100 protein-coding genes, 9 tRNA genes and 1 pseudogene (2 of these 110 only partly in view) are annotated in these 115,343 nt (G+C 44.0%); 55 read left to right on the forward strand and 55 right to left on the reverse strand.

Translation table 11 applies throughout. From position 1 onward, the window contains the following. The 6 genes from K5609_RS13650 to gyrA form a co-directional block, all read right to left on the reverse strand. Window positions 1–153: the beginning of a putative bifunctional diguanylate cyclase/phosphodiesterase gene (locus tag K5609_RS13650; RefSeq protein ID WP_281423347.1), read on the reverse strand. Its footprint begins 2,061 nt before the window's first position; only the first 153 of its 2,214 coding nucleotides appear in the window; its start codon is at window positions 151–153; the stop codon falls past the left edge of the window. Window positions 154–376: 223 nt separating this feature from the next. Further along, entirely contained in the window at window positions 377–1,603 is a 1,227-nt protein-coding gene (locus tag K5609_RS13655; RefSeq protein WP_221074142.1) for an EAL and HDOD domain-containing protein, read from the reverse strand. A 158-nt stretch (window positions 1,604–1,761) separates the two neighbouring features. After that, the gene (gene aroA / locus K5609_RS13660) at window positions 1,762–3,042 is read right to left on the reverse strand and encodes a 3-phosphoshikimate 1-carboxyvinyltransferase (protein WP_221074143.1); all 1,281 of its coding nucleotides are present in this window, start codon (window positions 3,040–3,042) and stop codon (window positions 1,762–1,764) included. A 16-nt stretch (window positions 3,043–3,058) separates the two neighbouring features. Then, window positions 3,059–4,168, reverse strand: a complete 1,110-nt coding sequence (hisC, locus tag K5609_RS13665) for a histidinol-phosphate transaminase (protein ID WP_221074144.1) — start codon at window positions 4,166–4,168, stop codon at window positions 3,059–3,061. A 10-nt stretch (window positions 4,169–4,178) separates the two neighbouring features. Next, entirely contained in the window at window positions 4,179–5,267 is a 1,089-nt protein-coding gene (gene serC, locus K5609_RS13670; RefSeq protein WP_221074145.1) for a 3-phosphoserine/phosphohydroxythreonine transaminase, read from the reverse strand. 108 nt (window positions 5,268–5,375) lie between these two features. Further along, window positions 5,376–8,081: a DNA topoisomerase (ATP-hydrolyzing) subunit A gene (gyrA, locus tag K5609_RS13675; RefSeq protein ID WP_221074146.1), complete on the reverse strand. Its 2,706-nt coding sequence runs from the start codon at window positions 8,079–8,081 to the stop codon at window positions 5,376–5,378. 205 nt (window positions 8,082–8,286) lie between these two features. Here gyrA and ubiG point away from each other — a divergent pair, with 205 nt between their 5' ends. The 7 genes from ubiG to K5609_RS13710 all read left to right on the forward strand — a co-directional run bounded on the left by ubiG (window position 8,287) and on the right by K5609_RS13710 (window position 15,278). Further along, the gene (gene ubiG / locus K5609_RS13680; RefSeq protein ID WP_016401724.1) at window positions 8,287–9,009 is read left to right on the forward strand and encodes a bifunctional 2-polyprenyl-6-hydroxyphenol methylase/3-demethylubiquinol 3-O-methyltransferase UbiG; all 723 of its coding nucleotides are present in this window, start codon (window positions 8,287–8,289) and stop codon (window positions 9,007–9,009) included. After that, window positions 9,009–9,683, forward strand: a complete 675-nt coding sequence (locus K5609_RS13685) for an HAD family hydrolase (RefSeq protein WP_221074147.1) — start codon at window positions 9,009–9,011, stop codon at window positions 9,681–9,683. The genes ubiG and K5609_RS13685 overlap by 1 nt, the downstream gene beginning before the upstream one ends. 290 nt (window positions 9,684–9,973) lie before the next feature. Next, entirely contained in the window at window positions 9,974–12,259 is a 2,286-nt protein-coding gene (gene nrdA / locus K5609_RS13690; RefSeq protein ID WP_221074148.1) for a class 1a ribonucleoside-diphosphate reductase subunit alpha, read from the forward strand. Window positions 12,260–12,309: 50 nt separating this feature from the next. Then, window positions 12,310–13,440, forward strand: coding sequence for a class Ia ribonucleoside-diphosphate reductase subunit beta (gene nrdB / locus K5609_RS13695; RefSeq protein ID WP_221074149.1), 1,131 nt, complete (start codon window positions 12,310–12,312; stop codon window positions 13,438–13,440). Then, window positions 13,440–13,727, forward strand: a complete 288-nt coding sequence (gene yfaE, locus K5609_RS13700; RefSeq protein ID WP_152781350.1) for a class I ribonucleotide reductase maintenance protein YfaE — start codon at window positions 13,440–13,442, stop codon at window positions 13,725–13,727. The genes nrdB and yfaE overlap by 1 nt, the downstream gene beginning before the upstream one ends. A 238-nt stretch (window positions 13,728–13,965) precedes the next feature. Then, entirely contained in the window at window positions 13,966–14,838 is an 873-nt protein-coding gene (locus tag K5609_RS13705) for a hypothetical protein (RefSeq protein ID WP_221074150.1), read from the forward strand. Between the two features lie 89 nt (window positions 14,839–14,927). Then, window positions 14,928–15,278, forward strand: coding sequence for a DUF3802 family protein (locus tag K5609_RS13710; protein WP_016401730.1), 351 nt, complete (start codon window positions 14,928–14,930; stop codon window positions 15,276–15,278). A 7-nt stretch (window positions 15,279–15,285) separates the two neighbouring features. Here K5609_RS13710 and K5609_RS13715 read toward each other — a convergent pair whose 3' ends face one another. Then, complete coding sequence (locus tag K5609_RS13715) at window positions 15,286–16,209, reverse strand: LysR substrate-binding domain-containing protein (RefSeq protein ID WP_221074151.1); 924 nt, start codon at window positions 16,207–16,209, stop codon at window positions 15,286–15,288. A 169-nt stretch (window positions 16,210–16,378) separates the two neighbouring features. Between K5609_RS13715 and K5609_RS13720 the strand changes: the two genes are divergently transcribed. The 5 genes from K5609_RS13720 (at window position 16,379) to K5609_RS13740 (ending at window position 21,634) form a co-directional block, all read left to right on the forward strand. After that, window positions 16,379–17,599 (forward strand): pyridoxal phosphate-dependent aminotransferase, encoded by a 1,221-nt coding sequence (locus tag K5609_RS13720; RefSeq protein WP_221074152.1) that lies wholly within the window; start codon window positions 16,379–16,381, stop codon window positions 17,597–17,599. Window positions 17,600–17,745: 146 nt separating this feature from the next. Then, a complete protein-coding gene (locus K5609_RS13725) occupies window positions 17,746–19,047 on the forward strand; it encodes an anti-phage deoxyguanosine triphosphatase (protein ID WP_221074153.1) in 1,302 nt (433 codons plus the stop codon). A gap of 243 nt (window positions 19,048–19,290) precedes the next feature. Further along, window positions 19,291–19,740, forward strand: a complete 450-nt coding sequence (locus tag K5609_RS13730; RefSeq protein ID WP_221074154.1) for a CBS domain-containing protein — start codon at window positions 19,291–19,293, stop codon at window positions 19,738–19,740. Window positions 19,741–20,167: 427 nt separating this feature from the next. Continuing rightward, a complete protein-coding gene (locus K5609_RS13735; protein WP_221074155.1) occupies window positions 20,168–21,004 on the forward strand; it encodes a dienelactone hydrolase family protein in 837 nt (278 codons plus the stop codon). A 42-nt stretch (window positions 21,005–21,046) separates the two neighbouring features. Beyond that, entirely contained in the window at window positions 21,047–21,634 is a 588-nt protein-coding gene (locus tag K5609_RS13740; RefSeq protein WP_221074156.1) for an acyl carrier protein phosphodiesterase, read from the forward strand. A 278-nt stretch (window positions 21,635–21,912) separates the two neighbouring features. Here K5609_RS13740 and aceA read toward each other — a convergent pair whose 3' ends face one another. The 5 genes from aceA to K5609_RS13765 all read right to left on the reverse strand — a co-directional run bounded on the left by aceA (window position 21,913) and on the right by K5609_RS13765 (window position 29,630). Further along, entirely contained in the window at window positions 21,913–23,223 is a 1,311-nt protein-coding gene (gene aceA, locus K5609_RS13745) for an isocitrate lyase (RefSeq protein WP_163131507.1), read from the reverse strand. Between the two features lie 944 nt (window positions 23,224–24,167). Then, complete coding sequence (gene phoU / locus K5609_RS13750) at window positions 24,168–24,872, reverse strand: phosphate signaling complex protein PhoU (protein WP_221074157.1); 705 nt, start codon at window positions 24,870–24,872, stop codon at window positions 24,168–24,170. 24 nt (window positions 24,873–24,896) lie between these two features. Then, window positions 24,897–25,715 carry a phosphate ABC transporter ATP-binding protein PstB gene (pstB, locus tag K5609_RS13755; RefSeq protein ID WP_016401740.1) on the reverse strand — a complete coding sequence of 273 codons (819 nt, stop codon included), beginning with the start codon at window positions 25,713–25,715 and terminating at the stop codon, window positions 24,897–24,899. 26 nt (window positions 25,716–25,741) lie between these two features. Beyond that, window positions 25,742–27,397, reverse strand: coding sequence for a phosphate ABC transporter permease PstA (pstA, locus tag K5609_RS13760; protein WP_221074158.1), 1,656 nt, complete (start codon window positions 27,395–27,397; stop codon window positions 25,742–25,744). Between the two features lie 22 nt (window positions 27,398–27,419). Next, complete coding sequence (locus tag K5609_RS13765; protein ID WP_221074159.1) at window positions 27,420–29,630, reverse strand: ABC transporter permease subunit; 2,211 nt, start codon at window positions 29,628–29,630, stop codon at window positions 27,420–27,422. A gap of 323 nt (window positions 29,631–29,953) precedes the next feature. On the opposite strand from K5609_RS13765, the gene K5609_RS13770 reads away from it, so the two are divergent. Together K5609_RS13770 and ppk1 are read left to right on the forward strand one after the other, a co-directional pair. Further along, window positions 29,954–30,457, forward strand: coding sequence for a glycine cleavage system transcriptional repressor (locus K5609_RS13770; RefSeq protein ID WP_221074160.1), 504 nt, complete (start codon window positions 29,954–29,956; stop codon window positions 30,455–30,457). Window positions 30,458–30,493: 36 nt separating this feature from the next. Then, window positions 30,494–32,581, forward strand: coding sequence for a polyphosphate kinase 1 (ppk1, locus tag K5609_RS13775; RefSeq protein WP_221074161.1), 2,088 nt, complete (start codon window positions 30,494–30,496; stop codon window positions 32,579–32,581). Window positions 32,582–32,667: 86 nt separating this feature from the next. Here ppk1 and K5609_RS13780 read toward each other — a convergent pair whose 3' ends face one another. After that, window positions 32,668–33,306, reverse strand: coding sequence for an HD domain-containing protein (locus tag K5609_RS13780; RefSeq protein ID WP_221074162.1), 639 nt, complete (start codon window positions 33,304–33,306; stop codon window positions 32,668–32,670). 243 nt (window positions 33,307–33,549) lie between these two features. On the opposite strand from K5609_RS13780, the gene K5609_RS13785 reads away from it, so the two are divergent. The 5 genes from K5609_RS13785 (at window position 33,550) to K5609_RS13805 (ending at window position 37,333) form a co-directional block, all read left to right on the forward strand. After that, a complete protein-coding gene (locus K5609_RS13785; protein ID WP_221074163.1) occupies window positions 33,550–34,263 on the forward strand; it encodes a DUF2975 domain-containing protein in 714 nt (237 codons plus the stop codon). A gap of 12 nt (window positions 34,264–34,275) precedes the next feature. Next, a complete protein-coding gene (locus K5609_RS13790; protein ID WP_016401747.1) occupies window positions 34,276–34,494 on the forward strand; it encodes a helix-turn-helix domain-containing protein in 219 nt (72 codons plus the stop codon). 49 nt (window positions 34,495–34,543) lie between these two features. Further along, window positions 34,544–35,044: a hypothetical protein gene (locus tag K5609_RS13795; protein WP_221074164.1), complete on the forward strand. Its 501-nt coding sequence runs from the start codon at window positions 34,544–34,546 to the stop codon at window positions 35,042–35,044. Between the two features lie 398 nt (window positions 35,045–35,442). After that, window positions 35,443–36,252 (forward strand): glycoside hydrolase family 11 protein, encoded by an 810-nt coding sequence (locus K5609_RS13800; RefSeq protein WP_221074165.1) that lies wholly within the window; start codon window positions 35,443–35,445, stop codon window positions 36,250–36,252. Between the two features lie 73 nt (window positions 36,253–36,325). Then, window positions 36,326–37,333, forward strand: a complete 1,008-nt coding sequence (locus K5609_RS13805) for a hypothetical protein (protein ID WP_221074166.1) — start codon at window positions 36,326–36,328, stop codon at window positions 37,331–37,333. A gap of 6 nt (window positions 37,334–37,339) precedes the next feature. Here K5609_RS13805 and K5609_RS13810 read toward each other — a convergent pair whose 3' ends face one another. The 3 genes from K5609_RS13810 to K5609_RS13820 form a co-directional block, all read right to left on the reverse strand. Next, entirely contained in the window at window positions 37,340–39,454 is a 2,115-nt protein-coding gene (locus K5609_RS13810; protein WP_221074167.1) for an alpha-galactosidase, read from the reverse strand. Continuing rightward, the gene (locus K5609_RS13815) at window positions 39,451–42,582 is read right to left on the reverse strand and encodes a beta-galactosidase (protein ID WP_221074168.1); all 3,132 of its coding nucleotides are present in this window, start codon (window positions 42,580–42,582) and stop codon (window positions 39,451–39,453) included. Before K5609_RS13815 ends, K5609_RS13810 begins: the two co-directional genes overlap by 4 nt. Window positions 42,583–42,822: 240 nt before the next feature. Then, the gene (locus K5609_RS13820) at window positions 42,823–43,770 is read right to left on the reverse strand and encodes a hypothetical protein (protein WP_221074169.1); all 948 of its coding nucleotides are present in this window, start codon (window positions 43,768–43,770) and stop codon (window positions 42,823–42,825) included. 298 nt (window positions 43,771–44,068) lie between these two features. On the opposite strand from K5609_RS13820, the gene K5609_RS13825 reads away from it, so the two are divergent. Further along, a complete protein-coding gene (locus tag K5609_RS13825; RefSeq protein ID WP_221074170.1) occupies window positions 44,069–44,554 on the forward strand; it encodes a GNAT family N-acetyltransferase in 486 nt (161 codons plus the stop codon). A 51-nt stretch (window positions 44,555–44,605) separates the two neighbouring features. Here the strand turns inward: K5609_RS13825 and K5609_RS13830 are convergent, their stop codons facing one another. From K5609_RS13830 to phoB, 7 genes are all read right to left on the reverse strand, one after another. Next, on the reverse strand, window positions 44,606–45,481 hold the full coding sequence (locus tag K5609_RS13830) for a Dyp-type peroxidase (RefSeq protein WP_221074171.1): 876 nt from the start codon (window positions 45,479–45,481) through the stop codon (window positions 44,606–44,608). Between the two features lie 976 nt (window positions 45,482–46,457). Next, window positions 46,458–46,904 carry a tetratricopeptide repeat protein gene (locus K5609_RS13835; protein WP_221074172.1) on the reverse strand — a complete coding sequence of 149 codons (447 nt, stop codon included), beginning with the start codon at window positions 46,902–46,904 and terminating at the stop codon, window positions 46,458–46,460. Window positions 46,905–47,226: 322 nt separating this feature from the next. Continuing rightward, window positions 47,227–48,201 carry a PstS family phosphate ABC transporter substrate-binding protein gene (locus K5609_RS13840; protein ID WP_221074173.1) on the reverse strand — a complete coding sequence of 325 codons (975 nt, stop codon included), beginning with the start codon at window positions 48,199–48,201 and terminating at the stop codon, window positions 47,227–47,229. Between the two features lie 247 nt (window positions 48,202–48,448). Next, on the reverse strand, window positions 48,449–49,912 hold the full coding sequence (locus K5609_RS13845; RefSeq protein WP_221074174.1) for a polysaccharide lyase family 7 protein: 1,464 nt from the start codon (window positions 49,910–49,912) through the stop codon (window positions 48,449–48,451). A 173-nt stretch (window positions 49,913–50,085) separates the two neighbouring features. Beyond that, window positions 50,086–51,552 carry an MltF family protein gene (locus tag K5609_RS13850; RefSeq protein WP_221074175.1) on the reverse strand — a complete coding sequence of 489 codons (1,467 nt, stop codon included), beginning with the start codon at window positions 51,550–51,552 and terminating at the stop codon, window positions 50,086–50,088. 112 nt (window positions 51,553–51,664) lie between these two features. Then, window positions 51,665–52,963 (reverse strand): phosphate regulon sensor histidine kinase PhoR, encoded by a 1,299-nt coding sequence (phoR, locus tag K5609_RS13855; RefSeq protein ID WP_221074176.1) that lies wholly within the window; start codon window positions 52,961–52,963, stop codon window positions 51,665–51,667. 6 nt (window positions 52,964–52,969) lie between these two features. Beyond that, window positions 52,970–53,662, reverse strand: a complete 693-nt coding sequence (gene phoB / locus K5609_RS13860; protein WP_040307168.1) for a phosphate regulon transcriptional regulator PhoB — start codon at window positions 53,660–53,662, stop codon at window positions 52,970–52,972. A 317-nt stretch (window positions 53,663–53,979) separates the two neighbouring features. On the opposite strand from phoB, the gene K5609_RS13865 reads away from it, so the two are divergent. The 4 genes from K5609_RS13865 (at window position 53,980) to K5609_RS13875 (ending at window position 57,086) form a co-directional block, all read left to right on the forward strand. Further along, complete coding sequence (locus tag K5609_RS13865) at window positions 53,980–54,861, forward strand: HAD-IIB family hydrolase (protein ID WP_016401763.1); 882 nt, start codon at window positions 53,980–53,982, stop codon at window positions 54,859–54,861. Between the two features lie 2 nt (window positions 54,862–54,863). After that, window positions 54,864–56,075, forward strand: coding sequence for a glycosyltransferase family protein (locus tag K5609_RS13870; protein ID WP_016401764.1), 1,212 nt, complete (start codon window positions 54,864–54,866; stop codon window positions 56,073–56,075). Between the two features lie 135 nt (window positions 56,076–56,210). Further along, entirely contained in the window at window positions 56,211–56,336 is a 126-nt protein-coding gene (locus K5609_RS21855) for a hypothetical protein (protein ID WP_016401765.1), read from the forward strand. A 39-nt stretch (window positions 56,337–56,375) separates the two neighbouring features. Beyond that, a complete protein-coding gene (locus K5609_RS13875; protein WP_221074177.1) occupies window positions 56,376–57,086 on the forward strand; it encodes a flagellar brake protein in 711 nt (236 codons plus the stop codon). 27 nt (window positions 57,087–57,113) lie between these two features. Here K5609_RS13875 and K5609_RS13880 read toward each other — a convergent pair whose 3' ends face one another. After that, entirely contained in the window at window positions 57,114–57,515 is a 402-nt protein-coding gene (locus K5609_RS13880; RefSeq protein WP_221074178.1) for an XRE family transcriptional regulator, read from the reverse strand. 118 nt (window positions 57,516–57,633) lie between these two features. On the opposite strand from K5609_RS13880, the gene K5609_RS13885 reads away from it, so the two are divergent. After that, complete coding sequence (locus K5609_RS13885) at window positions 57,634–58,416, forward strand: hypothetical protein (protein WP_221074179.1); 783 nt, start codon at window positions 57,634–57,636, stop codon at window positions 58,414–58,416. On the opposite strand, the gene K5609_RS13890 is transcribed toward K5609_RS13885, so the two are convergent. Next, a complete protein-coding gene (locus K5609_RS13890) occupies window positions 58,413–58,589 on the reverse strand; it encodes a hypothetical protein (RefSeq protein ID WP_221074180.1) in 177 nt (58 codons plus the stop codon). The two genes, K5609_RS13885 and K5609_RS13890, sit on opposite strands and share 4 nt — an antisense overlap. 50 nt (window positions 58,590–58,639) lie before the next feature. Here K5609_RS13890 and K5609_RS13895 point away from each other — a divergent pair, with 50 nt between their 5' ends. Further along, the gene (locus K5609_RS13895) at window positions 58,640–60,763 is read left to right on the forward strand and encodes a methyl-accepting chemotaxis protein (protein ID WP_221074181.1); all 2,124 of its coding nucleotides are present in this window, start codon (window positions 58,640–58,642) and stop codon (window positions 60,761–60,763) included. Window positions 60,764–60,869: 106 nt separating this feature from the next. Here K5609_RS13895 and K5609_RS13900 read toward each other — a convergent pair whose 3' ends face one another. After that, window positions 60,870–62,582: a sugar phosphorylase gene (locus K5609_RS13900; RefSeq protein ID WP_246611855.1), complete on the reverse strand. Its 1,713-nt coding sequence runs from the start codon at window positions 62,580–62,582 to the stop codon at window positions 60,870–60,872. Between the two features lie 420 nt (window positions 62,583–63,002). On the opposite strand from K5609_RS13900, the gene galU reads away from it, so the two are divergent. Beyond that, window positions 63,003–63,827 carry a UTP--glucose-1-phosphate uridylyltransferase GalU gene (galU, locus tag K5609_RS13905; protein ID WP_221077264.1) on the forward strand — a complete coding sequence of 275 codons (825 nt, stop codon included), beginning with the start codon at window positions 63,003–63,005 and terminating at the stop codon, window positions 63,825–63,827. A 17-nt stretch (window positions 63,828–63,844) separates the two neighbouring features. On the opposite strand, the gene K5609_RS13910 is transcribed toward galU, so the two are convergent. Next, window positions 63,845–64,336, reverse strand: a complete 492-nt coding sequence (locus tag K5609_RS13910; RefSeq protein WP_221074183.1) for a GNAT family N-acetyltransferase — start codon at window positions 64,334–64,336, stop codon at window positions 63,845–63,847. A 411-nt stretch (window positions 64,337–64,747) separates the two neighbouring features. Continuing rightward, window positions 64,748–65,329 (reverse strand): nuclear transport factor 2 family protein, encoded by a 582-nt coding sequence (locus K5609_RS13915; protein ID WP_246611856.1) that lies wholly within the window; start codon window positions 65,327–65,329, stop codon window positions 64,748–64,750. 94 nt (window positions 65,330–65,423) lie between these two features. On the opposite strand from K5609_RS13915, the gene K5609_RS13920 reads away from it, so the two are divergent. After that, window positions 65,424–65,822 (forward strand): winged helix-turn-helix transcriptional regulator, encoded by a 399-nt coding sequence (locus K5609_RS13920; RefSeq protein ID WP_246611857.1) that lies wholly within the window; start codon window positions 65,424–65,426, stop codon window positions 65,820–65,822. A gap of 92 nt (window positions 65,823–65,914) precedes the next feature. Here the strand turns inward: K5609_RS13920 and K5609_RS13925 are convergent, their stop codons facing one another. Together K5609_RS13925 and K5609_RS13930 are read right to left on the reverse strand one after the other, a co-directional pair. Then, window positions 65,915–66,895, reverse strand: coding sequence for a hypothetical protein (locus K5609_RS13925; protein WP_221074184.1), 981 nt, complete (start codon window positions 66,893–66,895; stop codon window positions 65,915–65,917). 266 nt (window positions 66,896–67,161) lie between these two features. After that, window positions 67,162–67,488, reverse strand: coding sequence for a hypothetical protein (locus tag K5609_RS13930; RefSeq protein ID WP_152781418.1), 327 nt, complete (start codon window positions 67,486–67,488; stop codon window positions 67,162–67,164). Window positions 67,489–67,771: 283 nt separating this feature from the next. On the opposite strand from K5609_RS13930, the gene rdgC reads away from it, so the two are divergent. From rdgC to K5609_RS13945, 3 genes are all read left to right on the forward strand, one after another. Then, complete coding sequence (gene rdgC / locus K5609_RS13935; protein WP_016401780.1) at window positions 67,772–68,680, forward strand: recombination-associated protein RdgC; 909 nt, start codon at window positions 67,772–67,774, stop codon at window positions 68,678–68,680. Window positions 68,681–68,857: 177 nt separating this feature from the next. Beyond that, window positions 68,858–70,225: a prephenate-dependent tRNA uridine(34) hydroxylase TrhP gene (gene trhP / locus K5609_RS13940; protein ID WP_016401781.1), complete on the forward strand. Its 1,368-nt coding sequence runs from the start codon at window positions 68,858–68,860 to the stop codon at window positions 70,223–70,225. Between the two features lie 2 nt (window positions 70,226–70,227). Next, window positions 70,228–70,500 carry a YfhL family 4Fe-4S dicluster ferredoxin gene (locus tag K5609_RS13945; RefSeq protein WP_016401782.1) on the forward strand — a complete coding sequence of 91 codons (273 nt, stop codon included), beginning with the start codon at window positions 70,228–70,230 and terminating at the stop codon, window positions 70,498–70,500. A gap of 756 nt (window positions 70,501–71,256) precedes the next feature. Here K5609_RS13945 and K5609_RS13950 read toward each other — a convergent pair. The 5 genes and pseudogenes from K5609_RS13950 to K5609_RS13970 form a co-directional block, all read right to left on the reverse strand. Further along, window positions 71,257–71,733 (reverse strand): annotated as a pseudogene (locus K5609_RS13950) (group II intron maturase-specific domain-containing protein); the annotation flags it as partial. A 243-nt stretch (window positions 71,734–71,976) separates the two neighbouring features. Further along, window positions 71,977–74,148: a catalase/peroxidase HPI gene (gene katG / locus K5609_RS13955; RefSeq protein ID WP_221074185.1), complete on the reverse strand. Its 2,172-nt coding sequence runs from the start codon at window positions 74,146–74,148 to the stop codon at window positions 71,977–71,979. 544 nt (window positions 74,149–74,692) lie between these two features. Then, complete coding sequence (locus tag K5609_RS13960) at window positions 74,693–76,309, reverse strand: methyl-accepting chemotaxis protein (protein WP_221074186.1); 1,617 nt, start codon at window positions 76,307–76,309, stop codon at window positions 74,693–74,695. A gap of 269 nt (window positions 76,310–76,578) precedes the next feature. Continuing rightward, complete coding sequence (locus K5609_RS13965) at window positions 76,579–77,256, reverse strand: LrgB family protein (protein ID WP_221074187.1); 678 nt, start codon at window positions 77,254–77,256, stop codon at window positions 76,579–76,581. Beyond that, window positions 77,256–77,672, reverse strand: a complete 417-nt coding sequence (locus K5609_RS13970) for a CidA/LrgA family protein (RefSeq protein ID WP_221074188.1) — start codon at window positions 77,670–77,672, stop codon at window positions 77,256–77,258. The genes K5609_RS13965 and K5609_RS13970 overlap by 1 nt, the downstream gene beginning before the upstream one ends. A 92-nt stretch (window positions 77,673–77,764) precedes the next feature. Between K5609_RS13970 and K5609_RS13975 the strand changes: the two genes are divergently transcribed. Then, entirely contained in the window at window positions 77,765–78,775 is a 1,011-nt protein-coding gene (locus K5609_RS13975; protein ID WP_221074189.1) for a 2-hydroxyacid dehydrogenase, read from the forward strand. A gap of 331 nt (window positions 78,776–79,106) precedes the next feature. Here the strand turns inward: K5609_RS13975 and K5609_RS13980 are convergent, their stop codons facing one another. From K5609_RS13980 to ushA, 3 genes are all read right to left on the reverse strand, one after another. Continuing rightward, window positions 79,107–79,490, reverse strand: coding sequence for a nuclear transport factor 2 family protein (locus tag K5609_RS13980; RefSeq protein WP_016401793.1), 384 nt, complete (start codon window positions 79,488–79,490; stop codon window positions 79,107–79,109). Window positions 79,491–79,547: 57 nt separating this feature from the next. Next, window positions 79,548–79,913 (reverse strand): cupin domain-containing protein, encoded by a 366-nt coding sequence (locus K5609_RS13985; RefSeq protein ID WP_221074190.1) that lies wholly within the window; start codon window positions 79,911–79,913, stop codon window positions 79,548–79,550. A 517-nt stretch (window positions 79,914–80,430) separates the two neighbouring features. After that, window positions 80,431–82,089 (reverse strand): bifunctional UDP-sugar hydrolase/5'-nucleotidase UshA, encoded by a 1,659-nt coding sequence (gene ushA / locus K5609_RS13990; RefSeq protein WP_221074191.1) that lies wholly within the window; start codon window positions 82,087–82,089, stop codon window positions 80,431–80,433. Between the two features lie 227 nt (window positions 82,090–82,316). Here ushA and hutW point away from each other — a divergent pair, with 227 nt between their 5' ends. Further along, complete coding sequence (gene hutW / locus K5609_RS13995) at window positions 82,317–83,681, forward strand: heme anaerobic degradation radical SAM methyltransferase ChuW/HutW (protein WP_221074192.1); 1,365 nt, start codon at window positions 82,317–82,319, stop codon at window positions 83,679–83,681. Window positions 83,682–83,873: 192 nt separating this feature from the next. Here the strand turns inward: hutW and K5609_RS21860 are convergent, their stop codons facing one another. The 7 genes from K5609_RS21860 to K5609_RS14025 form a co-directional block, all read right to left on the reverse strand. Continuing rightward, the gene (locus K5609_RS21860) at window positions 83,874–84,002 is read right to left on the reverse strand and encodes a hypothetical protein (RefSeq protein WP_281423323.1); all 129 of its coding nucleotides are present in this window, start codon (window positions 84,000–84,002) and stop codon (window positions 83,874–83,876) included. Window positions 84,003–84,653: 651 nt separating this feature from the next. Next, window positions 84,654–84,744, reverse strand: a tRNA-Ser gene (locus tag K5609_RS14000). A gap of 53 nt (window positions 84,745–84,797) precedes the next feature. Beyond that, window positions 84,798–84,888 (reverse strand) — tRNA-Ser (locus tag K5609_RS14005). 183 nt (window positions 84,889–85,071) lie between these two features. Beyond that, window positions 85,072–86,064, reverse strand: coding sequence for a Gfo/Idh/MocA family protein (locus K5609_RS14010; protein ID WP_221074193.1), 993 nt, complete (start codon window positions 86,062–86,064; stop codon window positions 85,072–85,074). A gap of 158 nt (window positions 86,065–86,222) precedes the next feature. Then, complete coding sequence (locus K5609_RS14015; RefSeq protein ID WP_221074194.1) at window positions 86,223–88,304, reverse strand: TRAP transporter permease; 2,082 nt, start codon at window positions 88,302–88,304, stop codon at window positions 86,223–86,225. A 58-nt stretch (window positions 88,305–88,362) separates the two neighbouring features. Next, a complete protein-coding gene (locus tag K5609_RS14020) occupies window positions 88,363–89,367 on the reverse strand; it encodes a TAXI family TRAP transporter solute-binding subunit (RefSeq protein WP_221074195.1) in 1,005 nt (334 codons plus the stop codon). Window positions 89,368–89,528: 161 nt separating this feature from the next. Further along, on the reverse strand, window positions 89,529–90,248 hold the full coding sequence (locus tag K5609_RS14025; protein ID WP_221074196.1) for a substrate-binding periplasmic protein: 720 nt from the start codon (window positions 90,246–90,248) through the stop codon (window positions 89,529–89,531). 132 nt (window positions 90,249–90,380) lie between these two features. Here K5609_RS14025 and K5609_RS14030 point away from each other — a divergent pair, with 132 nt between their 5' ends. Both K5609_RS14030 and K5609_RS14035 read left to right on the forward strand, forming a co-directional pair. Further along, window positions 90,381–91,085 (forward strand): L,D-transpeptidase family protein, encoded by a 705-nt coding sequence (locus tag K5609_RS14030; RefSeq protein WP_246611858.1) that lies wholly within the window; start codon window positions 90,381–90,383, stop codon window positions 91,083–91,085. Between the two features lie 49 nt (window positions 91,086–91,134). Continuing rightward, window positions 91,135–91,527, forward strand: a complete 393-nt coding sequence (locus tag K5609_RS14035) for a hypothetical protein (RefSeq protein WP_221074197.1) — start codon at window positions 91,135–91,137, stop codon at window positions 91,525–91,527. Here K5609_RS14035 and K5609_RS14040 read toward each other — a convergent pair. From K5609_RS14040 to ubiT, 3 genes are all read right to left on the reverse strand, one after another. Continuing rightward, window positions 91,524–93,443, reverse strand: coding sequence for a sensor histidine kinase (locus K5609_RS14040; RefSeq protein ID WP_221074198.1), 1,920 nt, complete (start codon window positions 93,441–93,443; stop codon window positions 91,524–91,526). The two genes, K5609_RS14035 and K5609_RS14040, sit on opposite strands and share 4 nt — an antisense overlap. Then, window positions 93,440–94,609: a sugar ABC transporter substrate-binding protein gene (locus K5609_RS14045; protein ID WP_221074199.1), complete on the reverse strand. Its 1,170-nt coding sequence runs from the start codon at window positions 94,607–94,609 to the stop codon at window positions 93,440–93,442. Before K5609_RS14045 ends, K5609_RS14040 begins: the two co-directional genes overlap by 4 nt. 123 nt (window positions 94,610–94,732) lie before the next feature. Beyond that, on the reverse strand, window positions 94,733–95,233 hold the full coding sequence (gene ubiT, locus K5609_RS14050; protein ID WP_246611859.1) for a ubiquinone anaerobic biosynthesis accessory factor UbiT: 501 nt from the start codon (window positions 95,231–95,233) through the stop codon (window positions 94,733–94,735). A 128-nt stretch (window positions 95,234–95,361) separates the two neighbouring features. Between ubiT and ubiU the strand changes: the two genes are divergently transcribed. Then, window positions 95,362–96,360 carry a ubiquinone anaerobic biosynthesis protein UbiU gene (gene ubiU, locus K5609_RS14055; RefSeq protein WP_221074200.1) on the forward strand — a complete coding sequence of 333 codons (999 nt, stop codon included), beginning with the start codon at window positions 95,362–95,364 and terminating at the stop codon, window positions 96,358–96,360. A gap of 13 nt (window positions 96,361–96,373) precedes the next feature. Then, window positions 96,374–97,246 (forward strand): U32 family peptidase, encoded by an 873-nt coding sequence (locus K5609_RS14060; protein WP_221074201.1) that lies wholly within the window; start codon window positions 96,374–96,376, stop codon window positions 97,244–97,246. Window positions 97,247–97,264: 18 nt separating this feature from the next. Here the strand turns inward: K5609_RS14060 and nlpI are convergent, their stop codons facing one another. The 6 genes from nlpI to hemA form a co-directional block, all read right to left on the reverse strand. Continuing rightward, on the reverse strand, window positions 97,265–98,134 hold the full coding sequence (gene nlpI, locus K5609_RS14065; protein WP_221074202.1) for a lipoprotein NlpI: 870 nt from the start codon (window positions 98,132–98,134) through the stop codon (window positions 97,265–97,267). Between the two features lie 123 nt (window positions 98,135–98,257). Next, window positions 98,258–99,115, reverse strand: coding sequence for a 3-deoxy-8-phosphooctulonate synthase (gene kdsA / locus K5609_RS14070; RefSeq protein WP_221074203.1), 858 nt, complete (start codon window positions 99,113–99,115; stop codon window positions 98,258–98,260). 10 nt (window positions 99,116–99,125) lie between these two features. Beyond that, a complete protein-coding gene (locus tag K5609_RS14075) occupies window positions 99,126–99,890 on the reverse strand; it encodes a SirB1 family protein (RefSeq protein ID WP_221074204.1) in 765 nt (254 codons plus the stop codon). 53 nt (window positions 99,891–99,943) lie between these two features. Then, entirely contained in the window at window positions 99,944–100,783 is an 840-nt protein-coding gene (gene prmC / locus K5609_RS14080; RefSeq protein WP_221074205.1) for a peptide chain release factor N(5)-glutamine methyltransferase, read from the reverse strand. A gap of 1 nt (window position 100,784) precedes the next feature. Next, window positions 100,785–101,876, reverse strand: coding sequence for a peptide chain release factor 1 (gene prfA / locus K5609_RS14085; RefSeq protein WP_221074206.1), 1,092 nt, complete (start codon window positions 101,874–101,876; stop codon window positions 100,785–100,787). Window positions 101,877–101,943: 67 nt separating this feature from the next. Then, window positions 101,944–103,194 carry a glutamyl-tRNA reductase gene (gene hemA, locus K5609_RS14090; protein WP_221074207.1) on the reverse strand — a complete coding sequence of 417 codons (1,251 nt, stop codon included), beginning with the start codon at window positions 103,192–103,194 and terminating at the stop codon, window positions 101,944–101,946. Window positions 103,195–103,398: 204 nt separating this feature from the next. Here hemA and lolB point away from each other — a divergent pair, with 204 nt between their 5' ends. The 13 genes from lolB to K5609_RS14155 all read left to right on the forward strand — a co-directional run bounded on the left by lolB (window position 103,399) and on the right by K5609_RS14155 (window position 109,753). Beyond that, complete coding sequence (gene lolB / locus K5609_RS14095; RefSeq protein ID WP_221074208.1) at window positions 103,399–103,980, forward strand: lipoprotein insertase outer membrane protein LolB; 582 nt, start codon at window positions 103,399–103,401, stop codon at window positions 103,978–103,980. After that, the gene (ispE, locus tag K5609_RS14100; RefSeq protein WP_221074209.1) at window positions 103,973–104,851 is read left to right on the forward strand and encodes a 4-(cytidine 5'-diphospho)-2-C-methyl-D-erythritol kinase; all 879 of its coding nucleotides are present in this window, start codon (window positions 103,973–103,975) and stop codon (window positions 104,849–104,851) included. Before lolB ends, ispE begins: the two co-directional genes overlap by 8 nt. Before the next feature lie 68 nt (window positions 104,852–104,919). Beyond that, on the forward strand, window positions 104,920–105,861 hold the full coding sequence (locus tag K5609_RS14105; protein WP_221074210.1) for a ribose-phosphate pyrophosphokinase: 942 nt from the start codon (window positions 104,920–104,922) through the stop codon (window positions 105,859–105,861). A 205-nt stretch (window positions 105,862–106,066) separates the two neighbouring features. Continuing rightward, entirely contained in the window at window positions 106,067–106,702 is a 636-nt protein-coding gene (locus tag K5609_RS14110; RefSeq protein WP_221074211.1) for a 50S ribosomal protein L25/general stress protein Ctc, read from the forward strand. Continuing rightward, a complete protein-coding gene (pth, locus tag K5609_RS14115; RefSeq protein WP_221074212.1) occupies window positions 106,702–107,292 on the forward strand; it encodes an aminoacyl-tRNA hydrolase in 591 nt (196 codons plus the stop codon). The genes K5609_RS14110 and pth overlap by 1 nt, the downstream gene beginning before the upstream one ends. Before the next feature lie 25 nt (window positions 107,293–107,317). Then, the gene (gene ychF / locus K5609_RS14120) at window positions 107,318–108,409 is read left to right on the forward strand and encodes a redox-regulated ATPase YchF (protein WP_221074213.1); all 1,092 of its coding nucleotides are present in this window, start codon (window positions 107,318–107,320) and stop codon (window positions 108,407–108,409) included. A gap of 397 nt (window positions 108,410–108,806) precedes the next feature. Next, window positions 108,807–108,883 (forward strand) — tRNA-Met (locus K5609_RS14125). Between the two features lie 35 nt (window positions 108,884–108,918). Then, a tRNA-Leu gene (locus K5609_RS14130) sits at window positions 108,919–109,003 on the forward strand. A 37-nt stretch (window positions 109,004–109,040) separates the two neighbouring features. After that, window positions 109,041–109,115, forward strand: a tRNA-Gln gene (locus K5609_RS14135). 124 nt (window positions 109,116–109,239) lie between these two features. Next, window positions 109,240–109,314: transfer RNA gene (locus K5609_RS14140), tRNA-Gln, on the forward strand. Between the two features lie 143 nt (window positions 109,315–109,457). Next, window positions 109,458–109,534, forward strand: a tRNA-Met gene (locus K5609_RS14145). Between the two features lie 21 nt (window positions 109,535–109,555). Next, window positions 109,556–109,640: transfer RNA gene (locus tag K5609_RS14150), tRNA-Leu, on the forward strand. Window positions 109,641–109,678: 38 nt separating this feature from the next. Next, window positions 109,679–109,753: transfer RNA gene (locus tag K5609_RS14155), tRNA-Gln, on the forward strand. 111 nt (window positions 109,754–109,864) lie between these two features. On the opposite strand, the gene K5609_RS14160 is transcribed toward K5609_RS14155, so the two are convergent. Further along, window positions 109,865–111,022 carry an FAD-dependent monooxygenase gene (locus K5609_RS14160; RefSeq protein ID WP_221074214.1) on the reverse strand — a complete coding sequence of 386 codons (1,158 nt, stop codon included), beginning with the start codon at window positions 111,020–111,022 and terminating at the stop codon, window positions 109,865–109,867. 218 nt (window positions 111,023–111,240) lie between these two features. Here K5609_RS14160 and miaB point away from each other — a divergent pair, with 218 nt between their 5' ends. The 5 genes in view from miaB to lnt are tightly spaced (at most 58 nt apart) and all read left to right on the forward strand, a layout consistent with a single transcriptional unit that may run on beyond the window. Further along, window positions 111,241–112,668, forward strand: a complete 1,428-nt coding sequence (miaB, locus tag K5609_RS14165; protein ID WP_221077269.1) for a tRNA (N6-isopentenyl adenosine(37)-C2)-methylthiotransferase MiaB — start codon at window positions 111,241–111,243, stop codon at window positions 112,666–112,668. 58 nt (window positions 112,669–112,726) lie between these two features. Next, window positions 112,727–113,788 (forward strand): PhoH family protein, encoded by a 1,062-nt coding sequence (locus tag K5609_RS14170; protein WP_221074215.1) that lies wholly within the window; start codon window positions 112,727–112,729, stop codon window positions 113,786–113,788. Window positions 113,789–113,790: 2 nt separating this feature from the next. Further along, window positions 113,791–114,237, forward strand: coding sequence for an rRNA maturation RNase YbeY (ybeY, locus tag K5609_RS14175; RefSeq protein ID WP_221074216.1), 447 nt, complete (start codon window positions 113,791–113,793; stop codon window positions 114,235–114,237). A gap of 38 nt (window positions 114,238–114,275) precedes the next feature. Next, window positions 114,276–115,160 carry a CNNM family magnesium/cobalt transport protein CorC gene (gene corC / locus K5609_RS14180; RefSeq protein WP_163131331.1) on the forward strand — a complete coding sequence of 295 codons (885 nt, stop codon included), beginning with the start codon at window positions 114,276–114,278 and terminating at the stop codon, window positions 115,158–115,160. After that, a protein-coding gene (gene lnt, locus K5609_RS14185) for an apolipoprotein N-acyltransferase (protein ID WP_221074217.1) crosses the window boundary here: on the forward strand, window positions 115,161–115,343 show its beginning. Its footprint extends 1,371 nt past the window's final position; the window shows 183 of its 1,554 coding nt (coding positions 1–183); it begins with the start codon at window positions 115,161–115,163; the stop codon falls past the right edge of the window.

Below are 115,343 nucleotides of genomic sequence, written 5' to 3' on the forward strand. Positions count from 1 at the left end.
GCCTTGAGGTATGCCAGCTTGATCAAGCGTCTCCAGAGGCAAACGGTCTGCCACAACAGCAACCCTGATTTCTGGATTATCTTCGAGCCATTGATATTCACTCGCATTGACTATATAGGCGTTTACGCCTAACGACCAACAACAACCTACCACTAGCAACGTTAAGAATCTAACGAGGCACAACCGCAAACTATTTAGCTCCTAAAAAAACGCTTTGGCTTGGCATTCTTGGCACCAAACTCATAGTGCCCACAGCATACCAAAAACCTAGGAAAAATAGTTGACCTGAGTGCTACTTAGTTCACTAAAACTTAGTTTATTAAGCTCTTGAGTCACAATTTTCAAGAAAGTAAGCAAAATCATATGTTGAGCTGGATCAATTTTGCCCAATCAACGACTGATATTGCTCACTCCAAAGCAGTGCTTGTAGATTTAACTGCTCTACTTGGGTGTAATCTATGCGCAATTGTTCAGCTAAACGCTCGGTTTTATACCAATGCCCTTCCTCATAGGATTTTATGGTTAGTAACATGGCTCTCAGCATCGACGGTTGCTCTGAACACAAGGCGTCGCGAATGTCTTGATCGAGCGGCAAGCTATACAGAACTTCAGATAGAGGTTTATCTAAAATGGCATCAAGCAATGAGAACAAACCACATAAAAACGCGGTTTCTTGCATGCTCGGCGATTTGCGCATAGCCACTAGTTCACAGAACCTAGCCCGGTGCACCGACATGCGCACCAGCTCCCGCGGCTTGTGGCTTACAGTCATGGCACTGGCTAATAAGGCAACTAGTTTTCTCAATTGGTTATTGCCTATATAAACCACAGCTTGCTTAATTGAAGCGATGTCTTCGACAATCGGCAAACTTCCGGAGTTAACAAAACGCAGTAGCTTGTAGGTTAGTCCGGTATCACGTTCAAAATAGCGCACTACTTCATTAATGTTTACGTCTTCACGAGTGGCAGCATAAAACAAACGAGATATCATTAAATAGCTAGCATCAATGTCTTTAGCCACTTGCATTTCAGGCTGACAAAAGTAGTAACCTTGAAAGAAGTTAAAACCCATTTCTCTGGCTTGTTGGTACTCCGCTTGCGTTTCTACCTTTTCGGCCAGTAATTTAATGTTTTTACGCGATTTTATGGCCCTAAATAGCGGTTCTAGTTGTTCAAACGGCGTACGCTGTATATCAACCTTTATAAGCCGAACAAACTTTAAATAGGGCTCCCATTCCGGCTGATAAACGAAGTCGTCAAAAGCTAGCCGATAGCCACGGTGAAACAAGGACTGACAGCGCTTATATAGCTTCTCACTGGGTTTTACATCTTCTAAAATTTCTATCACTACCTGCTTATTGGGTAGCAACTTTATCATTTCAGAATGAAGGCTTTCTTCTGGGAAATTGATTAAGGCTGGTTTGCCTTGAGTGATCGCATTCAAGCCGTCATTTAGCTGAGTACGGATAATCAGCTTGGAGGTTGCTTCATGTGGGTCAATGTCGGGAAAGACATTGTCAGGTCCATCCCGAAAAAGTAGCTCATAGGCTACTACCTGCTGCCGGCGATCGAGGATCGCCTGCCGCGCAGTATATACATTCATAGTCCAGTTACCGTTTCTGCCGTACTTTATGATGTGGCTTTTTGCCTTTATATTAATAAACTCAAACTATCTGTTTGAGCCAAAGTACGGACGTAAAAAAAGAGTCACAAAAGTGACTCTTTTAAGACTAACTAAGTTATCTACATATTTCGATAGTTTTATTCGCTAAGTTGCTGCAAGCGCTCAAAATAATCAGGAAATGTTTTAGAAGTACACTTTGGATCGTTAATTGTCACTGGTGTATCGCTTAAGGCAACCAAAGAAAAACACATTGCCATCCGATGATCGTCGTAGGTATCAATCGCCGCGTGATTTAAGTTTTCAGGCGGAGTCACTTCAATAAAGTCGTGCCCTTCAGTTACTGTAGCGCCCACTTTTTTAAGCTCGGTGGCCATTGCAGCTAGTCGGTCGGTTTCTTTAACTCGCCAGTTATATACATTGCGAATGGCGGTAGTACCTTTGGCAAACAATGCAGTGGTAGCGATAGTCATTGCAGCGTCAGGGATGTGGTTCATGTCCATATCTACCGCGCTTAGCTCCCCGCTGCGAGCGATAATGTAATCATCACCCCACTCTATGTCGGCGCCCATGGCAGCCAATACGTCGGCAAATAATACATCGCCCTGCATAGACTTTTTGCCTACACCGGTAACTTTTACTTCACCGCCTTTAATCGCGCCAGCGGCAAGGAAGTAAGAAGCCGAAGAGGCATCACCTTCAACTAAAAACTCGCCAGCTCCTTGATAGGTTTGCTGACCTTTAACGATAAAACGTTGGTAGTTATCATTTTCAACTTCTACACCGAAGGCAGCCATCATCTTAAGGGTGATATCAATATAAGGCTTTGATACTAGCTCACCAACAATACTTATTTCAGTGTCTTGTTGGGCATACGGTGCAGCCATTAAAAAGGCAGTTAAGAACTGACTAGATACAGAACCGTCGATGTCGACCTTACCGCCTGCTAAGCCTGTACCTTTAATACTTAAAGGAGGATAGTTTTCGTTCTTTAGGTAAGTAACATCGGCTCCCACTTGGCGCAGGGCATCTACCAAAGCGCCAATTGGGCGCTCTTCCATGCGCGGTTCACCGGTTAAGGTAAACTCACCTTGGCTCAAACATAGGGCGGCACACAAAGGACGCATTGCCGTTCCAGCATTGCCTAAGAATAATTCTTCGGCTTGAGCAACCTTAAAAGCTCTGCCTAAACCAGTCACAGTGCAACGGCTGCGATCTTCAGAAAGCTGATAATCTACACCAAGCTTTTTAAGTGCATTTAGCATGTGGCGAATGTCGTCGCTGTCGAGCAGGTTACTTAATACGGTTTCGCCTTCAGCCAGCGCTGCTAATAACAATGCACGATTTGATACGCTTTTTGAGCCAGGTAAATTTATTTCACCGTTGATACGAGAAATAGGCTGTAAAGTTAATTGTTCCATGAATCGAAATCTCTACTTAATTTGAGCCAATTAGCTGGCTTAAAGCTTTAATAAAAGTTTGGTTTTCTTGTTCGGTACCGATGCTTACACGCAGATAACCAGGCATCTGATATGGGCCCACCGGCCTAACTATCACACCTTTATGGAGTAACTGCTGATAAAGCTCTTGAGCATCGCCACTTGGCGCTAAAAAGCTAATAAAATTCCCTTTTGAAGGAATATAACTAATAGCATTTTGCTTAAAGAACTGGCTTAACAACTGCAAACCTTGCTGATTTAACGCAATACTTTGCTGTAAATATTGCTGATCTTTTAGCGCAGCCACTGCCGCCACTAAGCTAAGGCTGTTCACGTTAAACGGCTGACGTAAGCGGTTTAGTAAATCGGCAATCTCTGGGCTAGAAATAGCGTAACCAACTCGCAAGCCAGCTAAACCATAAGCCTTAGAAAAGGTGCGAGTAATCACTAGGTTACTAAACTGCGCTAACCAGCTTGTTGAAGGAGCCTGCTCGTCTTCAGACAAATACTCGTAATAAGCCTCGTCTAAAACCACCACTACATTTTCTGGCACCTTTTGCATAAAGCCATAGAGTGCTTCGCTGCTTAAAAAGGTACCGGTAGGATTGTTTGGATTAGCAATAAATACCAAGCGGGTCTTATCAGTTATCGCTTCAGCCATGGCATCTAAATCGTGCCCCCAGTCTTTGGCTGGAACAACTACTGCTTTTGCGCCTATTGCTTGCGTCACAATTGGGTAAACAACAAAAGCATGTTGTGAGAACACCACTTCATGTTCACTACTCACAAATATGCGGGCAATCAAATCCAGCACATCATTAGAGCCATTACCTAAAGTGAATTGCTCAGCAGCCAAGTTATATTTGTCTGCTAACGCTTGTTTTAAGTAAAAACCGTTTGAATCAGGGTAACGAGTTAACTCACTGGTAGCTTTTGCTATCGCCGCCAAGGCCATTGGGCTCATGCCCAGTGGGTTTTCGTTAGAGGCAAGCTTAACGATATTACTTATACCTAACTCTCGCTCTAATTCGTCAGTTGGCTTGCCAGCTTGATAAGGATGTAAACCTTGAATGCCTTGATTAGCCAAAGCATGGAAATCACAAGTCATGAATGACTCCTTAACTATTGCGCTGAGCGAAGTCTGCCATAAAATCAACCAAGGCTTGTACGCCTTCGATAGGCATCGCGTTGTAGATGCTTGCGCGCATACCGCCAACAATTCGGTGCCCTTTTAGAGTTACTAAGCCGACTGCCGCTGATTCAGCTAAAAAGGCTGTGTCCAATTGACTATTCGCTAACTGGAAAGGCACGTTCATTTTAGAACGATTCTCGCTGGCAACATTGTTTTGGTAAAAATCGCTGCTATCAATATATGAGTAAAGCAACTCAGCTTTGGCTGCGTTCTTTTCAGCCATAGCAGTTAAACCACCTTGCTGCTTAAGCCATTTAAATACTAAACCCGCTAAATACCATGAGTAAGTAGGCGGTGTATTAAACATTGAATCACTACCCGCTAATAAGCTGTAGTTAAAAATGTTAGGCGTTAGTGGGTGAGCCTTGTCCAACAAATCATCACGAACAATAGCGATGGCTAAGCCAGAAGGACCAATGTTTTTCTGAGCACCAGCGTAAATTAAACCGAACTTACTCACATCAATAGGCTGCGACAAGATCGTTGAAGAGAAATCGCCAACTAATACCATGTCACCCACATCAGGGATTTCTTCTATAGCAATGCCCTCGATGGTTTCATTTGGGCAATAGTGAACATAGGCAGCGTCTTTATCTAATTGCCACTCAGCGCTTGGCTTTACGCTGATTTGTCCTTGTTCATTGCTACTTAGCGCGTCAAATACACTCGCTTGAGCGTGCTTTTCACCCTCAGCTACTGCACCTTTAGACCACTGGCCAGTAGTAATAAAGCTGATTGACTTTTTATCACCTAATAGGTTTAGCGGCGCAGCAGCAAATTGACCACGCCCGCCACCTTGGCAAAACAGTACTTTGTAATTATCAGGAATATTTAATAAATCGCGAAGATCTTGCTCAGCTTCGGCAGCCATAGCAATATATTCTTTACCACGGTGACTCACTTCCATCACCGACACGCCTAAACCTTGCCAGTTGCAAAACTCGGCTTGCGCCTGCTTCATCACCGCTTCAGGTAACATCGCAGGACCTGCACAAAAGTTATAGATTTTGTCCATGCTACATCTCTTACTAATATGTTGTGTTCGACCACTTAAGTGGTTCGTATATTGTTTTTAAACTAAAACGAGCGGCTAAAAGCCGCCCGTTGTTTACATATTTTTCGCTTACTGCTGATCGGGCTCTGCTTCACCAGCCTCGTCTGCACTTGGTGCATCCTCGCTTGGCGTGGCTTCACTCGCTTCGGCGCTTTGTTCGCCTTCAGCTAGTTCTTCAAACTCGTCTTCTTCAATCTCATCGATTCGCTGTAAGCCAACCACTTTTTCATCTTCAGAAGTACGAATCAAGGTAACACCTTGAGTATTACGTCCAACCAGAGACACTTCGTTGACTCGGGTACGCACCAAGGTGCCGCCGTTAGTAATTAACATCATCTCTTGTGCTTCGGTGACTTGAACCGCACCAACCACTAGGCCGTTACGCTCACTCACCTTAATAGAAACCACACCTTTAGTCGCACGGCTCTTAGCTGGGTACTCATCAAGCTTGGTACGTTTACCGTAGCCATTCTCGGTGGCGGTAAGAATATCACCGTCACCGGTTGGCACAATCAACGATACCACTTTCTGGCCTGCATCAAGTGAAATACCTCGAACACCAGCAGCAGTACGGCCCATTGGACGTAACGCTAGTAGTTCTTCGCCAGTTTCTGGGTCAAGCTTCACTGCACCGGTTTCGCTATCGCGTTGTTTCTCGTTAAAGCGAACCACTTTACCTGCATCTGAGAACAGCATGATTTCGTTATTACCGTTGGTAATATCAACACCAATTAGCTTGTCATCATCGTTCAGGTTAATCGCACGAATACCGCTAGATAGTGGACGTTTAAACGCAGTTAGCGGCGTTTTCTTAACCGTACCGTTAGCCGTAGCAAACAAGATGAACTTGTCTTCTTCGTACTCACGTACTGGCAAGATAGCGGTAATACGCTCATCGTCGGTTAACGGCAGTAAGTTAACAATTGGCTTACCACGCGCTTGGCGGCTGGCTAGCGGCAACTGGTACACTTTCATCCAGTAAACTTTACCCACTGTTGAGAAACACAACACAGTATCGTGAGTATTGGCAACTAACAGTTTCTCAATGAAGTCTTCATTCTTCATCTTAGTTGCAGCTTTACCTTTACCACCACGGCGCTGAGATTCGTACTCGGTTAGCGGTTGATACTTAACGTAGCCTTCGTGAGATAGCGTTACTACCACGTCTTCTTCGTTAATTAAGTCTTCTAGAGAAATATCAGCACTGTTAGCTGAGATCTCGGTACGACGCTCATCACCAAACTGCTCTCGCACTTCAACAAGTTCGTCACGAATAACTTCCATCAAACGATCTGGATTATTTAAGATGAAGAGCAACTCAGCAATAAGATCCAATAGGTCTTTATATTCGCCAATGATTTTTTCGTGCTCTAGACCGGTTAACTTGTGTAAACGTAAATCTAGAATTGCTTGAGCTTGAATTGGCGTAATGAAGTATTGGCCATCACGAATACCAAATTCAGCTTCTAACCAATCTGGGCGAGCCGCGTCATCACCAGCACGCTCTAACATTGCTGATACTGCGCCTAAATCCCAACCCTTAGCGACTAATGCAGCTTTTGCTTCAGCAGGCGTTGGTGAGGTTTTAATTAGCTCGATAATCTCATCGATGTTAGCTAGCGCAATGGCTAAGCCTTCAAGGATGTGGGCACGATCGCGCGCTTTGCGCAATTCAAATACGGTACGACGTGTAACCACTTCGCGGCGGTGGCGAATGAAACACTCGATCATTTCTTGCAGGTTGAATATCTTAGGCTGGCCGTTGTCCAAGGCCACCATATTCATACCAAAAGACACCTGCATTTGCGTTTGAGAATACAAGTTGTTCAATACAACTTCGCCCACAGCATCACGCTTAAGCTCTACAACAATACGCATACCGTCTTTATCAGACTCATCGCGCAGTGCTGAAATACCTTCAAGCTTTTTATCTTTAACTAGCTCAGCCATCTTCTCAATAAGACGAGCCTTGTTCACTTGATATGGGATCTCGTGAACGATAATGGTTTCTTTACCGTTTTTCTCGGTAACTACTTCGGCTTTAGCACGAATAGAAACTTTGCCACGACCAGTACGGTAAGCTTGAATAACGCCAGCGCGGCCGTTAATGATACCGGCGGTTGGAAAATCTGGCGCTGGAATAAATTCCATCAGCTCATCAATAGTGATGTCTGGGTTCTCAATCATTGCCAAACAACCGTTAACCACTTCGGTTAAGTTGTGTGGTGGAATGTTGGTCGCCATGCCTACCGCAATACCAGAAGAGCCATTAACCAGCAGGTTAGGAACTCGAGTTGGCAGTACTTCAGGGATTTGCTCTGTACCATCGTAGTTAGGTACGAAGTCTACGGTTTCTTTTTCTAAGTCGGCCAGTAAAGAGTGGGCTAACTTATCCATACGGATTTCGGTATAACGCATGGCCGCCGCAGAATCGCCGTCCACCGAACCAAAGTTACCTTGACCGTCTACCAACATGTAACGCAGCGAAAACGGCTGCGCCATGCGAACAATAGTATCGTAAACAGCGCTATCACCATGGGGGTGATATTTACCAATTACGTCACCTACCACACGGGCAGATTTTTTGTACGGTTTGTTCCAGTCGTTGCCCAATACGTTCATTGCGAATAGCACTCGGCGATGCACTGGTTTTAAACCATCACGTACATCTGGCAAGGCACGGCCCACAATAACGCTCATGGCATAATCAAGGTATGAGCTCTTTAACTCATCCTCAATATTGACTGGCGTAATCTCTTTTGCAAGATCGCTCATAGACGACTAAATCCTTCGTTTTTATTGCTTTTTACTATTACTAAGCGTAATCGCAAACTTTACCATAAAATAACGGCCTTAACAGGCTTGATGTCGCTCTTTTCAGTTAGAAAAATGAAAAAACTCAAGAATTGAACAAAAGCTAGTGACTGCAATGAACAAGTTCTTATAATGCCTACAAATACTGACGTGGATTGACAAGTTTATGGAACACCCTCAAAGCAACGAAAATGTTGACCATCAAGAAATTGCACATTTTGCAGGCTTAGCCTCACGTTGGTGGGATAAACAAGGGGAATTCAAAACCCTTCACCAAATCAATCCACTGCGTTTAGATTATATTGAGCGCGGCGCGGCAGGCTTATTTGGCAAAAAAGTACTCGATGTAGGCTGCGGTGGCGGCATTTTAGCCGAAAGCATGGCGGTTCGTGGTGCCGACGTTACTGCTATTGATATGGGCAAAGAACAAATTGAAGTTGCCAAGCTACATGCTTTAGAAACCGGTAGCCAACTTAACTACTTACAAACCACCGCAGAAGCGCATGCAGAAGCACATCAAGCGCACTACGATGTAGTAACTTGCATGGAGATGATAGAACACGTACCGGACCCAGGTTCAGTGATAGCTGCTTGTGCCAGCATGGTAAAACCGGGCGGTAAAGTATTTGTCTCTACCATTAACCGAACGCCTAAAGCCTACCTTTATATGATTCTGGCTGCAGAGAAGTTACTAAAAATTGTACCTGATGGCACTCATCAACATGACAAGTTCATTCGCCCTTCCGAGCTACTAGCATGGGCCGACCAAAGCAACTTACGTAGCGAAGCCATTAGTGGTGTGCAATTTACACCTATTATTGAAAGCTTTCGCTTAAGTCGAAACGTAGATGTTAACTACATGGTGCAATTAGCTAAACCGGAGCAATAATGAATAAGCAAGCGGCGGTATTGTTCGACCTTGATGGTACCTTACTTGATACTGCACCAGACTTAGGCGCTGCTGCTAACTATGTGCTAGAGCAACACCAACAGGCGCCGCTCAGCTTAGCCCAAGCGCGCCAGCTTAGCTCTCATGGCGCTATAGGTTTGCTAAAGGCTGGCTTTGGCAACCTTTGGGAGCAACAACCCCAAGCTGAATTACGCCAACAATTACTTGACTACTACGAGCAAAACATCTGCCAAGGCACCGATTTTTTCCCCGGTATTAAACAAGCATTACAATGGCTTAACCAACACCAGATCCCTTGGGGTGTAATTACTAATAAACCCGAGGGCTTAAGTAAGCAGTTACTTCGCTTCTTCCCCGAGTTTGAACAGTCGGGAGTACTGGTTGGTGGTGATACACTGCCACTGCGTAAGCCCGACCCAGCGCCCATGCTTTTGGCTTGCCAAATCATAAAGGTTAAGCCTGAGAACTGCTTATATGTGGGCGATGCTGAACGCGATATTCAGGCGGGCAATGTTACCAATATGACTACCCTACTTGCCCTGTGGGGTTATCTCTCTGAAGAGGACAAAGTTGAGCAATGGGCTGCAAATATTCACTGCCAAAAAAGTGAACAGCTCGAACAAACAATAATCGACTGGCTGGGCGATTTGTAAGCAAGTTCAAGTTTTATAAAAATAAATTTTTTGAGTAAAATTTTACGAAAAAAAACTTGCATTAATGCAAGCTTAGTCAGCTTATATAGATAGCTAGTTAGTAACTACTAACATAGCCAAGTTATTTGCAAGTTATACACAATATCTTCAACTTTGCCAAGACTTGCGAAAAAGCCAAAACCTCATTATCTTGTATCCATAAAATTTGAAAACACTATATCTAGTGGCTAAGGAAGAATAGCAGTACTAGATAAGCAGTAGCGAAATTAGGATAACAGGGCCTCCCCTTCATGAATAAAGATCTTCTGATAACCAAACGCAGCGGTAAACAAGAAGCGATCAACTTAGACAAGATTCACCGAGTGATAACTTGGGCCGCCAAAGGCCTTAAAAATGTCTCGGTATCGCAGGTAGAACTTAAGTCTCATATCCAGTTCTACGATGGCATGGCCACTAAAGATATTCATGAAACCATTATTAAGGCTGCGGCAGATTTAATCTCTCAAGAAACGCCAGATTACCAGTTTTTGGCGGCGCGTTTAGCGGTATTCCATTTACGCAAAAAAGCCTATGGCCAATTTGAGCCACCTAAGCTTTACGACCATGTAGTAAAACAGTGTGAAGCTGGCCGCTACGACATGCATTTGCTTAAAGACTACAGCCCTGAAGAATTTGCCCAAATGGACGACTTTATCGACCATTGGCGCGACATGGACTTCTCATACGGCGCAGTTAAGCAACTTGAAGGTAAATACCTAGTACAAAACCGAGTGACCGGTGAGATTTTCGAAAGCGCCCAGTTCTTGTATATTTTGGTAGCAGCTTGCCTATTTGCTCACTATGACAAGTCGGTTCGACTTAAATACATCCGGCGTTTTTACGACGCGACGTCGAAATTCAAAATCTCGTTACCTACACCAATTATGTCAGGTGTACGTACCCCTACTCGCCAATTTAGCTCTTGTGTATTGATTGAATGTGGCGATAGCTTGGAATCAATTAATGCTACTGCTTCATCCATTGTGACTTATGTTTCACAACGCGCGGGCATTGGTATTAACGCTGGTCGTATTCGCGCCCTAGGCAGTGAAATTCGCGGTGGCGAAGCCTTCCATACGGGTTGTATTCCTTTTTATAAGTACTTCCAAACTGCGGTTAAATGTTGTTCGCAAGGCGGCGTTCGCGGTGGTGCAGCCACTATTTTCTACCCATTCTGGCACTTAGAAGTAGAATCACTGCTAGTGCTTAAAAACAACCGTGGTGTAGACGATAACCGCGTTCGTCATATGGACTACGGTGTACAGCTTAACAAGCTGATGTACCAACGTTTGGTGAAAGGTGAAAACATCACCCTATTCTCGCCAAGTGATGCACCTGGGCTTTACGACGCCTTCTTTGAAGACCAAGAAAAATTTGAAAGCTTGTATGTAAAATACGAGCAAGACCCAAGCATTCGTAAAGAGAAAATTAAAGCCGTTGATCTGTTCTCGTTGCTAATGCAAGAGCGCGCCTCTACCGGTCGAATCTACATTCAAAACGTAGACCACTGTAATACTCACAGTCCATTTGACCCAGCACAAGCGCCGGTACGCCAATCTAACCTTTGTTTAGAAATTGCCTTACCAACTAAGCCGCTACAACACGTACATGATGAAAATGGCGAGATTGCCCTTTGTACTCTTTCAGCTTTTAACTTAGGTGCTATTGAAGACTTAAACGAGCTAGAAGAGCTATCTGACCTTGCTGTTCGGGCTCTCGATAGCCTACTCGATTATCAAGACTACCCAATTAAAGCCGCGAAAAAAGGCTCTGATGGCCGCCGTACCTTAGGTATAGGTGTTATCAACTACGCCTACTACCTAGCCAAAAATGGCACTAAATACAGTGATGGTAGTGCTAATAACCTTACTCACCGTACTTTTGAAGCGATTCAATACTGGTTGCTTAAAGCGTCTATGCGCTTAGCCAAAGAACAAGGCGCTTGCCCAATGTTCAACGAAACCACCTACTCGCAAGGTGTATTGCCTATCGACACCTATAAGCAGTCTTTAGACAAGCTAAGTGATGAGCCATTACATTACGACTGGGAAGAGCTTCGCGAAGAGATTGTGACTCACGGCTTACGCAACTCAACGCTTTCTGCCCTAATGCCTTCAGAGACATCTAGTCAGATCTCAAATGCCACTAACGGTATTGAGCCTCCACGTGGCTTTATTAGCGTTAAAGCCAGTAAAGACGGTATTTTGAAGCAAGTAGTGCCAGAGTTTGAAGCACTTAAAGATAACTATGAACTGCTATGGGATATTCCTAGCAACGAGGGTTACTTGCAGCTAGTTGGCTTAATGCAGAAGTTTGTTGACCAAAGCATCTCGGCTAACACTAACTACGACCCAAGCCGCTATGAAGGTAACCGCGTACCAATGAAGGCATTAATTGCCGACTTGCTAACGGCCTACAAATACGGGGTCAAAACGCTGTACTACCATAACACCCGAGACGGTGCTAGCGACCAGCATGATAATATGAAGCCAGAGCCAGAAGATGATGATTGCGCTGGCGGTGCATGTAAGATTTAAGCCAAGTTTACGCGCTAAAGCGCATTAAGAAATTTTTAGGAAAAATGTAGATGAGCTACTCAATTTTTACTCAAAATGCCAACGACGCTACCAAAGAGCCAATGTTCTTTGGTCAGCCTGTAAACGTGGCCCGTTATGACCAACAACGCCATGAGATTTTTGAGAAATTAATCGAAAAACAATTGTCTTTCTTCTGGCGTCCAGAAGAAGTAGACGTAAGCCGTGACCGTATTGATTACAACAAACTGCCGGCTCACGAGCAGCATATTTTTATTAGTAACCTTAAGTACCAAACTCTGCTGGATAGTATTCAAGGGCGCTCGCCTAACGTGGCTTTGTTGCCACTAGTAAGTTTGCCAGAGCTAGAAACTTGGATTGAAACTTGGGCCTTTAGTGAAACTATTCACTCTCGCTCATACACCCACATTATCCGCAATGTAATGGGCAATCCTGGTGAAGTATTTGATGACATCATGAAAAATGAAGAGATCATCAAACGCGCCAACGACATTGCTGGCTACTACGACGAACTTATTCAAGCCACCTCTATTTACCACCTACATGGCGAAGGTGAGCACGAGGTTGATGGTGTGGTTCATAACATCACAGTGCGAGAACTTAAGAAAAAGCTCTACCTCTGTATAATGTCAGTAAACGTACTTGAAGCGATTCGCTTTTATGTAAGCTTTGCCTGTTCATTCGCCTTTGCTGAGCGCGAGTTAATGGAAGGTAATGCCAAAATCATTAAGCTAATTGCCCGTGACGAAGCACTGCATTTAACCGGTACTCAGCACATGATTAACCTAATGCGCGAAGGCAAAGACGATCCAGAAATGGCCGAAATTGCTGCCGAGTGTGAAGTAGATGCATGGCGCATGTTTACTGATGCTGCAGAGCAAGAAAAAGAATGGGCAAAATATCTATTCAAAGATGGTTCAATGATTGGTTTAAATGAAGACATTCTTTGCCAATACGTTGAATACATTACCAATACCCGCATGCAGGCTGTAGGTTTGTTACCTTGCTTTGAAGATCGAAGCAATCCTATCCCTTGGATTAACTCTTGGTTGGTATCAGACAACGTACAAGTGGCACCACAAGAAGCAGAGATTAGCTCTTACTTAGTAGGGCAAATTGACTCTAGTATTGATATCGACGACTTCGAGGACTTTGAGCTGTAATGTCTCAAAAAGAAGGCCGCGTTATTGCAGGCGGAATAGAAGTGGTGGTTGATAGCCACCACAAAAGCATCTTAGAAGCGTATGAGCAAGCTGGCTTTACGCCGGAGTATCATTGCCGAGAAGGTGTGTGCGGCGCCTGCAGAACCACCCTAGTAAAAGGCGAAGTGGAATATAGCCACACGCCTTTAGCTAACATTCCTAAAGGGCAAATCCTAAGCTGTTGTAGTAAACCCAAAGGCACTGTTGAACTGGCAGAGCAACCACCTTTCAAACGGCAAATTGCCTAGCTATAACCACGCACCATGCATTAAAAATAGCGCTAGTTGATAGCGCTTTTTTGTTTATGCAGCTTACGTTATATCAAAGACTCTACATTGTATTTACCGATATATCGCTACTGAACAAAGAGATAGATTCCCTTTTTCTAAGCTGTACGTGAACTATACTTTCAATAATCTCTTTAGTTTTTCGGCAAGTAACAGATAACTTAACTATCTGTGATTTTCTTTGTCTTGTGAGGCCAACATGATCATTCGGCGTCAACCCTTAATAGCAATTAGTAGCAGCTTGTTGCTGCTTACCGCTGTGTTGATTGGCTGGAAGGTATTGAATCCGCCTGCGATAGGTGAAAACGCGATATGTCGCGCAGCTATCGCGACTCACTTTATGCAGCGCCAACTAGGACAAATTCAAGCACTACCCGACTACCCGCATCAATACGTAAGTGCCAGCCATTTAGGTGATGTGCCTAAATCTCTAGGATGCCAAATTAGCGGCCAACTCATCAGCATTAGCGAGCAGCAACATGCCGTTGCAAACTTGTACTTTGAACAAAAAAGAAACCAAGTAGCGATTATTGTGCCGCGACCAGCAGCACCTAGCCGAGTTAGGTTGTTTACCCGAGAACAGCTCACTTTTCCTAAAGTACGTTTAGCTAAGCACGATTTAGCCACCGGCATTCATGAAATGTATGGCGAAGGTTTTGATACTAACCAAATTATCCAGCAAACCGTTGCGCTGCTTAAAGCTAACCATATTTGCGGCCAACTGGAGCGCCAACAAAACTTAAAGTTATCACCGGTACCAGTGAACGATAGTTACATGAAGCAAGCGAGTATACTTACGCCTTACCTCATAAATATGGTGCAACGCTCGCCGCTTAATGTTGATGAAATGCTTAAAACCAAACAACAAATTGCGAGTTTAGAACAGGGCTTCCAACAAAATACTCAAAGCTTGGTACAGTGGTTACAACAAACCGAAAGCAATACACCAATAGATAAACGCTTATTGGAATATCATTTGCGCGACTTACGCCGTGCCAATCCGCGCTTATATTTGCCAAGTAACTGCTTGCAGGCTTACATTCACTCGGCGGAGCTAACCCAAACCCTATAAGTGTTAACAAATGTGTCTTAGCGCATGTTGTATTCGCGCGTATTCGTTATACACTAGGGCTAATACTTTTGAGAGAGGATATACGCACGATGGTAACTGATAGTGAAGGTTACATTCAGTTAATTGGATTTTTAACAGATAACTTAGCGCTGTTTGAGCATACTCAAGCTCAGCAAAATCCCTTAACTATTTGCGACTATGTCTCTGAGCAACTATCAGAAAGCGTGATGTTGGTTTGTCGTCAACATGAGCATTTAGACAGTGAACATCGCTTTACCGTGATTCGCGAGATAGATGCAATAGTTAACGACTTAGAACAAGTTCTCTCTGGGGTGTGGATGTCTAGCCCTACCCAGCAGCAACAGCAATTCATTGATGAGTTTGTTGGCTTAATCAAAAACATGTTTGATAACCAACTAATCGCTGTAGACCCTATTTAGTCGTCGGTTATTTATCACCGATAGCTTTAATACCATCGAGATGACTAAAACAATGCTCCCGGGCAATATCTAAAAACGCTTCGATATAGGCGCTGTCTTGATGGCTTTCATGGCGCGCCGCATATAAGTTTTGCCACAGTTTCCCATCTCCTAGCTCACGCGTCACAATGTAGCCTTTATTAACATATTCAGTTAATGCCCAATTTGGCAATACTGCTACCCCGCGGCCACTGGCTACCAGCTGCATCATCATAATCGTCATATCCACTTTACGTACCGCTAAGGGTTCAACGCCAGCAGGGTCTAAAAACAGATTAAACAGATCTAAACGATGAGTATCTACTGGGTAAGAAATGAGCACTTGATTGGCAAAATCTTCTGCTTCTATTACCGGCTTGTCTACCAAAGGATGACTAGGGCTTAAAGCAAGGGTCGGCTGATAAGAGAACAGTGGCGAAAATACAATGCCTTCACTGGGCTGAGGGTCTGAAGTAATAACCAAATCCAGTTGCCCTTGGGCAAGTTCTGGTAAGGGTTCAAAACTAAAGCCGCTGCTAAAATCTAACTCAACATCTGGCCACAAACCTCGGTAATTATCGATAGCAGGCATCAACCAGTTAAAGCAACTATGACACTCAATGGCTAAGTGCAAACGCCCCGCTTGACCACCAACTAAACGGGCCAGTTCACGCTCAGTATGTTGAACTTGTTCTAGCACATTATCTGCTAACTCTAACACCCGTAAGCCTGCCATAGTAAAACGCAAAGGCTTGGTTTTACGCACAAACAGCTTCGCCCCAATGCGCGACTCTAACTCTTTGAGCTGATGCGAAAGTGCCGATTGGGTTAAGCATAAACGCTGCGCAGCTACCACCAAAGAGCCGGTTTCTCTTAAGGCTTGCAAGGTTTTTAAGTGTTTGAGTTCTAACATAGTCTCGCAGTAGTCAATTATGTTGCGCGGCCAGTTTATCACCATCTAACGCGGTTCTGCGCTTTCTTAATAAAAAATCCTGAAAAAGCGCAATTAGCTTGCCTAAACACTTGCATGCTACCGCAAAAAATAAGTTAATACGTTTATTGTAAAGGGACCCATTATCATCATGTATCAAATAGAGAAGTCACATAAGCTAGACAACGTATGTTACGACATCCGTGGTCCAGTGCTGAAACAAGCAAAACGCCTCGAAGAAGACGGCCACCGTGTTATCAAATTAAATATTGGCAATACTGCCGAATTTAATTTTGAAGCCCCTGAAGAAATTCTGGTAGATGTTATTCATAACCTACCTACCGCCCAAGGCTACTGTGACTCAAAAGGTTTATTCTCTGCCCGCAAAGCGGTGATGCATCATTATCAATTGCAAGGCTTACGCACTACTACCCTAGAAGATATCTATTTAGGTAACGGTGTGAGTGAGCTAATCGTAATGGCCATGCAAGCGCTGCTTAATAATGGCGATGAAATGTTAGTGCCAGCTCCCGACTACCCATTATGGACAGCCGCTGTAACACTATCTGGCGGTAACCCAGTACATTACGAATGTGATGAACAAGCAGGCTGGTTCCCAGACATTGAAGATATTCGTAGCAAAATTACTCCACGCACCAAAGGCTTAGTGGTAATTAACCCAAACAATCCTACTGGCGCTGTTTATAGCAAAGAGCTGCTTCTAGAGTTAGTAGAGTTAGCACGTCAGCATAATCTGATTTTGTTTGCCGATGAGATCTACTCAAAAGTGATTTACGATGAAGCCCAACATGTGCCGATGTCTACTTTGTCAGACGACGTATTAACCCTCACCTTTAACGGTTTATCTAAGGCTTATCGAGTCTGTGGTTTCCGCTCGGGTTGGATGCTAGTAAGCGGTCCTAAACATCGCGCTAAAGATTACATAGATGGTTTAGATATGTTGGCCTCAATGCGCTTGTGTGCCAATGTGCCAGTTCAGCATGCCATTCAAACCGCACTAGGTGGTTACCAAAGCATTAACGAGCTAATCGTACCCGGCGGTCGTTTATATGAGCAGCGCAACCTAGCTTGGCAACTACTCAATGACATTCCTGGAGTAAGCTGCGTAAAACCCCAAGGCGCGATGTACTTGTTCCCTAAACTTGATGTGAAAAAATTCAACATTAAAGACGATCAACAGTTCGCCTTAGATTTGCTACAGCAAGAGAAAATTTTGGTGGTGCAAGGTACTGGTTTCAACTGGACCAAACCAGATCACTTCCGCATTGTATTTTTGCCTCGTGAAGAAGAGTTGCGTGAGGCTATTGGCCGCATAGCAACTTTCTTAGACGGTTATCGCCAAGCCGATTAATGGCGGCTTGCTTTAAAAAAATTCAACAAGGGTGCTTTAAGCACCCTTTTTTATTACCCACAATTCAGCCAAGAGCATCAGCTTAAGGCCATGTTATTTTTAGATAATCTGTTGTAGTGTAGTTGTAAGCAATGTGGGAGCGTGCAATGAGTGAACTAAGCAAACAAGCTGGAACAGCAAGATACGCCGAAGAACAAAACCAGAGACGTAACGATCATCGCAGCGTTTGGCAGCGAGACAGAGCGCGAATTTTGCATTCCGCAGCCTTTCGTCGCCTGCAAAACAAAACCCAAGTCCTTAGTATTGGCAACAATGATTTCTACCGCACTCGCCTCACCCACTCCTTAGAAGTGGCGCAAATTGGCACCGGCATTGTTGGCCACATTAGTGCTAACAATCAGCCACAAAACAGGCTATTGCCCGAGCTAAACCTTATCGAGAGCCTTTGCTTAGCTCACGATATTGGTCATCCGCCCTTTGGCCACGGCGGTGAAGTGGCGCTCAATTACATGATGCGTGATGATGGCGGCTTTGAAGGCAACGCACAAACCTTTCGCATTCTCACCAAGCTTGAGCCTTATACTCGCGCTAATGGCATGAACCTTACTCGGCGAACTCTGCTAGGAATAATGAAATACCCTTGCTTACTCAGCCAATTGCAAAGAAACCCTCTCCCGCCTGTGGCCAAGAGTTTTCGTCAGTTAAAAGTGGCGGACTGGGCGCCAGCTAAAGGTATTTATGATGACGACAAACACCTCTACAACTGGGTGCTTGAGAGCTTAAGCCAAGCTGACAGAACCACCTTTGTTGGCAGTCGCAGCCTAGGCGAGACTCATCACCGTAAAACTAACTACAAATCCTTAGATTGCTCGATAATGGAGCTAGCTGATGACATTGCTTATGGGGTGCATGATTTAGAAGACGCCATTGTGATGGGCATAGTTAGCCGACACGACTGGCAAGAACAGGTAGCTTCGGCCATTGCCGACATAAAGGATTGCTGGCTAGCAGATGAAATAGGCGGGCTGTCGGTTAAGTTATTTAGCCGACATCACTACGATCAAAAAGATGCTATTGGCAGCCTTGTTAATGGGTTTATTACCGCTATAAGCTTACAAGCGCAAACAAAATTTGAGGAACCTCAGCTGGACTATCAGGCTAAAATGGATCCTCCCATGGCGCAAGCGCTAGATGTATTAAAACGCTTTGTATTGCACTATGTGATTCAAACACCTGAGATAGAAATGGTTCGCTTTAAAGGCCAGCAAGTGGTTATGGAGTTATTTCAAGCTTTTGCCAGCGACCCAGAGCGTTTACTGCCCATCAATACTCGCAGCCGTTGGTTGCAAGCAGGTGAAGACAACGAAAGCCAAGCCAGGGTGATTGCAGACTACATCGCGGGCATGACAGACGACTATGCAAACCGTTTATTTCAAACACTTTTTTAGCAATAACCTAGACAAATTGAAATAGCACCATCACTCCCAGTATATCTAGCATGTCATTAACAACACTTGCAGCAGAAGATCGCTTATTTTGCAAAAAATACAGCGATTTTTTGTTAGTTTTTCTAGCTAGACAGCAACTTTAATAAACCGTTTACAAAGCCGTTAATTAGCTTGATTTCCATCAAGCTCTTTTCTGGCTAACACACTAAATTTAAAGGAGAGAAAACAACAAGAGGTATCGTTATGATTAAAGTAGCCGACATCATGACCACTAACCCGCATACTGCTTTTGAGCAGACCACGCTTGAAGAAGCTATTAGCCTGTGTAACGAACACAAAATTCGCCATCTCCCTATAGTGGATAGTCAGCAACACCTTATTGGTTTAGTGAGCGAACGAACCTTACTAGCCGCACAAGAATCAAACCTTAGCAAAACTTCCGAATCCCAGCGCCGCGCACATGAACAGCAAATAATGCTCAAACACATTATGTTGACCAAGTTGCATACCGTAGATGCAGCGGCAGGGGTTGGACAAGCCGCTAAGCACATCGAGCGGCATCGCATTGGATGCCTGCCAGTAGTAGAAGGTAAGAAGCTGATCGGAATAATTACCGATACTGACTTTGTAGGTGTTGCAATATCATTGCTAGAAATGCTTGCAGAACAAGAGCCTTTAAGCCCTGACGCATAAGGTAATATTACAACAATATTTCAGCATTAGCGTGACACACAGCTAAGTAAATTAGAAAAAACCTGTATATTTTAGTAAAAAAATTACAAAAACAGGTTGTTTTGTGAGCTTTGTCACGCTAAGATTAATCCATAAATTGCTTGGCGCTCTCATCCTATGGCGTCGCATTCAGCCGATACTGAATTTGTCGATTTATGGGGCCACTAATCGCCCCTGCTATTGTGCTCTTAGCGATAGCACGTATTAGTCATTCCTTATGTTTTTTTGTCCAGCCTTGAGCTGGATTTTTTTTGTCTGCAATTCTCCCACAGTCAATTTCAATCACCTTCACTTTTTTAACAAAAGCCAAACCAAGCCCACAGCAGCAGTGGTAAGCTATTGATTGCAACTATTCTCACCAATCAAGCTTGTTAAGGATTTTAAAGCTATGATGCTTCGCTTCACCCCGCTATTACTCACCTTATTAGCAACTATCGCCCAAGCTTTCGATCAGGGAGAAACCATAAACATACCAATGACCGAGCAAGGTCTGCTGTGGGATAAGCAAATTCAGTTAGAAGCAACCTTATATAAACCCGCAGGCGAAGGCCCTTTTCCACTGGTCATCTTTAACCATGGTTCTACTGGGCCCGGCGTAATAGCCAACACACTAACCATTAAGCCATGGGGATTTGGCGCTTACTTAAACAAACACAACATTGCTTTGCTAATACCAATGCGACGAGGCAGAGGTGCATCACAAGGCAGTTATAATGAATCTTACAATTGCAGTGTAAATAGCGTTGAGTCGGGCATTAACTATGCTTCGCAAAGCTTAGATGCCACCATGCAATACCTGCAGCAACAAACTTGGCTAGACCAAGAAAAAATTGTTATTAGTGGTCATTCTCGAGGAGGATTGTTATCGGTAGTTTACGCAGCTAAACACCCTCAAAAGTTTAAAGGCGTAGTTAATTTTTCCGGCGGTTGGATGGGTGGCCAATGCCAAATCAAAACCCCACTTGCGAGTAATCAAGGCCTGTTTAGCCAGGCAGCTAAAAACAACCCACTCCCTCACTTATTTTTGTATGGCCGAAACGATCCTTATTACTCAGATAGTGAAATTGAAAGCTACGCTCAAGCTTTTAAGGAAGCCGGCGGACAGATAGATTTTCAGTTTTATTATCTAGGCTCATCAGCAAACGGCCACGCACTTTTTTATGAACATAGTGACTATTGGATTGAAGGTTTTAAGCAATACATGCAACAACTGGATTTAATGTAGCTAAAGCTGCCTAAGTGCCGCTACCTAATATATGCTTAGTGAATGAACTATTTAGCTCACTTTCAGATTGCACAGCATACTAACACGTCTATTGTGGGCGCTTTTCTGGGCGACTTTGTAAAAGGACAAAACTGGCAGAGTTACCACAGCGAGGTACAACTCGGTATCAAGCTCCACCGTAAAATAGATAGCTTTACCGATCAGCAAGTCAATCATCTGGGTTTAGCTCACTGTTTTCAAGCCAGTTTAAGGCGCTACTCTGGTATAGCTCTAGACGTGTATTTCGACTACTTGCTGAGTTTGCACTGGCAACGTTTTTCTACCAACTCGCGTTCTGAGTTTATAAGCCAGTGTTATGAAGAACTCCAGCACTTTCCATTAACAGGCAAAGCCAAACATACCGCCAGCCATATGCGTGAATATAATTGGTTAGAACAATACCAGCATCAAGACAGTGTTGCCGGCACCTTACGCGCTATAAGCCGGCGCCTGCGCCGCCCAGTGAAGCTAGAGCTACTCTACGAGGGTATACTTTGCCACTCTGCAGAACTTGAGGCAGCATTTTTAGCGCTATACCCCAAGGTGCTTCTGCACGCTCAAAAATTTGTGAGCAACTATCAGCCGAAATAAGTAACCTGAGCTCGGGATAATAAACTGGTATCTAGCGGCTATTTTTACTTATTTCGGTGTTGAAGCTACTTGCAATAGACCAGCTATTGGCGCGCAGCTTCGTCTTGAACTAAGTAAAACTATCTCGCCAGAAACATGAAACTAGATTAAGTACTGGCTAGTAGAGTTATCGTCACTTCCTTATCCCGAGTTCAGGTTAAGTAGAAAAAGAGCAGCCCTTAGGCTGCTCAAATAGGTATTACATAGCGTTTTTATTATTAGTGTCTAAGTATTAAACCTTAACTAAATTGCTCTTCTTCGGTAGAACCGGTTAAGGCAGTTACTGAAGATTTACCACCTTGAATCACGTTGGTTACTTGGTCAAAGTAGCCTGTACCTACCTCTTGTTGGTGAGCCACGAAGGTGTAGCCTCGGTCAGCCGCTTGGAACTCTTTCTCTTGAACCATGTTCACGTAGTGCTTCATGCCCTCACCTTGCGCATAGTTATGGGCAAGGTCAAACATGTTGTACCACATGTTATGAATACCGGCTAAGGTGATGAACTGGTACTTATAACCCATGTCGCTAAGCTCTTGCTGGAACTTAGCAATAGTTTCATCATCTAGATTCTTACGCCAGTTAAATGATGGTGAACAGTTGTAAGCTAACAGCTGACCTGGGTGCTTAGCATGAATAGCTTCGGCAAATTTGCGAGCTTCTTCCAAGCAAGGTGTTGCAGTTTCACACCAAATTAAATCGGCGTACTCTGCATAGGCTAGGCCTCGGCTAATTGCTTGATCGATACCAGCGCGCACCTTGTAGAAACCTTCTGCGGTACGTTCGCCTTCCACAAACTCAGCGTCGTATGGGTCTACATCAGAAGTTAGCAAGTCCGCGGCGTTCGCATCGGTACGAGCAATAACCAAGGTAGGAACATCAGCAACGTCAGCCGCAAAGCGTGCTGCAACCAGTTTTTGCACTGCTTCTTGGGTTGGAACCAGTACCTTACCACCCATGTGACCACATTTTTTAACTGAAGCAAGTTGATCTTCAAAGTGAACACCAGCAGCACCTGCTTTGATCATGTTCTTCATTAGCTCAAAGGCGTTTAACACCCCGCCAAAACCCGCTTCTGCGTCGGCAACAATTGGCAAGAAGTAGTCTAAGCCACCATTTGCAGGAGACAGACCATTGGCCCATTGAATTTGGTCGGCACGTTGGAAAGAGTTGTTAATGCGCTCAACCACTTTAGGCACGGAGTCTACTGGGTATAGCGATTGATCAGGGTACATACTAGAGGCAGAGTTATTATCGGCGGCAACCTGCCACCCTGATAAGTAGATAGCTTCGATGCCCGCTTTAGCTTGCTGAACGGCTTGGCCGCCGGTTAAAGCGCCTAAACAGTTAACATAACCCTTTTTAGCTTGGCCATTTACTAAGGTCCATAACTTCTCGGCGCCACGTCGAGCAATGGTATTTTCAGGGATAATAGAACCACGCAGTTTCACTACTTCTTCAGCAGTATAAGGACGCTTAACGCCTTTCCAGCGAGGGTTCTCTGCCCAGTCTTTTTCTAATGCTTGAATTTGCTGTTCTCTTGTTAATGTCATGTTCAATCCCTCTTAGACTCTATTCCTCGATACAAGTAGTTTGTATCACTCATTCACGTAGTTTTTTGGTACCGCTATTTGTGCGGTTACTCTTTAATTAATGCCAAGCAACATAGGCTTGGAAAATACAACTCGATACTTTTAACTTTTGCTTTTTTTGTCTAAAAGTACCGAGCTAAGTTTGGAGCGCCGTATCAGCATTATTGTTGCTTTTGACTGTGGCTTTTGCTCCTTGTCTAGCCTTGTTATTAAGCTCGTTGGCCACTGCTTATTAACCTGGTCGGCTTTATTTAGCTAAGTGTTCACCTGTTTGTAAATTGCCACTGTATCTAACGTAAATTGCGACCCAAACATGTAGCTTTTACGTAGTTGTAATTACAGTTACAAAAATAAAACAGCCTCAACGATAAACACCAAACCTTGTCTTAAATCGAGAAATAAATTAAACAACCGTTTAAAAACCTCCCCAAGACCCTGTTTTTTATAACACCCGCAAAAACAAAAGCAAAGCTTTATTTAAAGTATTAACTCTAATTAATTAACAAACGGGTAACCTTTCGTTTACTACCTTTGTCGCAAAAAGAAATTAAATTACGTAATTTAAATACCAATTAACGTTTGGGTTAGCTAAATGCCAACAAGCAATTAACGTTTACGTAAAGGGAAGAGTGTTAAGTAAGGCTCTGAGAAGGACAATTAGACGAAAGTTACATCATATTAAATAAGCACTTACAGCCTGTTTTAAACAACAGTTTAAAATTGAGTTGACAGTGAAATATTCGCCAGCTAAGAGACCAAAGATACAAAACCAGGAAAAGTTGTTATTAAACAGAAATGCATTTTTGAAGAGATCAGACCAGAAAAGTGAAAAAATTTTAGGTATTTTTCTCTATAAACAAAAAAGCTGGCAAATCGCCAGCTTTTTTCGCTCGAAAATTTTAAGCTTAAAGCAGCTTTTCCACTTCATCGCCGGCTAAATGGCGAATATCTTTACCTCTTACGAAGTAGATAATGTACTCGGCAATGTTTTGGCAACGGTCACCCACTCGCTCAATAGCACGTGCAGCATTTAATGCATCTAGCACTTGAGGAATAGAACGCGGGTCTTCCATCATGTAAGTCATCAACTCACGAATAAGACGCTCGTATTCTTTATCCACCTTTTTATCTTCTTGGTGAACACTCCACGCCATATCTACATCCATACGTGCAAAACCATCTAACACGTCATGCAGCATTTTGGCGGTGTGTTGACCCAAGTGCTCCAAGCTGGTTAGAGACGCTTTAAGCGGTTTATCCATGTTACGCTCAACCATACGAGCAATGCTTTCTGCTGCATCGCCAATACGCTCTAAATCAGCAATGGTTTTAATAATCGCCATTACAATGCGTAAGTCACTAGCAGCAGGTTGGCGCTTAGCAATAATGCGAGTGCACTCTTCATCAATAGCAACTTCAAAAGAATTTACTTTGCTGTCGGTGCTAATCACCTTGCTCACCAACTCTGCGTCTGGTCGGCTTAACAGGCTAAGGGCATCTATCAGTTGCTGCTCAACTAAACCACCCATTGCCATAATTTGATTGCGCACATGATCTAGTTCAGCATTAAACTGACCAGATATGTGTTTGTTCATGTTTAACTTATCCATATCTTTTCCTCAGCGACGGTTGGATTAACCGTAACGGCCTGTAATGTAATCTTCGGTTTGCTTCTTCGCTGGTGTTGTAAACAAGGTATTGGTATCAGCATATTCCACCATGTCGCCCATATACATAAAGGCTGTTTGGTCTGATACTCGCGCTGCTTGTTGCATGTTGTGAGTTACAATCACCACGGTGTAACGACTCTTAAGGTCGTTAATCAACTCTTCAATCGTCAATGTAGAAATTGGGTCAAGCGCTGATGTTGGTTCATCCAATAATAGCACTTCAGGCTCAATCGCAATGGCGCGGGCAATCACTAAACGCTGTTGCTGACCACCAGATAAACCAAAGGCATTCTCGTGCAAACGGTCTTTTACCTCTTCCCACAAGGCTGCACCGCGTAATGAGCGCTCTACGGCTTCATCTAATACGCGGCGATCTTTAATCCCTTGTAGGCGTAAACCATATACTACATTCTCGTAAATAGACTTCGGGAATGGGTTTGGACGCTGAAACACCATACCTACGTTACGACGCAGTGCGGCTACGTCTACGCTTTTATCGTAAATGTTTTGTCCGTGCAGCAATATCTCACCGCTAATCTTACAAATATCAACCAAGTCATTCATACGGTTAATACAGCGCAGTAAGGTTGATTTACCGCAGCCCGACGGGCCAATAAAGGCGGTAACTTGCCCTTTCGGGATCTTCATCGACACATCGAACAATGCTTGTTTGTTGCCGTAGTAAAGATCAAGGTTCTTTACTTCCAATGCAGTTTGCTCTGCCGTTAAGTTAGCCAAATCTAATTTAGTATCTCGACTATTTTCTGTATTCAAAGAAATCATTTTTTTTCCTACAAATTGCCGTTAGCTTATTGGTCTAACGTTTTAAACTTTTCGCGTAAACGGTTACGGATTTGGATGGCTGCTAAGTTTAAGCCAATAATAACCGTTACCAATAAAAATGCCGTGGCGTACACCAAAGGTCGAGCTGCTTCTACGTTCGGGCTTTGGAAACCCACATCATAAATGTGGAAGCCTAAGTGCATGAACTTACGCTCTAGGTGAATGAACGGGAAGTTGCCATCAAGCGGTAATGTTGGTGCTAGTTTCACTACACCTACTAACATCAGTGGTGCTACTTCACCAGCTGCACGGGCTACCGCCAAAATAAGGCCAGTCATAATGGCTGGGCTAGCCATTGGAATAACAATACGCCACAGCGTTTCGGCTTTAGTTGCACCTAAGGCTAACGAGCCTTGACGCACCGCACTAGGAATACGCGACAAACCTTCTTCGGTAGACACAATCACCACTGGCAAAGTAAGAATTGCCAAGGTAAGGGCTGCCCAAATTACACCTGGTGAGCCAAAGGTTGGCGTAGGTAGTGACTCTTGATAGAACAAGGAGTCAATACTGCCACCTAGCATATAAACAAAGAAACCTAAGCCAAATACACCGTAAACAATAGAAGGTACACCAGCTAAGTTAATTACCGCGATTCGTATTAAGCGAGTAAAGCTGTTATTGCCGGCATATTCGTGCAAGTAAATGGCAGCTACAACACCTAGTGGAGTAACAATAACGGCCATCAACATCACCATGAATACCGTACCAAAGATAGCTGGAAATACCCCGCCCTCGGTATTGGCTTCACGTGGCTCAGACACAATAAATTTAACCGCTTGGTGTCCCCAATGCCCTAGTTTTTGGAACCAGTTCATTTCATTTGGGAAGAACACATCCAATACATTATCCATTGGAATTGTCACCAACTCACCGCGCATATCACGGATAATCAGTTGGTCACGGCGTGCATCATCACGGTAAGCAAATAGCTGCTTCTCAAGTACCAAGTAGTCTTGATGCAATTGCTCGGCGTCGGCTTCAATACCAGCTAAGCGTTCAGGCGTTAGTTCATCAGCCAGCTCATACTTGCGCTGCTTTAAACGTAAACGCTCTAGGCTGTAGTTAATGCCACCAATATCATGACGCTGCAGCGAGTCGGCTTGGTCAATAATGCCATTAGAGCGTTCTAACAACTCAAACAGCTTTTCGTGATCAGCATCATCAGCAGCATTAATGGTGGTGTCACCTTTAACAATACCTTCAACGTAACCGTAAAAGTTACCGTTGGTGCGACGCTCAACTACCGCCATACCTTTAGGCTGCTTCTTCGATAAGATTTCATTCTCGGTTAACCAACGAAAATCTAGATTTACGTATTCACGGTTACCGGTCTTAATCAAAAAGCGCTCTACAAAGTCGCCGTCTAAGCCTTCCAAATTTGCACCAGAGGCTTTTAAGCGCTCAATAGGCACAAGCTCGGTGTCATACAATTCGCCAATTACAGTTGTGGTTTCACCAAACTGTTTGACTTCCATTTCAAGTACAGGACTTGGCCAGAAATAGACCAGACCGCGTGCGGCAATTAATAGCAGCAATCCAATCACTGCTACCAAGCTTATGCTTACCGCACCCGCTGTCATCCAAATCCACGGGTTACCTGATTTAAACCACTTATTCATCGGTTAGTTCCCATATCCCTATTTACAGCGAGCTATATTTGTCGCGCAGACGTTGGCGCACAAATTCAGCAATGGTGTTAAATGCAAAGGTAAATACAAACAATACAAAGGCTGCTAAGAACAGCACTCGGTAGTGAGAGCTTCCCACTTCAGACTCTGGCATCTCTACCGCAATGTTTGCCGATAAAGTACGCATACCCTGGAAGATACTCCAATCCATCACTGGCGTATTACCGGTAGCCATAAGTACAATCATGGTTTCACCCACTGCGCGGCCAAGGCCCATCATTACCGCCGAGAAAATGCCGGGGCTAGCAGTTAAAATCACCACTTTAGTTAAAGTTTGCCAAGGCGTAGCACCCAATGCTAAAGAGCCATTACTCAAGTGCTTAGGCACCGAGAAAATAGCGTCTTCTGCAATAGAGAAAATCGTAGGAATAACTGCAAAGCCCATGGCTAAACCCACCACCATAGAGTTACGTTGGTCGAAGTTAATGCCTAGCTCATTGGTTAGGTATAAACGCGCATCACCGTCAAACATCCACTGCTCAAGCGCTGGGCTAATTTGAATACAGCCCCAGCCAATAAACAAAACAACTGGAATAAGTACGATTGCATCCCAACCTTCAGGCAGCATTTGGCGTACTTTCTTGGGCATTTTTGACCAAGCAAAAGCAGTGAGCAAAAAGCCTACTGGCAGCAGCAACATAATGGCAATTACGCCAGGCAAGTTGTCTTCAATTAATGGCGCTAACCATAAACCCGCCAAAAAGCCCAAAATTACCGTGGGTAAAGCTTCCATAATTTCTACGGTAGGCTTAACCACTTTGCGCAGTGGCGCTGACATAAAGTAAGCAGTGTAGATAGCCCCAGCTAAAGCAATAGGCGCTGCAAACAACATCGCGTAAAAAGCGGCTTTAATGGTACCAAAAGAAATTGGCACTAAGCTGAGCTTAGGCTCAAAGTCATCACTGGCTGAGGTTGATTGCCATACATATTGCGGCTCGGGGTAACCTTCGTACCAAATTTTGCTCCACAGAGCACGCCACGTTACTTCTGGGTGCTCGTTGTCTACGTGATAAAACTCAAGACCGTTTTCGGTCTCAGTTAGTAAACCACTAGCTCGCGGAGAAAAAGCTAAGCTAACGGCTTTAGTATCGGTCACCTCACGGACTAAACGGCCACCGCCTGTGGTGTGGAATAAGGTAATAGAACCATCTTCCCCACTTACAGCAAAGCCTTTACGGAAGTACTCAACACCAATTTCGTTTACTTTAGCGCCTGCATCAAACTCACGAATTTGCGTAAGCTTACGCACTCCATCTTTTGCTACGTCAAACCACTGGCTAATTTTGCCGTTGTCGTTTGCAACAATAAGAGAGCTAGCACCGGTTAGTAAGGCAATATCAGTGACATTGCTGTCGGTACTATTAATAAAGTCCACTGAGTTTAAGCGAACGTTATCAATATCGGAGATATTGTAGTTAGCTAACTGGTTACCGTTACGAATATATAAACGGCGTAAGTCTGGCGTTACCAAGATTTGATCGATGTTACTTGGCAAGCTAGGAATATCGGCCGTCTCGGGCAGCCATTCCAAAGACTCATTAAACATGTCTTCTTCAGCTTCGTAACGAACCAACAAGCCTCGGCCATCGGCGGTTACCGCTGCTACAACTGCTGACTCTTCTTGACGCTCAAAGGCAAGCTGTTCAATTGCTTGTCCTTTTGGGTCAATAATCAAGGACTGTTCACCCATTGGGTAAGCAATGCCTGGCGTAATTAAACGCTTGTCGTTAGGGTAGCTAATACCAAACTTAGGTGAAACGATGTAAGCCAAGCCATCACCGGTACCGTAAGCCACCAAACCTTGGTTTGGCACTGTGCGGTCAGACGCAGTAATGTCTGCTTCAACTTGATAGTCTTGAAACTCGCGTTGGCTATCAATTAAGTTGAAAAAGCTTAACTGCCCGTCTTCATTGAAGCGATAAGCAATTTCGTTTTGCTCTTCAACACCAATAGCCACTGTGGCACTGCTATCTTGTAACGGAATGGTTTTAGATTTTTCTAAACTCGCGCCGTAGAAAATAGGTGCAACTACATACAATAAATAGAAGAAAATTAAGATCAGTGCTAATAGAACAACAATCCCGCCAGCACTTACGCTGTAGCGGGTTAGTCGGTCCTTAATTAGCCGCTGAGCACTACTATTAAATGACACTGACTGCGTCATATATCCCTCACAATTTAATAGGTCTGGCGAAAGTATATGGCAGTTTTATGACAGTATTGTTACAGGGTGAAATACTAAAAAAAATGTCACAATTTGGTGGGATAAAAAACGTTCAGCAACTATCATTATCAGGTATGTGTTACATTTGTATGTATCTAATATTACAAAGAAATTATATTGCATGCTTGGCTTGCTTTTTATCCAAGCGGGGCTTTAAGTATCTTCCTAATTACTTAAAAGCTATGCATACTTTAAACCCTCAGAAACATCGCTATTAGTTTGCTGTAATAAAACTAATGCGTGCAAGGCTATGGAGTAACAAGATGAAACAGCTCGTGGTAAGTGTCATTGGTAAAGATCGACCAGGCATCGTTGACCAATTATCCTCATTAGTCGTTCAGCACAAAGGCAACTGGTTAGCCAGCAGCCTAACTGAGCTAGCCGGCCAATTTGCAGGCATTCTGCACTTAGAAGTAGACGAGCAACACCTTGAAGCCCTAAGCCATGATCTACTTAATCAACAAAATCTACTGGTGAATATTGCCGAAGGCGATAGCAGTAATAATGAAGACCACCAGCAAGTAGCTATTACCGTGACCGCCAATGACCGCGTGGGCATTGTACAAGAGGTGACCCAAGCACTTAATGCGCTGGGTGTAAGTTTAAGCGAAATAAATACCCATGTTGCCAGCGCCCCCAACTGGGGAGGCCTTATATTTACCGCTAATCTCAGTGTGCCATGTGCCAACGACGAACAGTTGGGCACAATTCAAGAGTCTTTGGAATCATTAGCCGACGATCTAATGGTAGATATTGAACAAGACTAATTCTCCACTTTAAGAAGTAAGTATCAAAGGTGAACAATGAGCGACAGTCTATATATAGAGAAAGAGTTAAGCTGGCTTTCGTTTAATCAACGAGTTTTGCAAGAAGCGCAAGACCATTCAGTACCGATTATCGAGCGAGTTCGATTTTTAGGTATTTTTTCCAACAACCAAGATGAGTTTTATAAAGTAAGGGTTGCTGCACTAAAACGTCGAATTATCCTTAATGAGCTTAAATCCAAAGACGATGGCTCAATTCAACTACTCAACGACGTACAAGCCAAGTTAGCAGAGCTGCAGCAAGACTTCGACGATACCTATCGCGAGATTATTCTTACCCTAGCGCGCCGTAATATCTTTTTGATTAACGAAGATCAACTGAGCGAAAATCATCAAAACTGGGTAAGAAAATACTTTAAAGACAAAGTATTGCGTCATATTACGCCAATAGTATTAACCAAACGTACCGACTTAGTTCGCTTTTTAAAAGACGAATACACCTACCTTGCGGTAGAAGTAAAAAAAGCAGATAAAGAAAGCCACCTATTGATTGAGATCCCAACCGACAGCTTACCGCGTTTTGTGGTACTGCCGCCCGATGGCTCAAAAACCCGTAAAACCTTAATCATTTTGGATAACATCATCCGCTTCTGTTTAGATGATTTGTTACGAGGTTTTTACGAATACGATTCCGTTGCGGCCTACTCAATCAAGATGACTCGAGATGCCGAGTACGATCTTACAGACGAAGTAGACCAAGGCCTGCTAGAAAAAATGTCTGAGGGTATTAAGCAGCGTTTAACCGCCGAACCAGTGCGCTTTGTTTACGATCGAGAAATGCCCAACAGCATGGTGAAGCGTTTAAGTAAAATGCTGCACATTTCTAAACTTGACCACAGCGTAAGTGGTAGCCGCTACCATAACTTTAAAGACTTCATTGGTTTTCCAAATGTGGGCAGAAAGTACTTAGAAAACCCTAAGCTGCCTGCTCTGAACTGCCGTGACTTCGACAGCTTTGATACGGTATTTAATGCCATTAGCGCGCGGGATATTCTGCTCTACTACCCTTATCATAAATTCCGTTATATTTCGGAGTTTGTACGCCAAGCGTCTTTTGACCCCAAAGTCACCAGCATCAAAATCAATATCTACCGCGTGGCGAAAAAGTCTCACTTAATGAACTCACTAATTGATGCCGCTAACAATGGCAAACGAGTTACAGTAGTTATTGAACTGCGCGCTCGTTTTGATGAGGGAGCTAATATTGGCTGGGCGCAAATGCTTACAGATGCTGGGGTAAAAGTAGTATTTGGCGTACCTTCGCTAAAAGTGCACTCAAAGCTCCTTTTAATCACCCGCAAAGAAGACGACCAAAGGGTGTATTACAGCCACATTGGCACTGGCAACTTTCACGAGAAAACGGCCAAAATTTATACCGATTTTGCGTTGTTCACCAAAAACCAAGAAATTGGCCAAGAAGTAGAAAACGTATTTAGTTTCATTCAAAAGCCTTATCGACGCTTTAAATTCCAACACCTTATTGTTTCGCCCAACGATACGCGCCGACGCTTGTTTAGTTTAATAGATTACGAAATCAATCAAGCTAACGCCGGCAACCCTGCGGCAATCACGATTAAAGTGAACAACTTAGTCGACAAAGGCGTAGTCACTCGCTTGTATGCGGCCAGTAAAGCGGGAGTTAAAATCCGCATGATTATTCGTGGTATGTGTTCTTTAGTACCAGGGCTTGAAGGCAATAATGACAATATAAAAATTATCAGCATTGTCGATCGCTTCTTAGAGCACCCAAGGGTATTCCACTTCCATCATAGCGGCGAAGATCAGGTTTATATTGCCTCTTTCGATTGGATGACCCGCAACATCGAAGAGCGTGTTGAAGTTGGTGTACCTATTTACAATGACGAGCTTAAACAGCGGGTGATTGATTTAATGGACCTACAATTTGCTGATACTACCAAGGCGCGAATTATCGATGCCAAGCAGCAAAACAAATACGTTCAGCGCGGTAACCGTCGTAAGATCCGCTCTCAAATGTGGACTCACGATTACCTAAAAGCGATTGAATCTAAGCCGCGACGCAAGGTTCAAGAAGAAGACAGTAACTAAGAGTATTGTTACCGAAAAGGCCGCTAACTAGCGGCCTTTTTTATTGCGCAAAGCCGCTAGTTTTATTAACAAGCCGAAATTGAAACTTAGTGCGGTGGTTCTAGTTCGTCGCTTAACTGGGCTAAATACGCCCTCATAAATTGACTACGTTTTTCAGCCTCGCGCTTAGCCGCTGTGGTGTGCACCGTATCTGCAATGTTCAGTAATTTAATAAAGAAATGGTCGATGGTGTATTGACTATCATCAGGTACTCTTGATTCACACATTGGGTCATCACGATGATAAAGTGGGCGTTGTAAGCCAGTTCCTACTTGAATACAGCGACTAATGCCTATGGCGCCTAGCGCGTCTATACGATCTGCATCTTGAACAATCTTTGCTTCAAGGCTGCTTGGCTTAATATCTGCGCTGTAACTATGGGCTTCTATTGCATGATGAATGTCACTTAAGTAATGAGTTGGGTAAGCAATTGACTTAAGAAAATCAACTGCCTTATTTGCCGCTAAACTAGAAGCCAGCCTGCGCTGAGGGTGGTTTTTAGGCAGTGATACACAATCGTGTAACCAAGCGGCTGGAACCACTACTTCAAGCTTGCCCTCTTCTTGTATACACAGGTAGGTAGCCAATTTAACGACTCGCTCAATATGGTCGATATCGTGGGCAGTATCACTGGTCTGCAGCCCCTGTAAAAACTGTCTGTAATGAGTCTCTAATTGCTTAATCATAAAGCTCAGAATAAGAGGTTAGTTAATGGACGTAAACTACCCAAAAGCCCATTTCGAGTCAAAGCTACTAGATCAATTCTTCTCGGTTTCATCATAACTAAAGCAAGTAAAAGCCCGCTCAACTTTACGCGATTAAAGCTAGAAAAAGTGTTTACACAAACAACTTTACCATTCATTATTTAATGATAATCGATAAATAAACATCTTTTATCAGGAAAACTGCCTATATGGAGAAGCAAGGGTATGCAATCACTTGAAGCAATTAGTATCGTTGGTAAACGGATGCGACTAATGCTATGGGGCTTAGTTGCCTTAATTTTAATTTGTTTGGTGGGCTTCCCTAGCGAACTGGGCTTAGATATTGAACCAATGAAACACAGCCCTTGGGTATTTAGTTTTCACACGGTTATGGAAATGCTGCTTGGTTATCCCGAACTTATCTTTGAGAACGGTCAAATCATCGACAATGACCTGCATTTTGCTCCCCCTGAACCACTGTCACTTACTATGCGCTTTGTTGCAGTGGCTATATTTTTCACCACTAGCCTCATTATGGCTTGTTTGATTTGGCAAATTGACCGTTTGTTCTTAGCCTACAGTAAAGGCAAGGTTTTCACTCAAGAAACCACTCGCAGTTTTCAATATATTGGCTGGGCATTAGTTGCGCTGTTTACAGTAAACAGTATTGCGAGCTACCTCATCGAGCAATTAGTGTTTCCTATGGAAATGCCGATTGGCTTGCCTTTCCCACCACCTCCAGAAGATTTATTTGGCTTTATGCCACCGCCGCCTCCAGAACACCTATTTGGTCTTATTCCACCGCCTCATGAATGGGTAAGCTTGGAGTATATACAGTTAGACTTCCCATTACTTCTAGCAGGCTTGTTTATGATTATGGTCGCCCACGTGATGAAGTTGGGCATGCAAATTCAAGCCGATGTTGACGCAACCATTTAGCAGGAGCGAGCAATGACGATAGTAATTAATCTAGACGTAATGCTAGCCAAAAGAAAAATGCGTTTGAACGATCTGTCAGACGCTGTGGGCATATCCGTTCAAAACTTATCGATTTTGAAAACAGGCCGCGCCAAAGCCATTAGGTTTTCAACACTAAGCGCAATTTGTCAGGTTTTAGAATGCCAACCTGGCGATTTACTCGAGTATCAGCCGGAGCAAGATGCTCGCTAATTCGATAAGAACAAACAGCAGAATCCAATAAAGTTACAAGGAACTAAACATGAACTACCGACTTAAACAAAACCTAAGACTGTTCGCACCTGTTCTTGCTTTTGCATTCTATTTTTCGGGTTTGCACGCAGAAGAAGTTCGCAATCTAGAAAACTTAAGCGACCCGTTTGTAGTAGTAGATTATGATGCTTCGATCGCTAACTTACCGAGCGATAAACAAGCTCTTGCAAGAGACTGGCGAAAGCAAATGCTCGCGTTAGAACAGCAATTAGAAAGTGCTGAAAACACCGATAAACTCAAAGTAAACGTCACCTTCAATACACTTTATCAGCAGTTAGATCAGCTATTCGCTGATAACCAAACAGATTTGATAAAGGTAAATGTCCTAGCAAACTTAAGTAACGAAGAACAATTACAAGCTTTGGAGCTATGGCGAGATATCCAACTTAAAGAGATAGATCTGCTAAGTCACAATTATAGTGAAACCGAAGAACAAGAATTGTACAAAAAATACGCGAAGCTAGACGCAATTTTAGCTTCTATTGATTAGTTAAACTATTATATTGCAATTGAAGGAATGTTCGATTAAACGTCTTCTATTAGCCTCTAGCCAGCGTGAAATATAGCGATTGCTAAGATACACAAGCAATCGCTTATAAAGCTGCATGTCATTGTCCAAGCCCCCTTTTTACAAAGCCTTTACACTTTCTCACATGTCAATTTCGTTATCTCACAAGACGTTGAATTTCTTCGCTTAGTTTGACCAGTTCTTGAGTTTTTACTATTCGATTTGACCTTAAAATTATATCAATCCAATACTAAGGCGTAACAAAAAATACACATTAGAATCACGTTGATAAACGTGCTCTTAACGAGTGGTATAGTCACGCTACAGGAAATCATGTGTGACTAGTTCGTTGGTAACTTTAACGGAATAGGGACACCTAAATGAAAACTCCATTGTTAGCGCTAACACTAACGCTTAGCTCTTTACTCTTAACCGCTCCAAGCACGGTAAGTGCGGCAAGCATAGGCAAAACCATCTGTGACCCAGCTGCAGACTCCGGCAACGGTTATGGCTCCGGTTACTACCGTGGTAACTTCTACTCTTGGTTTGAATTGAGTCAAAACGATATTAAAACGTGTAAAGTGAAGCTTGGTTTATATAACGAAGCAAACCGTCATTATCGTGCCGAATGGGATATGGCTAAGTCATGGGGCGAAGATGCCATTGGCGGATTAGGCTGGAATACAGGGGCGAGATATCGCAAGATTGGTTATAACGTTGGCGAGCTCACCAGTAACTCCAATATTCAAAAAGCCTTAGTGGCCCTATATGGGTGGTCATGCAGTGGCAGTACCTCGCAAGAGTACTATGTAGTAGATACCTGGAAAGGGCCTGGAAAATTCGTACCTTGGGATGAAAAAGTCGGCGCTCCAGCGAAAAGCAAAGGTACAGTTAAGGCCAACAACGCCACTTACGATGTATACGTCGTAGATCGGAATGGCGCACAATATTGTGGTAGCGGTAACGACCGAAGCTTCAAACAGTTTTGGAGCGTACGCCGCTCTCCTACTTCTAAGGGTAACAACCATAACTTAGATTTTGGACCTCACGTAAATCGTTGGGACAACTCGGATTTAGGTTTTAAAGCTGATGGAATATCGAACGGTTACCAAATTCTCGCTATTGAAATATTTGGTGACGCTAACATCAATCACAAAGGCGCTGTAGATATCTCTCTTTGGCCACGATAACGCTTAACCTAAAATGAAATAAAGCCAAGTGTTGAATAACACTTGGCTTCAAAAGGAATAGTAGGAAGCAACGATGAAAACTTATGGATGGGTACTCTCTTTAGCTGGCACCTTTATCGCAGGCTACCTCGTTGCTGTTATCTACCATCCAAAGCCGAGCACTGGGGCTTTCTCTCATGAAAACTCACAAACAGATTTAGCAACACTGGAAAACCCTGTAAATAGCAGTGCTAAAAATACAGATTTATTATTTAGAAATAGTAACTTAGAAGATAATTTCGCCAATAAGCCTGTTAGCAAACCAGCGCAGGTTCTCGTTAAACACACTCCAGATAACATAGAGCTAAGTAACAAAGCACATAATGAAGCTAAACCAAATAAAGCAGCGCAGTTTGATGCACTAAAGCACGCTATACAAAATAATCCTGCAAGCTTAGCGAACTCAATTGAGCAACTAGCAGCGCTTAACATAGACAACCCTGACTTTGATTTACTACTCTCAGCTATTCAAAGCAGCGCTAACTCAAACAGTAAGCAAGCCTTGCTGGGCTTAGCAGAGCAGTACGCCATGCTAAGTGATGCCCAGTCTCAGCAGAAGTTTCTTTCGCTGCTAAGCAGCGCTTCGGAAATTCAGTCTCCGCTGCTGGTTCAAGGCTTGGTAGACCTAGTAACACTAGAGCAAACCGATACTAATACACGAGTAGAAGCCTTAAGTTTGTTAAAGCCTTATCAAATATCAGATCCAGAACGACAAGTAATTACCGGTGAATTGGAACAGCAAGTATTAACAGCCGATGGTGATGAAGCAGAAATGCTGCTATCTCAGCTGATGCGCTTTAGCCACAATCAACAGCGCTCTGTTATTGCCAGTGACATGCTTTACAACAGTTCACAAGCAATCCAACTAGCAGTACTAAACAACATTAATAGCGGCAGCATTCCTGCAGCAGATAACTTGAAAACCATTTTATTAGATATGGCCAGCGATCAACAAGATTCCTTGTGGCTTGAAGCACAACAAACGCTGCTCACCTCTTTTGATTTAAGCCGACAAGAATACGCACGCCTTAGCGCTAACTAACTTAGCTTAAGCTTGGCGCGTTACTTTAATTAACATCGCGGTTTCTGGATCCATAATGGGTAATTGCAAACCTAAGTTCATTAAACACTCACCGCTAAGTAAGCATGTTTTCTCAAGCCAGTTAGGAAACTTTTTCATAATGTGTTTAAAGTCTGGTTTATCCAATACTTCAACTTTATAAAGGGCTTGAGGCTGTAAGTTGATTAGCTTTAGTCTGCCCAGCAAAGTGTAAGCTGGCATAGACAACTGCACCACCCAGTAAACGCCTTCGCCTTTATCTTGGTCTAACACGCCATAAGCTTGCCAGCTATTATCACTAGCACTTAACTGATGGAAAGTGCCAGAGTGCAGCAAGGGCCTCAGTGATTTATGTAAGGCAATATAGTGCGCAAACTGCTCTCGCTCTTTGGCATCAACTGCTACTGGGTCTAGCTCTACGCCCATATGGCCAACCAATGCGGTTAGCCCCCTAAACCCAATGCTATGTTGTCGATAGGTGGTATGGCTATGAGCAGGACCAATGTGTGAGCCCATCACCTCTGGTGGGAAAAAGTACAACATCGCTGGCTGCATAATTTGCCGCTCTAATGCGTCATTGCTATCTGAGAGCCAGAATCGATGGCTGCGTTTTAGTACTTCGTAGTCAATGCGACCGCCGCCCGAGGAGCAGCTTTCGATTTCCAGCTCGGGGTGGCGTTTAGCCAATTCGTCCACTAAGGCATAAAAGGCTTGAGTTTGACCATGCACCGCCGCTTCACCTAAGTGGCTTGGTTGAACTAGCTCGCGGTTCATGTCCCACTTTATATAGGCAATAGCATATTCACTTAATAAGCTATCTAAGCGTTCAAGCAGATAGGCAAATACCTGAGAATTTTGTAAATCGAGTACATATTGGTAACGACCCGTTTTTTGTTGATAACCGGCCTGCCCCAATACCCATTCAGGGTGTTTACGGTACAAATTTGAGTCAGGGTTAACCATCTCTGGCTCAAACCACAAACCAAACTCCATGCCTAATGCATGCACATGGTTTATTACTTCTTCTAAGCCTTGCGGATACTTTTGGCTATCTAAAAACCAATCCCCCAAACCGGCTTTATCGTGCTCTCGACCAATAAACCAGCCATCATCAATAATAAAGCGCTCTACACCAATATCTGCCGCTAAGCTGGCCATTTTTTTAATGTAAGCGGGATCGTGGTCAAAATAGATCCCTTCCCAAGTGTTAAGGTGCACTGGTCTCGCTTTACCTGCTTCAGGAAAGCGAAGAATGTGGCTACGCACATAATGGTGAAAGTTAGCGCTCATTGCGTTTAAGCCAGTGCTGGCATAGGTCGCCATCAACTCTGGAGTTTGGTAACTCTCACCTTTAGCCAAGCGAACTTCACCACTAAGCAATAACTCTTCGGCTTGTAGCCAACGTCGCCCATCGGTTTTTACACCGCTTTGAATACGGTGATTACCACTCCAAGCGAAATGAAAGCCAAACACTTCTCCCACTTGGTGAGAAAAGCCTTTGCTGCCGATAATCGCTCCCGGAAAATACTGGTGTGAAGTACGCCCACGACGATTCTCTTGGCTTATTATCCCCCGCTCCAAGGGCTGACGGTGTTGCTGAAACTCTTTAGTCCAGCGGCCATGTAATGATAACAGTTCATCACAATAGGCTGGCAAAGGCAGGGTAAGCGCCAAACGCTGTAAGTTATAAGCTTGTTCGCCATGATTAGTTACCTTACTTTGCAAAGTAAGCACATCACTCGCCTCATCAAGGCTTACGCTCAAACTAAGCGCTAATTCTGCACGGCTATCTACGGCTTCTACAATTAACTTGCTATGACCTTCAAGGGTGGCGTTAGCGGTAAAGCTTGGGCACCAATCTTTACCGGCGCGGTTTCCCTCAAGGCCTGGGCTAGAGAACCACCCTTCACTGGCCTCTGGGCAAAGGGTTAACGGCACGTCTTCGTCTAGGCTTGCTTCAGGCACCGGCCGGCTAATCGCATCCAGTAAGGCTTCATCGATTGGGCCATTAAGCTTTGCGCCCCAATAAATGATTTCTGGTAGGCTGTTGGTTTGCTTTAACAGCAAGCTACTGCTTCGCCCTAATAAATGAAACAAGCTCATAGCAACGATCCTTGTGCGGTAAAATCAATGTGGTAACTAAAGTAGTTCTCTAGTACCTGATGTTTAGGGTGTACCGAAGGACTCCAAGAGTCATCTCCCCCCACTCCTTGATGGGCAACATCTAAATGTACAAACACACTGCCACTGTCTTTAAGCTGATAATTATGTGTTGCGTCACTTAAGTCTTGCTGGCTAAAACGACTCGCTGTCATTTGCAAACTAGGTTGGCAGTGCAGCTCTACATTCAACTGCTGCTCATGCTTAATAGACAGCTGCCTGACCTCTCCCCTCCCGCCATTTTCGCTAGGGAAAATATAGGGGGTATGCAAGTTATTGACAGTTTCACTATAGCGACTAACGGTAGCAGCGGCTAAACGGTCTCGGTAATTTTCATGTGGACCCAAACCAAACCACGACAGCTCACTAAATTGTTTGTCTAGACTTAAGCTAAGCCCAACCCTTGGCAGAGGCGGCAAGTAAGCTGCGGCGCTCACCTCACAATCAAAAGCCACCTTGTCGGCGCTAATCACATAGCGGTGTAACACCTTAAAAGCGGTTTTCTGCTGATGGCGATACTCGCTACTGCATTCCACAAGCCAGCATCCGTTGCTAAGTTGAGAGAAATTAAAATCTAAAGCTTCACGTTTGAGTTGATGAAGTCCAGCGCTTTGCCAACGGGCAATCCACGAGTTGGGATCCATTTGGCTGGCTTCGCTTACTCCAATATCATTATCGAGCGGAGCACGGTAAAAATTATCAACCGGAGCGGCGGTAAACAACTGCTTTTCATTTACCGTCCAAGCTAGCCATTGCGCGCTAACACAATCAAATTCAAGCAGCTGTTTTGGGCTCTCAAAGCGTATTCTGCGATCTTGCTGCGTGCATTTAACTTCGGCTTTATTTATAGGTTTAGGGCTATTTAAACCGCCAAAGGCTAACTTAAACTGTTGTTTTGCCAAACTATGGCCAGCCGGTGCCCACGCAGTATCCTGTTTCAATTTAATGCTTATAGTTAGCCAAAACTCACCACTAGTTTGAGTCGCTAAATCTTGTATGGCTGGCTTTGGCAAACACATTATTTGCTGCTCACCAGCTTGCAAACTTAAGCTAAACTCTCCCTGGCTAAATAGCTCGCCATTACGCTCTATTCGCCACTCCCCTACCGTGTTGCTACTATCATTTACTAAGTGCTCATTGCTGATTAACACCTCGCCCTTGGCTAGGTTTTCTGCATTTATCTGCCAGTATTGCTGTAAATACTTAATTTCATGCAAGCTAGGGTGTGGGCTGCGATCTGGGAAAATCAGCCCGTTAATACAAAACTGACGATCATTAGGTTGGTCGCCAAAATCGCCCCCATAAGCCCAGTATGTTTCTCCAGAATCAGTTTGCTTGGTAATACCTTGGTCAACCCAGTCCCAAATAAAACCGCCCTGCAAGCGAGGATGCAAACGAAATGCTCGCCAGTACTCTTCAATACTTCCCAAGCTGTTGCCCATAGCATGGGCATACTCACACAAAATAAGCGGACGCTGTTCGTTAGGGTCGGCAATATGCGCGGTAATGGCTCGCTTAGGGATCCCCTCTCCTGCGGTATCCCAATCTACCCGGGCATACATTGGACACAAAATATCAGTAGCGGGAGTATCGGCCCCACCCCCTTCGTATTGAATCGGGCGGCTTGGATCAGCTTGTTTCAACCAGCCATACATAGCATCGTGATTACAACCATAGCCAGACTCATTGCCTAAAGACCAAATAATGATCGACGGATGGTTTTTGTCACGCGCTACCATGCGGCTTACTCGCTGCATATACGCATGCATCCAATGCGGATCGTCCGACAAACGTTTCATCGGAAACATGCCATGGGTTTCTAGGTTGGTTTCATCAACTAACAATAATCCGTATTCATCACAGAGCTCGTACCAACGTGGGTGATTAGGATAATGTGCGGTGCGTACAGCATTAAAGTTGTTTTGCTTTAGCAACTTTATGTCTTGCAACATGCTGGCTTCGGTCATTACGTGGCCAAGCTCTGGGTCATGTTCGTGACGGTTTACCCCACGAATTAACACCGGCTTGCCGTTGAGTTTTAGTAAACCATCGCTAATTTCTACGCAGCGAAAGCCCACCGAGCTTTGTTCCACTTCCAGTACGTTTCCTTTAGCATCTAATAAACTTAAGACCGCTCGGTACAAATTAGGTTGTTCGTCACTCCACAGCTTAGGTTCAACAACATTGCTGCTTAAAAAAATGCGATCGGCAAAGCCGCCTTTTTCATCTACCGACAAATTGTTGGTGGATTCTCGCACTGGATTCGCGAATACCGCGCCATCACCGTCATAAAGCTGCAGCTCAACTTGGTAGCCGTCTAACTGCGCTAAACTAGCCCCAGCCAGTTGTACCTCGACTTGCAACTGCGCATCTCGATAACAAGCGTCTAGTTGGGTATTGATGCTAAAGTCTGCAATATGAACTTGCGGCTTAGCGTAAATGCTCACGTCACGAAAAATGCCGCTTAACCACCACATGTCTTGATCTTCTAGGTAACTCCCATCACTCCAGCGATAAACAATCACACACAGTTGGTTCGTCCCCTCTTGTAAAAAAGGCCCAATATCAAATTCGCTGGCTAAACGGCTATCTTGTCCGTAACCCACTTGTTGGCCATTTATAACTACGTGAAAAGCAGAGTTAACCCCATCAAAACGCAGGCGCACTTGTTTATTAGCCCAAGCAGCTTGGTAGCTAAACTCTGTACGATAAACCCCCGTAGGGTTATCACTAGGCACATAGGGAGGATTCACTTCGAAGGGGTAAATGACATTGGTATAAATGGCTTTATCAAAGCCCTGTAACTGCCAATTACCAGGCACAGCTATACTTTTCCAACTACCCTTGCTGCCAGCAATTAGCGCATCACTCAGTTGCTCAGGCTGTTTTAGCAAACAAAAGTCCCACTGCCCATTTAAACTGAGCTGATGTTCTGCCTGTTGCAGATTTAAGGCTGCATCTAAGCCGCTATATGAAGCTAAAGGGACATGTGAGGGTAAGCGATTACGCTCAGTAACAGAGGGATTTTCCCAATCTTTTTGGGCTAACAGTGTGGCGCTTACTCGCGTCATTCTTATCTCCATAAACCAAGTGGCAAAGTGTAGGTGCTTGTTATCATGAGATTCATCTAAACCTAGTTTGATGAGTTAATAGCAGTGATAACAAGTTTATTGGCTGATTTTAGTTGGCCTATCTCGGCAAAAATGAGAGCAGAATCACGAAAGCAGGAAAACGTTTACACAAAGTAAATGAAATGTAACTACTAGCGAGTAGTTACATTTGGTTTAGTAGAAAAACAAAGCGTAAAGCGCTTAGGAAACTTGAGTATTTTTGCGTGCTAGTCGCGCACTAATCACACCAAGTATAGCCAGTATGAATATGCCAAAGGTACTTGGTTCATTGATACGCGTGATAGAAGGATCGGAAGGGTCTCGCGCCCAAACGTTTAAGTGCGATATAGCCTGTGCACTATTACCATTCGGATTAAGAAAATCCCCAGTATTTAAACTACCTGATAGCTTATATGGGGTATTAAAGTTTAAACTTGAAGCGGGATAGTCACTTAACTCCTGGGCAAAAATATCGATAAAGTCGAAGTCGTAAAGGATAAAACCATTACCTGCTTTTATCGAGAACACAAGGTGGTCGAAAGTCGCCTCACCTAACAACTGAGAGACTTGGTCGATAATACTTGGATCGGTTTCTATAACCCAATCTACTGCTTTGCACTCGCCGTTATCATCATCCACACAAGTAAACGTCATGTTTAGTAGAGCGTCGATATCAAGGAATAATCCACCACTAGTAATTGGTCCTGCCTGATCATAGTTCACCGCTAATTGGTCATTCTGCCCTATCGCGCCACCTACACTAGCCAAGTGAATCCAGCCAGGATCATCGGCAATGCCTGCAGGAAAGTCATCCAAATTTTGCAGCTCTTCTGGCTCAATAAAAAACAAAGAGTCATCAGGCCCATACTTAGTATTTAGCAAACCATCGTCTTTTTGACCAATATTCACCTGAGGATCGTTGGCGTTGCCGTCATCATTTCCATCAAACACCAAACAAGCACTGGCTGAATAAGATGGATTGACACCTCCCAATAATTCACTTGCCTCTCCTGACTCCATAATAGAATTTAAGGTAGCACGAGAAGGGTCACACACTCCGCCCACCACGAAGCTTGTTACTGGAGTAGCCCAAAGGTTGAAGGAAGATAGAATGGCAAAGAAGCCGGCCACAATAGGCAAAGTTTTCATAAAACTAACGCTCTTTTTGGTATAGCCGATACTGATAACGATACCAATAAAGTCCCATTATTAGTGATATCCAAATAAAAGCATAAACTAAGCCACCAGTTAAAATTAACTTCATTTCAATAACTTGAATTGTCTAATAAAAAATAAAATTATCAGTATGTAAAAAACTTAGACACTTGTAACACCTATTTTACACTGATAATTTTATCTAATAATCAAACGCTTAGTAGCTGATTTCAGATAGAGCGAATACACTATAATTGCTACACTGCGGCAAAGAATTGCAATAGGCAAAACAATGACCACCGTATACTACCTAAAACTAACTCAGCTTGAGCAACTCAACGCTAAGCCCCTTCCCGAACATGTAAGAATTGAAGAAATAGAAACAAATCAGGCTGAGCTAAGTCGCCAGTTTTACACTGAAGTTGGCAAGCATTGGCAATGGACAGATAAGCTAGTATGGACTGAGCAACAATGGGTCGACTATACCCAGCCAGCAAACCTACGAACCTTTGGCGCCTATTCAGGTGAACAATTTGTTGGTTACTTTGAACTAAATAAACACCAAGATAACAGCGTAGAAATCATCTACTTTGGTCTAGATAAAGCATTCTTTGGCCAAGGCTTAGGCGGCGGTTTACTCAGCCAGTGCATTAAAACAGCATGGCAATGGCAAGCAACACGTGTCTGGGTACACACCTGCGATTTAGACCACCCGGCAGCACTTGCTAACTATAAAGCTCGAGGTATGGCGCTCTATAAAACCGAGCTTGAAGAATAAAAATGGCGTTCATCTTAAATCGATGAACGCCAACTAATAAGCTTGGTTAAACTAAAGCTGTAGGTAGCTTAAATCTAGCTGCTCACCGTCTACTGGTGGGCACCAGTAATAAGCGGTGCTTAGTGGGCGGCTAAATTCAAACAAGCCATCTTCAATACCATCTTCACAGCCCAGCATACGTTTTAGCTGCGCCTCAAAAGGGTAAAAGCTGTTAGCGAAACACACAAAGTTTAAACCACAATCTTGCTGCTCTATCCAAGGTAAGCTGCGGCGTAACATAAAGGCTTCTGGAGTAAAGCTCTCTTGAGCCGTACGACGCACGTGAGCTGAAGGTGGCGACTCCGGAAATTCGACATTATCACTTTTACGACGGCCAATAATATCATCTTGATGTTTGCTAGGCAGGCTATTGAAATGCTTAAGCTGATGTTGCCACTTTTGCACCGCTAGCATGGTTGAACCAGCAATGCCCTTCTCGCCAGTTAAGGCTACCACTTGCTCAGCGTTGTCTTCTGGATTTTCGGTGCCATCTACGTAACCCGATAGATCTCGCCCTTCTCGGTGACAAAAGCCATCTACTTGTTCGTTTAAACTAAAGCTTGGCACTAAAACATCTAACCACTCTTGCACACGCAGCATCACTTCACCAGGATCGCTGCCACTTACTCGCAGCCATAAATCATCTTGGTTAGCTGGACTGGTGCGTTTTGGCCCTTGAATACTCTCGGCACTCTTTACACCTTCTACAACAGTGTTATTCATAGCGAGCAATGGCTGGCCAAAACCAATCACCGTATCTTCTGCTCGGTAAAGCGCTTGAATTTGACTCAAACAATCAGCTAAGGCCTCACGGTCAACAAGACTAAAGCGCAAAAAACTAGCATGATGCTGTTGGGACTTAAGAATAAGAGGTTGAACTAACGACATAAAAGTTTCTCATTTAACAATCACTGCCTAGCAGTATAAGAAATTTTGTCGGAAAGTAATTTGATGCGGGGTAAATATTTTTTAAAACGAAAAATGCCTGATGCTTTTAAGCTATCAGGCATTTTAGAACATTTGACTCATAGTGTATTCTCGCTCAGTTGACTGTCACTCTCTCGGCATTGCGAAAGGCTAAGTGCTAAGCCCACATGTTCAAATGTGAGGATTAACGGTGTAGGTTGTTAGAATCTGTTGCTTTGTAATCCGCAGCTTTAGTGAAGTAGTAAGTTGTATATAAAGAACCAAAGTAATCAAACATAGTGTTTCTCCTAGAAACCAATAAAAGTGTGAACCAGCTCACGGAAAGAATAATAATGTGACGCAAGTCACATTGCAAGCTTGTTTTAGAGTTTTTGCTAAAATAATTTGTTCAGGAAACGAACAAGACGGGAAGCGCGGGGAAAAGAATAAAAAATGCCTGAAGGAGCGAGCTCGTTTCAGGCACTGGGGTTAACTTGATTCATTACTATTATCTCTGCTGTCGTTTACCTTGCTCTAAGCACCCGAAACGAACATAAGTTGATAATGCTGAACCAATGATCGGATGAAGAACCATATATCCACCTATAGCTAATCTTAACGGTGAATATCTTTGCGAGTTTCGCAATAAAAGTTGTAATCATCAGCTTTAGTAAAATAATACGACGAGTAAAGTGCACCAAAATAATCAAACATAGTCTTTCTCCTAAGTATTTAAAATCATTAGTGTCTCAAATCAAACGTGATCCAAGTCACGCCTATAATTTAGTGTGACACTGGTCACATTTCAAGTGACAATTTCATTAAAACCGAAGTTTACCTAGATATGTTGCTGAAAGGATTTTCACCGCTACTCAATCACTATAAATCACTAAATAATCTCTATTCTCAAAATTTACCACCAAAGCTAAAACGTCGCCGATTAGCGACAAAATCTATATTATTCAGTAATATAGCGAGAAATCGCCAATTCTAGCTGTTGCTGTTCTTGGCAATTACCACAATATTTTTCTAATAGCGCTAAGTTTTGCTCTGCTCGCGCTAACTCTTGCAGACTCAAGTACAGCTCTCCCGAATACTCTAAAGCGCCAAGATGAGAAGGTTTGATAGACAAGGCTTGTTGATAAGCATACAAAGCTTGCTGGTAGTGGCCTTGCTTACGCAGGCTGAAGCCTAGTAAGTTCCATGCGTCGGCTGATCGGCGACCCTTTTTGCTTTGCAGGTAATCACTAAGCCATATACTGGCTTCAAGATAATTTTGCTCGCTAAGCATGGCTTCAGCTGCGCTGAGTGGTGAACTAGCCAGTTGAGTTTCATAACGGCCACTTCCAGCAGCGTGCGCTTGCGAGGCCATTAATAGGCTAAGCAGCAGAGTAACAAGTTTCATGGTTATTTCCTTATTTGATACCAATCGTACTAAATAACGTGTCATTCAATCTGGCTAAAAATCTCGATAACTGTCTTAGAATTTTTGATTGTAGAATAACTACTTATCGAAGAATCCTGCCTCATTCTCGAGTATTTTTTCTGCGCTATTTCTGATCACTTACTTAGTGTGATTGGTATTAGATATGTACCTAAAGTACAGCGACAAGGCTTAACAAGTTCAAAGAGTGGTGAGGAAGTAATGCTGATAGGCTAGTTTTAGTAGAGGCTTAAAAAGCAAAAAACCCCGCCGCAGCGAGGTTTTATTATTAACTACTCTCAGATTATAGAGAGATACCTAATTTTTCTAGGTCAGCCATAACTACTTTTGAAGGTAGTGGTACGTAACCGTCTTTAGCAACAATTGTTTGACCTGTTTTAGACAGAATCATTTTTAGGAACTCACGCTCCATTGGTGCTAATGGCTTGTTAGGGTGCTTGTTAACGTAAACGTATAAGAAGCGAGATAGTGGGTACTTACCAGTAGCGGCGTTGTCTAAAGTAGCTTCAATGTAGTCGTTACCTTTCTTGGCAAGAGCAACAGCTTTAACACCAGACGTTTTGTAACCGATACCTGAGTAACCGATAGCGTTCAAAGAAGAAGATACAGACTGAACAACTGAAGCAGAACCAGGCTGTTCGTTTACAGTGTTCTTGAAGTCACCCTTACAAAGTGCTTTCTTCTTGAAGTAGCCGTAAGTACCAGATACTGAATTACGGCCGAACAATTGAATGTCTTTATCAGCCCAAGAACCTTCTAGACCAACTTGGCTCCAACGGTCAGCAACAGCGTTCTCACCACACTTAAGAGTAGAAGAGAAGATAGCGTCAACTTGAGCAAGGTTTAAACCTTCGATTGGGTTGTCTTTATGAACAAATACAGCCAATGCGTCGATAGCTACGCGAACTGGAGTTGGCTTGTAACCGAAGCGCTTTTCGAAAGCTTCTATTTCTTTGCTCTTCATTTGACGGCTCATAGGGCCGAACTGAGAAGTACCTTCAGTTAGAGCTGGAGGAGCAGTAGAAGAACCAGCAGCTTGAATTTGTACGTTTACGTTAGGGTATTCACGCTTAAACTCTTCAGCCCACAAAGTCATCATGTTGGCTAAAGTATCAGAACCTACAGATGAAAGGTTACCTGAAACACCAGTTGTTTTCTTGTATTCAGGAAGAGTGGCATCCAGGCCAGCTGCAAGTACGGTAGTTGTTACCAATGAGGCAGAAATAGCTACTGCACTAAGCAATTTTTTAAATGTCATCTTTATCTCCATAAATGACGCGTTGAGTTATTTTCGTCATGTAGTATTGGTGAATTCGATGACAATTATATTTCTGCAGTGTGACAGTTATATGTCAGTCTATTATTTTCGTAAAAAAACTGTCTTTTTTGCCAAGCCTTAAGAATAAGCAATTGAATTAATTGCTTATTAAATAAGGAAATAAATAGTGTTTTTTTGATGAAAGGACTGGAAAAGCTCGGCAGATAGTCTGCCGAGCTTTTTATTTTTAAGGATTGTAACCTTGATGAGTATTGCTTAGTGCATAGAAAGTGGCTTGAACGTAGTCATCAACATCGCCAGATTTATTTTGATTGTATACCCCAGCTTTAAAGTACATATATTGGTCTGGGTCATCGTAAGCGCTATCGCTCATATCATAGCTAGCAGAAACGTCAGCTTTACCCTCACGAATAATGGTAACGCTTAGGGTATTAGCGACAACTTTAATCCGATAGCTAAATTTCTCATCTAGCGCGATACCATCGGAAGGATTGCTAGCGGTATTACTTCTGCTACCTATCATCTCCACCCAATCATCATCAGATTGATTTCGCGACTCATGAGCAAAATAGATAGCCCCTTTATCGTTGTTAGGCAACTTACGGTAATAAAGACGAATCGGCTCATCATCATTAGCATGAATTTGACCAATGATTACTCGACCAATTTGATAATCTTCCCCGGTAGTTGTGACATGGTTTACCGCCAATGTGGCAAACAGTTCACCGTTCACTCCTCCCGCATTATTTTGCGCGCTGCTAGGCGCACTAGAAAATACCCAGTTGTTTTTATTTACACCTTGGGTACTTATGCTGGTATCACCACGTCGTAGCATTTCACGTAACTCGGTACGAACATAAGTAGTATTTGCGGAGGTTTTATAACCATAGATAGGGGTTTTGAATACCATACCACCATCGGCTCCGGTATAAAAATACTCGCTGTTCTCATACCCATTGTTTAGCTCAGATTCTTTAATCGAGTCTGCAGTGCCAGAGTTATCGGTATCAGTAGGTATGCTCAAATACCAATCTTGTAAGTCAAAGTTGCCTGATGGCGGTAAAGATGGGTTAAGGTCTTCAACCGGTTCGGTAATAACTTCGTCGTTACAGCCTTCTGCAGTCACTTCAATGACACTGTTCCAATTACTCTCTGAGTTGCCGTTGCCGGTTAAGCGCAAGTATTGAACGTTTTCAATTAACTCATCTGTTAGTGTAATCACTTCGGCACTGCCGGTAGCTTTGTCAGACATTCCGCCTGTCACTACATCCTGCCACTGCAGATTATCGGTAGAAATTGCTAAGTCATAATAGGCAAAACGACTAGTATTGTTCAGCCAATAAAGGTTAATGCTCGTAACAATTGAAGGACTACTTAGGCTGTAGGTTATTTGCTTGCCAATCCCTTCCGATGACCAACGCGACTCACTGTCATAACTACCGTCGATAGAGCTCTCTGGCCCATAACCTACTTTATGGTTTCCATCATCACTGGCTTGGCTAATGCTCAATACTTTGGGGCTGAGGCAGCTTGGCTCTGTTGGGTCTGTGGGGGTCTCAGGATTAATTGGCTCTTCGGGAGTACTCGGTTCATTACCAGGATCAACCACACCGGCGGTATCAGAAGAACCGCCACAACCTGCTAAAGATAACAGCAGTACCAAGCCAAGGGGCTTTCCAATCAACTTCATATTAAGCATTGTCCATAACAACTCACAAATGTATTACAATACTATATTTATGAGATAAATTTGGCAATCTACTCGCTAGAGCAAATTGCCAGCTTGTGAACTAGCTAAAAAAAGCGAGCATTTCTGCTCGCTTTCCGTTTATCAAACTCACCTCAAACCAATTAAAATCGGCTTTACTCCTCTTCCCTGTCGCCCTCTAGATCTAGGGCTAAGGTATAGGCAATGTAATACTTGTAAACGTTGGATACATAACGCACTGTTTCTCGGCCAATAATACGCCCCGCAGCTATTTCCACATTGCCAAACCATAGATTGGGATCTAAATTCATTTCTATTGTGAGCCGGCGCATTTTGTTCATTTTAGTGGGCCCAGCATTATAAGCCGCCCAAATAAGAGCCATCCGCTCACTATCCTCTATCCCTTCTTCATTGATGTAATGCTTACGCAACCAAGCCAAGTATTTAATTCCAGCCGCGATGTTTTGTTCAGGATCGCTTAAATCGCTATAGCCCATTTGTTTAGCGGTAGAGGGCAGCAGTTGCATAATGCCACGCGCTCCGCGATGGCTAACCTTGGTATTGTCTAAGCCAGACTCCTGATAACCTTGAGCAACAATTGCTAGGTAATCAAAGTCATATTCATTGGCATACTTTTTAAAGAAAGGCACATAACGATTAAAGCGCATTCTATCTTCAGAATTGGCTAAACGATTGATCCAAGCGGTGTGGTCGAAGTAGCGATTAAGCAAAGTATTGCCGAGTAAACTGCCTTGTTTAACCTGCTTATTAACAAACTCTTGTAAGTTCTCTTGTAACTTAGGGTTAGCTTTACGTACCGCCCAGCCTAAGCTTTGATTACGGCTGGTCGTGAGTTGTTTGTTTATCCGAATGTCTTTAAATACTTTTTCCCATAAATGCGCTTTGTAATCATCGATAATGGTGTAAGGCATCACGCCGGCGTTCACCAGCTCCAAAATATCTTCAGACAACAAATTACCATCGGCTTCGACTACTTTGATAGGTTTAACGCCGCGCATTTTTAAGGTGAAGTTAAGGGCTTTTAGATGCTCGGCATAGCTACTTCCATCCATCACATAGACCTTTTTACCCGCTAGTTGCTTCCAACTTTCAACTGCTGGCGCATCTTTGTGGCTAACCAGAACTTCATTCACACCTTCGGCATTGCCTAAAGCAAAACGCAGTTGTTTTTTACGCTCGGGAGTTGCGGTTAAAAACGCGGCTACAATGTCCCCTCGCCCAGCTTCTAAGGCGGGAATAAGCTGGTCAAAATGTACTGGCACAATTTTAACTTTGGTTTTTTCTACATCTCGCCTAATGCCTTGATTGAGAAACGCCTCGTACAAGTGCAGCAATTCGATTTGAATGCCAAGAGGACGGCCATCGGCTAAATGAAAATCTGACTTTCCGTAGGTGACCAGAGCACGAACAATTTTGCGCTGTTTAATTTCGGCTAGGTCGCCAACAAAAGGTTCGCGAATATAAAAAGGGAATTGCAGTAAATCACTGCTCTCTGGCAGATCTACTTCGTCTTCAACAGCGATGCTAGGCAAGGCCAATAAGCTGAGCCAAAGCATGGCTAGCAATAAAATACCCTTAGGGAAAAGACGCGGTAGCTTCAAAGGAATACCATTAAAAATCAAACTTATACTTCAGTATAAGCTCAAAGGTTAAAAAAGTATCAATAGAATTGAAAGCTGTGAAGCTAAGCGACTTGCCAGCTTCTCAGCCGGGTTATTGCTGGATAAACAACTTACTAGGAATGATAAAACTAAAGGTACTGCCTTTGCTCACACTACTCTTAATTTTAAGCTGGCTATCATGGTGTTGTAGCGCATGCTTAACAATAGATAAACCAAGGCCTGCGCCTCCGGTATCACGAGAGCGAGCTTTATCAACACGGTAGAATCGTTCGGTAAGGCGCTGTAGGTGCTTACGCTCAATACCTGGGCCAGAGTCTTTAACTAAAAACAAAGCCCCCTGCGGAATCAGTGATAAACTCACGCGGATCTCACCGGGTTGGCCACAGTATTTAATGGCATTGCTCACTAGGTTGCCGCAAGCACTACGTAGCTGTTCTCGGTCGCCTTTTATCTCTATATCAGGGGCAATATCAAAACTGAAACTTAACTGTTTGCCTTTAGCTAAACCGGCCACTTCGGCTTCAAGGTTGCCTACCATGTTAGAGAAGTTAATAGTCTCTTGGTTATCTTCCACTGAGGCAGATTCGATTTTAGCCAAAGTAAGTAACTGATTAACCAAGTTCTCCATTCGGCTACTTTGATCCAGCATGGTATTGCGTGCCTTGCCCCAAATCATTGGGTCAACTTCATCTTGATCGAACATTTCTAAATAGCCGCGCATTACCGTTAATGGAGTACGTAACTCATGGCTAACATTGGATACAAAGCGTTTGCGCATCTTTTCCAGTTTACGTAATTGGCTCACGTCTCGAATCACCAATAACAACTGTTGTTGGCTATAGGGCATAGCGCGAAACTCTAACCACACATTGCTTTGCACAGGGCTAATAATTTCTAAGGGTTGATCAAAGCGGCCTTTACGCAGGTAGTTAACAAACTTGGGAGTACGAACGAGGTTGGTTAGGTGTTGCCCAGCATCAGCAGGCCATTTTAAACCGAGCATGCCTTGCGCTAGCTGGTTACACCACAAAATGGCGCCATCTTGATTAATCACAACAATGGCATCGGGTAGAGCTTCGGCGCCCAAACGAAAGTATTTCATTAATTGGGCTAATTCACGCTCGCGGCCTAAGCGGCGCTTTAGCATGTTGTAAATGCCGTGGAATACTGGTTCCCAGCTACCTGAACCGTGTGGCGGGGATAGTTTTCGTTGGTTATATAACCAGTCGAGTAGTTTGTGTTGTTGGCTATACATCCACACAATATGTATGACGGCTGCCAACAAACACATTTCTAGGGTATAACCGGTAAACACACCCAGAACAAATAAAGGCGAGTACACCAAGGCCACTCGCCACAATACTCGTTGCCAAGAGAAAGGCACAAACATCCGTATTTACTTCACCCTAGTTGAAAAACGGTAACCGGAACCTCGTACAGTTTGAATTAAACGGTCATATCCTTGAAGGCCAATCGCTTTACGTAAGCGACGAATATGCACATCCACTGTTCGGTCTTCCACATACACGTTAGTACCCCAAACGTTGTTGAGCAACTGCTCACGACTATAAACACGCTCAGGGTGAGTCATAAAGAAGTGCAGTAGCTTAAACTCTGTTGGCCCCATATCCAAGGGTTCATTTTCAACGCTAACGCGGTGAGAAACCGGATCAAGGCGTAAGCCTTGTACTTCAATGGTTTCTTCTAATGAAGTAGGTGATATACGGCGAATTACCGCTTTAACACGTGCCATTAACTCTTTAGGCGAGAAAGGCTTAGTTAAGTAATCATCTGCACCGGCTTCTAAACCTTGAACCTTGTCTTCTTCTTCGCCTTTTGCGGTCAACATAATAACCGGAATTTGACGAGTAAGATCGTGGCGACGCATGTGCTTAATAATTGAAATCCCACTGCCACCAGGCAACATCCAATCTAACAGAGCTAACTCTGGGTAAGGTTCTGTTAGTTTAGCTAAAGCTTGGTCATAGTCGGCGGCTTCAATCGGCTCATAACCATGCTGCTCTAATACAAAACATAGCATTTCGCGGATTGGAGCTTCATCTTCTACAACGAGTATCTTCCTGGGCATCTCATTCATCTCAATCTAAGAAACTGTGGCAATTATGCGACGTATTAATGACAGATTTATGACAGGCCTCAGTGTAAATCAAAGGCTTAAGTAAATATAGCACTTGCCATTTTGGTGCAAAGCAAGAGTATATTGTTCAGCCTGCACCACTTAGGTTCAAAGCTTCCATCTCTAGAAGCTAAACCAATGAATATTAAACCCTTAACAAACTATTGATAAATATGAGATTTACTAAGTCTTTATAAAAGTTTTTTGCCTTTGTGGCATTGCTCGTGCTTCGTCTTGTAGAAACTCATTCAGTTAAATTTAGGGGCAGCATGCAGTATTTCGCTAAGCAACTATCATCAACAGAGCTATACACCACCGCCAGTAGCTTACTGGTATTTACGGATTTAGATGGCACCTTGTTAGATCATGATAGTTATAGTTTTGAGGCTGCCGTACCCAGTTTAAACCAGTTAAAGCTTCTAAAAGTGCCGGTTATCTTTAATACCAGTAAAACCTTTATGGAAGTATTAGAGCTGCAGAAAAAGATGGCCTTACAACAGCCTTTTGCCATCGAAAACGGCTCAGCCGTTTGTATTCCAGCCGACAGCCCTATTCAACATGAGCAGCTCAGCCCTATTAATGTTGGCAAACAGCATTGGAAAATAAAGACCTTTGGCCCTAGCTACCCCGACATTTGCCAATACCTGAGTGTTTTGCGCCAACAGCACCATTTTCGCTTCCAAGGGTTTAACGACATGAACCTAAGCGAAGTACAGCTTAATACCGGTTTAGCAAAATACGATGCGCAATTGGCCAAGCAAAGAATGGCCTCAGAGCCACTACTTTGGAATGACAGCGATGCGCAACTAAAGGTGTTTACCGAGAAGCTTGCCGAACACAATTTAGCGGTAATAAAAGGGGGTCGCTTTTATCATGTAAAAGCCAAGTTTGATAAAGCCGACGCCATGCACTGGTTTAACAAAATATATAAAGACCATTTTCAGCGCAACTTTACCAACATAGCCCTAGGTGATAGCGATAACGACCTAAGTATGCTGGAACAAGCTGACATTCCAGTAGTGATTCCTCGCAAACACTCGCAAGCACTGGTAATTAACCACCCCAATTCTTGCCAAGCGCCCCACCCCGGGCCGCATGGCTGGCATCAATCGATGCAACAAATTTTACATTCCTTACTTAATGGAGCATAACCATGGCTGATTTTTATCAAAACGGTATTGTGACTACCTTACATAACTTAACTGATCGTCCACTCGAAGAGTTAGAACAGGAGCTCATAGCGTTTTCAAAAGTTAGACCTATGAGTTTGGTTCTACCTTCGCTATTTTCGGAGCTAGAGCGCCCGGCATTGGCAACCATTGTTGAAGAGTTAGCTAAGGTGCCTTACCTAAGCGAAATCATCATTGGTTTAGATTGTGCCACCGAAGAGCAATTTGCTTACGCAAAAGAATACTTCTCGGGCTTACCGCAGCACGTACGTATTTTGTGGAACGACGGCCCTCGTCTGCGCGCCTTAGACGCCCAACTCGCCGAGCACAACTTAGCCCCTAAAGAACCCGGTAAAGGCAGAAACGTTTGGTATTGTTTTGGTTACGCGCTCGCGTCTGGAAAAAGCAAAGCAGTGGGTCTACACGACTGTGACATTATTACCTACGACCGAAGCATGTTAGCTCGCCTAATGTACCCGGTAGCCAACCCTCTATTTAACTACGAGTTCTGTAAAGGTTTTTACGCCCGCCATGCCGACGGCAAACTAAATGGCCGTGTGGCTCGCTTACTAGTAACGCCACTATTAAAAGCCTTGAAGAAAATTGAAGGTTACGACGATTACTTAGAATATCTAGATAGCTTCCGTTACTCTTTAGCGGGTGAGTTTTCAATGCAGTCAGACGTATTAAATGACTTGCGCATTCCATCAGACTGGGGTTTAGAGATAGGCGTATTGTCTGAAATTTACCGCAATCACTCCACCAACCGAATTTGTCAGGTAGACATTGCGGATGTTTACGACCATAAACACCAAGACTTAAGCCTAGACAACTTAGACGCTGGTTTAGCTAAAATGGCCACCGATATTAGTAAAGCGGTCATTCGTAAGTTAGCAACCCAAGGACATACATTCAGCCCCGGCAAACTACGTACACTAAAAGCAACTTATTACCGTATGGCCTTAGATTTCATTGAAAACTACCATGCAGACGCATTAATCAATGGTTTAACCCTAGATCGCCACTCTGAAGAAGATGCAGTAGAACTGTTTTCCAAAGCGGTAATGCAAGCAGGAGAAACCTTCTTAGAAAATCCTTCAGCCACACCATTCATACCAAGTTGGAACCGCGTACAAAGTGCAGCGCCAGACTTTTTAGAGCGTTTGTACGAAGCTGTTGAAGCTGATAACTGCTAAATTTTCAGATTAACTCTCACTAAAAAGCTTGTTCTTTGAACAAGCTTTTTTATTGCCCCGCATTCGTAAAAAGTCAATTTAACATCCTATCCCTTCTTACAATCGCTACAGATAAAAACAACGGAAGTAATGAATATGAATCGTAAACGAATGGCAGCAATGATCGTTTTTTTAGCCACCGTATTAGCGCTAGATTTTGAGATTATGGCTGAAGAATTACTAGACTCACGCAGTAGCCAAAGCTCGCAATTTGATCAGTAAAGTATAACGCCGCAGGGCAATAACAAGAGGGTTAGCAACTTGAGTAAACATCAAATCACCACTGATAGAACAACCATTGTAAATACCCTAACTAAGTTAAGCCCTGGCGCAATGGTCGACATTCAATTGTCGGCAAACAAGCAACAACGCATTAAGGCCAAACTGGTGGGTTATCAAGAAGGCGCTTACTTTGCCTTTTCATTGCCTCAACACATTTATGCCCAGCAGCAAGACCATATGTTTGAAGGTAAAAGCTGTGTGATAAGAATGATCGTTGAGGGTGATGCAGGCTTATGTGTGGCCTTTAAAACCAAGCTCATCACCATAAACAAAAAGCCACAAATTATGCTATTTGTTGAATACCCAGAGCAGATCGAGTTTATTCAGCTTCGCCATAAAAGCCGCATTAATACTCACCTACCAGTAGTAATTAGTGAGCAGCAAGCAGCCAGCGTTTCGGCTGAGCAAGCATCCTGCAATATGTTGGAAGGCGTAGTACTAGATTTGTCGGAGGGTGGCTGTCGCATAGAATTAGCAGCGCCATCTCAAATCTTAAGTATGGTGTTTGTACAAATAGTCTTACGTTTCCCACTTAATCCAGAAAAGCCAATAGTGTTAAACGGCACCATTAAAAGCCAGCAGCAAACCAGCGACAAATTGAGAGTGGGCATTCAATTTGATGCCAACAAACAGCTCAAAGCAGTATTCAACAAGCTTAATATGTTTAACCACCCTAGCTTGGCGGCCTAAAAAGCAGCATCGAACAGTGCTGCTAACTTAGCCTTTTTTGTCGTGAAGCAATTTATCAATTTGATAGATAACTTCTAATTGCTCTGCATTTCTCGACAATAGAGCATCCCACATTTTTAACATAGAAGCTTTTGCCGGAGGCTTAACGCCAGCCTCTCTCTCTGCTGCAGTAAGCGGCAGTAGTTGCACCACGCTAATATCCATGGCTTTTGCAATAGCACACATGTCTAACATGGTTAGCTGGCTGGTGCCTTCGTGACCTAATTTTGCGTAAACCGAGCTGGTAGGTAAATTCGCTTTATTTGCTAAGGTTTTTTTAGACCAAGCCAAGTTAGCCATTAAAAACTCTATACGCTCTATTTGCATCCCACGTATTTGCGCATCCTTAAGCCCAAAAAACTCATACCCTTCGCTGTCTAAATCTGGCATTCCAAAATCCGTAATCTTGCTCTCTCAGCCTTCCAATATATAGAAAATCCCTTTGTTAAGCTAACACCAAGCTACAACACCAAAGCGCAGTAATGCTATCAAATATGAGGATAACAAAATGAGTGGGCCAACAAAGTATGGATTCAAACAAAGCTATTTATACGCTCTTCATCCAGAACTAAAAGCTTCATTAATCATTAAACTACTATTTGCAGTAAGTGCATTACTATTGCTTAGCGCCTGTGAACCTAAAGGAGGCGTAGATTTGCGCAGCAAATGCAGCAGCAATTGCGATAGAAACGGTAATAACGGCCACATTCCCGCTCCACCAAAGGGAGCCACGTTAACCACAGCCGGAATCTATCGTGACCAAGCGAATGACCATGTAGCCACCATCGACCAAAATGGCAGAGTATTGTTTTGGGATGACTACTCCCAAGACCGTGAACTTGAGCAACGAGCGTTAGTGCAACGAGTAGTGAGTCTTGAAACAGCTTACCTAGAAAACAAATCCTGCATGCTAGCTTATAACGGCAGCTTATCAGACCATCACTATAGCTTTAGCCAAGAAGACAGCAACTTACTATTTTCAAGTTCTTGCGGAGATGCAAGATTCTACCAAAAAACACTGTCACCGAGCCCTAAAACTAGCACTCAAGTGATCTCTGACTCACCACAAATGCTGTTTCACATTTCCGGTGAAAGCCTAGAGTTAAACCAAACAATTGTTAGCAATATAGAAGGTGAAAAAGCCGAACTATCAGCCAATGGTTTCCTAAGCCTCCCTGCTCCCAATAACCATTGTGTTCAAGAGTTCTTAATAGATCATCTAGCACTTATTTTGCTGAGTAGCCCAAATTGCCAAGATACAGGTTTCGAATCAGGTATTTATAGCTATTAGTCGTTCATTTCTTCATAAGGCCAAGCCATAAAAACGCGCTTTAACAAGGCAAAGACGCACCAGATTAAAGCGTAAGCACCACCAAAGACCACAAAGTAAGTACACAAAGCAACCAAAGCGAACAACAAATAAACAAAGGCATCAAAAATAAGCCCCATTTTAATGCAAGGCATTAATTTTGCTTAAACAAAGGCAAAAAATAATATAAATGGACTTAGACTCTATGCAATTAACACAACAAGAAAAACACTGGTTACCTATTTTTGGTAACAGCGGAAAGCTAGCTATGCGTAAAGCGAGCTGGTTAAACCGAAAACGAAAGCCACAACTAAAACAAACCTTTGAAAGCATCTCAAGTACACGAGTAAAACTATTACAAGGCTGGGCTAATACCCAATGGGACTTTCTTCAAGATGCTATGTTTTATCTCGCCACCAAACCCTTAGAACAACAACCGGAAGTGCTGTCTCAGTTGCTAAACCGCAATAGTGACTTCTCTGAACTGTTTATTGTTGATTCTCAAGGCAAAGTTAGCGCCAGTAGCTATAAGCCACATACCGGACAAGTAGCAGCCAGTAAACAAGCCCTAGAGCAAGGCCTTAGCCAGCAATTTTTGCACGGCCCTTATCAAGATCCACGCACCCTAGCCCCTGGCCCGTCTAGCTCAAAATTTCATGACCAAGTTACCTTAATGTTCTACCAGCCTTTGGAGGTTAACGGTGACGTGGTGGGCTGCTTGTGTGGCCGAGTGCCTAACGACGTATTAGGTGACTTAATTCAGCGTGAAGCAGGCCATATATACAGTGAGTCGGGTGACAATTACATCTTCATGGTGGATGCTAATTTTGACCAGAGCATTAAGCCAGGTACTGCATTGTCTCGTTCACGCTTTGAAGACAATACCTTTTCTCATGGGGAAAACTTAAAGTCTGGAGTGAGCACCGATTGGGGCACAGTAAAAGTAGCCAAACATACCGAGTTTGAAATTAGATTTACTGATCCAGCCACAAATGAGCTACACCCAGGCGTGAGAGAAACCATTAAAAATGGCAGTAACCTGTTTATCGATTACCCCGGTTATTCTGATTACCGACACATTCCGGTAATTGGTAAAGGCATCACCTTCCAGCTGCGCGGTTCACTTGATCGTTGGGGCATGATGTGTGAAGCCGATCTTGAAGAAGTGTATCGCCACCGCTCACTAAGTCATAAGCTGAGCAACAAATATTTAGCCAGCTCGCTATTTAGCCTTGTACCTCCGCTAGTAATAGCTCAACTATTCGAACTTAGCTTTAATCAACTGACTGGGCTGTTGGTGTTGTTTTCGGCCCTTAGCTTTCTTGGCTTTAAGCAAATCGTTGCCAAGCCATTAGCTAGGCGTTTAGAAAATATGAGCGGAGTGATTCAAACCATTGCCGAAGGTGATGGCGACTTAAAACGCCGCTTAGATGCCAATAAGTTTAAACCCGATGAAACCGGCGACTTGGGTCGTTGGATTAACAGCTTCATTGATAACCTTGAAGGCGTAGTTGGCGGTATTATTTACGCTTCAAACGAAGTTAAGCAGGTGAGCAGCTCTATGTTACGCCGCTGCGGAGTGGTTGATAATTGTACCCAACAAACCTCTAACTCCATCGACTCGCTGCTCAATTTAGCGCAACACCAACAAAGCGATATTGTTAAAGCGACTCAGTCAGCCGAAAATCTGCAGCAAGTCATGACCAACATGGTGGAAAATGCCGAAACTGAGTACCAGCATGCCGTTGAAAATACTCAAGAAATCAAACGCATTGTTGAAGCTTCAGCCAAAAGCGTTAACCAAGTTAATGATGAAATGAAGCAAATTGAAGACATTGTGAAGTTGATTACTGAGATTACCGAGCAAACCAACTTATTGGCGTTAAATGCAGCCATTGAAGCCGCTCGAGCTGGTGAACATGGTCGCGGCTTCTCGGTAGTGGCCGACGAAGTAAGAAACCTAGCCACGCGAACCTCTGAAGCTGCCAAGCACATTGGCAACACCATGGGTAAGCTGCGCATTCAAACTGAAACTGCAGTAGATTACATGGAGCAAGGCGTTAAAAACGTAGACCAAAGCTCTGCCCTGCTGGACTCTGGCAGCCGCAGCGACGAACTACAACAAGCAGTAGAAAGCATGTTTACCACCATTAACATGATTGCCGGCAACAGTGAACGCCATAGCGAAACAGCTGAACAAGCCCAAGTGACGACTTCTTCCTTGGAGTTGTCATCGCAGCAATTAACTCGCCGAACCACGCTAGTGAAAAACTCAATTATTCGCCTACATCAACTGGTCGAGCGCTTTGAAGTAACCAAAGCAGCATAAGCAACCATCATCCCTAAACTAAAAAACCAGCACTAAGCGCTGGTTTTTTTATCCTAGCTTGGCCGTTGATAAAACTAACCAAGCAGACTGCTAATGCGTTTTGTGTTTAAGGCACTAACCACAATACTTGATAAGGCTTAAGCTTATAGTCAGACAAGGTCACTTTCGCATCACTCAGTAAGTCTTCACACTCAGATTGATATGCCTGCGGTAGCTGAGCGAGATGCTCAACTTGTTGTGGGTATTTAGTCAGGTTAAACACTGCCAATAAGCCAACTCGACTGGAGTTACTCGTACCTCTTGGTGCATCGCCTCGCTGCAATACAAACAGGGCATCACCGCAATCATAAACCCGCTGGGCAGACTCAGGATGAAAAGCAGTGATGGTTTTACGTAAGGCCAGTAAATCGCGATAGCGCTGAAAAACCAGAGCTTGCGAGCTATGCTCTTGCGCTAAGAGTTTCTCAAAATCTTGGCGATCCCAGCGATGACGATTAATCGAGCGAGTACGGCCTGTTTGCTCAACTAAGAGTTGGTCGTTTTCTGTGGCGGTTAAACTATGAATATAAATGCCCGGAATACCTTGCAAGCTCAACAACAGTTTTTGACTACATAAAAAGCGCTCAACTTGCCATTGGTCTGATCCGGTACGTGTCCCCTGCAGCGCATCAAATAAGGAGATGTTTAGTTCGTAAGGGTTTTGTGTGCCGTCTCCGTTAGACTTCATACTCACAAAGCCACCAAAATTGTGTACCGACTCAGCTAAGTCAGAAATTTCGTGTTTGGGAATAATCTGTTCTACCGCCCTCACCCCAATGCCATCATGAGAAGCAACAAAGTTGAAGTAGTTACAGCCCTTTGGTAAAGCCACTAAATCCCTCGCCCAAGCCGTTAAGTAATGGCCGTTACCACGGTTTAAGGCATGCAGCAGCAAAGGTGGTAGCGCAAACTGATAGACCATGTGGGCTTCGTCGCCTTCACCAAAATAACTAATGTTTTCCTGGTGGGGCACGTTGGTTTCGGTGATTAACACCATATTCGGGTCTAGCTGTTCCATCACCCAACGTAGCAGTTTAACAATGGCGTGAGTTTGTGGCAGGTGAATACAGTTGGTGCCGAGTATCTTCCATACAAAAGCCACGGCATCTAGGCGAATAAAACGCGCACCATGCTTTAAGTAGAACAAGAAAATGTCCACAAAAGCTAACAGCACTTTAGGGTTAGCAAAATTTAAATCTATTTGATCATCGCTAAAGGTGGCCCAAACATGTTTTAAGCCTTGGCGGGTATAAACATCAACAATTAGCGGGCTAGTTCGTGGCCGGGTTACAGCGCTGTAATCAAGTGAAGGATCAGATTCAACAAAGTAGTCCTGCCCCTCACCCGAGCCATTTACAAAATCATTAAACCATAAGCTTTGGCGCGAACAATGATTCATCACTAAATCAAACATCAACTCAAAATCTTGATTTAGCTTGGCTACATCGGCCCAGTCACCAAGGCTGTAATTCACTTGATAGTAGTCAATCACCGAGAAGCCATCATCGGAGCTAAAGGGGAAAAAGGGCAGAATATGCACCGAGCTCACTAAGCCCGATAAGTACTCGCGTAAAAACTGATGCAAGCTTTGTAAGGGCATCAGCTCATCACTTATTACACTGTCACCGTAGGTAATTAATATCACGTCTTGTTCAGACCAAGCCTTATAACGAGGAAAACCGGCTTTGCTTTGTTCAATCTTGTGGATGATGTCTTGGCTTAAATTGGGGTCTAAGGATGTTCCATATACTTGCTTAAGTAATAACTCGAGTTCTTCCATAAAGGCTCCCACCATGGCTTGCTTAGCGTTCTATTAATTAAGTGTTTCCAATAACTGTGCCAAGGCTAGTTAACTAGGGTGCACTAGCCACTATAAAATTAAGCAATTGTTTTATATGAATAAATAGTGAAAGAAATACCACCTAGCCTTAATGGCTAGCAAAAGGCAAGCTGAATGGCTCAGCAGCTATGTGCCATTTTAACGCAGCATTTAGCTAGGCCCTCTCTAATTGCACCACGGCAGTGCAACAATAATCATACTCAAACTTAGTTAAATCAAAAATAAACCGATTATTTATAAACAAAACAATAATTTAGCTACTTCATATCCATTCACGGCATCGCTCTTGCTCTAGTAAATACAGATACTAACCAACCAACATTCAACAAGATTGTACGGTTACAAGGAGTTCCAATGACCATGATTAAGAAATGTTTATTTCCCGTTGCAGGCTATGGCACCCGCTTTTTACCCGCTACCAAGTCTATGCCTAAAGAAATGTTGCCCATCGTAAACAAACCTCTCGTTCAATACGGTGTAGAAGAGGCAGTAGCTGCAGACATGAGTGACATGGCCTTTATTACCGGCCGGGGTAAACGCGCAATTGCCGACCACTTTGATATTAGTTATGAGCTTGAAAACGAAATTGCTGGCACCAGCAAAGAAGAGTATTTAAAAGAAATTCGCCACTTAGTAGACAACGTAGACTGTACCTTTACACGCCAGAAGAAAATGATGGGCCTTGGCCACGCAGTATTGTGTGGTGAAACCTTAATTGGCCAAGAACCTTTTGGCGTAGTGCTAGCCGATGACTTGTGTTTTGGTGATGATGGCGGCGTACTTGCGCAAATGACCAAGCTTTACGAACAATTCCGTTGCTCGATTATTGCCGTGATGGAAGTACCACGAGAAGAAGCACACAAATACGGGGTGATTGAAGGCGAAGCACTGCGTGATGACTTATTCCGAGTAACCTCTATGGTAGAAAAACCCGCCAAAGGAGAAGAGCCATCTAACCTTGCGGTAATTGGTCGCTACATCTTAACACCCGATATCTTTAGTTTACTTCGCGATACTAAACCGGGTAAAAATGGTGAAATTCAACTTACCGATGCGCTCCTTACTCAAGCCCAAAATGGCTGCGTAATGGCCTACAAATTTAAAGGTAAGCGATTTGACTGCGGTAGCGTAGAAGGCTTTGTTGACGCAACCAACTACTGCTTCGAGAACCTATACGGCAAGTAAACATCTCACTGCGTCAGTTAAGCGACTGGCGCAGTATTTTCTACAAACATCGGCTGCGGGTTAAAACCCATATGCACTAAGGGGTAACCGGTGTAACGCTCTGGCCGCTTCCACAATACTTCGAAACGATGCCTTAAATAAAAGTTAAAGGATTCGGCATTATCGGCAAATAAATGCAGCTCTAATCGCGAACGTAAGCTCTTAGCCAACTCCAAGAGTTGCGAACCAATCCCTCTTCGCTGCCAGCATGGCGCTACAAACAGAGCAATAAGCTTGCTCTCTACCAAAGCCAAAAAACCACATACTTGGCCTTCTACTTCAGCCACCCACACTTCCGCTTTATATTGATATAAACGCTGCAAGGCATCTTGGCGCTCCCACCAATACTTGCTGGGTAAAAAGTCGTGAGCCCGTAAACTGGCAGACAGCCAAATCTCGCCTATATCTTCGTAATCGTTCTGCTCTGCTGTTCGCAGGGTTAAACCTGCAGCATTAGTAAAAGAGTTCAATGAGTAAAACCATTACTGTTAATCCAGACCAACAGTATGGTAACTAACAAAAGATCTCGGTGTGAATTAGATCGAATTTTGTACGCTTGAAAACGATGAAGATCACAGCCTACTAACAAAAATGGCGCATTAACTAATCAAAAATTCTTAGCAAAGCAAGCACTGCAGACTATAAATCTAGCAAAGTAAATCTGATAAGCACTAATTCAACCAACTACAAAATCAATCACTTAAAAATTTTCATGGAAGCCAAAATACTTATAACATGCATCAGGAAGAAGAGCGCGATGACTCTACGATAGAACCAAACATTCAGTTTTATCCGAAGTGAGTTTGCGGGGGGAATAGCGGCCAATTACAGTTGGCCGCTACCGACAATGAATAAAGCTCTCAATGCCTCTAAATATCTAATTAAAAAACACCATTTGAATTGGCGATATCACCGCCGCTAATAAGGGAATATACCCGCATGGAAAAATCGAGTGCTTGAATTGAATCCCAATGTTCAACGATTCGGCCCTCTTCGATGCGCCAAGTATCAATTATATTCATTCCTTTTTGGTCGTTTCCCCTGTCTTCCTTCTCTAAGGTGGCATGAGAGTGAAAAATCACGAAGTCGCCATCAACGTAAATATGTTTAACATCGTATGTGTAGTCTGGGTAATCTTCGACAAACTCTTCTAGGAAGCTGACCAGACCGGTTACTTTGTCAGGTAAGTTTCTGTTGTGCTGCACATAGGCACTATCGTTGTAGTGCTGCATAACGTAGTCAAAATTATGGTTATTCATAAGGTTTTGAACGAAATCGCTTATTAACTCTGCATTGGCTAACTCTTGTTCTGTCCAACTGGCTTTCTTAAGTGAGGGTAAATCAATGATCAAAGTGTCTTTTGACTGGGCAAGTGCCATTGTGCTCACGAACAAAAGAATAAACGAACTAAGTACTTTAAACATGGTTGACTCCAATAGTTGTTGCGCCAAATAAGTATACATTGATAACCATGGTAATTATTAGTAACCTACAAAACAAGAAGGCACTAAATGCTTAGTTAGGCAGTTTTTGGTAACCAGTACCTAGGTTGTGTAAATGGAAGGAGTGATTAAAGTGGTAGAAAAAGCAAAATCAACAAGACGCATTTTTTACAACGATGCGAGCTGCCCGGTGCGTAATGTTGTGGCACAAATCGGTGATAAATGGTCTCTGCTTATTCTCTTTGCCCTAGTAGATGGAGCTGATCGATTCAATGCGCTTAAATCAAGAGTAGAAGGTATTTCTCAACGAATGTTAACCCAAACTCTGCGAGATCTAGAGCGAGAAGGTTACGTGATTAGAACGGTATACCCTGAAGTACCAGTAAGAGTTGAATATGCGCTGACAACAATGGGTAAGGATCTGGTTAAGCCCTTATACAAATTGGTATCTTGGGCTGACGAGCATCAAGACGAGATTAATCGCGCCAGAAAAGAATATGATGAGAGCCGATAGCGTTTCAAACCACTGTTAGCCACTACAAGCAGCCGCAAAACCAGCCAGCGCTAAGCACGCTGGCAAGTTTAAACTCTATTAATGAATAAGGGCTAGTTAACTTGGTATCTCAATAACACTTGATTATCGAGAACCACGTTTGTTGACCAAATAAAGCTCGCTCCTGCGCCACTGAACTTGTCGATAAAGTTCATATACGCTTTTTTGTTGTTTACCCCAATTTCATCTTCTGAATACAAGCTCGCCTGTGGCCACGCACTCGCGTCAAATTCTTTAGTCATCCAGTTGCTTGGCGTTTCCCAATGCACGGCAAAAGCATCTTGCCCATCATCAGTGCCTTGCGTTGTGCAGCTATCAGACAAGCGCTTGCCTGCAACTTCATTTAAGCAGCTAAGATCATATATTGGCGATGTGTAATAAGTTTGAGCTTGCCAGTCTGCATCGGTGACAGTTCCGTCGCTAAAGCTAGCAATAAAACCACCATCGCCAGGATGGAACGCTTTACCTCGATTATTCTCGGAGCCTAGCCCTAGGTTCTCTTCCCAATCAATCACTTTAACAGCAATAGTGTAGGGTTTACTGACCTTAAATTTCACGATACTGGAGTTAAATGGAGTGAAAGGCACTATATCAACGGCGATCAGCGTGCCATTAATATAAAGTTCAAAGTAGTTGTCAGCAAAGATATAACCGGTTACTTCTTCTCCTTCTGGATCAACCACTACCACTGGAACAGAGTCTTGATCTATTTCAGCGATGCTATTAGGAGTAATATTCGCGCACTCTTCATATAAATCAACGGCCTTCGTTGCGGTAGCATAGTTATTGCTCGCCGGGACCGTCCAAGATTTGCCCGTCGAATCAGTCACTTCACCTAAACCAGCAACTCGACTCCGACCGTTTTTGCACTCAAAAATATTAGCTTCTACGGTTTTTGCAAAGCCTTGAGTAATGCTACCCGAGCCTCTGTAGTTTCTAGTATCTTTAGCAATGGCGAAGGATGATATTAAAAGCAGCGTGATGAGCAGTGTTGCTAATGAAAACCTTGTATCTCGTTGAGCTCTATTGTTCATATTTCCTGCCACGGTAGTGCATTGTGTTCATAAGCTTAGCCGCGAAGTGATTACTACACAAAGGGATAAAAACTAAAGGTAAAATCAGAACAGAGAAACAACTTAATTAATAGATTATTAATACAATCCAAAATAACAGCTTGTTTGTTGGTGTAGAACCAAAGCCTCAAATGGATTGGATACAGTCGATACCTCGCCTATTCACAAGGTATCGACATGGCAAACTTACTTAAAGAAGAAACTAGCTAATAAGTTTGCGATTAAACTTAAGGCAAGACGGTTATTGAAGTGATATCGCAAAAGCTTTCATATTGGCGAGTTTGTGCTTTTATTTTCACCTTATCATCACTACCCGCTAACTGTTCTAGCAATGCAGCATACTCATTATATTTAGGGTGTTCACTCAATAGATAAAGGCCACCTTGACTTGCAGGGCAACTATTAATGCTTGGGGCTGGTAATACCGCCACCAGCAAACCTTGCTTTACTTCTTCTACACCAGCTATTCGCATTTGAGATGGCAAATTAGCCAGCTCAGCCTGCGCTAGCGATGCCCATAATAGTGAGGCAACCACCATAACTTTTTTTATCATTTCACTCTCTCACAGTAAGGGGCTTGAACAATCTTGTTGAACCTTAGTTTACGCTTCGTTAACCCAGAAAAGCTAAGCATTAACTGCGATTTTGCTAATGGCTTCACAGCAAGCTCATTAAATAACAAACTTGTTCGCCAACTTCATTCAACACAAACACACTCAATCATTCTTTAACTATGTGGTTAGCATCAAAGCCCTCAAAAAAAACCGAAATCCCCACTGACAAGATAAGCAGTTTTGGTAGAATAGCGCCCCAAATTTATTAAAGAGCTATTCCGTTATGTGGTTTAAAAATCTAATGTTGTTTCGCATTACCAAAGAGCTAGAGCTCGAGCCAGAGAAGCTAGACGCTACTTTAGGCGAGCTAAGCTTTACCCCTTGCGGAAGCCAAGACTTAAGCAAATTTGGCTGGGTGACCCCCATGGGTAAATTTGGCCAAAGCTTAACTCACGTTATCGGTAACGAATATCTAGTCTGCGCTAAAAAAGAAGAAAAGATGCTACCTGCATCGGTTATTCGCGACACCTTAGCCGACAAAATTGAGCTTATCGAACAAGAGCAACAGCGCCCGTTAAAGAAAGCCGAGAAAGATGCCCTTAAAGAAGAAATCGTAATGACTCTTTTACCCCGCGCATTCTCACGTACCAGCCTAACCTACGCTTGGGTAAGCCCAGACAACAACTTAATTGCGGTTGATGCCGGTAGCGCTAAAAAAGCTGAAGAAGTGATTTCTTTATTACGTAAATCTTTAGGCAGCCTGCCTGTTACACCCATTAAATTGGCTAATCAGGCTGACGTAACCATGACCGACTGGTTAAACGAAAAAGCCATTCCAGCCAACTTTGAGTTAGGTGAAGAAGCCGAGCTACGCAGTGCCTTAGAAGGTGGCGGTATTATTCGTTGTAAAGAACAAGATTTGTTTAGCGACGAAATCAAAGTGCACTTAGATGCCGATAAGTTTGTGACCAAGCTAGAGCTTACCTGGGCTGACTCAATTCGCTTTTTAATTAGCGAAGACATGAGCATTAAAGGGGTTAAGTTCACCGACACCATCACCGAACAAAATGAAGATATTGATAAAAGTGATGTAGCGGCACGCTTTGATGCTGACTTTGCCCTAGCCAGTGGCGAGCTCACTAAGATGATCCCCGATTTAATCGCAGCCTTAGGCGGCGAATTAACCAGCTAAGTCCTCACAGTTACTTACCTATTTCACCAACCATTAACATAGTTTCAGATACTTGCTAAAGGTTGGTGATTTTTTAAGCAAAACCATTGCAAGCCCCGCTCGCTACGCGTAAAATGCGCGCCCTTATTGTGCTGCTTGCAGCCTTCCTCAATGATTCGACTAAGACCCGGAGCTTTGATGTTTACACCTGAACTACTGTCACCTGCTGGCACCCTAAAAAACATGCGTTATGCCTTTGCCTATGGCGCCGACGCGGTATACGCGGGCCAACCTCGTTACTCGTTGCGTGTACGTAATAACGAGTTTAACCATGAGAATCTTGCACTAGCGATTAACGAAGCGCATGCACAAGACAAAAAACTCTACGTGGTAAGCAATATTGCCCCGCATAACGCTAAGCTAAAAACCTACCTGCGCGATATTGAGCCAGTGATTGCCATGAAGCCAGACGCCCTGATTATGTCTGATCCAGGCATGATTATGATGGTTCGCGAAGCCTTCCCCGATCAAACTATTCACTTATCGGTTCAAGCCAACGCAATTAACTGGGCTACGGTTAAGTTTTGGCAGCAACAAGGTGTAGAACGAGTGATTTTGTCACGCGAACTATCGCTAGACGAAATCGAAGAAATTCGAATGCAAGTGCCAGAAATGGAGCTTGAAGTATTTGTGCACGGTGCACTATGCATGGCCTACTCTGGCCGCTGTTTGCTGTCGGGCTACATTAATAAGCGCGACCCAAACCAAGGAACTTGCACTAACTCGTGCCGCTGGAAGTACAACGCGCACGAAGCCAAAGAAAACGAAGTAGGCGATATTATCGCTGCCCAACCGCAAGTGGTTGAACCTACCCTGGGTGCAGGCGCGCCGAGCGACCAAGTATTCTTATTGCAAGAGCAAGGGCGCCCGAACGAGTACATGCCAGCCTTTGAAGATGAGCACGGCACTTACATCATGAACTCAAAAGACTTACGTGCTATTCAACACGTAGAGCGCTTAACTAAAATGGGTGTGCACTCACTTAAAATTGAAGGCCGTACTAAGTCTTTCTACTACTGTGCGCGTACAGCCCAAGTGTATCGCCAAGCGATTAACGACGCCGTTGCCGGTAAGCCGTTCGACCCAAGCCTAATGGGTACCTTGGAAAACCTAGCGCACCGCGGGTATACCGAAGGCTTCTTACGCCGCCATACTCACGATGAGTACCAAAACTACGACTATGGTTATTCGGTAAGCGATACTCAACAATTTGTAGGTGAAGTGGCAGGCCGCAACCAAGCAGGCCTTGCCGAAATCACCGTTAAAAACAAATTTGTACTGGGTGATACGCTAGAGCTAATGACACCGCAAGGTAACCTTAACTTCAAATTAGAGCATCTAGAGAACAAAAAAGGTGAGCTAATTGACGATGCTAAAGGCAGCGGCCACACTGTATTTTTGCCAGTGCCAGAAAATGTAGATTTAGAGCACGCACTTATAATGCGCAATCTTCAATCTGGCCAAGATACCCGCAACCCGCATCAAGCTGCAGAAGTTAAGGCTTAAACATGGCCTTGCTAATCAGCAAAAAATGCATCAACTGTGATATGTGCGAACCAGAGTGCCCCAACCAGGCTATCTCTTACGACGGCATTATCACAGTAATTGACCCAGAGCGTTGCACCGAATGCAAAGGCCATTACGATCGCCCTACTTGCATAGATGTTTGCCCTATTGACTGCATTGCCGTAGACCCAGCTTATAAAGAGAGCGAAGAGCAACTGTATGATAAGTTTGTTGCCTTGCATGGTGACATGCTAATTGCCAAAGGCTCTGCTTAGCGCTTTAAAGCTCGATGCTCAAACTAACAAGCCGCAGCCACAAACTGCGGCTTTTGTTTATCAACTACACATGGCAGACAATAGACTCACTTCCACGTTTCTAACCCTTTACGTATTAAAAAGCTGAACTAACCCACCTATCTGCCCATGATTTTTCTATCTTTGGCTGGGTAAAAAACACTGTAATGATATACAGGAACCTGTGATTGCATACTTTCATGCTGATGTTTTTGTTATTTTTCGAGCTAGGTGGCTGATGTAGCGTAGGAAAGATGATAGCCTTGGTTTTATCAAATGTATGATAAGAGGAAAAATTCCGTGTTTAAACAAGGAAATTTTCCTATTAATAAACTGTTATGTGTACGGCTACATGAGGACAATATGTAGATGATATATCTTGAACATGAAGGTACCCAAATCGCTAGTCTCGAGATATTCAGGTCTGAACAGCCGTGGCACTACTGCGAGTTTTCACCTTGCGGAATTTTTAGCGTACATGAGGAGTTCTTTAAAGAGCTCCAAGAAGAATATCGAAACAATAATGGTGAAAATTGGGAAGAACATTTTGGCAAGCTTGTGGTAAACAACTATAGACTGGTTTCTGGCAATAGGGTGTCTGTACGATTTACCCTTTTATTTGAAGAAGATTACGTGAGATTGCGAGCACATTTTGAAAAAAAACACATAATCGGGTAGCCGGAGGTATCTAGCCTCCAGCCCCCACAACACCCTGCATGCGGCTCCGCACAGGGCGTTTCACTTAGAATGGTGAAGCTTTATCCATCCATCTCGTAGCGCAAATAGATCTTGGGATTTCAAGTAAGCATTCGATAATGCCTGCTGTATCCCCGGTGTTTTTGAGCTCCTCCATGGGCCTTTACTGGTGATACCACACGCCACTGCGGCTTGAACATGTACCCCTCGGCGCATCAGGTTCCTCACTTTGGTTCTAGGCTTACGCCATTGTCGCCAATAGGCCATTCGTACTCTGCGCCTTATCCAGTGATCTAGATCGACACACAGTTGATAGCAATTAGCGATACCAAAGTAGTTTATCCAGCCTCGGAGGTATTGACTCACTTTAGCGAGTTGATAAGTCATCGAGACGCCCCAGTTCCGGTTGGTAAGGCGCTTTAGCTGTTGTTTAAAACGGAGTAGCGTTTTTGCGTGAATTTGTAGCCGTCCCGCTTTGAAGGTAAATCCTAAGAACTTACTCTTCGCCGTTTTAACTACAGGCACGGCTCTTTTACGAGAAGCATTAGCTCGAGTTGGTAGACCATGCAGACTATATACTTTTCAGGAAAATCGAGCAGCGAGACAATTTTATGAAAAGCAAGGGTTTGGAGCGATTGAATTTAGAGATGGCTCGGCGAACGAAGAGAGCGTTCCCGATGTTTTATATGAACTTGTTTAGGACGGTACACATCAAATAAAAAGGGCTCCACAAGGAGCCCTTTGGTTAGTTATCGATTGAGCTTATACATCGAAGCGATCGGCATTCATTACTTTAGTCCAAGCAGCAATAAAGTCTTTGGCGAACCTTTCTTTATTGTCGTCTTGAGCATAAAACTCGGCATAAGAACGCAGTACTGAGTTAGAACCGAACACCAAATCAACCCGTGTTGCTGTCCATTTAACTTCTCCACTAACACGCTCACAAATATCGTAAGAGTTTCTGCCCGTTGGCTTCCAGGTGTTAGCCATATCGGTAAGGTTTACAAAGAAATCATTACTTAGTGTGCCAACCTTGTCGGTAAACACTCCCGCTTCAGAACCCGCATAATTGGTGCCTAATACTCGCAAACCACCAATTAGCACGGTCATTTCTGGCGCACTTAAGCCCATTAACTGAGCGCGGTCGAGCAGTAACTCTTCTGCGGTAACCACATAATGCTTCGGCAAGTAGTTACGAAAACCGTCTGCTTGTGGCTCCAATACTTCAAAAGACTCCACATCGGTCATCTCTTGGCTAGCGTCACCGCGGCCAGCCGTAAACGGTACAGCCAAGTTTAAACCGGCTGCTTTAACGGCTTGTTCAACACCCACATTACCAGCAAGTACAATTACATCGGCAAGGCTTGCACCTGTATCTGTAGCAATTGCTTCCAATACACTTAATACTTTAGCCAGTTTTTCTGGCTCGTTAGCCTGCCAATCCTTTTGCGGAGCTAGGCGGATCCGCGCGCCATTTGCTCCACCACGTTTATCAGAGCCACGATACGTGCGGGCGCTATCCCAAGCGGTAGCCACCAATTCAGCTACGCTTAGGCCGCTAGCAGCAATGCGTAGTTTTACTGCATCTACATCATAAGATGTTGAACCTGCAGGAATAGGATCTTGCCAAATAAGATCTTCGGCTGGAATATCTGGCCCGACATAAACAGACTTAGGCCCCATGTCGCGATGGGTTAATTTGAACCAAGCTCGTGCAAAGGTTTTAGAGAAGTACTCTGGGTCATTCTTAAAACGCTCAGAAATCTTGCGATACTCTGGGTCTACTTTAAGTGCCATATCCGCGTCGGTCATTACTGGGTTATAACGAACACTAGGATCTTCAACATCGGTAGGTTTGTCTTGCTCTTTAATATCTACAGGTTCCCATTGAACCGCTCCTGCAGGGCTTTTTGATAGCTGCCATTCATAACCAAACAGCAACTCAAAATAGCCGTTATCCCATTGGGTTGGATGGGTAGTCCAAGCACCTTCAATACCGCTAGTAACGGTATCTCTGCCGATGCCACGCTTGCTATGGTTATTCCAGCCTAAGCCTTGTTCTTCAATGCCCGCGCCTTCTGGCTCTGCACCCAACAAAGAAGCATCGCCGTTACCGTGACACTTACCTACGGTATGACCACCAGCAGTTAAGGCAACAGTTTCTTCGTCGTTCATCGCCATACGTGCAAAGGTAGTACGCATATCTTGCGCGGTTTTAAGTGGGTCTGGCTTACCATCTACGCCTTCTGGGTTTACGTAGATCAAACCCATCATTACTGCAGCCAATGGGTTTTCCAAATCACGTTCACCGGAGTAACGAGACCCTTCTCCGCCACTTTCTGCTAGCCATTCTTTTTCAGCACCCCAATAAATGTCTTTTTCTGGGTGCCAAACATCTTCGCGTCCAAAAGCAAAACCAAAGGTTTCTAAACCCATTGATTCATAAGCCATATTACCAGCTAGCAGCATTAAATCGGCCCAGCTAAGTTTGTTGCCGTATTTCTTCTTGATTGGCCATAATAGGCGACGCGCCTTATCTAAATTGGCATTATCTGGCCAAGAATTTAACGGTGCAAAACGCTGGCTACCACTAGCACCGCCCCCGCGGCCATCTGCCACACGATAGGTACCAGCCGAGTGCCAAGCCATACGAATCATCAAACCACCATAATGCCCCCAATCAGCTGGCCACCAGTCTTGACTGTCGGTCATTAAGGCTTTTAAGTCTTTTTTTAAGGCTTCTACATCAAGGGTTTTGAGCGCTTCGCGATAACTAAACGCCTCACCAAAAGGGTTGGTTTTAGTATCATGCTGATGAAGAATATCTAGGTTCAGTGACTTGGGCCACCAATTCATATTTGCTGCTTGGGGGGTGGTTGCTCCGCCATGCATCACAGGGCATTTACCACCAGAGCCATTATCATTCTCTTTCATAGTCACTCCTTAAATATCACGTTTATATTGTTTTTATATCGGCTGTAAGAGCAGCCTTAGACTAATTTCCAACTCGAAATTAAGCGTATAGCCATATCGTTGAGCAAGCCAATTTGTATAACCTATCGCAGCGATAAGCGACGATAACCTTATAAAAATAATGGTTAATTAGAGTTTTAACTTAAAGTAAGTAGGAAGGGCCAAGAGCTTTACAAATCTTTACTTTGTGGAGAGGCTGCAAGTGATAGGAAACAAGATTCATTAGGCGAAACATAAGTGACAATAGAAAATACTATTTAGCAAGGAAAACTATCTCAAGGCTTAGCAAAAAAGCTAACATGGCTGCAACTTTGGGTGTTGCGCCCATCAACATAGCCAAACCAGCTGCGACAGCGGAGTACATGCAAATAGCCAAAGGAGAGGTTTAACAGCCATTGCCAAATCTAAAAACTCAATTTGTCTTACTTAAAGGTCTTAAGCATTGGCAAAAAAATGGTTTTCCTGTTTTATCAAACCATCAACAAATAAAGTGAAACCTTTGATGTTAAACCTTATAACTATTAACCATGCTTCTTAATTGGGTAGCTAATGCCACTACTCGGTCGGCTATCACGCTATCTTCTCCAGCGTCTTTGGCGGTCAACTCAGCGATATCTTGAATATTAGTCACATGCACATTTACTTCACTAACCGCTTGATTTTGTTGATCTGCAGACAGTGCCATTTGCGAGTTTAGTTCCGCTATTTCTGCACTATGGCTGGCAATATTATCTAAGGTATCGCACAACTCGTTAATGTGAACTTCTGAATCATGCGCTGAACGATTAGCTTCGCTCATCACATCAACCACTCTATTTTTTTGAACATTCAACTGTTCATTAATCGCTTTAATTTCGTCGGTAGACTGACGGGTTCGACTTGCTAACGAACGCACTTCGTCCGCTACCACTGCAAATCCCCTGCCTTGCTCCCCGGCTCGCGCTGCTTCAATGGCTGCATTTAACGCCAACAAATTGGTTTGTTCGGCAATAGCCGAAATAGTATCAACCATCAGGTTTACTTTTTCGCTTCGCTCACCCAGCTCTACCAAACTTTGGTTAGCCTGATTAACAATACCAACCAAGGCTTGCATGTGGGTCATAATTTGTTGGGCTTTATTAGCACCAGATTCGACTTCCAAGTTGGCTCCTTGGGTTCGCTCTGTGGTGTAATTAGCATTTTGCTTAACCTCATTAGAGGAGGCTTCAATCTCCAATAAAGTTGCAGCGACCGAATCGGTCCCTGATTTAAGATTAACCACCGACTTTTCGGTTGACTCAGCAACACTTTTTACTCGCTCTGCCGCATGATGCAACTCTTCACTGCTACTAGATATTTGCACCAGATTATTTTTAAATGATGTGATTAAACTTTGAATAGAGGCATACACGCCACCAATTTCATCATGCTTTTGGTCTGAGAAATCGACACTTAAATCTGAGTGAGTAGCAGCCTCTAGCAGGCGACTTCGCAACAGGTTTAAACGTTTTGCCACTGCGCCACGGAATATAAGCCCAAGCATTAACATGCCAACGAAAAACACAACAGCTAACAATCCAGCCTGTTTAAACAACGCACTATTAATCGCTTGTTGCGCATTAGCTAAGGAAAACTCCACTTGAATAACCGCAGCAACCTCTCCTTCTTTGCTGGTAACGTGACAAGATAAACAATCTATTCCGCCGTGGTCAGTACTCATAAATACTGGTTGTAGTGCTCTTATAATTGGCTGGTCGTTAACACTCGTCGCTATTGAAAAGCGCTCACCATTAAAGGCCTGCTGCTGTATATCAGTTAAAGTCGGCAATGGCTCATTGGGATGAAACATGCTTTGAATAGCTGGTGCGGGGATTAAGCGGATATCAATGATATTATCTTGGCTTAACATCTTCTTATGAAGCAGTTGCTTATTTGCCATTGCGCCCGATAACATTAGGGTATTTAAGGCTTCGAAATAACTATCGCTTAAGGATGTAATCTGTTGATTAGCCATATTTCGAACCAATGCCTGTTCGTGGCGGTAAGTGAAACTAAGGGTAATAATCAACAGTGATATGCCAACAATAACCATAGTGATATATAGTTTTGTAGCAATCGACCAACGATGAAAAATCGCCTGCATAGATATCTCCATATCGCAGATGTGAATCCATTCAAAACCTCTATTTAACAATAGTTTAAAAATGTCGAAAATAAACTGACAATATTAATTAAATAATACCGGCGAGGCTCTCTCGTTGATTAGAATTCTACAAGGAGTTTGTCTAAGTCATCGACTGACTCATTCTAATGGACTGCTCTTGGTCTTTCCAAAGCAATAGACGAAGGACTAGAACTGCATAGTTTCAAGTCAAAGGTGATTATCAGCACCGCTAAAAGCTGTGGTTAACTTCAAGTAAACAGCGGCACAATAAGCGGACAAAGCATTGCACTAAAAGTGGCACTGAGCACTAAAGCTAAGGCGCCATAAGCACCTTGCTGATGCCCCTCTTCAGCAATGCGAGCAGTCCCCAAAGCGTGACAGGCCGTACCCATGGCAATACCTTGTGCTTTGCTTGAATGCACACCACATAATTTAAGTACCGGTATCCCAACCACCGCACCCACTAAGCCAGTTATCAGTACAGCAATAGCTGTTAATGCAGGCTCCCCAGCCACTTGTTCACTAATTAGCACCGCAATAGGCGTAGTGACTGATTTAGGCGCTAAAGACGCCGCGATTTCAGGCGATGCCCCAACCACCAGCGCCAAGCCAACTGTAGTAGCAATAGCCACAACAGCCGCAACAACAATAGTAATAGCAATACGTGGTAGTTCTGCTTTTATATCGTATAACTGCTTATATAAAGGAACCCCTAAGGCAACCACTGCGGGCTCTAGTAGCTTACTTAGCCACCCACTATATTGATTGTAATCGTCAAAAGAGATGTCTAATGCCAACAAACTAACCACCAATATGCTCAGGGTAATTAGAACGGGATTAAGCCAGGTAACCGAAAAACGTTGTTGCAGATGTTTTGCAGCAATGAACAATCCAATGGTTAGCGGCAGGTAAAGAAAATTCACCATTATTTTGCCTCCCCGTCTACGGATTGTGGCTGAGTAGCCTTAAGCTCATGCTTGTGCTCCCAGTGTTGGTAAGCTTTGCCAACCACTACCAGTAAAATCAGAGTCGCCAATGCACAAGTAAGCAACATTGCAGGCAAAGCCTGTAATAAAGTTTCAATATGCTCTACTAAGCCAATACTAATAGGTACAAACAAAAGTGACATCCAGCGGACAAATTGATTAGCAGTTCGCTCTACCCAAGCCAGTTTAATCCAGCGAAACTGTAAGGCTATAGTTAACAGAAGCATACCCACAATACTTGCAGGGAGAAGGTTTCCGCTAATTTCACTTAACCAACGACCAGCCCACAACGCAGCGTAAATCACCGCTAATCCAGAGGCCATTTCTAGAACAACTGATTTCTGAAACTTTCTCATAACTCTTGTCGACTTTTGTTATTCAATGACGCTATTATGTAATAAAATTACAAAACAAGCTATCGTTAGCTAACATTGTTTTAGGAGACGCTATGAAGATTAGTTTTTTCAGCGCTAAGCGCTACGACCGCGAACATTTTGATGCCCAAAATACATCTTCAGCTTTTAGCATCGAGTATTTCGATACTGCCCTCTCGGCAAAAACTGCCCGCTTAGCCCATGGCGCTGATGCGGTATGTGCCTTTGTAAATGACGACTTGTCTGCCGCAACTTTGGAAGCCTTAGTCGAACACGGAATCCAACTTATACTGTTGCGCTGTGCGGGCTTTAACAATGTTGATCTCGCCAAAGCAGAGCAACTAGGCATTACTGTTTCACGCGTACCGGCTTACTCGCCGGAAGCAGTGGCCGAACATGCCATCGCGTTGATGATGACCTTAAACCGTCGTATTCACAAAGCCTACCAACGCACCCGCGATGCCAACTTCTCATTAGAAGGTTTAACTGGCATGAACATTTTCGGTAAAACCGCTGGAGTAATAGGCACCGGGAAAATCGGCTTAGCCACCGCGCGCATACTCAAGGGCTTTGGTTGCCGAGTCATTGCTTTTGACCCTTACCCAAATGACGCAGCTAAAGAGCTAGGCATAGAGTACGTAAGCATGGCAGAGCTACTGGCGCAATCAAACATTATTACCTTGCACTGCCCGCTTACCCCTGAGAATACTTACTTAATTGGTAAATCGGCCTTTAGTCAGATGAAAAAAGGCACTTTGCTAATCAACACGAGTCGCGGCAAACTGGTAGATTCTACGGCCTGTATTGAAGCACTAAAAGACGGGACATTAGGCGGCTTAGCTTTGGATGTGTATGAACATGAAAAAGAATTGTTCTTTGAAGATTTATCCGCCGAAGTTATTTTGGATGACGTGTTCCGCCGCTTGTCAGCTTGTCACAATGTTATCTTTACGGGTCATCAGGCCTTTTTAACCCAAGAAGCCTTGCAGAGCATTGCTGATACCACCTTGCTAAACGCTAATGCATTTAGCCAAGGGCAACGTAACGGCAATGAAGTAACCGCCGAAGTGGTAGACAACAGCTAATCTAGATTTTGGTGAAATACCCAAAAAAAACCATAAACTAAAGGCAGCATAAAGATGCTGCCTTTTTAGACTTAGATTGCACATCGGCTATAAGTTGGTTATGTGGACCATTGGTCCCAATGTAGACGGTTTGTTTGGCTTCGCCGCGCTTTGGCAAGTATGGTTATTAACCGCGGTATTAGCTGTTGTGTTGTACCTGCCTACACGCGCGTTCTCCCGCTATAAGCACACTAGCAAAAAAGCTTGGATAAAGTACTTTTAACTCTTCTGCTCCCATAAACAATAAAGCCGACTTTTAGTCGGCTTTATCCCCAATGCAGCTCCTTTTTGATTAAAACATACTATTGCCATTAGCACTGCCTTCTGGCACTTCTTGTATGCTGTCCCAATGCTCTACAATTTTGCCATTCTCATCAAAGCGGAAAAAATCCATGGTGACATATTGGTCATTTCCCGGCCAAATTTGGTGAGTATGTAATGCCACCATGTCACCTTCGGCAATACAGCGTAAGAACTTAATTTGTTTGTTGGGATAGTCGCGCTGCATTTCATCGAAGTAGTCTATAAAACCTTGCAAGCCATTTTTAACTAAAGGGTTATGCTGAATGTATTCATCTCCGACATACATTTTTACCGCCTTAGCTGGCTCACCCAAATAAGCCATTTGATAAAATGCCACGGCGTTAGCTTTATTCTGCTTTAACTGGCTGCCCATATCTTCTCCCAAGCAATCAAGTGATGTTATCTCAATAGTAGAACAAACTAGCCAGCACTAGCTTAACGCTTGGCTTGGATAAGACACTTCTAACACCAAACATTCTTGCTCACACGTAAATGGGCCATGAACCTCGCCCGGTGGTCGACTAGCGTAGTGCCCTGCTTCTAACCACAGGTCAAACGCCGCGTCATACAAACGGCCAGAGATAATGTAGATTTCTTCGGGATAAGTATGTGATTTAGCGCCAAAGGCTTTGGTATTTGCTCCAGCTTTAAAGCGAGTAAGGCGTGTATAGTCACCGGTGCTGTCATCTATGGCTAGGGTAAGCTGATGTAACTGCCCATCACTGCCCTCTATCTGTTCCCATTGGTTAGCATTGTTTGTAGCTAATACATTCCAGTATTGCGCGGTGGTTTTCATTAGCATCCTTAACATTTAAGTACTTAATGAACATAAGCTAAAAGATAGCGAGCTAATGCAATTTCGCAATCAACATTTAATGAACATAAACTAAAAGATAGCGAGCTAATACAATTTCGCAATCAACATTTAGTGAATAACAGCCACCAAAACCAAATATTTAATTGAGGGTATATCAAGGGTGTAGCTAGGGTCTGTTGATCTTTGCTGATGGTTTTTGCAGCAATTTATTAGCCATTTAGGCAAGGCAGTGAGTGAGCAGTTAAGTGGGCTTAATAATCACTCGCTAACGCTGAGTAAATGGCTAAGAAATGCTGCCCGAAGGGTTCGGGTAAGCGAACTTTACTCTTTGTTAAGCACTTCTTGCTTAGCCCACTAGGCTTCTAAGTGCTCGCCGCGATTAAAGCCCGCTTATCTCGAACAAAATTTCAACACCAAAGATCAACAGACCCTAACAACTAATCCTAAGATACAGTCAATAAAAAAGCCTCTTTAAGAGGCTTTTTATATCGTGCAACTACTGGTAGCTAATCTCACCCTTATCATCATAATCGGCGGCATTAACTGGGCTTTGCTGCTCTAAGTAAGCCTTAAGCACTTCGGCATCTACAAAGCCAGTGTCCACAAAGCCACTATGGTCTGTGATTTTAGGATAACCATCACCGCCAGTAGCATTAAAATTTGGAACAGTGAAACGGTACATACTGGCTTCATCTAAGGGTTTGCCTGCAATCACTACATCGCTCACTTTGCCATCAATTACTTTCATGCTAATGCCAGCAAATTGCGCGTAAGCACCGGTATCCACAGGCATAGCCGCAACTACCGATAAATACTCCATCACTTCTGCACCATTCATATCTACATAGGTAATGGTGTTAGAAAAAGGCTGTACGGTAAGTACGTCTTTATAGCTGATATCACCTGCCTCAATAGAGGCTCGAACACCACCAGAGTTCATTACTGCAAAATCAGCATTTACGCGTTCTTTATGGGCAGACGCAATTAATCGCCCTAGATTGGTTTGGCCAAAACGTACTTTGTCACGGTCACCCACTAAGCGGCCGCTTAGTTCAGCAATCTTAACATTAAGCTGCGCTTGGCCTTGTTCTTGGTATGGAGTTAACAAAGCCAGTACTTCGGGATTGTGGGCAATTTCCTCTTGCACAAACACCCGCTGTTTTTTGCCGTCTACTTTGATTTTTTTCTTTAAGTTAACCGGGATGAGTTTGTAGCTGTCTAAAGTAAACTCGCCGTTTTTAAACGTGTAATCGGCGCGCCCTACATATTTACCCCATTCATAGGCTTGGACGATCCAAGTGCCATTTTGTTGATCGGGTTTACATTCATCACCTGGCTTAAAAGTTTGGGTGTACATGTTGGGGCCTTCCATGCACACCGGCTCTTGCGAGTGGCCACCTACAATTAAATCTAACTCACCTTCGTTAAGTGAGCGCGCTAAACTTACATCTCCCGGCGCATTAACACCATGTTTAGCATTGGCATAGTGGCCCATATGAGTAACCGCAAACACTAAGTCGGGTTGGTGCTGCTGGTTAATCTCGGCAATCACTTTTTTAGCTTCTACTTTGGGATCTTCAAAGGCTAAATCCGCAACAGTATCTGGCAGTACCAGTTTATAGGTATCTTCGGTGGTGAAACCTACCACCGCCACTTTCACGCCTTGCAAGTCAAACATTTGATAGGCTTGAAACTTACGCTCTCCAGAGGATTTTGAATAGATGTTGGCGGATAAGAATGGAAAGTTAGCCCACTGTTGCTGCTTGGCTAACACCTCTAGGCTGTTATCAAACTCATGATTACCTATCGCCATGGCATCGTAACCCAACATATTCATGCCTTTGAAGTCTGGCTCGGCGTCTAATAAATCTGACTCAGGCACACCGGTGTTAATGTCACCTCCGGATAACAACAATACACTGCCCCCTTCGGCGGCCACTTCCTCTCGAATACTATCAATTAAGGTCTTCCGCGCTGCTAAGCCATACTCACCATATTTGTTGTGCCAAAAGCGGCCATGATGATCGTTAGTATGTAGTACGGTAATTTTATAGCTTTGATCGACTTGCCAAGTTTGCTCAGGGCTAGAGCTACAGGCTGCGAGTAGACCAGCCAATACAGAGGGAATAAATACGCGATAAATGAAAGGCTTCATCTTTCTTCCTTGATTCGATGGTTAGTAGGCTAATCATAGTTCAATAACAATCACTTACAAGCATAACAACCAGCATTAAAATGCCTAATTAGTGGCCTTATTTTGCATCTTAGCCAAAGGTGTTGATAACAAACACTTAAAAGATGAGAAACGCAAACTTGGCTTAGATCAAACAAACGCAAATGATAATGATTTACATTAAGGTTAAATAGTTATTTGAGTACAGCATGTCTACCATTGATCTCGCACCACCACAGCAATTGCCCGAAGCATTAACCGGCCAAGCCAGCCCTTCTCCATTACAATTTGCCTTCACCAAAAAAACTGGCGCTCATGCAAACCATGGCAAGCGTGAGTCTTTAAATGGCGAGCAAGCACACCAGATGCTAAGCAAGCAACTAAGCCAAAGCAAAGCGAGTCAGTTACCTCGCGCTATTTACATTCACATCCCGTTTTGTCGAGTTCGTTGCACCTTTTGTAACTTCTTCCAATACGCCAGCAATCAACAGATGATAGATGATTATTTTACGCTGTTAGAACAAGAGCTGATTGCTAAATCTCGCTACCCTTGGACACAAGCGAGAAGCTTTGATGCAGTCTATGTAGGTGGTGGAACACCCACTGATTTAAGCGCAGAGCAACTTAACCAGCTTGGGCAGCTTATTCATCGTTATTTTCCCTTAAGCGACAGCTGTGAAGTAACCCTAGAGGGCAGATTAAATCGCTTTGACGATCACAAGTTTGAGGCAGCACTTGCCGGTGGTTTCAATCGTTTTTCTTTTGGTGTACAAAGCTTTAACTCCAAAGTTCGCCGTGCTGCTAAACGCCTTGATAAGCGAGACTACATTGTAGAGCGCTTAAGCCAACTAACAGCCAGTAATCGCGCGACCATTGCGATAGACCTCATCTATGGTCTCCCCCACCAAACGCCAGAGAACTGGCAGCAAGACTTACAAGATGTGTTAGATACAGGCGCGCACGGTGTAGATTTATATCAATTGCTTACCTTTGGTGGCAGCGGCTTACAACGCAATATTGATGCGGGCCGTGAAGCCGTTCCTTTGAGCACCAGCGACAAAGCGTTAATGTACCAACAAGGGCATCAGTTCTTCGCCCAAAACGCTTTCCGACAGCTTAGTTATTGCCATTGGGCAAATGGAGAAAAAGAGCAGAGCCGCTATAACTCCTTAGCCAAACAGGGCGCCGAAATTTTGCCGATTGGCGCAGGAGCCGGTGGCAATATCAACGGTTACGCCTTAATGCAAACTCGAGATATAGATACTTGGCGCGCAGGCATAACAGAAAATAACTGGGCTTTTGAGCAGCTAAGTTTGCCGGCTAACAATGCTCAGCTAAAAGCAGCAATCACCAGTGCTTGTGATCAGGGGCTGATTGATGCAGATAAACTTCCCGATGGAAGAACGCTTTTTGAACATTGCCAACCCTTGTTTAAAGCTTGGCAAACAAATGGTCTAGTCAGTTTAACTGGCCAACAAGCCGCATTAACCATGGCAGGGCAATTTTGGTCGGTGAATTTAGCCAATGCCATGACCCAGTATTTACAGATGTACCCTTTATCTACCGGCCAATAATCTATTTATTTGTTACTAGCTTGTTATTAACCATTTAAGCTGCCAAGCTGTTTGTTCTAACATTTTACGAGTAGCAATATGTTTGGCACGGTAAGGACACTGTGGGCATTAATGGTAGTATTTGGACACTTGTTTTGGCTTAGCGACTTCGGTCGCTTTGCAGTGTTTGGCCACCCCAACATACACTACCGCTTAGTCGGTATTAGCGAAGTAGCAAAACAGCGATAGAAAATAAAGCTTAAGCGGGAAGTTAAGATAAACATCACTAATTAGGTTACCGCCGCCCATCAACACCATTGCAGCGGCTTTCACTTTACTCATCTAATTACGGTTGTTTTCAACGGCCATCAGCATACTAATGAGAAGAATAAATAGCTGTCGCACCCATTCAAACGACTCTTCAAGATCTTGTCTTTAATTGCATTTTTCAGAGTACTGCGCTCAAAATTATCACTATAAGGGACTGCAGCAATAAGGTAATGGGTGTCCTTTTTAGTCATCTAAGACCCGATGTCTAGAACTACCAAAAATATGTGAATAAACGGGGAGTAAATAAATAGTTACCGATAAAATATGCCTAAAGTAACTTCCCTGTTCTGGCTCAAGCAGCACCAGTACAAACATATGAGAGCAAAACAATGTAAGTACTCCCCCTGTTTACGCTTATTCATTAATCTACACATCATCAAAACGCCCACGCTATACAACAGCAGTAACAGTTGATTGAGTCCTTGGACACAAATCAGCGGTAAGCTAAGCTGTAACAAGGCCCGGCCAAAAGTTAATTGTGAAGGGCAAAATTTCATTTGTATTACGCTGGCGTTTCAATAAAAAGATCTAAGATGAGAAACAGAAAAACAACAGAGAGAACTTAAGGAATAGACATTTTAGCTATTAATATCAGCAGCTTAAGCTTTGAGCATTGACTAGGATATAAAACGAAAAAAGCCACGCTAAGCGTGGCTTTAAAAATGGCGGAGGAGGAGAGATTTGAACTCTCGAAGGGCTATTAACCCTTGCCGGTTTTCAAGACCGGTGCATTCGACCACTCTGCCACCCCTCCGCAGGGGTGTTGCTGCGATTAAAAAAACCATGCAGTGCATGGCTAAGTTAATATGGCGGAGGAGGAGAGATTTGAACTCTCGAAGGGCTATTAACCCTTGCCGGTTTTCAAGACCGGTGCATTCGACCACTCTGCCACCCCTCCGCAGCGGTGTGAATATTACGTTTATGATTTTCGAATGTAAAGACCCATTAAGTTTAACCGCTCGCAAATCAGACAATTATCCACAACTTTTTTAAGGCAAGATGATAATTTGTCCAAATCTATAAGCTTCGAGGAAAGCGATTACGCATTAATAGCCCTTTTTACAGCAAAAAACCAATAGCTTTACTCACTTAAAAATGGATATCTCACACCTATTTGAGAGCGAATTTCATCCATAATCTGCATGGTTTCAATACTCTCTTGCCAGCTCATCACTTCACTTTGTAATTTACCAGCAGCAACACAACTCATTACTTCTTCTATTTGATACTCAAAGCCCGATGCTCGAAACGGAAAGTCTTCAATTATATCTAGCTCGTCATGCACACTCAGACAAGCTTGAGTCCCAACCCAGAACATACTCGGTACGCGAATATGTCCTTTTGAACCAAAAATGGTGAAGCTGTTTTCTGTATTAGCCAAAAAGTTACAGGTAAATTGGCTGGCGCAAGGGCCATAATTCATAATCACACTGCTGCGCTCGTCTACCCCCGTGCTGCCAACAAGACCATCAGCTACAATTTTATGAGGTTTGCTTTGGGTAACAAACTGAGACATAGATACGTTATACACACCCATGTCCAATAAACACCCACCGGCTAACTCACGGTTAAGCAGGCGATCATCTTCGTCACGAGGGATATTAAAACCAAAACTGGAACTGATGAATTTAATCTCACCAATTTTTTGCTGCTCAAGCCAAGCGCGAACCTGTTGCCAAGCAGGCTGAAAACGCGTCCACAATGCTTCCATCAAAAACACATTGTTGGTTTTGGCTAAAGCGACCAATTGTTTCGTTTGAGCGGCGTTTACCGTTAGCGGCTTTTCACACAATACTGGCTTGCTTGCTTCTAGGCACATTTTAATACTGTCGAAATGAAACCGATGAGGGTTGGCAATATAGATGGCATCAACCTTGGGATCGTTTGCTAACAGTTGATAATCATCTAGCGCTATTTGGCCATCAAACTCATCAACAAAGTCCTGCGCACGTTGCAGATTAGAGCTAGCTACAGCATATAAAGTAGCTTGAGGAATAACTGCTATGGCTTCGGCAAAATTACGTGCAATACGACCGGGAGCAATGACTCCCCAATTAAATTGACCTTTTGTCATCTTTATTCTCTAAGGCATTATCAATGAGTTAATATTAACCAGATTAAACAGACATTCTAGATAGGTATACCGCGCAATTTCACTTGCAAATGTAAACTGTGAACTGGCGCTATACATTGTGAATTGTAATGAAATTATTCATCATCAAACACTAGATATCATGATGCCAGTTCAACGACTTGTTTGCTGCTTCTTTGAATATAAAACATTACACCCAATAAACTCACTAAAGCGATAATTTGCCAGTGCATTGCTAAGGGGCTTAACAACGCGACGGCTATGACTATCAAAAGCGCCCTCTCCCAATGTTTCAGCTGACGTTTTTGCCAGCCTTGCATCACTAAAGTAAAGGCATACAAGCCAGGCAAGGCGAAGATAAATACCTGAAAAGCAGCTAACCAATCGCCCTGCGCTAGCGGGGTGTAAGCAAACAAAATAGGAATAATGTACAAACCTTTGGCGATTTTCCATGAGGTAAATCCGGTGGCCATAGGCGGAGACTTAGCAATAGCCGCTGCGGTAAAGGTACACAAGCACACCGGAGGCGTAACGTTGCTATCTTGAGAGAGCCAAAAAATCACTAAATGAGCCGCCAATAGCAACATCGACAGCTTGTGTTCATCCAGTAACATTGGCCGTAGTATAGCCATCATTTCATCTGGCATATCGTTGATTACTGCTTGCGCTTGGGCAACTGTCATTGCCCCTTGCTCTGGACTAACTCCAACCAACATAAGAATAGCTTGTACATCGGCGCTTAACTCACCAGCGCTTAAAGCACTTACCAACTCTACGTTTGCCATTAATTGTAATAGCGCAGGAGCAGACAAGGTGGCCAGTACAATATAAGAAGCGGTTACGGGTAGGCCCATGCCCAACACCAAAGACGCCACGGCTACCAGCAATAGCGCCACTAACAAGCTCCCTCCAGACCACTCTGTAATCATCAAGGAGAAGGTATTACCAATACCAGCGGTAGCAATAACATTCACTATTAAGCCTACCGAGCAAAGCAGCACCGCAGTGACTACCATGTTGCGCGAACCAAGCGCGAAGGCATCTGCAATGGCCGAGAGCCCCATTTTATTTGGGGTAAACCACGAGCTCACAATCACCGCAATAATCGCAATCACCGCCGCATAGGTAGGCGTGTAGCCCATCACCAGCAATACAATTAACAAGGTGACCGGCACAATAAACGACAAGCCTTCGCGCATTACCATGGGCAATAACGGTGCTGTTTGCTCCATGGTGCGCGTTAAGCCTGCTTTATAAGATTCAGTTCGCACATAAAAAACCAGCGAAGCAAAATATAGAATGGCTGGCAGAATGCTCACCATCACAATGGTGCTATAGGGAATTTGCGTATAACTGGCCATTACAAAGGCGCCGGCCCCCATAATAGGAGGAACAATTTGTCCACCGGTAGACGCCGATGCCTCAACAGCCGCAGCAAAGCGCGGGCTAAAACCAGCATTTTTCATTAATGGAATCGTCACCACTCCCGTAGACGCGGTATTGGCTACAGCACTTCCAGAAATAGTACCAGTAAGGCCAGAGGCGATAATCGCCACAATACCGGGACCACCAACCAAGCGGCTAGCAATGCTCTTAGAGAGGTGAATTACAAAATCACCAGCGCCCGAGCGCAGCAAAAATGCGCCAAACAGGATAAACATGAAAACAAAGCTTGCGGAAATTCGTGCGATGTTGCCAAAAATAGCATCATCGCCATAGATGCTTCTAAACAACAGAGTCTCTAGGCTAAGGCCTTTAAATTGAAACACTCCCGGCACATAGTTTCCCCACCAAGCAAGGTAGGATATCGCGGTTACAATTAATATCGGAATCACCCAGCCAGTGGCTCGGCGTGTCATATCTATCGCACCTAAAATCACCATAGTGCCGCACAACCAATCTAATGCCACCAAACGTACACCACGTTCATAAATAAGATCTTCGGCAAACAATAAATATATCGCTGAGCAGGCAATGGCGAGTACCCAAAGTTTGTCTAAAATGGCTAATTGACGCTGCGAGCTGAGGGGCTTTAGCAGGCCGCAAAGCAGAATAAATCCGGCAAAGTGGAGGATGTTTTGCTGTAGCACGGCAATATCCGCAAAAATATTGAAGTAGACATGAACCAAGCTAATAATAATGCCTAAAACGTAAATAAGGGGTAAAGCGCGGGTATCTTCAACTTCTTGACGAATACTGTCAGGTACGGCATTCCATTGCATAGTGATCAATCCTGAAGAGAGTAAAGGAGACCTAGGCCCTGAGGCCTAGGCAAAACAACTATTGTGCAACTAAGTTATCAGGAATGTTTAAACCAGCTTCACGGTAGTAACGCGCAGCACCAGGGTGTAAAGGAGCAGGTAAACCCGCTAATGCCTTATCTAAGGCCATTGCATTTGTCGCCTTATGAATAGCTTGTAAAAAGCCTAAGTTTTCATAAATGGTTTTGGTAAGTAAATAAACAAATTCCTCGTCTACATCTGCATGCACAGCCAAAAAGTTAGGCTGCGCCATGGTGTTCCAATCTTTATCAAGATTTGGATAAGTACCCGCTGGAATAATATAACGCGTCCACAGACCTAAGCCACCGTTAGCTTTTTCCATTTGCTCATCGGTTACATCTAATGGGCTCACATCCTTTGCCGCTGCGGCAAACAGTTTGGTTACTGCCCCTGTTGGTGCGCCGGCAGGAGTATTAATGGCTTCTACTTGCCCATTTTGTAGCGCTTCTGCGGAAGGACCATAACCAGCAGAAAACAGTTCCATCTGTTTGTCGACATCTACACCTAAATTACCTAACAAAAAGCGATTAGAACCAATGGTTCCAGAGTTCTTTTTACCTAAAGCGACTTTTTTACCCGCTAAGGCCATTAAGTCACTTAGATCACCATTTTTAGCATGCTCATTTTTAACCACAAACTGCTCTACGTTTTGCCACAACATGGTGATTGAACGTAAATGAGTTTGCTTGCCTTCTTTCTCTAAGGGGCCACTGCCATTCACCGCATAAGAACCATATAAACCTTGAAGAATGGCAAATTGAGCTTCTTTATCACGTAGCAATTTAATATTTTCGCCCGAGCCTGCAGAGTTAATAGCAGAAACACTGACCTTGTGTTTTGGCTGAATTTTCACCTTAGTTAATGTTGCCAGCGCAACACCAACCGGATAGTAAGTACCGCCAGTACTGGCGGTAGCCAGTAGGTAGTTTGTCCCCGTGTCGGCCTGTACTGAAAAAGATAAAGCACTAGTGATTAGCGCAACCTTGCATAACCAATGACGCATGATGTTACTCTCCTTAGTAAACAGCCCTGCTAGCGCTAGAGCCAAACAAATAGCTAATTAGTCAATCATAATGATTTTATTGAATTTTCATCCTAGACACAGTTGCAAGCATTAACAAGTTATTAACAAGCCTAGTAAGACTAAAGTTGCAGCCTTAAGTCTTAATAAAAGTATTTTTGATAGAGCTGTTGAAAAGCTTCGGATTCTCTTACCTGCGCAAGAGCATGTTGAAACCTGGTTAATTGTTGCTGGCTAATTGAGCGATTGAAAGCAAAGCAGTAATCATTTTCAAACAGAGTGTACAAGGGCTTAAAACTAGACTGATGCCCTTCCAAGCTTTGTTCTGTTAAGGCGATTAAATCGACTCTTCGCAGTGCGAGTAATTTAAAAGCTTGCTCAACACTTTTTACTGGTATTAGCTCTGCAGTAAAGTCTGATCTAGTTAAGAAACCGTCGATAGCCTGCCCTTTCATAATCGCTATCTTCAGATTCTCAGCATCCTTAAGCGAAGTGATTTCTAGCTCGCTATCGGTTAAACCATAAAGCTTGCCTCGGCTTATATTGATAGGACAAGCCCACTCAAACTTATCTATGCGTGGTTGAGTCTTAATGGTGGAAAACAGCACGGTAAATGCTTGATGTTGCAAGGTGGCGTAACCGCGCGTCCATGGCACAATTTTCACCTTGGGTGCAGGGCTCTCTAGTTGAGCAAAGATCAGTGCAAGCAACTCAACTGAAAAGCCTACTGCTTTCCCATCTTCAAGGTAGTTATAAGGGAAAAACTCTTCGCTGTAATAGTCTAGTTGCTCAAGCGTTCGCGCGCTTAATTGGCCACAACAAAGCAGGCTTACAATGAATACAGTAAGTCTAAAAACCGACAAGTAAAATCCTCTTCTTATTTGTGAACACAGAGTAAGCGTCGCGGCTTTCACTCCCATTAAAGTGTCAACTATGGCGCTCGCCAGCAACTACAAGTACACTTCTCTCTCACTTAATCGATAGAGTATTAACTTTTGCGTTTTTATCGACTGTGCTGCGCGGCGCTTATGGCTTGCTGCAGCTTTTCACTGTTTGCCAACGATTGGTCTGAGTCGTCTTCACTACCAGCGAGTAAACGGTCGATTAAACAAGTAATTAACACTTACCATAACGATAGTCTAAAGCGACTATTGCCGCTATTTGTAGCTGCAAAAGTGGATTACCCACCACAAAAAATCACCTTATTGGCCAGCAAGCGCTCGCGCAGACTAGAGTTATGGGCTGATTCTGGAGAGGGGTTTAAGTACATCCATACCTATTGGATACGCCATGCAAGCGGAACCGCGGGCCCCAAATTACGTGAAGGTGATTTACAGGTTCCAGAAGGTATCTATGAAATTGAAGGCTTAAACCCTAACAGCAAATTCCATTTATCGATGAAGCTGAACTATCCCAATAGCTTTGATTTAGCCATGGCCAAAAAAGAGCAACGTCATCAACCCGGTTCCAATATATTTATTCACGGTAAAACATCCTCGGTTGGCTGTTTAGCTATGGGGGATCAAGCTATAGAAGATTTGTTTGTATTGGTTGAACGCATTGGACCGGGTAACAGCCAGGTTGTTATTGCCCCACATGACCCAAGGCTATTACCGCTGTTCCCAGTTCCAGATCATCTACCAGAGTGGACCGCCGAGCTATATCAACAAATTCAACAACAATTTGAACAATTTAATTAATGCGTTAGGCTAGAGGAAAGTAATAACAACCAAGTGGGAGAAGCTGTAAATGCCAATCGTGCATATTCGCTCCTTAGCCTTACCCAACGCCATTGATATGCCTAGCCTACTAGATAAGCTGGCCAATGCTTTTGCCCAACAAGCCAAGATTCAACTAGAGCATATAAGCATAGAATGGAATTATACTCAGCCGGGCCACTACTTTGTAAACCAACAAGTTCACCACCAGCAACAGGCTAATCAACCACCACTCATGGTTGAACTGTTTATTCCCGATGTACATAGCGACAAGCGCCAACAACAACTTATTAGTGTTTTAGCCAAGGTAATTCATCAACATAGCCACATCGCCTTGGATAACATATTTGTCTCTTTGAGAGTGGCTCAGTCTGGCAGTATTTTTGATAATGGACGCATTGTTACCTGGCCTAAGAAAGGCTAAGCCGCGTGATTTTTTCCATACTCGCGAGGTAAACGGATGGTAAAACCTAAACCTTGAGGCTCGGCATTGAAGGTTTCTACGCTACCTAACAGGTGTTGATGAACCAAGTTGTATACCTGATTTAGGCCTAAACCCACATTTCCAGAGCTACGGCCGGTGGTATAAAAGGGATTGAAAATAAGGTTTATATCTTCATTAGAAACGCCGCTGCCATTATCTTGATAGTTGATTTCTACCATTTCTTGGTTAGATTCAATATCCACTTTCACGTGCGGATAGCCATGACTAGCGAAGCCATGCTGAATGGAGTTATCAATGAGACAAGACAACACCAGCTCTAGCGCCCGTTGGTTGACCAACATACTCGGGTTACTGCCAGAAACACTAAGCTGTATATGTAAGTCGGTAAAAGGTTGCAAAAACATCTGCAACTGCTGTTCTAACCAAGTTTTCAAATTTAGCCGCTGTAGACTAGAGTCAATGTCACTTCCAGCTAAGGCTTTAAAAGTGTTCACTAAGGCCGCTGAGCGCTGCAAGCTACTTTCAAGTAACTTCCCACCTTCAATACCTTGATCCAGCATAGATTCCAGCTCTGAACGTGCTAAGGAACCATCTTTAAGCTGCTGCCCTATGCTCTGATAGTTGCTGATTAACTGGGATGCTGCCGTAATGCCCACACCTAAAGGCGTGTTAAGTTCATGGGCCATGCCCGCAACTAAGCCACCTAATGCGGCCATTTTTTCTTTTTCAACAAGCTCTAGTTGGGTATCGTTCAATTTTGCTAAAGTATGCTGCAAAGTATGATTAGCCTGCTCTAACTCTTGGGTTCGCTCTGCTACCCGTTGCTCTAACTGCTCCTGATCGCTGATAACTTTTGCCGCCATGCTTTTAAGCAAGCCCCCAACCTGATTAAACTCATCATAGGCCAGCGAGGGTACCTTGGTGTCATAGCGGCCCTTAGAGTAATTGCTTACCAAGCGACTTAAGTGCTCTAAGGGCTCAATAATTCTCCGTGTCATCGCTATAGCAATAACGGCCACCAGCACAAACACAACCAACAATACGATAACCACATTTGATTGACGTTCCACCAACAGCCCCCAAAGCGAGCGGCTTTGTGCGCTCAATGATAGAGAAAGAGGCTCGGCCATTTGGCTTAAATCTAAATCAACATCTATGTAAAATCGTCTTTTAGGTGGCTCTCCCTTAGAGCCTTTAAACAATAAGCGCTGTGAATGAAATAACTCTAAGGAGCCTTGCTGAGAAATTCGTGAAGCCGCTTCGCGCCAAATCGACTGCATAGGCACAAACACCACTAAAGCGCCAACTTGCTGGCTATCTTGAATAGCGTTTAGATTTTTTTGCAACAGTGGCTGCATAAATAGCAGACCCGAATCGCTATCGATATCATCAATACCAGTCACTAGCTGAGCGAACTCGGAATCTTGGTAAACTTCGATTAATGCTTCTTTGCTCCCTGCTTTTACTTGTTGATTTAAACGTTGGATGGCCGCGTAATGCACCTGTAAGTCCAATATCTCTGCCTGTAGAGGGGCTCCTTCAATTATTTGCCCTTCTAAATCGACAATATAAATCGCTGAAGCCCAACTGTTTTGCTGCAATACCTCACTAATCAGTTGATTAGAATGGAAGCCAAAAATGGCTGAAGTTGGCGTAAGTACTACGTCGTTAACTTGAGCCAGACTTTGTAAATCAAGCAGCAGTTGCCTTACTTGATACTGAATGTTCTGGGCAATATTGTTAGCCTTAAGGTATAAGGTTTGCGTTACAGCTTGTTGGTCTTGTTCAGAAATTTGCTTAAGAAGAAAAGAGCCGATGAGTATGCTGGGCAATAAAGCCCCTAACAAAATACTAAGCGCCAATGTTGTTCTCAGCTGATTAGCTTTTATCATCATTGCTTCTGGGTCTGCCTATAATCTCTTTCAGCAAATTGCTGCATATATGCTCTAGCTTTGGCGGCATCTAACACGCCCTTACTAAATAACTCAAAGCCTTTACGTAACCCTAGCCATGCACTAGCTTGTGCAGCCTCTGCTGACATAGGAACGGCTTGTTCTAGCTGGGCTAACATTGCCGCTTCATTAGGGTTTGATTGCTGTTTTATTTGGCTCAGTAAATTCGCATTTACTGGGAGGAATCGAGCTTCTTGGTATAAACGCTGCTGTACTTTTTCGCTTTGTAAATACTCACTCAACTCCTTCAGTGCTGCTACTTTTTTAGAGCTCAGGCTATTGTCAGGGAAAACCAATACCAAACTCGAGGAAAGCGGCTTAAAGGCCCGATTGCCGATATCTGGGATTAAGGCAATGCCTAGCTCGTCTCCGAGGTGATGTTCAAAGTCTGCGATAGCCCATTCACCATTAATAGCGTAGGCCACTTTTCCTTCAATAAAATCTTTATAACCACAGTCGTAGGTGCACTCTGCACTCACTAAACCGCGTTTAGCTAGGCTCTTATAAAAGTTTAAGGCATCCTCCATGGGTGGCTCGTCAAGTGTGACCAATTTTCCCCGAGTCATTCGACCGCCAAAGGTATTGTAAAATCCGGCAAACCAATACATTTCGGAGTAATTCCAGCCAATGGTAGCAATGCCTTGTTCATCAAAATGCTTTTTCTGATCTAGCAGCTCTTGCCAAGAACTGGCAGGCTGTTCCACCAAACGACGATTATAAAAAAGCATAAGATGGTTTCCCTGCAAAATCGGGATCCCATGCAACTGCTCATCGATAGTGGCGGTGAGTAACAGGGTACTAGGCGTATTGGGGTCAATAAAATCGCTAGGAACGGTAGACAACTTTGCTTGCTCTGCGATGCCAATAATATCGGAAGGAGCAAAAGCAACATCAGCAGCAGTGCCTTGCAACACTGATTTAATCAGCGCCGGCTTTAGGCTTTCAGAAGTGATTTGATAAAGAGTTACTTGATGCTGGCTTTGCGCTGAAAACTCATTCAGCAATTCTTGGAAAATAGCTTTGCCTTGCTCTCTGTAATAAAGAAAGCTTAATTGCTCGGCACTAGCGCTTCCCCACACTATCGCTAGCAAGAACAGCACAACTCGCATGAAACCCCCTTGATCATCCACCCTGTTTTCAGTGTAGTTCAAAAGTACTAAGTTGCGCTTAAAACACCTTTAGTATTCGGGAGATAGCATGCATTTAAGCCATTGAATTTTTGAAAATAAGGTCTACGCTATACGATATTCAGATACCATCGCCGCACCATGCTTTAAGGGTTCGCTCATCCAGCGTGGAAGATCATCAATATCTAGGTTGTCCAAGAGGTTTTTTAACTCTAAACCCAGCTCAGTATCACCTTCAATTTTTAAGCGGCGCTGAAAAAACAGCGTGTCGGGATCTTCTTGACGCCCCATCATCAGTACAAAATCATTCAATTCGCCTGAGAAGCTCACATCAGCTTGCGGTGCATTAGCTTGAACGACTAAGCGCTCGTTATCGAAAGTGATATACCAGCTTGCCGCTAAGTCACTTACCGTAAGTTTTAACCAACGCTGCTCCAAAAAATCTAAATCACCCTCTTCTATCGCTTCAGCAAAACTCAAAGCCAGTGCTTTTTCCATGGCCTTACCTTGCAGCGCAAAAGGACACATTTTTACTGGCAGACTTAATAAGCGCGGCATGTCTTTGACTAAAGATTGTTTTAAGCGAGTAAGCACTAAAGACCTCATAAAATTAACAAACAAAGCTGATAAGTGGCTAAGTTTACGCAGTTTTCCGTAGTGCAAAGCTGCGCTGAGTCAATATCCCATCTAACTAAGCCCAGTAGAATGACAAAAAATCTCTAGTAGAGGGAAATATGGAATTACTTTGCCCTGCAGGCTCTTTGCCCGCAGTTAAAGCGGCGGTAGATCACGGTGCCGACGCTATCTATATTGGTTTTAAAGATGCCACTAATGCCCGTCACTTTGCCGGCTTAAACTTTGACGGTAAAAAGCTCGATAAAGCGGTGGATTACTTAAAGAAGCACCAGCGCCAACTGCACATTGCGATTAATACTTTTGCTCATCCAGAGCAACATCAATTATGGTATTCAGCCATCGATAGAGCGGTAGAAATTGGTGCCGACGTGGTAATTTTGGCCGACATAGCCTTATTAGAATACGCCAAAAACACCTACCCAGATTTAACCGTACATTTATCGGTTCAGGCCTCCGCCACCAATGCTTCAGCCATCGAGTTTTATCACCGCAACTTCAATGTGAAGCGTGTGGTATTGCCACGTGTACTGTCGATTCATCAGGTTAAACAGTTATCACGCGCTTGCCCGAATATGGAATTGGAAGTATTTGCCTTCGGTAGCTTATGTGTAATGGCTGAGGGGCGCTGCTACTTATCATCTTACCTTACCGGTGAGTCACCTAATACTGTTGGCGCCTGTTCGCCAGCCTCATTTGTGCGCTGGCAAGAAACTGAACAAGGCTTAGAGTCGCGCTTAAACGACATATTGATTGATCGTTACGGCCCCAATGAAACGGCCGGTTACCCCACCCTATGCAAGGGTCGCTTTGAGGTAGATGGTGAGCGTTATCATGCGCTTGAAGAACCAACCAGCTTAAATACTTTAGAATTATTGCCAGAGCTATTTGCCGCCAATATTTCCGCGGTAAAAATCGAAGGTCGCCAACGCAGCCCTGCTTATGTAGCGCAAGTCACCCAGGTATGGCGCGAAGCCATTGACAGCTACCAAGCGCAACCCGAACAATACGCCGCCAAACAACAATGGATGAGCCAACTCGCTAAATTATCAGAAGGTAGCCAAACTACATTGGGTGCTTATCAAAAAGCTTGGCAATAACTATAGGTAGATTATGAAGTACTCACTTGGGCCAATCTTATACTATTGGCCAAACCAAAAAATTGAAGAATTTTACCACCTAGCCAAAGCAAGCAGTGCCGACATTGTCTATCTAGGTGAAACGGTATGCAGTAAGCGCAGAAACATGAAGGCGCAAGACTGGATAGATATGGCCAAACAGCTTTCTCAAGCTGGCAAGCAAGTTGTTATCTCTACTATGGCTCTGCTAGAGGCACCTTCAGAAATCCGCAACTTAAAGAAACTCATCGACAATGGCGATTTTTGCATTGAGGCTAACGACTTTAGTGCGGTGGAAGAAGCCTATAAAGCTAAGCTGCCTTTTGTGTGTGGCCCGGCCATTAACATCTACAATGCTTATGCCCTCAAGGTACTATTGGACCAAGGCATGCAGCGCTGGGTAATGCCAGTGGAGCTGTCTCGTGATTGGTTGCAAAAACTGAGTCACGAATGCACGGAGATGGGCATAAGAGAGCGCTTTGAAATAGAAGTATTTGCCTATGGCCACCTACCACTAGCCTACTCTGCTCGCTGTTTTACCGCACAGTCGGAAGGTAAGAGTAAGGACAACTGCGAAACCTGCTGTATTAACTACCCAACAGGCCGTGTAGTTAATAGCCAAGAAGGCCAACCACTGTTTGTTCTAAACGGTATTCAAACGCTTTCTGGTGAGTGCTACGACTTAATAAACGATCAGCAAAGCATGAAAGGGCTGGTAGACATCGTAAGGATTAGTCCGCTAGGCGAGGAAAGTATTGAACACTTAGAGGCATTTCGCTTAAGAAGTAACACCGGCGACCATTTTCCAACGCCCGACAGTGTTAATGGATATTGGCATCAAATTGCTGGCATTCGCCAGCAAGATTAAACGCAAATCGAGAGCCAGTTAAATTTGGCTCTCGTAACGATTTAGTTCAAACAAGGCTAAGCGATGCTCAACAAAGTCGTATACATTGTTAGCCAATGAAAGCTTAAAGTAACTGCTCGCTAACTGCGGGTCACCAGCACGTTGCGCTAGCTTAGCCATATAGAAATAAGCTTCACATAAACGTTCAGCCAAAGCACGATTGTCACCTTGCACTTCCATAGTGGTACCTAAGAAGGTTTGCTGGTCAATTTCACCCGCGTATAAACGCACGATTTGCCAACCCCAATCTTCATTGCGGTAGGTTTTTAACGCTTCAACCAACTCATTCTCGGCTTCTGGCTCGCCCGCCTCTAGCTGAATAAGGTAGCGCCACAATACTCGGTAAGGGTCGTTAGGCGCTTGGTCTGCATAGTGATTTACATCAGCAACTGCAAGCTGTGGCTTATTGGCGTAATTAAGCGCTATCCCACGATAGAAATAAGCAAAGCTGTAATCGGGGGCAAGTTCAACCGCAGAATCGAAAGCTTCAAAAGCACTATCAAACTCTTCGGCTAAGGTGAAATACACCCCCAAGAAGTTGTAGGCTTCAACAAAATCAGGCTTTAACTGAATTGCACGATTAAAGTCAAAACGGGCTAAAGCACGCAAACCCACTCTATCAAATACAATTCCGCGCTCGTAATACAGTTGCGCCATTTGCTCTTGGTTATACTCACCGGAGTTAAGCATTTGTCCAAGACGCGCTAAAGCAACTTCTGATTGATAATTAACTTGCAGAGGTTTTGCCAACACCACCGTTTGCGGTGCTTGACTTGAAGTGCTAGCACAAGCGCTAAGGTAACCAAACGTTACTAACATGCACCCTGTGCGCAAGGCTTTTATTAACATATCACTTCCATTTTTCATCTAGCTAGGGCCAAAGTTAATCATAACTTCGCCCCATTGTTGTTATTAACCCTAACAAGAGTGCAAGCTTAGGGAAACCTAAACTTGGCATTATCGATAAATTTCTTATTTTGATTGGGTATCTAGTGCAGCAAAGGACTTAACCAAGTCATCCAAAGCTTTTATCTGAGTTAGAAATGGTTCTAACTTAGATAATGGCAAAGCGCTTGGGCCATCACACTGGGCGTTGTCTGGGTCTGGGTGAGCCTCTAAAAACAAGCCCGCAAGGCCAGTTGCCATACCTGCTTTTGCTAACTCGCCAACTTGTTCGCGGCGACCACCAGAAGCAGCACCGAGGGGATCTCGACATTGTAGAGCATGGGTTACATCAAAAATAACCGGCGAGCCCTTGCTGACTTTTTTCATGGTGCCAAAACCTAGGGTATCTACCACTAAGTTGTCGTAACCAAAATTGCTACCACGCTCACATAAGATGATTTTCTCGTTGCCACACTCGGCAAACTTATCAACGATATTGCCCATTTGAGAAGGGCTCAAAAACTGTGGTTTTTTAACGTTAATTACCGCACCAGTTCTAGCCATTGCTTCCACTAAATCGGTTTGGCGCGCCAAAAATGCGGGTAGCTGAATAACGTCAGCCACTTCAGCTACAGGCGCTGCTTGAGCTACTTCGTGAACATCGGTAATTACTGGAATAGAAAACTGCTGCTTTATTTCTTCTAACAAACGCAGGCCTTGCTCCATGCCTGGGCCGCGATAAGAGTGAATAGAAGAACGGTTAGCTTTATCAAAAGACGCTTTAAATACGTACGGAATACCTAGCTTGTTGGTCACTTCTACAAAGTGCTCGGCGATGCGCATTGCCAAGTCACGAGATTCCAATACATTCATACCAGCGAACAAGGTAAATGGCGCATCGTTAGCCACATTTATTTTGCCGATATTAACGATTTTTTGCTGCATGCTATTCCTCTTAATGCAAAATTGCGGGTTGCGAATCCATCGAGTGGATCTGCACCTTTAGTATCTTCGATAAGGGGTCATCGGGACACTGTTCAATAAAATATTCAAAGTCGTTAATTGCAACGTTGTTGCAATCTAACTGTTGATAAATAAAACCACGGTCGCGCATTTCATGCGGGTCGCCAGGCTTTAAGCGTAGTAATACTTGAGAAACCCGCAACGCTATTTCAAAGTCATCTTCACGTAAACAAGCACTCTTAAGCTCTGCTAACCAACGCTCGGTCATTTGTGCTGAAGAAATCGGCTCTAAGTCATCTTGAGATAAACGGGCCAAATTGCCTTTGTGACCACGATGAATAACTTCTAATTGGGCTAAGCTGCGCTCTTCCCCATTAAAGGCATCAAAATAAACGAATCGCTGTGACATTTTAAAAGCGAGAATAGTTTGGGCGGGGAATTCAATGGCGTGACATTCAATGTCTAACTTACGCGCAAAGTAATGCAGCAACATCGCTAAGCTAGTTGCATTGCCACAGCGCCGGCTTAGCGACTCTCCAATTAATAAGTTTTTGCTGTGATAGTAAGCTTGCCAATCGCTGGTAAAGCCAAGGTCAGCATAAAACAGCTTTTTAAGCTGTTCAAAACGTAGCTCAACCTTCTCTTCTAGAGGGTTAAGTTTGAGCCAATCTAGCCATAGCCGGTGCAAAGTTTTACGCACCAACACCATCGACTGCCCAGAGATTTCTTCTTCAATACCTAAAATTCGAAAAATCACTCAAGCTTTTTCCTTTACAATCTTGTACTAACAATGCACCCACGTGCATTGTTTTATTCTTTTATGCGACCGCCTGTCACCCGGTCCATACCGCCATAATCTTGCTCGGTAAATACCTCAATAAAGCCATTGGCAACAAGCAGCTCTTGTACTGCGTCTTTCTGGTCAAAGCCATGCTCTAACAATAACCAGCCACCCGCTTTTAAATAGCTGGGCGCTTGATTCACAATATGCTCGATATCTGCTAAACCATGTTGCTCAGCAGTTAATGCTGAGCTGGGTTCAAAACGCACATCACCTTGTGACAAGTGCGGATCTTCTGGGTCAATATAGGGTGGATTACTTACCACCATATCAAATTGTCGCTCAGCAAATGGTTCGAACCAAGACCCTTGCTTAACCTGAACCTGCGACAAATCCAGCTTATGAGCATTATGTTGAGCCAAGTTAACAGCATCTTCACGCAAATCACTGGCAAACACCTTTGCCTTGGGCAACTCACTTGCTAAGGCCAGTGCAATAGCGCCGGTGCCAGTTCCTAGATCAACTATATGGGTATCGGCCTGGTTAAGCACTTTCTTTAGTGCTTGCTCAACTAAAACTTCGGTATCTGGGCGCGGGATCAAAGTTGCTGGTGAGACTTTTAGTGATAAGGACCAAAATTCCCGCTCACCGACAATATAAGCCACCGGCTCACCCGCTACGCGTTTAGCGATAAGCTCTTGATAAAGTGCCCATTGCTCATCGCTTAAGGCCCTTTCAGGCCAAGTAAGCAAATAAGTTTGGTTGCATTGCAATAGATGTTGCAAAATCACCTTGGCATCTACCTTGGGTGATTCGCCGCCTGCAAGTTGCTGCTTGGCCCAATTTAGGGCCTCAACAATTGACGGCAACTTAGCCTTCACCTTCCGCTAATGCCGCTAATTGGTCAGCTTGGAATTCCTGTAAGATTGGGTCAAGCAAGGCTAATAAATCGCCCTCAAGTATCTCGTTTAAACGATACAAGGTTAAGTTGATACGGTGGTCGCTCACTCGGCCCTGTGGGTAGTTGTAGGTACGAATACGCTCACTACGGTCACCACTGGCAACTAATTCACGGCGCATACCGGTTTCTTCGGCGCGGCGTTTTTCATCTTCTGCAGCTTGTAAACGAGATGACAATACCGACATCGCTTTAGCACGGTTTTTATGCTGAGAACGCTCTTCCTGACATTCAACCACCACACCACTTGGAATGTGAGTAATACGGATTGCCGAATCGGTTTTGTTTACGTGCTGACCACCGGCACCAGAGGCGCGGAAGGTATCAACTCGCAGATCACCCGGGTTAATTTCAATTTGCTCAGCTTCGGGAATTTCCGGCATGATAACCACGGTACAAGCCGAGGTATGAATGCGCCCTTGCGACTCAGTTTCTGGCACACGCTGCACTCGGTGACCACCTGACTCAAACTTCATCAAGCGGTATACATCTTCACCATCAATTTTAGCAATCAGCTCTTTGTAACCACCTTGCTCACTCTCGTTACACGACATAATGGTCATGCGCCAGCCTTGGCTTTCTGAGAACTTGCTATACATTCTGAATAGGTTACCAGCAAAAATAGCGGCTTCGTCGCCACCCGCACCCGCGCGAATTTCCAAAAATATACTGCGCGAGTCATTGGGGTCGCGAGGTAACAACAATAACTGTAATTCTTCTGAGAGCGTTTCGATGCTTTGCTTGGCTTCATCAATTTCCATCTCAGCCATTTCGCGCATTTCAGGATCGTCGTCTTGCAGCATTTCGTTGGCTGAATCGATGTTTTCTTGGGCCTGCTGGTAGGCGGTAAAACAGTTAACCACTTCCTCTAGCTGAGAGTATTCCTTAGTTAATCCGCGAAACTTGTCTTGGTCAGAAATAATATCTGGCTCACCAAGCAATACTTGAACTTCTTGATAACGCTCTTGCAAGGTCTCAAGTTTGGATATAATTGACGCTTTCATGCTTTCTCTCTTTATACACAACACTTCGTTGGCTATTGCTAGCAACGAAGCATCGACCTCAATTGGGTTATTTTCTTAGGCCAATGGCCTCTCGTATTACTGCAAGCTCTTCAAGGCGGCCATCTCGGCCTGCTTTGTTAATGGCTTCAGTAGGAGCGTGAATAAGTTTGTTGGTTAACTGAAACGCGGTTTCGCGGACCACCGTAGCGGGATCTTTGCCATTTGCCAAAGACTCAAGCGCCTTCTCTACCGCAGCATCACGAACACGTTCGCTATGGCTACGATAATCACGAATGGTAGTAACCGACTCTAACGAGCGCAACCAGCCCATAAAGTCTTCACTTTGCGTTTCTACAATAAACTCAGCTTGTTCGGCTGCTTCACGGCGAGATGCAATATTTTGCTCAACAATGCCTTGCAAATCATCCACCGTGTAAAGGTAAGCATCGCGCAGCTCACCCACTTGTTCTTCAATATCTCTTGGTACCGCTATATCCACCAAAAACATCGGTTGAAAGCGGCGTTTTTTTAATGCTGTTTCTACCATTCCTTTACCAATAATAGGCAAGGGGCTGGCAGTGGAGCTGATCACAATGTCTGATTCGGCCAAGTGATTAGGTATTTCGTTAAGTGTTATCACTTCGGCGCCAAAACGATCTGCCAAGGTTTTAGCCCGCGACACCGTGCGGTTGGCCACCATAAGCTTACTAACGCCTTGGTCAACCAAATGTTTTGCAACCAGCTCGATAGTTTCACCAGCACCTACTAACAAAACCTTAGACTGACCTAAGTCATCAAAGATTTGCTTGGCTAAACTCACCGCTGCAAAAGCCACCGACACCGCGTTTACCCCAATATCTGTATCGGTTCGTACTTGCTTGGCCACAGAAAAAGCACGTTGAAAGAAACGCTCTAGCACACTGCCCACAGAGCCTGCTTCTTTCGACTCGGTATAAGCCTGTTTAATTTGGCCTAGTATCTGCGGTTCACCTAATATCAGTGAATCTAAACCACTAGCAACGCGCATTAGGTGAGCCACTGCTTGAAGCTGCTGATACTGATAAAGGCAAGGCAATACTTCTTGCTGATTTAATTCTTTATAGTTAATCAACCACTGCACAACTTCTTCACAACTTACATCACCTAAGTTGCAATAAAGCTCGGTTCGATTACAGGTAGATACGATCACCATCTCTACACCAAGCTGAGTATTAGCATGGCTTAAAGCTTGGTTAACCTGTTCTGGACTAAACGCGACTTTTTCACGCAGGCCAACGGGAGCCGATTTGTGATTGATTCCTAAGACTTGCAGAGTCATCGTAGTGGGGCTTTGTGGCGCCTTTTCCTAATGGGGTAAAAAAGCAAATTGTACGGGAATATAGGGCTAAATAAAAGAAACTCAGACGTCAAGCAGCGCCTGATTAGCTAAAATTGATCGCTTTAAGCAACACATCTTTGCTTTTAAGCAATTTACAGCTACTACCTTGAACTTTTATACTGCAAAAAAACAATCGGAATTGCTGTGCGCCATCTAGCTGCTCTATTTATTTTTGTACTTAGCCTTAGTGCCTGTACATCACCGCCGCCCATTAGCACCCAAAACAGTGAATGGGGCCAGCACTTAAGCGAACTTCAGCAGCTAGACAATTGGCAACTGAGCGGCAAAATTGCTTTTATTAGCGATCAGCAAAGACAAGCTGCTAACCTATTTTGGCAGCAAAATAATGATAAAAGTGTCCTGCGTATTAATGGGCCGCTGGGTATGCAAGGTATAGAATTGCACTACCAACCCGGCAAAGTATGGGTAAAAACCAAAGATGAAGAATACCAAGGCAGTGATGCGCAGTTGTTGGTATACCGTTTGACCGGTTGGCAAGTTCCCGTTGAGCAATTACCGGCTTGGCTGCTGGGCATACCCACTCAAAATGATTACCAGTTAAATGCCCAAAACCGCTTAGCTAGCTTTACTACCGCTGAGCAATGGCAAATTGATTACTTAAACTATGGGCAATATGACCAACATACCCTGCCCCGCCAGCTAACACTTCGCTCCGCCGACAATCTTCTAAAACTGAATATTCACAAATGGCAAATTAATGACTAAGCAAACGATGAGTGGTCCCTGGCACTCTCCCGCCAAATTAAACCTGTTTCTTTATATAACAGGTCAACGCGCAAACGGTTACCACGATCTGCAAACCTTATTTCAGTTTATCGATTGTTGTGACCAACTTTATTTCACCGTTACCAACGACAACGACATTAATTTAGATAGCCAATTAGACTTTCCCGCAGAAGACAATTTAATCGTAAAAGCCGCGCGCCTATTGCAGCAACATTGTGCAATTCAGCAAGGCGCAGCTATTAAGCTGGATAAACACTTACCCATGGGCGGCGGTATTGGCGGGGGGTCATCAAATGCGGCCACCACACTACTGGTATTAAATCACCTGTGGCAATGCAACTTAAGCGAGCAAGAATTAGCCTCACTTGGTTTGCAACTTGGCGCCGATGTGCCTATTTTTATTCATGGCCATAGCGCGTTTGCAGAGGGCGTGGGTGAGCAAGTTCAAGCTGTTGAAATTGATGAACCTTGGTATCTGGTATTGCACCCCGAAGTGCACGTTTCTACCCAAAGTGTATTTGGTCACCCAGAACTGCCAAGAAACACTCCCAAGCGAACTTGGCAGCAATTATTAACAGAAAATTGGCAGAATGATTGCCAAGAAATTGTGGCTAAAGTTTATCCGGAGGTTGCACAAGCTCTTCGCTGGTTGGTAGAATACGCGCCGTCGAGGATGACAGGAACAGGTTCTTGTGTTTTTGCCGCCTTTGAAACAGAGCGTGAAGCCTTGTTAGTGCTGAATAAACGCCCTAAAAACATTTCTGGTTTTGTGTGTAAAGCCTGTAACCAATCGCCGCTTCATCGGCAGTTGGCTAACGAAAAAACACTCGTAAACACAGCAGGTTTTTAAGAAATTTCATTCTTTCAAACTTAAAAAACGTAACGCTCTTTTGACCCGATAAATCTGAGGTTTCCATCGTGCCAGACATGAAACTCTTCGCCGGTAACGCCACGCCCGAACTTGCCCAGCGTATTGCTGACCGCCTCTATACCACCCTAGGTGATATTTCAGTAGGTAGATTCAGTGATGGCGAGATTAGTGTACAAATCAATGAAAACGTTCGTGGTGGAGACATTTTTGTTGTCCAATCCACTTGCGCTCCAACTAACGACAACGTGATGGAGCTAATCGTAATTGTTGATGCTCTACGTCGTGCCTCTGCGGGTCGTATTACTGCAGTAATCCCTTACTTTGGTTACGCTCGTCAAGACCGTCGTCCACGCAGTGCGCGTGTGCCAATTACCGCTAAAGTAGTGGCAGATTTCCTATCAAGTGTAGGTGTTGACCGTGTACTAACCGTTGACCTTCATGCTGAGCAAATTCAAGGTTTCTTCGACGTACCTGTTGATAATGCTTTTGGTAGCCCAGTATTGCTACAAGACATGCTAGACAGAAATCTAGAATCTCCAGTAGTTGTGTCTCCAGACATTGGTGGCGTGGTACGTGCGCGTGCAGTAGCTAAAATGCTCAACGACAGTGACTTAGCGATTATCGACAAACGTCGTCCTCGCGCAAATGTTGCTCAAGTAATGAACATTATTGGTGATGTTGATGGCCGTGACTGCATCATGGTTGATGACATGATTGATACCGGCGGCACTTTGTGTCAAGCAGCGGCAGCGCTTAAAGCGAAAGGCGCTAAGCGAGTATTCGCTTACGCGACTCACCCAGTATTTTCTGGCAATGCAGCAAACAACATTACAGAGTCAGCCTTAGATGAAGTGATTATCACTGACTCTATTCCGCTAACTGAAGAAATGCGTAATGTTGAGAAAGTGCGTCAATTGTCGCTTGCGCCAATGCTAGCAGAAGCTATTCGTCGCGTAAGCAACGAAGAATCTATCTCTGCAATGTTCTAAGCAGCAATAAACAAACAAATTTCAAAAGCGCGGTAATGTGAATTACCGCGCTTTTTTATTGGCTTTCAAAAACGTCAATGGTAGAATGCCGCGCCTTTTGAATTGAAGAGACCAAGTGTTATGCACTTTTTCGCTAATTCAACGAGGTACTGGTTAGAGTTTGGTCGCGAAACTTTAGCCTCATTTTATTATTTGGAGAAACACAATGTCTAACATTAAACTTGACGCTGAACTGCGTACAGACCTAGGGAAAGGTGCGAGCCGCCGCCTACGTCACGAAGAGAAAGTTCCTGCTATCGTTTACGGTGCTGGTCAACAACCTGTATCAATCACTCTTGAGCAACGTCACGTGATGAAAGCTCAAGAAGCTGAAGCGTTTTACTCAAGCATCATTACTTTGAATGTTGCTGGTGAAGCAGTAGACGTATTAGTAAAAGACATGCAGCGTCATGCATACAAGCCACGTGTTCAACACATCGATTTCCAACGTGTTGATAATACTAAAGCTATCCATAAAGCAGTTCCTCTACACTTCCTAAACGAAGAGTCAGCAGAAGCAGTTAAGAATGGCGGTAAAGTACACCACTTGGCAACTGAGATCGAAGTTAGCTGTCTAGCTAAAGATCTACCTGAGTACATCGAAGTGGACGTAGCTAACCTAGAACTAGGTCACTCACTACACATTTCTGACATCACTTTACCAGCTAACGTTACTTCTGTTGAATTAGCGAAAGGCGAAGACCACGACCAAGCTGTAGTATCTATTACTACTCCTAAAGCCGTGTCTGAAGAAGCTCCTGAATCTGCATCTGATTCTGAAGAAGCAGCTACTGAAGAATAGTGATAAACGATATTCGTTTACTCGTGGGCCTGGGTAATCCTGGCCCCGAATATGCTTCAACTCGCCACAATGCTGGCGCATGGTTAGTCACGCAACTAGCCAACAATCATCACGTCCAACTAAAACCAGATAGCAAACACTTCGGATTAACCGGCCGCATTCAATTGGCTGGGCAAGAACTTCGTTTGTTAATCCCCACAACGTTTATGAATCTTAGCGGCAAGTCCGTAGCTTCATTGGCTAAATTTTATCGCATTGAACTTGAGCAAATAATGGTTGCTCACGACGAACTTGATTTACCCCCTGGCGTAGCACGCTTTAAAAAAGGTGGTGGACATGGCGGCCACAATGGTCTGCGCGATATCATCAGTAAATTTGGCAACAGCAAAGATTTCCATCGTTTACGGATAGGTATTGGACATCCCGGTCACAAAGACCGAGTTTCTGGTTTCGTACTAGGTAAAGCACCTAAAAGCGAACAACTACTGATTGATGATGCAATTGATGAAGCGGTACGCAGTACCGATGTATTGCTTAAAGATGGATTAAGCAAAGCAATGAATCGATTACATAGTTATAAAGCGGGCTAAGCCCCTTACACAAATAGGTATTATTATGGGATTTAAATGTGGCATCGTTGGTTTGCCAAACGTAGGCAAGTCGACCCTTTTTAACGCTCTGACTCAAGCCGGCATCGAAGCTGCTAACTTTCCATTTTGTACTATTGAGCCAAACACCGGCGTAGTACCTGTTCCTGATGAGCGTTTAGACGCCCTAGCCGCCATTGTTAATCCGCAACGCATTCTTCCAACTACTATGGAATTTGTGGATATCGCAGGTCTAGTTGCCGGCGCATCTAAAGGTGAAGGTTTAGGTAACAAATTCTTAGCTAACATTCGCGAAACCGATGCGATTGGCCATGTGGTTCGCTGTTTCGAAAACGACAACATTGTGCATGTATCAGGCAAAGTTGACCCGGCCGACGACATTGACACTATTAATACCGAGCTGGCTTTATCTGATTTAGATACTTGTGAAAAAGCCCAGATCCGCGTTGCTAAAAAAGCCAAAGGCGGCGATAAAGACGCTAAATTTGAAGCCGAAATACTAGTTAAAGTTCAAGCTCACCTAGAAGCTGACCTTATGCTGCGCAGCTTAGAGCTAAGCAAAGAAGAAAAAGCAGCAATTGCTTACATGAACTTCTTAACCGCTAAGCCAACCATGTACATTGCAAACGTTAATGACGACGGTTTTGAAAACAATCCTTACCTAGACAAAGTAAAAGAGATTGCCGAGAGCGAAAATGCAGTAGTAGTGGCGGTGTGTGCTGAAATTGAAGGCGAAATTGCCGAGCTAGACGCTGAAGAAAAAGCCGAGTTTATGGAAGAAATGGGCCTAGAAGAGCCTGGTTTAAACCGGGTAATTCGTGCTGGCTACGAGCTTCTCGACCTACAAACTTACTTTACTGCCGGCGTAAAAGAAGTACGCGCTTGGACAGTACCCGTGGGTGCTACAGGCCCACAGGCTGCGGGTAAAATCCATACCGACTTTGAAAAGGGCTATATTCGCGCCGAAGTGGTTGGTTATGATGATTACATCGAACACCAAGGTGAATCTGGTGCAAAGGTCGCAGGTAAATGGCGCCAAGAAGGTAAAACCTACGTCGTAAATGATGGTGATGTAATTCACTTCTTATTCAACGTATAAGCTAATACCCGAGACCCAAAAGCCAACCTAGTGTTGGCTTTTTTGTATTTGTTACTTAGTTAAAACTGCCTGTTTGCTTATTGCAGGGTCTCCAGCGTAACTAGTTTTAGCCTTAAAATAAGCTAGCTTCAATCCTTCAAGCAAGCGTTCTGCTAACCAAACCATTCAGTTTTTAGCCAAGAGCTAAAGCAAGGTCGAAAAAACCTTCGGAGCCCAAGTGTGCAAGCAACCGTTAATTGCGCACAAAGCAAACAGCAGAAATGGGCAAACTAAGTGCATCGCGTACACAAACTGCGCAAACAAACTTTTTTGCGGTTTTTTGGCAAAAAAACGGTTGACGCTGTTGGGTCTCATCAGCATAATACGCCCCGTTCTCAACGCAAAGCGTAGAAAACAAGGCTATGTAGCTCAGCTGGTTAGAGCACAGCACTCATAATGCTGGGGTCGCAGGTTCAAGTCCCGCCATAGCCACCATTATTGTATACTGCTAAAGTTACAATAAGAAATTTGCGGAAGTGGCGGAATTGGTAGACGCGCTAGATTTAGGTTCTAGTATCGCAAGGTGTGAGAGTTCAAGTCTCTCCTTCCGCACCATTCTTCTTTTAAGAAGAAACCAATAGTAAGACCCTGCAGGGATATCGCCAAGCGGTAAGGCAGCGGCTTTTGATGCCGCCATTCGTTGGTTCAAATCCAGCTATCCCTGCCACATTCAATGGCTTGAGTTTTATAACTTGAGTTAAGCAGCAAGAACGATGATTCTTAGTTGCAGTCTAAACCTAAGGGTTAAGACAGTCGAAACTTCAGCGATGTTTGTTTCGAAAAGTTTCTGCAGGGATATCGCCAAGCGGTAAGGCAGCGGCTTTTGATGCCGCCATTCGTTGGTTCAAATCCAGCTATCCCTGCCACTTTTATTGTGCTCAGGTTTACCTGAGAATGCAGTAAATGAATAGGGCAATTTGCCCAGGTAAGACAGTAAGGTCTATGTTGTTGACTAGAATTTGCTTGCCCTGCCGATAAATTTGTAAATTCACGCTGTGAAATTACAGATGGCTATGTAGCTCAGCTGGTTAGAGCACAGCACTCATAATGCTGGGGTCGCAGGTTCAAGTCCCGCCATAGCCACCATTAGTTTTAGAAGTATTTCGTGCGGAAGTGGCGGAATTGGTAGACGCGCTAGATTTAGGTTCTAGTATCGCAAGGTGTGAGAGTTCAAGTCTCTCCTTCCGCACCATTCTTCTCTAATGAAGAATCCAGTTCAAAGAGTTTTGTAGGGATATCGCCAAGCGGTAAGGCAGCGGCTTTTGATGCCGCCATTCGTTGGTTCAAATCCAGCTATCCCTGCCACCTTTAAAGGCCTGCTTATTAGCAGGCCTTTTTTCTATCTGCTCATCAAACTTTCCTACAAAAAAACCTGCTATACGCAGGTTTCTAATTAAGATCTCTTCGATGCTTTGGCTAGTGTAAATCACCCAAAGCATATTTTAGTGCCCAGTCTTTTACTGGGCCTGATTGTTGTACGCTTTTAATGGCTAGCTTACGCATAGCTTGTAGCGGCGGTAAGCTGTTTGAGAACATTAGATAAAATAAATCCATACCACTTTGCATTACGTGGTTGTCGGGCTTACGGCGCACTTCAAAGCGGCTCAAGGCTTTATCTTTATTGCCAATGCCATAGCGCTCAACTTGTTCTAGTAAGCACTTCACGTCTCGGTAGCCAAGGTTTACTCCCTGCCCTGCAAGCGGATTAATGGTATGTGCTGCATCGCCAATCACCACTGCACTGTGTTTTACGTAATTACCAACATGGCGTCGAGTTAAGGGAAAACTAGCGGAATCGAGTATTTCTATCTCGCCAGGTAAACGGGGAAACTCGCTTTCAATACGCTGTTTTAACTGTGCTTTGCTAAGCTGTTTAAGCTCTTGAATAGTGGCTTTAGCGTCATACCATATTAGCGCTGCATGTTGGTTAGCTAGTGGTAACAACGCCCTTGGTCCAGTGGGGTAAAATTGCTGCCACGTAGCAGTTTGCTGGGGCGCATCTAATTTAACGTTAATCGCAAAACAGTCGTGGCGATAATCCCAAGCGCTAATGCCTAAACCTAATTGCTCACGCATTTTAGAATTAGCCCCATCGGCAACTACCATTAGGCTGGCACTAAGCGAAACATCATCAACCAGTAGCTCTACGCCTTGCTGACTATTGCTAATTAACTGTGACGTTTGAACAATTTTACGGCTTACCCCAGCCCGTTCATTCGCTTGCCATAAGCCCAATTGAATAATGCGGTTTTCTAACATAAAGCCTAACTCAGGCAAGTTGAGTTGAGCACTATCAAAAATTAGTTTGTCTTGAGGATCTTCCCATACCTGCAACTGTTGGTAAGGGCACAGGCGCATTGCACTAATCGCTGACCAAGCGTCTAACTGCTTAAGCAAGTTTACGCTGGCGTGGCTAATTGCGCTTACGCGCAAGTCTATCGGCTGATTAGTGTCAAAAGCTTTGGGCTCAAAAGACTCCAACATCAATACTGATAAGCCCTGTAAGGCAAAACCTTGCGCACTAGCCGCGCCAATCATGCCGCCGCCAACAACCACAACATCAAATTTTTCCATGCTCTTTCAATTTGTTCTCACTATTTTGTGCAGTGTAACCTGAAGCCATAAATGGATGCGAATAATGGCGCAAGAAACTGAGCACCAACGCGCCTGCAAACAAGCACGAACACTTTTTAGCCTTTTTTCTGGCAAACACTGTGATTGTTACTAGTCAGGCTAGCTTTAAACCAGTAAAATACGCGTCCTTTTTTAACGATGTAATAATGAGTAAAACGATGGGAAATAAGCTGCATATCAAAACTTGGGGCTGCCAAATGAACGAGTACGATTCCTCGAAAATGGCCGACCTACTCGATGCGACCCATGGTTTTCAGCTAACTGAAGAAGCTGACGATGCCGACGTACTGCTACTAAATACCTGTTCAATTCGCGAAAAAGCGCAAGAGAAGGTATTTCACCAGTTAGGTCGCTGGAAAACACTCAAAAACAAAAAGCCTAATTTAGTGATTGGAGTAGGCGGCTGCGTTGCCTCACAAGAAGGTAAAGCGATTCGCGAACGCGCGCCTTACGTAGATATTGTATTTGGCCCGCAAACTCTGCACCGATTACCAGAAATGATTAAGCAAGTGAAAGGCGGCGAGAAATCGGTAGTAGACGTAAGCTTTCCAGAAATCGAAAAATTTGACCGCTTGCCAGAACCGCGTGCCGAAGGTGCTACCGCTTTTGTATCCATCATGGAAGGCTGTAGTAAATACTGTACCTTCTGTGTTGTGCCTTATACCCGTGGTGAAGAAGTTAGCCGCCCACTAGACGACGTATTATACGAAATTGCCTCACTGGCCGACCAAGGCGTACGTGAAGTAAACCTACTTGGGCAAAACGTAAATGCCTACCGTGGCCTAACTCACGACGACAGCATTTGTAGCTTTGCCGAATTACTGCGTTACGTTGCCAGTATTAACGGCATCGACCGGATTCGCTTTACCACTAGCCACCCTATCGAATTTACCGACGATATCGTTGATGTATATGCCGATACTCCTGAGCTAGTGAGCTTCTTGCACTTACCTGTACAAAGTGGTGCCGACCGCATTCTTAACTTAATGAAGCGTGGTCACACAGCAATCGAATACAAATCTATTATTCGCAAATTACGTAAGGCTCGTCCAGACATAGAAATCAGCTCTGACTTTATTGTTGGCTACCCAGGTGAAACTCAAGACGACTTCGCCGATACCATGAAGCTTATTGAACAAGTTAACTTTGATATGAGCTTTAGCTTTATATACAGCGCTCGTCCAGGTACCCCTGCAGCAGATTTACCAGACGATGTTAGCGAAGAAGAGAAGAAACAACGTTTATACATTCTGCAAGAGCGGATCAACCAGCAAGCGATGCAAGTAAGCCGTCGCATGCTAGATACCGAGCAGCGTATTTTGGTTGAAGGCCCATCGAAGAAAAACCCAATGGAACTGCGTGGCCGCACCGAAAATAACCGCGTAGTGAACTTTGAAGGCAGCCATGACGTAATAGGTCAATTCGTTGATGTGAAGATTGTTGATGTGTTTGCTCACTCGCTACGTGGTGAGTTACTACGAACCGAACAACAAATGCAGTTGCGTAATGACGTTGCCCCTGCCACTATTATCGACAAAACCGATGGGCAAGCTGACCACCTAGGTGTGGCAAGCTTTACGCCTTAGTCGCCGAGATAGCCTTTAAGGAGTTGAGGCTGGCTTCTCTAGCCAGCCCGAAAACAATTTGAGTAATAAAATCAATTCTATTGAAATTCATTTAGAGCCTGCCTCTAGCCCACGCCTTGCCCATCTTTGTGGCCCATTTGATGATAACTTAAAGCAACTTGAACGCCGTTTAGGTGTAGAAATTAGTTATCGCAGTAACAACTTCCAAATCACTGGCCGCCATGGCATGTGTTTAATTGCTGGCAGTATTTTGCGCTCGCTGTATGTTGAAACTGCACCGCTTAAAGGTGGCGACATTCCTGAGCTAAGCCCAGAAAAAGTGCATCTGGCGATTCAAGAAAGCCACGCTTTAGAGCAAGACGAAGAAAGTGCTCAGCACTACGGCAAAGAACTAAACATAAAAACCAAACGCGGCGTGATTAAGCCACGTACACCTAACCAAGCCAACTACATTGGCAACATGCTTGGTCACGACGTGACCTTTGGTATTGGCCCGGCAGGTACTGGTAAAACCTACCTAGCAGTTGCTTGTGCAGTAGACGCCTTAGAGCGTCAGGAAGTTCGCCGTATCTTGCTTACTCGCCCAGCGGTAGAAGCCGGCGAAAAGCTGGGCTTTTTACCTGGCGATCTAAGCCAAAAGGTAGACCCTTACCTACGCCCTCTTTACGACGCCCTGTTTGAGATGCTCGGTTTTGAAAAAGTGGAACGCTTAATAGAGCGCAACGTAATTGAAGTTGCGCCACTGGCTTACATGCGTGGACGTACCTTAAATGACGCCTATATCATCTTGGATGAAAGCCAAAACACCACGGTTGAGCAAATGAAAATGTTCTTAACCCGCATTGGCTTTAACTCGCGCGCCGTCATCACCGGTGACATTACCCAAGTAGACTTACCGCGCCATCAAAAATCAGGCTTACGCCATGCCATTGAAGTATTGGGCGAAGTACCAGCACTAAGCTTTAACTTCTTCCAAGCGGCCGATGTTGTGCGCCACCCCATTGTGGCAGCAATTGTAGAAGCTTACGAAGAGCAAGATGAACGTGACCGCATTGCCGAAGAAAAACAAAAGCAACGCCGAGAAGCCGCGCAAAAACTTAGCCAAAATGGCGGAGAATAAGCATGGCGGTTGTTGATTTACAAATTGCCACTGGCGACCAAGAAAACTTACCCAGTATCACCGCTTTTGAGTCTTGGTTGCATGCAACGTTAGTAGAACAAGATCATGATAGCGAAATTACCGTTCGCATTGTTGACGAAGCCGAGAGCCAAGCGTTAAATTCGCAGTATCGTAATAAAGATAAACCAACCAACGTGTTATCTTTCCCGTTTGAAGCGCCTCCAGGGGTTTTATTACCGCTATTAGGCGACTTAGTCATCTGCCGCCAAGTGGTGGAACGAGAGGCTGAAGAGCAGGGAAAAGCGGTGTTTGATCACTGGGCTCACATGGTTGTACATGGAAGCCTTCATCTGCTAGGTTATGATCATATTGAGGATCAAGAAGCAGAAGAAATGGAAGCACTAGAAATTGCAGTGCTTACCAAATTGGGCATTAGTAACCCTTACTAATGCCAGTTAAATAACTAACTAGGTAAACAATAAAATATATGAGCGACGACAACCCTCACTCTAGCAACGGCTCTGCTAAAAAAGGCTGGATAGATAAGATAGTTCAGCTGGTACAAGGAGAGCCGAAAAGCAAAGAGGAATTGGTAGAAGTAATTCAAGATGCCAATCAACGAGAACTGATCGACCAAAACACCCGAGAAATGATTGAAGGTGTACTTGATGTATCAAGCCAACGTGTTAGAGACATCATGATCCCACGCTCGCAAATGGTGACTTTAGACGTAAGCCACACCATTGCTGAAATCTTGCCTACCCTTACCAAAGCACGCCACTCACGTTTTCCGGTGATTAATGAAGACAAAGACCACATCGAAGGCGTCCTTCTCGCTAAAGATTTGCTCAAATTTGCCTTCACTGAAGAAGCATCAACTACCCCGCTTAGCGAAGTAATTCGCCCAGCAGTGGTAGTGCCAGAGAGTAAACGCATCGACAAACTTCTTAAAGAGTTTCGAAGCGAGCGTTACCACATGGCCATCGTAGTGGATGAGTTTGGCGGCGTTTCTGGCCTAGTGACCATTGAAGACATACTAGAAATTATTGTTGGTGATATCGAAGATGAATTTGCCAACGAAGAAGCCTTACAAGACGATATTCGCCGCATAAATGATAAAACCTTTGCGGTTAATGCATTAACCGACATCGAAGATTTCAACCAATACTTTGGCTGCGATTTTAGTGACGACGAGGTTGATACCATTGGCGGTATGGTTACCCATGCCTTTGGCCACCTGCCTGGCCGAGGGGAGTCGATTGACATTGAAGGTTATAGATTCAAGGTTAGAACGGCTGACCGCCGCCGCTTAGTTCAACTGCAAGTAAGCATACCTGAAGACAAAGCCTTACAGTTAAGCATTCAAGAATAAATGAAGCTAAATTTAACGCCGCGGCTACCTTTGTTAGCCGCTTTTGTTTGTGGCCTAGTTGCCCCTTTCGCCTTTGCTCCCTATGGCCTCTGGCCGCTGATGCCTCTTTCATTATTGGGATTACTACTATTATTAAAGCCAGAACAATCGGGCTTTAAACTGGGTTTTTGTTATGGCCTAGGT

Source organism: Agarivorans aestuarii, from assembly GCF_019670125.1.
Lineage (GTDB): Bacteria > Pseudomonadota > Gammaproteobacteria > Enterobacterales > Celerinatantimonadaceae > Agarivorans > Agarivorans aestuarii.

Excerpts from the sequence above, each read along its gene's own strand:
- K5609_RS13915 (WP_246611856.1), bottom strand. The coding sequence starts at position 65,329 with ATGTATACTTATTTGGCGCAACAACTATTGGAGTCAACCATGTTTAAA.
- ybeY (WP_221074216.1), top strand. The coding sequence starts at position 113,791 with ATGGCGGTTGTTGATTTACAAATTGCCACTGGCGACCAAGAAAACTTA.
- K5609_RS13920 (WP_246611857.1), top strand. The coding sequence starts at position 65,424 with ATGGAAGGAGTGATTAAAGTGGTAGAAAAAGCAAAATCAACAAGACGC.
- katG (WP_221074185.1), bottom strand. The coding sequence starts at position 74,148 with ATGAAAGAGAATGATAATGGCTCTGGTGGTAAATGCCCTGTGATGCAT.
- K5609_RS13970 (WP_221074188.1), bottom strand. The coding sequence starts at position 77,672 with ATGAGAAAGTTTCAGAAATCAGTTGTTCTAGAAATGGCCTCTGGATTA.
- K5609_RS13930 (WP_152781418.1), bottom strand. The coding sequence starts at position 67,488 with ATGATAAAAAAAGTTATGGTGGTTGCCTCACTATTATGGGCATCGCTA.
- K5609_RS13815 (WP_221074168.1), bottom strand. The coding sequence starts at position 42,582 with ATGACGCGAGTAAGCGCCACACTGTTAGCCCAAAAAGATTGGGAAAAT.
- ushA (WP_221074191.1), bottom strand. The coding sequence starts at position 82,089 with ATGAAGCCTTTCATTTATCGCGTATTTATTCCCTCTGTATTGGCTGGT.
- serC (WP_221074145.1), bottom strand. The coding sequence starts at position 5,267 with ATGGACAAAATCTATAACTTTTGTGCAGGTCCTGCGATGTTACCTGAA.
- ubiG (WP_016401724.1), top strand. The coding sequence starts at position 8,287 with ATGGAACACCCTCAAAGCAACGAAAATGTTGACCATCAAGAAATTGCA.
- K5609_RS13865 (WP_016401763.1), top strand. The coding sequence starts at position 53,980 with ATGCAGTATTTCGCTAAGCAACTATCATCAACAGAGCTATACACCACC.
- K5609_RS13735 (WP_221074155.1), top strand. The coding sequence starts at position 20,168 with ATGATGCTTCGCTTCACCCCGCTATTACTCACCTTATTAGCAACTATC.
- K5609_RS13945 (WP_016401782.1), top strand. The coding sequence starts at position 70,228 with ATGGCCTTGCTAATCAGCAAAAAATGCATCAACTGTGATATGTGCGAA.
- pstB (WP_016401740.1), bottom strand. The coding sequence starts at position 25,715 with ATGATTTCTTTGAATACAGAAAATAGTCGAGATACTAAATTAGATTTG.
- pstA (WP_221074158.1), bottom strand. The coding sequence starts at position 27,397 with ATGAATAAGTGGTTTAAATCAGGTAACCCGTGGATTTGGATGACAGCG.
- K5609_RS13925 (WP_221074184.1), bottom strand. The coding sequence starts at position 66,895 with ATGAACAATAGAGCTCAACGAGATACAAGGTTTTCATTAGCAACACTG.
- hisC (WP_221074144.1), bottom strand. The coding sequence starts at position 4,168 with ATGACTTGTGATTTCCATGCTTTGGCTAATCAAGGCATTCAAGGTTTA.
- yfaE (WP_152781350.1), top strand. The coding sequence starts at position 13,440 with ATGTCTCAAAAAGAAGGCCGCGTTATTGCAGGCGGAATAGAAGTGGTG.
- K5609_RS13705 (WP_221074150.1), top strand. The coding sequence starts at position 13,966 with ATGATCATTCGGCGTCAACCCTTAATAGCAATTAGTAGCAGCTTGTTG.
- K5609_RS13975 (WP_221074189.1), top strand. The coding sequence starts at position 77,765 with ATGAAGATTAGTTTTTTCAGCGCTAAGCGCTACGACCGCGAACATTTT.
- K5609_RS13830 (WP_221074171.1), bottom strand. The coding sequence starts at position 45,481 with ATGTCGTTAGTTCAACCTCTTATTCTTAAGTCCCAACAGCATCATGCT.
- K5609_RS13980 (WP_016401793.1), bottom strand. The coding sequence starts at position 79,490 with ATGGGCAGCCAGTTAAAGCAGAATAAAGCTAACGCCGTGGCATTTTAT.
- K5609_RS13740 (WP_221074156.1), top strand. The coding sequence starts at position 21,047 with ATGAACTATTTAGCTCACTTTCAGATTGCACAGCATACTAACACGTCT.
- K5609_RS13790 (WP_016401747.1), top strand. The coding sequence starts at position 34,276 with ATGACGATAGTAATTAATCTAGACGTAATGCTAGCCAAAAGAAAAATG.
- ychF (WP_221074213.1), top strand. The coding sequence starts at position 107,318 with ATGGGATTTAAATGTGGCATCGTTGGTTTGCCAAACGTAGGCAAGTCG.
- K5609_RS13810 (WP_221074167.1), bottom strand. The coding sequence starts at position 39,454 with ATGAGCTTGTTTCATTTATTAGGGCGAAGCAGTAGCTTGCTGTTAAAG.
- K5609_RS13870 (WP_016401764.1), top strand. The coding sequence starts at position 54,864 with ATGGCTGATTTTTATCAAAACGGTATTGTGACTACCTTACATAACTTA.
- K5609_RS13780 (WP_221074162.1), bottom strand. The coding sequence starts at position 33,306 with ATGATTAAGCAATTAGAGACTCATTACAGACAGTTTTTACAGGGGCTG.
- K5609_RS13710 (WP_016401730.1), top strand. The coding sequence starts at position 14,928 with ATGGTAACTGATAGTGAAGGTTACATTCAGTTAATTGGATTTTTAACA.
- K5609_RS14060 (WP_221074201.1), top strand. The coding sequence starts at position 96,374 with ATGAAGTACTCACTTGGGCCAATCTTATACTATTGGCCAAACCAAAAA.
- K5609_RS13730 (WP_221074154.1), top strand. The coding sequence starts at position 19,291 with ATGATTAAAGTAGCCGACATCATGACCACTAACCCGCATACTGCTTTT.
- ubiT (WP_246611859.1), bottom strand. The coding sequence starts at position 95,233 with ATGAGGTCTTTAGTGCTTACTCGCTTAAAACAATCTTTAGTCAAAGAC.
- K5609_RS13765 (WP_221074159.1), bottom strand. The coding sequence starts at position 29,630 with ATGACGCAGTCAGTGTCATTTAATAGTAGTGCTCAGCGGCTAATTAAG.
- phoR (WP_221074176.1), bottom strand. The coding sequence starts at position 52,963 with ATGTTTGTGCCTTTCTCTTGGCAACGAGTATTGTGGCGAGTGGCCTTG.
- K5609_RS13820 (WP_221074169.1), bottom strand. The coding sequence starts at position 43,770 with ATGAAAACTTTGCCTATTGTGGCCGGCTTCTTTGCCATTCTATCTTCC.
- K5609_RS13795 (WP_221074164.1), top strand. The coding sequence starts at position 34,544 with ATGAACTACCGACTTAAACAAAACCTAAGACTGTTCGCACCTGTTCTT.
- gyrA (WP_221074146.1), bottom strand. The coding sequence starts at position 8,081 with ATGAGCGATCTTGCAAAAGAGATTACGCCAGTCAATATTGAGGATGAG.
- phoB (WP_040307168.1), bottom strand. The coding sequence starts at position 53,662 with ATGCCCAGGAAGATACTCGTTGTAGAAGATGAAGCTCCAATCCGCGAA.
- aroA (WP_221074143.1), bottom strand. The coding sequence starts at position 3,042 with ATGGAACAATTAACTTTACAGCCTATTTCTCGTATCAACGGTGAAATA.
- K5609_RS21860 (WP_281423323.1), bottom strand. The coding sequence starts at position 84,002 with ATGAGTAAAGTGAAAGCCGCTGCAATGGTGTTGATGGGCGGCGGTAAC.
- K5609_RS13825 (WP_221074170.1), top strand. The coding sequence starts at position 44,069 with ATGACCACCGTATACTACCTAAAACTAACTCAGCTTGAGCAACTCAAC.
- aceA (WP_163131507.1), bottom strand. The coding sequence starts at position 23,223 with ATGACATTAACAAGAGAACAGCAAATTCAAGCATTAGAAAAAGACTGG.
- K5609_RS13685 (WP_221074147.1), top strand. The coding sequence starts at position 9,009 with ATGAATAAGCAAGCGGCGGTATTGTTCGACCTTGATGGTACCTTACTT.
- K5609_RS13895 (WP_221074181.1), top strand. The coding sequence starts at position 58,640 with ATGCAATTAACACAACAAGAAAAACACTGGTTACCTATTTTTGGTAAC.
- ubiU (WP_221074200.1), top strand. The coding sequence starts at position 95,362 with ATGGAATTACTTTGCCCTGCAGGCTCTTTGCCCGCAGTTAAAGCGGCG.
- ppk1 (WP_221074161.1), top strand. The coding sequence starts at position 30,494 with ATGAGCGACAGTCTATATATAGAGAAAGAGTTAAGCTGGCTTTCGTTT.
- K5609_RS14110 (WP_221074211.1), top strand. The coding sequence starts at position 106,067 with ATGTCTAACATTAAACTTGACGCTGAACTGCGTACAGACCTAGGGAAA.
- K5609_RS13900 (WP_246611855.1), bottom strand. The coding sequence starts at position 62,582 with ATGGAAGAACTCGAGTTATTACTTAAGCAAGTATATGGAACATCCTTA.
- K5609_RS13985 (WP_221074190.1), bottom strand. The coding sequence starts at position 79,913 with ATGAAAACCACCGCGCAATACTGGAATGTATTAGCTACAAACAATGCT.
- K5609_RS14010 (WP_221074193.1), bottom strand. The coding sequence starts at position 86,064 with ATGACAAAAGGTCAATTTAATTGGGGAGTCATTGCTCCCGGTCGTATT.
- K5609_RS13800 (WP_221074165.1), top strand. The coding sequence starts at position 35,443 with ATGAAAACTCCATTGTTAGCGCTAACACTAACGCTTAGCTCTTTACTC.
- K5609_RS13725 (WP_221074153.1), top strand. The coding sequence starts at position 17,746 with ATGAGTGAACTAAGCAAACAAGCTGGAACAGCAAGATACGCCGAAGAA.
- ispE (WP_221074209.1), top strand. The coding sequence starts at position 103,973 with ATGACTAAGCAAACGATGAGTGGTCCCTGGCACTCTCCCGCCAAATTA.
- rdgC (WP_016401780.1), top strand. The coding sequence starts at position 67,772 with ATGTGGTTTAAAAATCTAATGTTGTTTCGCATTACCAAAGAGCTAGAG.
- K5609_RS14040 (WP_221074198.1), bottom strand. The coding sequence starts at position 93,443 with ATGATGATAAAAGCTAATCAGCTGAGAACAACATTGGCGCTTAGTATT.
- K5609_RS14020 (WP_221074195.1), bottom strand. The coding sequence starts at position 89,367 with ATGCGTCATTGGTTATGCAAGGTTGCGCTAATCACTAGTGCTTTATCT.
- K5609_RS13715 (WP_221074151.1), bottom strand. The coding sequence starts at position 16,209 with ATGTTAGAACTCAAACACTTAAAAACCTTGCAAGCCTTAAGAGAAACC.
- trhP (WP_016401781.1), top strand. The coding sequence starts at position 68,858 with ATGTTTACACCTGAACTACTGTCACCTGCTGGCACCCTAAAAAACATG.
- K5609_RS13885 (WP_221074179.1), top strand. The coding sequence starts at position 57,634 with ATGAGTGGGCCAACAAAGTATGGATTCAAACAAAGCTATTTATACGCT.
- K5609_RS14160 (WP_221074214.1), bottom strand. The coding sequence starts at position 111,022 with ATGGAAAAATTTGATGTTGTGGTTGTTGGCGGCGGCATGATTGGCGCG.
- K5609_RS13965 (WP_221074187.1), bottom strand. The coding sequence starts at position 77,256 with ATGGTGAATTTTCTTTACCTGCCGCTAACCATTGGATTGTTCATTGCT.
- K5609_RS14045 (WP_221074199.1), bottom strand. The coding sequence starts at position 94,609 with ATGCGAGTTGTGCTGTTCTTGCTAGCGATAGTGTGGGGAAGCGCTAGT.
- nrdA (WP_221074148.1), top strand. The coding sequence starts at position 9,974 with ATGAATAAAGATCTTCTGATAACCAAACGCAGCGGTAAACAAGAAGCG.
- miaB (WP_221077269.1), top strand. The coding sequence starts at position 111,241 with ATGGGAAATAAGCTGCATATCAAAACTTGGGGCTGCCAAATGAACGAG.
- prfA (WP_221074206.1), bottom strand. The coding sequence starts at position 101,876 with ATGAAAGCGTCAATTATATCCAAACTTGAGACCTTGCAAGAGCGTTAT.
- K5609_RS21855 (WP_016401765.1), top strand. The coding sequence starts at position 56,211 with ATGAATCGTAAACGAATGGCAGCAATGATCGTTTTTTTAGCCACCGTA.
- K5609_RS13880 (WP_221074178.1), bottom strand. The coding sequence starts at position 57,515 with ATGCCAGATTTAGACAGCGAAGGGTATGAGTTTTTTGGGCTTAAGGAT.
- K5609_RS13835 (WP_221074172.1), bottom strand. The coding sequence starts at position 46,904 with ATGAAACTTGTTACTCTGCTGCTTAGCCTATTAATGGCCTCGCAAGCG.
- nrdB (WP_221074149.1), top strand. The coding sequence starts at position 12,310 with ATGAGCTACTCAATTTTTACTCAAAATGCCAACGACGCTACCAAAGAG.
- K5609_RS13840 (WP_221074173.1), bottom strand. The coding sequence starts at position 48,201 with ATGACATTTAAAAAATTGCTTAGTGCAGTAGCTATTTCTGCCTCATTG.
- galU (WP_221077264.1), top strand. The coding sequence starts at position 63,003 with ATGATTAAGAAATGTTTATTTCCCGTTGCAGGCTATGGCACCCGCTTT.
- corC (WP_163131331.1), top strand. The coding sequence starts at position 114,276 with ATGAGCGACGACAACCCTCACTCTAGCAACGGCTCTGCTAAAAAAGGC.
- K5609_RS13655 (WP_221074142.1), bottom strand. The coding sequence starts at position 1,603 with ATGAATGTATATACTGCGCGGCAGGCGATCCTCGATCGCCGGCAGCAG.
- K5609_RS13890 (WP_221074180.1), bottom strand. The coding sequence starts at position 58,589 with ATGCCTTGCATTAAAATGGGGCTTATTTTTGATGCCTTTGTTTATTTG.
- K5609_RS13960 (WP_221074186.1), bottom strand. The coding sequence starts at position 76,309 with ATGCAGGCGATTTTTCATCGTTGGTCGATTGCTACAAAACTATATATC.
- phoU (WP_221074157.1), bottom strand. The coding sequence starts at position 24,872 with ATGGATAAGTTAAACATGAACAAACACATATCTGGTCAGTTTAATGCT.
- K5609_RS13785 (WP_221074163.1), top strand. The coding sequence starts at position 33,550 with ATGCAATCACTTGAAGCAATTAGTATCGTTGGTAAACGGATGCGACTA.
- kdsA (WP_221074203.1), bottom strand. The coding sequence starts at position 99,115 with ATGCAGCAAAAAATCGTTAATATCGGCAAAATAAATGTGGCTAACGAT.
- K5609_RS14015 (WP_221074194.1), bottom strand. The coding sequence starts at position 88,304 with ATGCAATGGAATGCCGTACCTGACAGTATTCGTCAAGAAGTTGAAGAT.
- nlpI (WP_221074202.1), bottom strand. The coding sequence starts at position 98,134 with ATGTTAATAAAAGCCTTGCGCACAGGGTGCATGTTAGTAACGTTTGGT.
- hemA (WP_221074207.1), bottom strand. The coding sequence starts at position 103,194 with ATGACTCTGCAAGTCTTAGGAATCAATCACAAATCGGCTCCCGTTGGC.
- hutW (WP_221074192.1), top strand. The coding sequence starts at position 82,317 with ATGTCTACCATTGATCTCGCACCACCACAGCAATTGCCCGAAGCATTA.
- K5609_RS13720 (WP_221074152.1), top strand. The coding sequence starts at position 16,379 with ATGTATCAAATAGAGAAGTCACATAAGCTAGACAACGTATGTTACGAC.
- K5609_RS13770 (WP_221074160.1), top strand. The coding sequence starts at position 29,954 with ATGAAACAGCTCGTGGTAAGTGTCATTGGTAAAGATCGACCAGGCATC.
- K5609_RS13805 (WP_221074166.1), top strand. The coding sequence starts at position 36,326 with ATGAAAACTTATGGATGGGTACTCTCTTTAGCTGGCACCTTTATCGCA.
- K5609_RS13845 (WP_221074174.1), bottom strand. The coding sequence starts at position 49,912 with ATGAAGTTGATTGGAAAGCCCCTTGGCTTGGTACTGCTGTTATCTTTA.
- K5609_RS14035 (WP_221074197.1), top strand. The coding sequence starts at position 91,135 with ATGCCAATCGTGCATATTCGCTCCTTAGCCTTACCCAACGCCATTGAT.